The following is a 115343-nucleotide window of genomic DNA, read 5'->3' as shown; positions in this document are numbered from 1 at the left end:
CAAGAAGATGTTTTCGGCACTGTGGCGCGAAAACCCGCTCGTGCATGCGGGCGAGGGCCAGCGTCTGATGACGATGGCGGCTCTGCTGCACACGGACCGCCATGGGCAAGCGCTGCTGCCCGCGCTCATCGAGGCATCCGGGCTCGGTGCGCAGGCGTGGCTCGAACGGTATATGGAAGCATATCTCGCGCCGCTCGTGCATTGCTTCTACACGTACGATCTCGTCTTCATGCCGCACGGCGAAAACCTGATTCTGGTGCTCGAAAATCACGTTCCGGTGCGCGCGATCATGAAGGACATCGCCGAAGAATCGGCGATCCTGAACAAGGACGCGCCGCTTCCCGGCAACGTGAAGCGGCTCGCGGTGGACGTGCCCGAGAGCGTGAAACTGCTCGCGATCTTCATCGACGTGTTCGACGGATTTTTCCGCTACGTCAACCAGATTCTCGTCGAGCATGGCTGCTGCGGCGAAGACCTGTTCTGGAACACGGTGGCGCGCTGCATCACGCGCTATCAGGAAGCGCATCCGCAATTCGCGCGGAAGTATGCCGAGTACGATCTGTTCGCGCCGGAGTTCCTGCATTCGTGCCTGAACCGCCTGCAACTCGGCAACAACCTGCAAATGGTCAACCTCTCCGACCCGGCGGGTAATCTGAAGATGGCGGGAAATCTCCGGAACCCGCTTGCGGAACGGCGCGCGACAGGCAACGAAGCCGGCGCGCGCGCACTCACGGAACCCGTCGAGGCTTGAGCATGACGGCGAGCCCTGCACTCGACAATCTGCTGCGGCTCGCCGCCGGTGTGGTGCCTGGACTGAACGGAGTGGTCACGAGCCGCGCAGGCGTGACGCCGCCCTGCTCCTGTGAATCCGCGCGCGGCGTCGTGCACCTGCGCCCGGCTCCCCGTGACGGCAATCGTGCCGCGCTCGAAGCGCTGCTCGCTCACTGGAGCGACGCCTATCCCGAAGCCGGACGCGCCTACTGGTCGCTGCGCTGCTGGGGCATTCTGATCTGGCAGCCGATCTATTTAAGCGTGATCGGCGTGCATGAGACGGGGCGCGTCTTGTCGCTCGCACGCTTCGAGCAGCCTCTCGAAAGCGGGTGGACGCGCGAAGTGCGTCTGCACGATCACGAACCGGCACGCGCGAAACCCGCCGAACTGATCGAGCTCGCCGCGCGGGAAATCGCGGCCTGCTGCGAGCAGATCTTCGACGAGTTATCCCACGTCATTCGCGTCAATGCCCACGCCGCGGGCGGCATGCAGGCCGACTGCGTGCTCGCGGCGCTGCTGGCGCTGCATGCCGTGCGGCCGGACTGGGGTCACGCGCAAGTCGAAGCGCTCGGTGCGCGCTGGCTCGCGGCACTGGAACTCGACGGACGCGGCGGCTTCTTCGCTTATACGCGTAGCGACGGTTCGCGCGCACTCGCGCTCGATCGACAGACCTGCTGCTACCACTATCGGCGGCGCGACGGCGAACTCTGCAGCACCTGTCCGCGACTGCGCGAGTGCGAGCGCATCGCCCGCCTGAATGCGGAGCGCGACGCCAAGGTAAGCGCGTGAATGCGCGCGCGAATGCAACGGCGAGCAAGCGCGGCGCCTCAAAGAAAGGAAACAACCGATGAACGACATCAGTAACCTGCCGCATCTCGCACTAACCGGTGAGATCGGCGACGAGGACCTCCAACTGCCGGCGAGCGCCTATTTCGACGAAGCGCTGTTCGAACTCGAGATGGCGCGCATCTTCGCGAACTCGGCGCTTTACGTGGGCCACGAGCAGTCGGTGCCCAACCCGGGCGACTGGCGACACCTGCCGCAGGACGAAGGCGGCCGCGTGCTGGTACGCGATGCAAACGGCGTGCAACTGCTGTCGAACGTATGCCGCCACCGCCAGGCGCTGATGCTCGGCGGCAAGCCGGGCGACGTGAGCGGCCCGGATCCGGCGGGCGGCAATCTCGCGGCGACGGGAGGCAACATTGTTTGCCCGCTGCATCGCTGGACCTATGACGGCAAGGGCGAACTGATCGGCGCGCCCGAGTTCGAGCGCAAACCGTGCCGCAACCTCCAACGCTTCGCGCTGAAGAACTGCCACGGGCTTCTCTACGAAGGGCCGCGCGAACCCGCTGAAGACATGGCCAGCGTATTCGCGCGCCCCGAGTTCGATTTTTCGGATTACGTGCTCGACCACGTCGAAACGCACATGTGCCGCTACAACTGGAAGACTTTCATCGAGGTTTATCTGGAGGACTATCACGTGGCGCCTTTCCATCCGGGGCTCGGCAAGTTCGTGACCTGCGACCATCTCGATTGGGAATTCACGGACACCTACAGCATGCAGCGAGTCGGCGTGCACAACGCGCTCACGCAACCGGGCTCGGACGTGTATCGCACGTGGCACGACCGGCTGCTCGACTATCGCGGCGGCGACGCGCCCTCGTTCGGCGCGATCTGGCTCGCGTATTTTCCGACCCAGATGATCGAGCTCTACCCGCATACGCTCGTCGTGTCGACGCTCCATCCGAAAGGACCGCAAGAGACGCTCAATGTCGTCGAGTTCTACTACCCCGAGGAAATCGCCGCATTCGAGCGCGACTTCGTCGATGCGCAGCGCGCGGCGTATCTGGAAACCGTGATCGAAGACGACGAGATCGCCGAGCGCATGGACGCGGGCCGTCGGTGCCTCCATCGTCGCGGCACGAGTGACGCGGGACCGTACCAGTCGCCGCTCGAGGATGGTATGCGGCATTTCCATGCGTGGTATCGGCGTGCGCTTGCATCCTGCACAGCCGGTGTCGAGCATCGGTTGCGGGAGTTGCACGCGGTTCGAGCGTAGAGCGCCATCTTTGCCGCATGGTCACGACCGAATTGCCACGGGCGGCCGGGCGTTACTCCGGCTGCTATGTTCGCACCACTGTGTCGGGCGATTCTTCCGACCATACGCTGGCGAGTGATGCGCACCTTCACACCTGCGTCGCAGGCGCCCGTGGGTTCGATCATTGTGTCCCATTCGCGGCGGCACCGTACGGTAGTGAATCCGGGTGGCTTGCGCTGCGCGCGGTAAATGCCGCCGGGATGCATTTTCCCCACGAAAGGTATCTGCTCAGCGGCGCCATACCGCGAACGAGCGAGGCGAGCGTTTCAGCCGCGAACAGAATTGCGCCGCCAGCGAGGGACGGCAGACGCGCGTCAACGCCAACCGTCGGCGTGATGGCAGCAGGCCTAAAATAGGCGCCATTGAATCGACTCGCGGAAACGCAACAACAGGAGAGACACAACATGGCGAATACCTATCGGATTGCAGTCATCCCCGGCGACGGCATCGGCGTCGAAGTAATGCCGGAAGCGCTGCGCGTGCTGGACGTCGCGACGAAGCGCTTCGGCATCGAGCTCGACTATCAGCACATCGAGTGGGCGAGCTGCGATTACTACGCGAAGCACGGCAAGATGATGCCGGACGACTGGAAGGCGCAATTGCAATCGGCCGACGCAATTCTGTTCGGCGCGGTCGGCTGGCCCGACACCGTGCCCGATCACGTTTCGCTGTGGGGGTCGCTCCTGAAGTTCCGCCGCGAGTTCGATCAATACGTGAATCTGCGTCCCGCGCGGCTCTTTGCGGGCGTGCCCTCGCCGCTCGCGGGACGCAAGGCCGGCGACATCGATTTCTGGATCGTGCGCGAGAATACCGAGGGCGAGTATTCGTCGGTGGGCGGCGTGATGTTCGAAGGCACCGAGCGCGAGTTCGTGCTGCAGGAATCGGTGTTCACACGGCACGGCAGCGAACGCGTGCTGAAGTTCGCGTTCGATCTCGCGCAGCGGCGCGCGCGCAGGAAGATTACCGTCGCGACGAAAAGCAACGGCATCGCGATCAGCATGCCATGGTGGGACAAATGCGCAGCCAGCATCGCCGCGCAATATCCGGACGTCACGTGGGACAAGCAGCACATCGACATCCTGTGCGCGCGCTTCGTGCTGAACCCGGACCGCTTCGACGTGGTGGTCGCGACCAATCTGTTCGGCGACATCCTCTCCGATCTCGGCCCTGCATGCACGGGCACGATCGGCCTCGCGCCGTCGGGCAATCTGAATCCGGACCGCAAGTTTCCGTCGCTGTTCGAACCGGTGCACGGCTCGGCGCCCGACATCGCCGGCAAACATATTGCAAACCCGATCGCAATGATCTGGTCGGCCGCGATGATGCTCGACTTCCTCGGTCATTCCACCGGCAGGGAGCGCGAGGCACACGACGCGATTCTGAAGGCGATCGAGGCGACGCTCGTCGAAGGTCCGCATACCGGCGACCTCGGCGGACGCGCGAGCACGAGTGACGTAGGCATGGCGATTGCAGCGAAACTCGCGTGAGGTGGTTAGATGCCCGGCGCGCCGCGCGCATCGACGAGCGGGGGCAGATCAATGCTCGCGCGAATAGGCCTGTATTTGGTAATTATGTAAGCCCGCGGGTGAACGAGAAGCGCCATTCGTCTATCGAAATGCGACAGAAATGCGGTCACGCCTATGTGGCCGCCTATCATTGACTACTGCTTTCATGATGCGATTCCGCATCTTCACTATCGGCCAAACTGCGCGCGACGGTGGTCAAGCAAACGTCTGCGCTGGCCTCAAAGGGAGGGGGTGAAATGGTCTCTGTCGCTGGCGCAGTCTCCGCGCGCGTTTCCGAGTTTCAGGCTGCTTTGCACTGCAAAACTTTGTCGCTCTACCACAGATCGCTCGCGGAAGACCTGAGCTTCACCGAGGCGGTGAAGAAATATCCGGACCGCAACGCGCTGTACGCCTATATGCACCACTACTACAAATATATGGCGCCCAAGGAGCTTCGCGAGCACCGGCATTACTTCACCAGTGAACAGCGCGGCTTCGGCGAGGACGCGTTCCATGCAATGTGGTGGCTGCTTCTGCGCGAATACCGGCCACGGAATTGCCTCGAGATCGGCGTATATCGCGGGCAAGTTACATCCCTCATCGGGCTCATTGCGAAACTGTGCGGATTCGAATGCGAAATCCACGGCATTTCTCCATTTTCTCCGGTTGGAGATACGGTAAGCACGTATCTGACGAACATCGATTATCTCGAAGACACGCTCGCGTCCAACCGGCGTTTCGGCTTGCCCGATCCACAATTGCTGAAGGCTTATTCGACAGATCCGGTTGCCATTCAACACATTCAGTCCAGGGCGTGGGATCTGATCTATATCGATGGCAATCACGATTACGAAGTCGTCCTCGCCGACTACGCACTCTGCCGGGACTCCCTCGCTCCGGGCGGTCTGCTGGTCATGGACGATTCGAGCCTGTACACCGACTACAACCCGGTGAAATTTTCATTCGGCGGACATCCGGGACCGTCCCGCGTGGTCAAGGAACTGGCCTTTTCTGAACTGCGCTTTCTGGGTGGAGTCGGCCATAACAATGTGTTCTCGAAGAGTTGATTGAAGCCCTGCGAAAAAAGCGGCCGCCGATAGCGAAATGAACGGCGGCCGCGCTCTCCCGTCATCATCTCCGGCGCTGCGGCGCTCCCGCCTCCCTATCGGGTAATCCCTCGTTGCCCAAACCCGTCGAATTACTTACAGTGGCGCGCGTTCGCGTAGAGAATCCTCGTTCTTTATGCGAACAGATCGCCGGGCCCGGCGTGGCTCCTGTAATCGAACCGCACCGGGTATGATTCATTGCCTAAGATTCATTGCCTAAGCGCCGCGGTTTTGCCGCGGGCGCGGGCATCGTGCGCCGCTTCTCCGGCGCACGGTCTTAAGAAAAAAAGCTCGTCGTGACGGGCCTTTTCGCAGTCAGGAGACCATCATGAACCGCAGCACCGCTGTGAATGTTCAAACCTTCATCAACGAGCACCCGTTTTCGCCGTTCCAGTGGCTGATCTTTTTCATGTGCTTCATCATCGTCCTGCTGGACGGTTTTGATACGGCCGCGATCGGCTTCATCGCGCCTTCGCTGGTCACCGAATGGGGTATCGACAAACCCGCGCTCGCGCCGGTGCTGAGCGCGGCGCTGTTCGGCCTCGCGTGCGGCGCGCTCGGCTCGGGTCCGATGTCCGACCGCCTCGGGCGCCGCTCGATGCTGCTCGGCTCGGTGCTGGTGTTCGGCGTCGCCTGCCTCGCATCGGCGTTCTCGACCGGCATCGAGCAGTTGACCGTGCTGCGCTTCATCACCGGCGTCGGCCTCGGCGCCGCGATGCCGAACGCCGTCACGATGATGGGCGAGTATTGCCCGGACAAGCGCCGCGCCACTGTCATCAACCTGATGTTCTGCGGCTTTCCGCTCGGCGCCGCGTTCGGCGGCTTCCTCGCCGCGTGGATGATTCCGCACTTCGGCTGGCGCAGCGTGCTGCTGCTCGGCGGCGTCACGCCGCTGCTGCTGTTGGTCCTGCTGCTCGCGAAGATGCCCGAGTCGGTGCGCTACATGGTCGCGAACCAGAAGCCGGTCGAACGGATTCGCGCAGCGCTTGCGCGCATTTCCGGCGACGCGGTGCAGGCGGGCTCGTTCACGATGACCGAAACCGCGCCGCAAACCGGCGGCAAGGGTCTCGGCGTCGTGCTGTCGCGCTCCTACATCGTCGGCTCGGTGATGCTATGGCTCGCGTATTTCATGGGCCTCGTGATCTTCTACGCGTCGATCAACTGGATGCCGATCCTGCTGAAAGACGCCGGCCTCACGCCGCAACGCGCAACGCTGATCTCCGCGCTGTTCCCGCTCGGCGGTGTCGGCGCGGTGGTGTGCGGCGTGCTGATGGACCGCTTCAACGCGAATCGCATCATCGCGGCGTGCTATGCGCTGACCGCCGTCAGCGTGTACTTCATCGGCCAGGCGGCCGGCAATGTGGGCGCGCTCGTGCTCATCGTGTTCATCGCCGGCGTGCTGATGAACACCGCGCAATCGTCGATGCCGGCGCTCGCCGCCGCGTTCTACCCGACCGCGGGCCGCGGCACGGGCGTCGCGTGGATGCTCGGCGTCGGCCGCTTCGGCGGGATCGCGGGCTCGTTCCTCGTGGCCGAACTGACGCGCCGTCACTTCTCGTTCGGCGGCATCTTCGCGACGATCGCGGTGGCGGGTCTGCTGTCATGCATCGCACTGCTGATCAAGCAGGCGGCACGGCCGCAGGCCACGGAAGCGAATGCGCCGAAGGCGGAATCGTTTGGGCATTGAGCTTCCTGCACTGAGCTTCCTGCATTGAGCCGCCCACGATGACGCGGCCCGCTGACGGGCCGATGGCCGGGTGATTTTCGAAGCCGCGCTGCACATTGCAGGGCGGCTTTTTCTTTGGCGGCGCCGCGAATCGAGGCGTGCTCCAAGGCGTGGGCAACGGGTGCGTGACTGCGTTGCCGGTCGACGGGGAAAAAGCACCCCGCCCCGCTTCCCGATACACTACGCGCTTGTTCACCCCATGCGAGCACGGCAACAGCAATCACCGCCGTTGCCGCGCCGCCCGTCTCATCTCAGGATTCCGGTAATGAAACGCGTAGTCGTATCCGCGCTCGTCGCGCTGTGTGTCGCGCAACCGGCCGCCCAGGCCGTCGCGCAGACTGTCAGCGATCAATGTTTTGCGCTCGGCGATATCGCCGGTCAGGTGGCCTCGTGGCGCGCGCACAAAAAGACCAAAGCCCAGGCGCTCGATCAGGCGGCCTACTACTACAAAGACCCCGCCGATCGCGAGGCCGTCAACGCGATCATCGAAAAGATCTACAGTCCCGACGCGCCGCACATGACGCCCGATCAGGCAAGCATGGCGTTCACGTCGGAGTGCGCGAACCGGCGCAAGGGGCAGGCATCGCCCGCGCAGTGATGCCTGCCGCAGTGATGTCTGCGATTCCCTCGCCGCGTTCAGCAACAGGCGCTAACGTTTGCGAAACGCGTCCAGCGACGACAACGCATTGCCGTGGAAGTCGAACAACGTATTGTTGTCCCACTGATCGCCCGCGCCGATTTTCCAGCCGACATTCGGCGTCGGAATCCACTCGGGCTCCCACCAGAACACGCCCTTGCCGTGACCGTCGGGAATCGCCTTCACGATGTCCGTCACCGCGCCGAGGAACTGCGCCTGTCCCGCCGGCGTCTGCGGGAATGTGGAGGTGCCGACGTTGGTCATCGTGTTGGGTTCCGAATCGCCGTCGCTCGTCGTCCACGGATACGCGGTTTCGACCACGATCACGTCCTTGTCGTAGCGTGTCGCGAGATCGTTCGCGTTGTTCTGCAGATCGCTGAACGAACCCTGCCATTGCGGGTAGTAGGACAGGCCGATCACGTCGAACGTGACGCCGCGCTGTGTCGCGCTGTCGAACCACCAGCGGCTCGTCGCGTTGTTGCCGCCGCTATCGATATGCAACATGACCTTGATACGCGGATCGACCGATTTGACCGCATCATGCCCGGCCTTCAGCAGCAACGCGAGATTATCGAGCTGATCGTACTTGCCGAGCGGCCACAGCATGCCGCCGGTGATTTCATTGCCGATCTGCACCCACTCGGGATGCACGCCGTCGTGCTTGAGCATCTTCAACACGTTCGACGTGTACTCGGACAACAGCGCGCAAGTCTCCGTGATGTCCTTGCCCGCCCATGCGTGCGGCGGATACTGCTTGCCCGGATCGGCCCACCAGTCGCTGTAGTGGAAATCGATCAGCACGCGCAAACCCAATGCGGCCGCGCGGCGCGCGAGAATGCGCACGTGCTCGGCATTGTTCCAGCCGGCCGCGGGACTCTGATTGGCCGGGAAATAGTTGGGATTGCCAGGATCATTCCAGACCTTGATACGGATCGAGTCGACGCCATGACTTTTCAGAATCCACAGACAGTCACGCGCTTCGCCATGCTCGTAGAACTTCGCGCCGTTCGCCTCGAGTTCGAGCAAGGTCGACACATCCGCACCCATCGCAAAGCGGTTGGCGCGCGCGGCGGCGTCCTGCGCCGCGCCGTGCTCCGAATCGTGGCCGGTCTGCTGCGCCCCGAAAGCAGGCGCGCCGACCGTCGTGCCGACACCGGCCGCCGCAGCAGCACCGGCGAGCCATCCCAACATTTCTCTTCGGTTCATCCGTCATCCTCCGTCTATTGAATGGCGGCTTTTTTGCGGGCCGCCTGGTCTGGTTTAATGCGTCCGTGATGCGTCCGTGATACGAATTTGCTGCAACCTTCCTGCAAGCTTCTAACGTCGAACTGCGTCTGCTGCTCTCTCCTTCCAACATGCGTGTGAACATGAACACCCTGGCTCAGCGCCTCACGCGTCCTTCCACACGCAAACGTCGCCCGTGTTCAAGCTCGCCTCGCCGAGCACGAACGTCGCGTTGCGCGGCGCGGGCGCCTGCACCGGCTGCGAGCCGAAATTGAACGCGAAGGTCAGGCCGCCGCGCCGCCTGATCCGCAGCCCGTCGGCGAGCAGTTGCGTGTCGATGCCGGCATCGCGCGCGGCCTGCTGCAGGACCGTGCGATGCAGAGCATGCGAAAGCCAGCCCGCCACGTAGCGCACGTTGCCGTGCGTGAGCAGCGCAGGCCACGCATCGTCGAAACGCGCGGCGACGCGTGTTTCGTGATTGGCGCGCACGTGTTCGCGCCAGTGCAGCGCGCCGCCCGCCGTGCCGTCGATCGAAAGTGCAGGCGCCAGCGTGGGCCGCAGCGTTTCGACTTCGAGCACCTGGATCGGCAGCACACGCTGCAACGCGCCGGGAGGCAAATTGCCCGGAATCGCGAAGTCGCCGGTCTTCGAACCGCTGCGCGGGCCGAAGACCCACTGCGCGCGGCTGCGCTCGATCTGCTCGACAAGCGCGTCGTCGATCACCGCGAGGCTCGGCACGACGATCAGTTGGTAGGCCGAAAGATCGGCGCGGCTCGATACGATATCGACGTCGAGCCCGAGTTCACGCAGCGCCTCGTAGTAGTCGAACGCGAGCGTCTGATAATCGAAGCTCTTGCCGTGCCGCTGAATCTCGAACATCCACTGCGTTTCGTAATCGAACACGAGTGCGGTGTTGGCTCGCGCGGGCGCGGCGAGCGTCGACAGCGCCGCGCTGCCGGCGATCTCGCGCGCCGCCTGCTGTACTTCGAGACCACCCGGCGACAGCTCGTTGTTCGGCAGATTGAGCCCGGAGTGCATCTGCTCCTGCGCATACGGGCACTGGCGCCAGCGGAAATACGACACCAGTTCCGCGCCGTGCGCGAACGCCTCGTACGCCCACAGCCGCACCATGCCCCGCGCGGGCACGGGATTCCACGGCGCCCAGTTGACCGGCCCGGCCTGCTGCTCCATCACCCAGAAGCGCCCGCCGCCAATCGCGCGATAGCGATCGTGATCGAATGCGGACACATCGGGATGGCCGGTGCGCGCGAAACGCGCCTTCTGCTCTTCCGGCAGCGCGATCGATTCGGTGCGCGCAATCGGATAGCTGTCCCACGACGCGACATCGATCGCCTTGTCAGCGGCGAAACGGTAATGATCGAAGGTCGTGAAAAAGCCCATGAAGTTGTGCAGCAGATCCGCCTTCGGCGCGTACTCGCGCAGCACGTCGATCTGCTCGCGGTGAAAGCTCGCCACTTCGTCGGACATGAAGCGGCGGAAGTCGAGCAGATGAATCGGATTGGCGTCGGTCGGCGTGAGGTTCGGCAAGCCGATCGCTTCGAACGACGAATACTCCATGCTCCAGAACACATTGCCCCACGCGTCGTTGAGCGCGTCGACAGTTTCGTAGCGCTGTTGCAGCCACGCGTGAAAGCGCTGCAAAGCCGCGGCCGAATAGCTCGGCACCGTGTCGTGGCAACCGAGTTCGTTATCGGTCTGCCATCCGACGACGCACGGATGGCGCCCGTAACGCGTCGCCATCGCGGTGACGATGCGCACGCATTCGCGCCGGTACGTGTCGCTCGAAATGTCGTAATGACGGCGCGAGCCGAAATTCCAGCGCGTGCCGTCGGCGCGCACCGGCAACACGTCGGGATGCGCGTCGACGAGCCACTTCGGCGGCGACGCGCTCGGCGTGCCGAGCACGATTTTCAGGCCCGCATTCGCGAGCGTTTCAACCGCTTCGTCGAGCCATTGCCATGCGAATTCGCCGGCACGCGGCTCCATGCGGCTCCACGCGAATTCGGCGATTCGCACGTGGGTGATGCCGAGTTCGGCCATACGCCGCGCGTCGTCGGCCCACATTGCGCGCGGCCATTGTTCCGGGTAGTAGCAGACACCAAGTTGCATGTGAAAGTCTCGTTGTGAGTTGACGTCGAGCCGTGGTTGGGTCGTGGCTTCCGCCGTTATTCAGGTCGCCGTTTCAGGCGCGATTCCCGCCGCCCTTTATCCCTTGCTTGCTCCGAAAGTGAGCCCGGCCACGAAGTGCCGCTGCATCGCGAAGAACATCAGCACCGAAGGCAGCGCGGCCAGCACCGAGCCCGCCGCGACGAGATTCCACGCGGTCGTCCATTGCCCCTTGAGCGCGGCGACGCCCACGGTGATCGGCGCGGCATCGTCGCCCTGCGTGAGGCACAGCGCCCAGAAATAGTCGTTCCACACGAAGGTGAACACGAGGATGCCGAGCGCGGCGAGCGCCGGGCGAATCAGCGGCAGCACGATACGCAGATAGACGGTCCATTCGCTCGCCCCTTCGACGCGCGCCGCCTCGATCATCTCGAACGGCAACTGTTTGATGAAGTTGCGCAGGAACAGCGTGCAAAAACCGGTCTGGAACGACACGTGAAAAATCACGAGCGCCCACACGGTATTGAAAAGCCCGACCTTCAGCGCCATGTCGCGCACCGGAATCATCAGGATCTGGATCGGCACGAAATTGCCGGCGACGAACGCAAACAGCACGGCCGTATTGCCGGGAAAGCGGTAAGTCGCCAGCGCGAAACCGGCCATCGACGCCAGCACGATCGCGCCGATCACCGAAGGCACCGTAATCAGCACGCTGTTGGCGAAGTAATGCAGCATCGGCGTCTGCGTGAGCGCCGTGCCGTAGTTCTCCAGGAATGCGAAGTGCTTGGGCCAGGTCCAGTAATCGCCCCGCGAAAGCTCGTCCGACGAGCGGATCGACGTGACGAGCACCGCCAGCATCGGCAGTAGCCAGATCACGAGCGCGAGCGGCAGCGATGCTTTATAGAGCGCTCGATTGAGCGGTTTCCAGCGTTCAACGGGAAGCGGGTACATGAGGGATCACTCCTCGAAAGCGACGAACCAGGCAGAGAAACAAGCCACAAAAAAGAAACCGCGAAACAGGTTGCAAATCAGGCGGCGAAATCAGCGTTCCTCGCGCAGCATGCGGCGCAGGTGGAACACGATGTAGACGAGCATGATCGCGAACAGCACGACGGCAATCGCCGCGGAATAGCCTTCGCGGTAGTACTTGATGGCCTGGTCGTACATGTAGTAAGCGAGCACGGTGGAGCTATCGAACGGTCCGCCCGCGCTCATCACCGCGATCAGGTCGAAGCTGCGCAGCGCGCCGATCACGGTCAGCACGATCGCCATGAACGTGGCGGGCCGCAATTGCGGCAGGATCACGTGCCACAGCAGGCGCAGCCCTTGTGCGCCTTCCATGCGCGCGGCTTCGACGACCTCGGGGTTGATGCCGGTGAGCCCGGTCAGATAGAGCACCATGCAGAACGGCGTTTGCGGCCAGAGCGCGGCGAAGATGATGCCGAACGTGACCGTGTGCGGATCGCCGAGCACCGGAATGCCGCGACCGACGATCAGGCGCAGCAGGCCGAACGTCGGATCGTAGAACCAGCTGAACACGAGACCGACCACGACGCCGGACAGCACGAACGGCGCGAAGAACAGCGACTTCACGACGCGCATGCCGCGCACGTGCTGGTTCAGATACAGCGCGAACAGCAGACCGAGCGGCGGCGCCAGCAGAAACAGCACAAGCCAGATCAGGTTGTTCTTCAGCGCCGTGTAGAACGTGTCGGACTGGAACAGCTCGACGTAATTGGCGAGACCCACGAAGGCCTTGGGCGTCATGCCGTCCCAGTTATAGAAGCTCAGCGAAATGCTGCTGATGATCGGGTAGATCACGCACAGCGTGAACAACGCGCAACCCGGCAACAGAAAGAAAAACGCGGCGCGGTGCTGATGACGGCGCGTCGTCGAGACGCGACGGTGCGGGGCCGCGGGCAGGCGGCGCGCTGCGGTATCGGACATGGATCGGGCCTCGTGAAAAATCGAAGGCGAAAATAAGGCGGAAATCGAACGCGAACCCACGCGCGGAAATCATGCGCGAAGATCGCACGCGAAGGTCACACGCAGAAGCCGGCCGCGGCTGCGCGGCCGGCGCGGCGGGACTTACTTCTGGTAGATGCGCTTGCGCGTCGCTTCGAGATGAGCGAGCACGGTATCGAGCTGCGACGGATCGTTATAGAACTGCTGCATGGCCTTCATGCCTTCGTCGGCCATTTCCTTCTGCATGTCGCGATCGTAGAACTGCGCGATGCCGCCCTTCGTGTTCGCGAGCGTCTGGAAACCGACCTTCGAAATCGCGTCGTCAGGCTCGGCCGCCTGGCTGTTCGACGGCAACTGCCCCCAGCCCTTCGCGAGTTCGGCGTTGATCTTCGGCGTCTCCATGAACGCGAGCAGCTTGCGCGCGTCGGCCTTGTTCTTCGCCTTCGCCGGAATCAGCAGCACGTTGACCGGACCGTCCTCGGCCATCGGCACGTTCGCGTCGATCACCGGGAAGCGGAAAAAGCCGATCTGATCCTTGATCGACGGCGGGAAGCTCGCCGAGAAGAACGTGCCCATCAGCATCATCCCAGCCTTGCCGTTCACGAGAAACGGTGCGATCGAATCGAGATCGTAGGAGAGCGCGTTGTCGATATAGACGTGATTGTCGAGCAGCGTTTTCCATGTCGTGAAGACCTTCTTCACGCGCGGGTCGGTGTACGGAATCTCTCCCGCCATCAGCTTCTGGTGAAACTCGTTGCCGTTGATGCGCAGATCGAGGTAGTCGAACCACGCGGCAAGCGTCCAGCTATCGCGCGCGGCCACTGCGATCGGCGCAACGCCGATTGCCTTGAGCTTGTTCGTCGCTGCGATGAATTCATCCCACGTTTTCGGCTCGCTCTTGATGCCGGCCTTCTCGAACAGATCCTTGCGATAGAAGAAGCCGTACGCGTCATAACCGAGCGGCGCCGCGTACTGCTTGCCCTTGTACGTGGACGCTTCCTTGACCGACGCGTACTGCTGCGACCAGCCGTTCTTCGCCCAGTCCGAACTCAGGTCTTCCAGCAGACCGCGTTGCGCGTAATAGGCCATGCGTTCGCCGTCATGCCACGACACGACGTCGGGCGGATCGGTGGCGAGCCAGCCGCCCATCTGCACCTTGTACGCTTCCTCGGTGATGTACGTCACTTTCAGATCGATGTCGGGATTGGCTTTCTTGAACTGGTCGAACGCATCCTGCCAGGTCGAGCGCTGATTACCGCGCGCCGATACGTTGACGTTGAGCGTAGCGGCATCGACCGCGGCACTGCCGAGCGCGCTGGCCACCAATGCGGCGGCTATCGACACCTGTGCAAAACGGCGAAGGCGAAGAGCAATCATCCTGTGTCTCCTTGTCTACCTTGTTGACCGGCTGCGCATCGCGCACCGGGATGTAACCCGCTCTGTGGCGGAATTCGTCATGACGGGCCCGCGTCGCGGAGTCCGTCATGAATGATCGATCAGGCGGTTGCGCGTTCGGCCTCGAACGCGCAACGCCGCAATGCGAGTCCCTGGTCATCGAACAGATGGCACGCGGCGGACGGCACGTGAACGCGAATGCGCTCGCCCGCGCCGAGCGGCGTATCGCCGGGCGCTTTCGCGATCAGCGTGCCGCCTGCGTAGTCCGCGTGGATATAGCTGTGCTCGCCGAGCCGCTCCGACAAAACCGTCGCGCACTGAATGGATTGCTCATCGCCGTCGAGCCGCAGATGCTCGGGCCGCACGCCGAGCGTGACGCGCTGGCCGCGCTGCAAACGCTCGCCGTCGACATGCGCGACGAGCTTCTCGCCATGCGCGGCGCCGTCCGCCGCAAGTGCAACTGTCACGCGGCCGGGCTCGATCGACTCGACTGTGACGTCGATGAAATTCATGCGCGGCGAGCCGATAAAACCCGCGACGAAGCGCGACTTCGGATGGTGATACAACTCGAGCGGCGCGCCCGTCTGCGCGATGCTGCCGAAGCGATCGGCGTCCGCGCCCGCATGCAGCAGTACGATGCGATCGGCAAGCGTCATCGCCTCGACCTGGTCGTGCGTCACGTAGACGACGCTCGCGTTCGCAAAGCGCTGATGCAGACGCGCGATCTCGACGCGGGTCTGGCCGCGCAGCGCGGCGTCGAGATTCGACAGCGGTTCGTCGAACAGGAACACACCGGGCTCGCGCACGATCGCGCGGCCGATCGCGACGCGCTGGCGTTGCCCGCCCGACAGCGCTTTCGGATGACGTTCGAGCAGGCTCTCGAGTTGCAGAATCCGCGCGGCCTCGCGCACCTTGCGCTCGATCACGTCCTTGGGCTGCTTCGCGAGCTTCAGCCCGAACGCCATGTTGTCGAACACGGTCATGTGCGGAAACAGCGCATAGCTCTGAAACACCATCGCGACGCCGCGCTCGGCGGCCGGCACGTCGTTGACGAGCCGCCCGCCGATATGCAGCTCTCCAGCAGTGAGGTCTTCGAGACCGGCGATCATGCGCAGCAGCGTGGACTTGCCGCAACCCGAGGGGCCGAGAAACACGCAGAACTCATGCTGCGCGATCTCCAGATTCACGCTCCGGATCACCGGCGGATGATCGCCGTAGGCCTTGTGAACTTCAGTCAAACGAATCGTTGCCATACTGTCCCCACCCTGATTTAATCGCTTAAATTTTTCTCGAAAATAAATGACCAGCCCTTGTGTGCTGGCCATTTAATCGCTTAAATTCTAGTTCGACGAAAAAAGTCATGGTAGGTGTCTCCGCAATATTTTTGAGAAAGTTAGCAATGTCGCGGGATGTTTGCAACATTTGAATTGCACTCCCCAAATATGGGATAAACCGAACATGGTTACGCTGTCCGAAGTCGCGAAGCGCGCGCACGTTACTGCCGCCACCGTCTCCAACGTGCTGCGCAATCGCGAGAAAGTCCGCCCTGAGACAGCCGAGCGCGTGCTGCAGGCCATCGCCGATCTCGGCTACCGGCCCAATCTGAACGCACGGGCACTCGCCGAGGGCCGTTCGTCGACGCTCGCGCTGATGCTCTCGAACATTTCGAACCCGTTCTACCCGGAGTTCGTGCTGGCCGCCGAGCGCGCCGCGCGCAAGAGCGGCCACTTCCTGATGGTCTGCAATACCGACGACGACGCCGAAATCGGCCGCGCGTATCTGAACCAGATTGCCGGCACGCTCGCCGACGGCGTGCTCGTGATGAACACGGACATCACGATCAACGATCTGTGCGCGTCGGCAACGCATAGCGCGCCGATCCTGCTCGCGATGTGGGAGCACCCCGAGTCGCCGCCCGCGCTGCCGTGCATCGCGGTCGATTTCGCGCGCGCGGGCGAGCTTGCCGCGCAGCATCTGCTCGAACTCGGTCACCGCGAAATTGGCCTGCTGATCGGCGACGGCTGCGGCGGTCTGCAAGACGCGCGCTCGAACGGCTTTCGCGCGGCGATGCGCGCGGCCGGCATCGAAGCCGATGCGGCCGCGGTGCTGCAGATCCGCGATTCGATCGACGCGGGCTACGCCGCCTGCATGCAGTTGATGGCGAACCGGCCGCAACTCACCGCGATCTTCGCGACCAACGACCTGCTCGCGATCGGCGCGGTGCAGGCGTTGATTACGCTCGGCCGCTCGGTGCCCGGCGACGTGTCGGTGATCGGCATCACCGACATCCAGCTCGCGCATCAGGTGCACCCTGCCCTCACGACGGTCGCGATTCAGACGGCGGCGGTCGCGGAGTTGTCGATCGAAAGTCTGATCCGCTTGATCCAGCGCCCGGAGCGGCAGCCGTCGATGGTGCTCGGGCCGCCGCCGGAACTCGTCGTGCGTGCGTCGACGGGAGTGTGTAAAAAGCGCTGAAGCGTTTGCGCGAGACGTCTAGCTCACACGCTCCTGCGCCATGCGCGTGACGATGTCGAAGGCCTTCTGCGTGGCGCCGACATCGGCCTTGCCCTGCCCGTGAATATCGAAGGCGGTGCCGTGCGCCGGCGTCGCGATCGGCACGGGCAAGCCGCCATGCACGGTCACGCCGCGCCAGAAGCCCATCAGCTTCATCGCGATCTGGCCTTGGTCGTGGTACATCGTGACCACGCCGTCGAACGCTTTCTGGTCGCGCGCGCGCACGAAGATCGTGTCGGCGGGAAACGGCCCCTGCGCATCGTAGCCGAGCTTGCGCGCCGCTTCGACGGCCGGCGCGATCACGTCGATCTCTTCACGGCCGAACGCGCCGTTGTCGCCGTTGTGCGGATTGAACCCGCACACCGCGATACGCGGCTGCGCATGTCCCGCGCGCGCGAGGCCATCGTGAATCAGCCGCACCGCGCCGACGATCCGCTCCTCGGAGAGCTTCGCGCTCACGTCCTTGAGCGCCATATGCGAGGTCACGCGCGAAGTCCACAGTTCGTCGAGCACGTTGAACTCGCAGAAACTGCCCGTATAGCCGAGCTGCCGCGCGAACCACTCCATCTCGTCGCCGGTTTCCATGCCGGCCATATGCAGCGAGGTCTTGTTGACCGGCGCGAACAGCATGCCTTGCGTGACGTTGCTCTGCGTGAGCGCGAGCGCCTGCCTGAAGGCGGCCAGGCTGTAGCGGCCGCCGGGTTCGGTCGCGACGGCGCGCTCGAAAGGCTGATCGCCGGGCAGACGGAAGTCGATCAGCGAGGGCACGCCCGCGTGCCCGAATGCGGTCTGCGCATTCTCGACCACGTCGTATTCGAAACGCTGACCCGCGATCTTCATGCCGGTTTCCAGCTCGCGCCGGTCGCCGATGATCAGCAGATCCGCGCGCGCCCGGTTCGCCTCCTGCGCGAGCAGACGCGCGATCAGCTCGGGGCCGATGCCGGCGGGGTCGCCAAGAAGTACTGCAATGCGTGGCTTCATATGCCTGTCCTGTTGAGAGTGCCGATTGGCAACGGGCGCCCGTTTATTCGACGATGTTGAAATCGGCGAGATGCTTGTCGCTCAAGGTGATGCCGAGACCGGGCAGCTCGTCCGACAGTTGCAGATAGCCGTTCTCCGGTTGCGGCTCGCCTTCGAAGATGTAGTAGAACAGTTCGTTGCCCACTTCCACGTCGAACACCGGGAAAAATTCGGACATCGGGCTCGCGGTGCTTGCCATCGTCAGATGATAGTTGTGCATCTGGCCCGCGTGCGGAATCACCGGCACCGACCACGCTTCGGCCATCGCGTTGATCTTGCGCGCCGCCGTGATGCCGCCCACGCGGTTCGTGTCGTACTGGATCACGTCGAGCGCGCGGCGCTCCAGCAGATCCTTGAAGCCGTAGCTCGTGAACTCGTGCTCGCCGCCGGACACCGGCATCAGGTTCATCTTCTTCAGTTCCTGATAGCCTTCGACGTCGTCGCCGATCACCGGCTCCTCGATCCAGCGCGGGTTGAATTCGGCAAGACGCGGCAGCATACGGCGCGCGTATTCGAGCGTCCAGCCCATATAGCATTCGAGCATGATATCGACCTCGTCGCCCACCAGCTCGCGCAATAGCCGTACCTGCTCGAGGTTTTTCGCCATGCCTTGCGGGCCGTCTTTCGGACCATAGCCGAAGCGCATTTTCATCGCGGTGAAGCCCGCATCGAGATAACCCTGCGCTTCGCCGAGGAAGGCGTCGCGATCGTCGTTGTTATAGAGCTTCGACGCGTAGCACCAGATCTTTTCTTTCGTGCGCCCGCCGAGCAGCTTGAATACCGGCTTCTTCACGGCCTTGCCCATGATGTCCCACAGCGCGATATCGACTGCGGAGATCGCCGCCATGCCGATGCCTTTGCGGCCCCATGCGAGCGTGCGGCGATACATCTTCTGCCAGATGTACTCGTTGTCGAACGGATCTTCGCCGATCGCAATCGGCGCGAGGTATTCGTCGATGATCTGCTTGGCGATGCGCGGCGCGAGCGCGCAATTGCCGATACCCACCGTGCCGTCGTCGCATTCCACTTCGACGACGAGCCAGCCGTGAAAGCGGAACGAACCCATCGCATCGCCGCGCTCGTAAAGAATGTCGACTGCGTTGGTGCAGAAGTGCGATTGCGGCGGCACGACCTTGCCTTTCCATTCGAAAACACGCGTGCGGATATGCTTGATTTTCATGTTCAACGATTCCTCGAGAGAATTCCGTGAGAGAGTCAGTGGCCCGTGCGTTCGCCGAGCCCACCAGTGCCATGGGAGGTAGAAGTGGAAGCAGAAGCGGATACGGATACGCGCGGCTCGAAGCGGAACATGAGCAGCAGCAATGCGCCGATCAGGCCGACCACCGCGAGCGAAAACATGCCGGCTTGCGGCCAGCCGGTGAAATGCTCCGCCAGCCCCTTGAGATTGGGCGCGACGAAACCGCCGAGATTGCCGATCGAATTGATGAGCGCAATGCCGCCCGCTGCCGCGGCGCCGCCAAGATAGCCGGTGGGCAGCGTCCAGAACAGCGGCTGCACGCAGACGAAACCGATCGCGGCAATACAGAACGCGGCAATCGCCAGCACGACCGACGAGGTCAGCGCGGACGCGCCAATGCCGAGCGCGGCGAGCGTAAGCATCGCCGCGGCCCATGTGCGGTGATGGCCGTGGTGGTCAGCGATGCGCGTGATGCAGAACGTGCCCGCAATCGCCGCGATCCACGGAATCGCGGTCAGCAGTCCCACCTCGACGCCCACGTGGCCGCCGCTCGCGAGCCCCGCGATGCGTGTGGGCAGATAGAACACGACGCCGTACACGCTCATCTGCACCGCGAAGTAGATCACCGCGCAGAACAGCACGCGTGCATCACCCAGCGCCGCGAGCACCGAAGCCGGGCCGTGCGCGAGCTTCTGCCGGTCTTCATGGCGCAATGCGTCGTCGAGCGCTTCGCGCTGGGCGGCGTCGAGCCAGTTCGCCTGCGCGGGCCAGTCGGTCAGATAGAAGTACGCGACGACACCCACCACGGACGCGGCGATCCCCTCGACGATAAAGAGCCACTGCCACGGATGCATCCCGAACGGATTGCCCGCATCGAGCAGCAGCCCCGAGACCGGACTGCCGAGCAGCAGCGCGAGCGGAAAGCCGAAATAGAACATGCCCATGGTTTGCGAGCGCGTCTTCGCCGGAAACCAGTTGGACAGGAACAGGATGATGCCGGGGAAGAAACCCGCCTCGGCAATGCCGAGCAGTGTGCGCAGCACGTAAAAGCTCGTCGCGTCGTGAACGAGTGCCGTGCAGGCGGACACGATTCCCCACGTGACCATGATGCGGCTCATCCAGACACGCGCACCGAAACGGTACATCAGCAGATTGCTCGGCACCTCGAACACCGCGTAGCCGACGAAGAAAATGCCCGCGCCGAACGCGAAGGCCGCGTCGCTCAAACCGGTATCGGCTTGCAGCACGTTCTTTGCAAAGCCGACGTTCGCGCGATCGATAAACGCGAGCACGTACATCAGGATCAGAAAGGGCAGCAGTCTCGCGCGGGCTTTGGCAATCGCGCTGTCGAGCACGGGGCTCGCGGTCATCGTCATGCATCGTCTCCAGTTTTTTGTGCACGACGGGCATTGCGATTGCCGTCGTGCGATAACCGCTAGTGTGCGAAACTATCCGATAACTGACCACTGAATAATTCGAATCAGCCGATTCGTTAAAGTTATCGCTCACCATGATCCCGTCCGCCGCTACGATCCGCAAACGCTTGCGCCTGCGTCATTTGCAACTGATGGTCGCGCTGTCAGAAATGGAGTCGCTGCGGCGCGCCGCCGACGAACTCGCGATGACCCAGCCCGCCGCGACCAAGGCCTTGCAGGAACTCGAGGACACGCTCGGCGTGTCGCTGTTCGTGCGCCACGCGCGCGGCATGGAGCCGACGATCTTCGGCGAGGCCGTGATGCGTTACGCGCGTGTGGTGTTCGAAGATCTCGACGAGCTGCGCGAGGAGCTGGCCGGCATCGAGGCCGGCGACATCGGCAAGGTGCGGATCGGCGCGGTGATGGCGCCGTCGCCCGAATTGCTCACGCAGACCATCGTCAAGCTGAAGGACGCGCACCCGCGCCTGCAGATGACGGTGACGATCGACACGAGCGACGTGCTCGTGCAATCGCTGCAGCAGGACCAGCTCGATATCGTGATCGGGCGCATTCCCGATGGTTTTCCGGCGCTCGATCTGAGCTTCGAGACGCTGGCGGAAGAGGCGCTTTCTATCGTCGTGCGCCCCGATCATCCCGCTGCGCGATCGGCAACGCGTCCGAAGCTCGCGGACCTTGCGCGTTATCCGTGGATCATCCAGCCGCATCCGAGCCCGATGCGCCAGGTGATCGACCAGACCTTCCGCGAGTCGCGCGTCGCGCCGCCCGTGAGCACGGTCGAGACCTCGTCGATTCTGACCACGCTGTCCCTGCTGCGCGATTCGGACATGCTTGCGGTGCTGCCGAGTTCGGTCGCGCAGTACTACGTCGCGCTCGATGCGATTGCCGCCATTGCGACACCGCTGCGCGGACGGCTCGCACCGTATGGGCTGATTCTGCGCCGGAACCGGCGTATTACGCCGGCCATGCAGCTGGTTATCGATTCGATTCGCGCGGGGTGAGGTTTTCAGCGAACCTGAGTTCGTCGCTCGAGGAAATATCCGCTTGAGCATTCGCCGTGTCGAGCGGAATATCCGGGCGCATGAAGAACGTCGCGACGATACCCACGGCGAGCAAAGCAAGCGAGCCCGCGAACGGCAGCGTCCAGCTACCGGTGCGATCCACCACGAGGCCGAATACGATCGGCGTAAAAATCCCCGCTATCGCCGAGCCCGCGTTGACGAGTCCGCTCGCGACGCCGACGTGTTGCGGCGTGATGTCCATCGGCACGGCCCAGATCGGCCCGATCGTCATTTCGAGGAAGAAGAACGACAGGCTCATGCACGCGGCCATCACCGGCAACGACTTCACGATCATCACCGGCGCGAGGAACACGAGCGCGCCGAGAAACGCGCCGATTATCACGTTGCGCCGCGCCGCGACGACATTGCGCGTGCGCTTGAGCACGCGGTCGCTGAGCACGCCGCCCGCGGTATTGCCGACCACGCCGGACAGAAACACGCCCGCCGAGAACATCGCCGAGCTTTTCAGATCGAGCCCGCGCCCATGCATGAAGAACGTCGGCAGCCATGTGAAGAAAAGCCAGCCCGTCCAGCCATAGCAGAAATACACGAGCATCGTCGGGCCGATGCGTTTGAGAAGACGCCGCCACGGTGTCGGCTCGCGCGTCGCTTCAACGTCGGTTTTGCGCGCCGGCGGCAATTGCGCTTCTTCCTGTGCCGTCATATGCCGATGCTTGCGCGGGTCGTCGATGAAATACCATGCGTAGACCAGAACCCACACGAACGTCAGCGCGCCGACCGCGAAAAACGATACGCGCCACGACGAATACGCGACCAGCAATGCGATCAGCGGCGGCGTGATCGCGTTGCCGAGCCGCGAGAATGAATGCGTGAGCCCTTGCACGAAGCCGCGCTTGTGGGCGGGAAACCAGTTGGTCAGTGCTCGCGCCTGAGCGGGCAGCGCGGCGCCTTCTCCAATGCCGAGCAACAGGCGCGCACCAAATAGCGAAACGAGGCCGCCCGCGAGACCGGTTGCAACCGTCGCGACGATCCAGATACTTGCGCAGGTCACGAGCGTGAGCTTCGCGCCGAACCGGTCGCTGACCCAACCGCCGATCACCTGGCACAGCGTATAGGTGTACGCGAATGCGGCGAACACGAGGCCGACGTTGGTATTGCTCAGATGCAGATCGTCGCGAATCAGCCCGGCCGCCGCCGACAGGTTGACGCGGTCGAGATACATGATGAACGACATCGCGCACATGAGCGCGAGAACCGCCCGGCTGACCTTGGGTCGATTGAGCATCGTCTCCTCCGGATTTTCGCGTGGGCGCCTGCGGTTAGGTCCGCCGAGACTCACGCTTTGGGTGTTTTTGTGCGGACATTATCGGGAGCCGGGTGATAGATGACTAATGAATTGTTTCGATACAGCGATCACTGGTGGTTATCGGTGGTTAGCGCTTCGGCCGTCGAAACGCACCCCGCACCGGTTATCCTTTCCCCTGGAGACAGGAAACCGACATGAACCTCAGAGCCCTGCAATGCTTCGTGATTCTCGCGGAGGAACTCAATTTCAGCCGCGCCGCCGAGCGGCTGCATATCGCACAGCCCGCGCTGAGCCAGCAGATCCGTTCGCTCGAGGACCGGCTCGGCACGCAACTCGTCGACCGCGCGCGGCGGCCGCTGATGCTGACCGAAGCGGGTCACTATCTGTGCACCGAGGCGCGTCAGCTACTCGGCTCGCTGGATCAGATGACGCTCGCCGCAAAGGACATCGGTATTGGCCGGCGCGGCTGGCTCAGCATCGGCTTCACGCGTTCGTCGATGTATAGCGTGCTGCCGCCCGCGCTGAAGAAATTTCACAAGGCGTATCCGCAAGTCGAACTCAAGCTTTTCGAAATGCTGACCGAAGAGCAAACCGACGCGTTGCGCGACATGCGCATTCATATCGGCATCGGCCGTCAACCGTTGACCGTGGAAGGTTGCACGTCCTGTTTGCTGCTGCGCGAGCGGGTCATGGTCGCGCTCGAGGCGGGTCATCCGCTCGCCGCGCGCAAGACCGTACGCATCGCCGATCTCGCCGACACGCCGCTGATTCTTTACCCCAAGCATCAGAACGCGCAATTCAAGCGCTCGGTGCAGTCGCTCTATCGCGATGCCGGCGTGACGCCGCTCATCGCTCACGAAGCCTACGAAATCCAGACAGCCATCGCACTCGTCGCGGCGGGCCTCGGCGTAACGTTCATCGGCGAATCGGTGGCGCGGCACGGACGCACCGACGTCGTGTTCCGGCATCTGTCGGGACCGGGTTCCTCGTACCGCTCGACGCTGGCGGCCACCTTCCGCACCGACGACACCTCGCCGCATCTGCGGGCTTTCCTCGGCTGCCTGCCCCACCGCTCGCCGGCCTGACACTATAAGCAAAAGCCTATACAAGCATAAGCAAGTGGTCTTGGACTCCTGGCCGATGCGTTCTTATCATTGGCACAAGCCATTGCATTGAACACACATAGACAGAATGCAACGACGGCCACGGTCGCCGCTGCATGGCAGGAGACAGCATGACCGCATTCGATGAAACCGCCACCATGCGCAAAGTGTACGGGCGACTGATGCCCCTGCTCTTCGCGATGATGTTCATCAACTATCTGGACCGGATCAACATCGGTTTCGCCGCGCTCGACATGAACAAGCAGCTGGGCTTCAGTCCAGCCGTGTTCGGCTTCGCGGGCAGCATTTTCTTTGTCGGCTACATGCTGCTCGAAGTGCCGAGCAATCTCCTCCTGCATCGCGTCGGCGCGCGCATCTGGATTGCGCGCATTCTGCTGACGTGGGGCGCGGTGGCCGCAGCCACCGCGTTCGTCTTCAACGATGTCAGCTTCTACGTGCTGCGCTTTCTGCTCGGCGTCATGGAAGCGGGCTTTCTGCCCGGCATTGCCGTTTACCTGACCAAATGGTTTCCGGTACGTTATCGCGCTCGCGCGGTCGGCGGCTATATTGTCGCGGGTTCGTTTTCGGCGGTGCTGGGCGGACCTATTTCGACGGCGCTGATGACCTACGCGAACGGTATTCTCGGCCTGGCGGGCTGGCAATGGATGTTCATTCTCGAAGGCGTGCCGGCGATGTTATTGGGTCTGGTCACGCTGCGCATCATGACCGAGCGTCCGGCCGACGCGAACTGGCTCTCCAGCGAAGAAAAGAACTGGCTCGAATCGACGCTCGCGGCGGAACGCGAAACGCTCGGCGGCAACCGGCATTTTCCGCTGCTGCGCGTAGCGGGCGACATCCGCGTATGGAGTCTCGCCTGTCTGTTCGGCTGCGCGCTGGTCGGCATTTATGGGCTGTTCCTGTGGCTGCCGCAGATCGTCAAGAGCTTCGGCGAGTTGAGCAACATCGAAGTCGGCTTTCTCTCGGCCGCGCCGCCGCTGCTCGGCGTATTGGGCACGTTCCTGATCAGCCGCAGTTCCGATCGCTCGGGCGACCGCAAGAAGCACCTCGCGTTCGTGTACGGCATGAGCGCGCTCGCCATCGCGGGCAGCGCGTACGCGCCGAACCCCGTGATCGCCTATGTGCTGCTCTGCGTGACTGGTTTGTTCATCTACTCCGGCAATCCGCTGTTCTGGAGCCTCGCGTCGTCGTTCAGAACCGGCGCGGCGGGCGCCGCAACCATCGCGCTCATCAACACGATCGCGCAATTCGGCGGACTGGTCGGTCCATGGAGCATCGGGCTCGTGCGCAACGCCACCGGCAACTTCAAGCTCGCGTTGCTGACGATCGCGGCGTTTCTCGTGGTCGCGACGATCATCGCACTCGTGATGCGCGTCACGCCGGCCGAGGACGAAGACACGCCGCTCGCCACCGGCGGAGCCGCGCCGCGCGGCTAAAGTCGCGCACCTGAGTTCCAGAGTTAAGCCGCGCGGCTGAGTCGAACTCGGGCGCAAATTCGCTCTAACGCAAAAGCAAACGCAGAGGGTATTGCACATCATGATTATCGATTGCCACGGCCATTACACGACCTCCCCGCCGCAACACGAAGCCTGGCGCGCACAGCAGATCGCCGCGCTCAAGGATGGCGCCGCGCCGCCACCGCGGCCTTTTATCAGCGACGACGAGATTCGCGAGAGCATCGAAAACGGCCAATTGCGCGTGCAACGGGAACGCGGCACGGACCTGACGATTTTCTCCCCGCGCGCGGCGGGCATGGGCCATCATCTCGCCACCGCCGACGCGAATGCGCAGTGGTCGAGCGAATGCAACGATCTCGTGCATCGCGTATGCGAGCTTTTCCCGCGCAACTTCGTCGGCGTGTGCCAGTTGCCGCAGGCGCCGGGCGTGGCGGCGGCCAACTGCATCGGCGAATTGCGGCGCTGTGTCGAAGAACTCGGCTTCATCGGCTGCAATCTGAATCCTGATCCATCAGGCGGACACTGGAGCGGCCTGCCGCTCACGGACCGTTCGTGGTATCCGCTCTACGAAGCGATGGTGGATCTCGACGTGCCTGCGATGATTCACGTGTCGTCGTCGTGCAATCCGAATTTCCATGCGACGGGCGCGCATTACCTCAATGGCGATACGTCGGCATTCATGCAACTGCTGCAAGGAGATCTGTTCGCGGACTTCCCCACGCTGCGCTTCATCATTCCGCACGGCGGCGGTGCGGTGCCGTATCACTGGGGCCGTTATCGCGGACTCGCGCAGGACATGAAGCGGCCGCTGCTCGAAGAACATCTGCTGAAAAACGTGTTCTTCGACACCTGCGTGTATCACCAGCCCGGCGCCGAACTGCTCGCGAAAGTCATTCCAGTGGAAAACATCCTGTTCGCGTCGGAAACGATCGGCGCGGTGCAAGGCATCGATCCGCGCACCGGTCACTACTACGACGACACGCGCCGCTATATCGACGCGATCGAATGGCTGAGCGACGCGGACCGGCAACGTATCTATGAGGACAACGCGCGCAGCGTGTATGCGCGGCTGCCGCGCCAGCTCGATCGACAATTCGCAGTACGAGGAGAAACGGTATGAACCCGGTGGGATGGCGTGAATACGAGTGTGCGCCGCAAGCCAGTCCGGCGACGCTCGATGCATTGCGCGAACTCGCGGTGTCCTTGCTCAGCGACAACATGGCGCGCGCGAGCGGCGCGGTCGGCTTGCGGCCGTTTCATCGGCCGAAGCCGCTGGCCGGCACCGCGCTGACGATCCATACGCGCCCCGGCGACAATCTCGCGATTCACCGCGCGTTCGAATTCTGCCGGCCCGGCGACGTGCTCGTGATCGACGGCGCCGGCGATCTCACGCAGGCGCTGATGGGCGAGATCATGGCGACGTTTGCGGAAAGCCTCGGGGTGCAGGGCCTCGTGATCGATGGCGCGATTCGCGACGTCGGCGCGCTCAGTCAACATGATTTTCCGGTGTACGCGCGCGGCGTCACGCATCGGGGTCCCTACAAGCACGGCCCGGGTGAAATCAACGTGCCGGTTACGGTGGGTGGCATGGTCGTGCATCCAGGCGATATCATTGTCGGCGATGAAGACGGTCTGCTTGCCATTTCGCCCGCCGATGTCGATGCGGTCATCGAAGGCGCGCGGCGGCAACAGGCCAAAGAAGCGGCCGCGCTCGCCTCGATTGCGAACGGCACGTTCGACCGCGCCTGGGTCGCCGCGCAACGCGACCGGATGATGAACGGATCATGAAACACTTGCTACGGGCGATATGGCACAACACCTGAACGCTGCTACCCTGCTCGAATTCGCGCACGCGGCGCAACAGCACCCGCGCGCCACCGAGCCTTGCGAATGTACCCGCACGCCGCTCGAAGGCTGGCAATCGCAACCGCTTTCCCTTGACGAAACGCTGTTCAACGAAATCGGCACACTGATGCGGGAAGACGACCCCGAGCCGTCCTTCAGCGAGTACCTGCCGGATAAAACGACGTACTGGTCTACGGATGCGCCTATCGCTCCGCTCTACTTTCCGTACAACCGTTGTGGTGTGTGGCAATGCTCGCTGTGCGGGCGTCTTTATCTGCGTTATGTAGAAGGCGGCGGATACTTCGTCGATCGCAGGATTCGCGCGGTAAGCGCCGAATTGATCGCGGACGTACCTCTTCCCGAATAACCGCAGCAAGTCGAGCTAGCGGGCGACGAACCTCACGCTTCATCATGTTCGTCACGGCCCACGGTCACGAGTTCTTTCACCCGTCGCGCGATATTCGATAGCACGCCACCCCGCTCGCTCGCCGGCTCCCATCTGTGCGCCATGCGTTGCAGGTCGTGCCAGTCGCCGTCGAGCGCCCTCGCGTGGCCTGCCGCCGCAAACGGCCATTCGACCGCCACCGCGCGCGGGAGCGCGGCGCGCCGCTTCTGTTCCTGTTCCCGTTCCTGCTCCGCGCGCTCGATATACGCGTTGATCGCCCGTGCTTCCTGCTGCGCCGCCTCCCGCGAGTCGACGGCAATGAAGTCGTTCAAGCCTTCGATATGGACGCACCACAACTGTTCGCTCACGTCGCCTCTCCCGTTACTGCCTGAGCCTCGTACCCGTTGCGACAACTCAGGGCACGGCTTGCAGCCGCTCCCAATTCAGATCCAGAAAGCAGGGCCCTTGCGTAGCCTCGCTGAACTTCACGTCATTGTGTTCGCCGTTCCACTCCATCACCTGCACATGGCCGTCCACGTCGACGGTAACGTCCCAGCCGACACAGCGCACAAACGGAATCTTCCTGTGCAGGTTCAGAACGGTAGCCACGCATTGTGCAAATGCGGGCAGCTTGACGCCCGCAAAGCGCACGCCCGAATCCGGGTGCGCCTCGGTCGCGCCCCAGTCCCGCATATAACCCTCGGCACACAGCTCGCCGGTTGCCAGTCTGACCGGCACACAGATTTCACGATCGACCAGAACGTGCGTATCGTCCGCTCTTCCAAGCCGCAGGAAACACGCGCGCACGGAAATACGGCCAGCGTCATCGACAACCGTTGTAAAGCGCAGCGTCGCCACGGGCTTCGATGCAAAGGCATCGAACAGGCGATGCTGAATGATGAACCTCTGGATCACGCCATTGCCGAGCGACCTGATGACCTCGGGGTTGAAATTCGTCCTGTCGAAGATATGAATGCCATTGCCCTGCATCGAACCGTCGAGCTTGAATACCACGCGCCCGGTATGCTCGAAAACGATGTCCTCCAATTCGCGCTCCGGCACCACGACACTTTTGTCGGTGAAAAACAGGCCATTGGCGAAATAAGCGATGTCGGGCAATACATCGCCGTCGAAGATCAGCCGCGACATCGGTTTCAGGTTCGAAATCTTGCCGTACCCGCCTTTCATATGCGGCACCACCACGCAGGCATAGTAGTTATCGGGAATCCAGCCCTCCTTGAATGCCCCGCTGAACGCCGTGTAGACCCGCAGCCACGGGGCATAGATCGCGTCGCCAAACACGTCGCGGGCGTAGGTGTCCGCGAGCTTCAGGTGCGCGGGATCGGTCCGGCCGTATTTTTCCTCGAGTAGCCGCAGTACTCCTTTCGCCTGCGCGGCGTGGTCGAGGTGAAACCTGTATTGCGCGGCCCGCTTCGCGGACCGTCTCATTACGCGTTCAACGTCAGATAGCATCACGTTATGTCCACCTCAACCGGTGTCCGGCCGATTTCTCCGCTGCTGCTGTGTGCCGGTTCCTGCCGGCTCGACGAGCCTGCCCCGCGCTCAGTACGCGTTCGGATGATGAAGCCCCTTGAAGATCGTAGCCAGAATGATCTTGACGTCGAGCCAGAATGACCAGTTCTTCAGATAGTACAGATCGTGCGCGACACGGCCTTCCATTTTCTCGATGCGATCCGTCTCTCCGCGAAATCCGTTGATCTGCGCCCAGCCGGTAATGCCCGGTTTGATGCGATAGCGATGGATATAGCCGGACACGATGTTCTGGTAGAGATCGTCGTGTTCGAGTGCATGAGGACGCGGGCCCACTACCGACATGTCGCCGCGCAACACATTGAAGAACTGCGGCAGCTCATCGAGACTGGTGCGGCGCAAAAATGCGCCGACCTTCGTAATACGCGGATCACCTCGCGTGGCCTGCTCGAGAACGCCCACCTTCTGCTCGTGCAAACGCATCGTCCGGAACTTGTAGATCGTGAAGACGCGGCCATCGGCTCCCTTGCGGCGTTGCTTGAAAAACACCGGTCCGCGAGAACTCAGTTTGACTGCGATCGCACAGCCGAGCAGGATCGGCGAGATCGCAATCAACGCGACGAGCGCAAAGAGACGATCGAACAGCTCTTTCTGCACGAGTGCATTCGGCGGCAGAGGCGACGCGGCGAGGTTGATCGTCGGCAGGCCCAGCAAATCGGTCATGCTGCCTTCGAAAAGCGCGAGCGTGCGCACGTCGGGCATGAAGCGGATATTGATCAGGTCGTTGCGAAACTCCGCGACCAGCCTGAGAATTGCGCGCTCTTCCGTGAGCGGCAATGCAAGCCAGACTTCGCCGATGTTGTGCTCGCGCACGTGACGGACGAACGCCTTATGTTCTTCGAACACCTGTACCGAAGAGCGGGTTGCGATTCTGCTGCCGGCACGCAGGTTATAGAGCGTATTCGCGCGAAAGCCGGCAGCTGGCGACATCTCTATTCTGCGGATGATTTCATCGCAATGATCTCCGCATGCAGCCACCGCCACCTGCTGCAAGTTCATGCCCGCATTGCGCACGTGACCGAGAAACGCATGCGTGACCATCCTGCCGGCCATCATCGCGGCCCCGGACATGCCGGTCCAGTACATGAACCAGAGCCGCGACACGAAGTCGATCTGGTGCAGCGAGAACATCAACGCCATCGCGCAGGCTTGCACGACCATCCAGCCGAGCGCGACATGACCGGCCAGTGCGCGCTTCGAGCGGCCGCGCCATGATTCATAGACGCCGAGCGCCGGAAAGACCGCAAGAGAAAACGCCGCCGCAAAAGCGACGAACGCCAGATAGAAACTGCGTTGCGAGCCGCCGTCGAAGCGGATCTGCGAGGCCGCGAACGCGCCCGCCACGATCATCGCGACGTCGAACAATCTTGCCAGTAGACCCGTTAACAATCGCATTGCGGCCCCCTCATAGGACGCGTCCGTTCGGCTCCAGCGCATCAGCTGCATCGCCCATATTTGTCGTCGAAACGGACGATGTCGTCCTCGCCGAGATAAGTGCCGGACTGAACCTCGATAATCTGCAGCGGCACACGGCCTGGATTTTCGAGCCGATGATGAACACCGAGCGGGATATAGGTCGACTCGTTTTCGCCGAGAAGAAACTGCTCTTCTCCACGCGTGACGAGCGCTGTTCCGCTCACGACCACCCAGTGTTCCGCGCGATGATGATGCATTTGCAACGACAGACGCGCCCCCGGCATCACGACGATGCGCTTCACCTGAAAGCGGTCGCCGTGATCGACGGAATCGTAAAAGCCCCACGGACGGCGGACTTTTCTGTGCGCATCGGCTTCGGGCGATTTCTCGCGCCGGATGCGCGAGACGAGCCCCTTGATGTCTTCAACGTGCGAGCGATCCGCCACGAGCACGGCGTCGTCGGTTTCGATCACGATCAGATTGTTCGTGCCGACACAGGCAAGCAAACGGCCGCCCTGCGAGCGGGCGTAGGTCGCGGTTGCGCCTTCGAACAACACGCGGCCGTTCGAAGCGTTGCCGCACTCGTCCTTTTCCATCGCATGCCAGACCGCGTCCCACGAGCCGAGATCCGACCAGCCCGCTTCGAGTGGCACCACGACTCCGGCAAATGCGGCATCGGGTTTGCCGAGTTGCTCCATTACCGCGTAATCGATCGAATCGGAAGGCGAACGCAAAAATCCTGCGGCCTCCGGAATCACGCATTCATCGGTCTTTTTGGCATCGCGATAGGCTTCGACGCACGCCGCATGCATTTCCGGCTGGAACTGCTCGATGGCCGAAAGCCAGCGTGACGCGCGCACGACGAAGATGCCGCTATTCCACCAGTAATTGCCGGACTCGACATACTGAGCCGCAAGTTCCGCGGCGGGCTTCTCGACGAATCGCTCGATGCGGCGCGCGCCATCCTGCAACACGCCGCCAAGACGGATATAGCCGAAGCCCGTATCGGCGCGTTCGGGGGGAACGCCCAGCGTGACAATGGCCCCCTTTTGCGCATGGGCCGCCGCGCTGTCGATCGCGTGGTGGAGCGCTTCGAGGTTCGCTATCGCATGGTCCGCGGGCATCGCGACCAGGATCGCGTCCTCGCCGCCGGCACATGCGTTCAACGCGGCAAGCGTAAGCGCGGGGGCGGTGTCGCGGCGCGCGGGCTCAACGATGATGCGCGCATTCACGCCGATTTCGCGCGCCTGCTCGTAAGTGGCGAAATAATGCTCCGCACCGCAGACGACGACGGGATCTGCCGCGATATCCCACGGGCCTTCAAAACCGGCCATGCGTCCCATCGTGGACTGCAGCAAGGTCTGATTGCCGATGACGTCGATCAACTGCTTCGGAAACTGTTCGCGCGACACCGGCCACAGGCGCGTACCGGCACCGCCCGCCAGAATGACCTGCACGAGTGGCGGAAAATCGAGTGCGTTCTGCTGCGTCGCTTCGACATCCATCGCGGCTGCCGCCGCCGTAACCTTACCCATCTCTAGCTCCTTGCCATTGAAGCCGGCCAGCGAATGATTCTCTATCGCCGTCAACGCCTAACGCGTTGCGACATGAATCGCGCCAATGCCTTCTCGTGTGATTGATGACCGGACATCCGCGTCAGACGGACCCAACCAGCCGTTCGGTTCGCAGTGAAAGATGTATATGCCGGCAGTGAATCCGGCTCGCTTGGGAAATACGGGAACTGCGAAGGAAACTGCATGGCCGGATCGCAGCAGTCTGATCGACGACGACCGGATAGCGAAAAAAACGAAAGAACGAATGGAGCAACGACATCCGTGGCGTTGATCTATGTCGTGCCCCGATGTGTTCAATCATAGTAAGACCCCATCGCAATGCAGCACTTCTGGCGCGAACCGAGGAGGTTTTGGCCCGTGTCGCGGGCTTCATTTAGCAGGTCTGCGAACGAGCTTGCATTCCTATTGCAGAGGGCAAGCAGAGGATTGCCAATCAACGGCCACACGTGCTACCGTTCAAATGAACGTCACGACACATTCATGCCGGAACCGGGCACTGATATTGCCCCTCGCCGATGCAACGGCAGCATCCCGCTTCCCATTCATACCGTCATCCAGCACACAGGTCGATCCTCGAACGGTGCGCCATCTGTTTTCTGGAGCTGCAATGGCTTACGTCTCGCTACTCGCACTCTTTCTGACCGTCACCAATTTCGTACCCGTGAGTGCGATCGGGTTCGTTCCTCTCGTGTTCTGCTCCTGGCGTTTTTTTGGGCGCAGCTACCCTGCGTTCATGACGCCGTTCGCCGCTTTTACGTTTCTCGTCATCGCTTCGACGCTGCTTTACGATCCGCAGTCTTTTCTTGAGTTCGATTTTTACCGACGTGACGGCAATTTTTTCATTTCGTATGCGCCCATTTTTGCCGGTTGTCTGTATGCGCACCGCTGGGATCTGAACAAAGTACTTCGCACGTTCTTCACGTTTGCGGTTCTCGTCAATCTGCCGCTCTACGCTTACTACGTTGCCGAAAACGGCCTGACCAGCATTTTTACGCACCCCGGCGATTCGTTCGGCAGTTACTTCATCGCCCGTAATGCGGCCGGCGGCTTCTTCGCGATGCTGTTCTGCCTCGGCGTGGCCTGCTACCTGCAAAAGCGCAGCAAGCTGCTTGTCGTGCTGCTCGCCTTCAACGCGCTCATGCTGTTCTCCACCTACAGCCGCGGCTCGCTGGTCGGCGCCGTGGCAATCCTTCCGTACCTGTACTTCGGCCGCAAGCGCTGGCTGCTCGCTTCACTGATCGCGGTGCTCCTGCTCGTTTCGATTTCCATGGCGATCTACCATACCGACCCGACGGTCGATTACATGGGCTATACGTTCTCCATCCATAACCAGGATGAAAAGGTCGCCAATCTGGACATCCGCTACGAATGGTTATGGCCGCGAGCACTCGCGTATTTCGAGCAGAGCCCACTCGTCGGTCTTGGCTTCGGCTCGTTCGACGATCATATCGGCAGTATCGCCTCGTACTTTCATCTGCTCGGCGTGCCGTCGGACGTCGTGATCGAACATAGCGACTCTCACGCTCACAACTCCTACCTGAACATCCTTGCGGAGCTGGGTCTGGTGGGTCTCACGCTGATCCTGGCGTTCTTCTGGAAGCTGATCGAGTGGAGCAAGCAGGGTGCGGCATTTGCCGCCCTGGTGGACGGCGGGCGTAATTTCGCGGCTTTCCGGTTTGTCGAAATCTCGTCGGTTTGCCTGCTTGTCATGTCGGCAACCGAACATCGGATGGTTTCGCCGTCGAATGTTCTGATTCTCTCTCTCGTCATCTCTCTTCTGCTTGCCGCGCGCCCGCTTGCTGTTTCCGTATTCGCGTTCGATCCACGGGCACGCAGGACGGGCGTCGCACAACGACGCCCGTCGCACTCTCAAGGCGTGACGTCGGCGAGATGACGCTCTTCGACGGACAGCGGTCCGCTAGCGGGATACGGAAGAAACTGCTCGACGCACGCATACGGAAGCCGCGAGTCGACGAAGCCCATTAGCGCCTTCTTGAAGTTCTCCGACGAAAAACGCTCGGCGTTTTTTCGGCACTGGCGTGGGTCGAACACGTCCAGATTGCTTTCGAACCGGTCCACCGCTTCGAGCAGCGATTCCGCGGTCTGCGCGCCGAAGAAAACCCCAGTGGCCCGTTCGAGCGGCAGACCCACCACGGATTCGAGCGCACCGCCTCTACCGAACGCGATAACCGGCGTCCCGCATGCCTGCGCCTCGACTACGGAAATACCAAAGTCTTCTTCCGCCGCGAACACGAATGCGCGGGCGCGCTGCAAGTAATCGGTCAGAACGTGGGACGGCTGATGACCGAGAATCTCCACGTTTTCACCGGCCACCGCCTTGATCTTTTTCATCTCGGGACCGTCGCCGATCACGACGAGTCTGCGCTCGGGCGTTTGCGAAAAGGCCTGCACGATCAGATCGATGCGCTTGTAAGGCACCATGCGCGAAGCCGTTACGTAAAAATCGTCCTTCTGCGTGCGGATCGTCATGTTCGCCAGATCGACCGGCGGATAAATGACCGTGGAGTCGCGCTGATACGCCTTCCTGATCCGCCGCGCAATGAACTGCGAATTGGCGACGAGATGATCGACACCGTTGGCCGAGCGCGAATCCCACCCGCGAATGTAATGAAGCAGCACGCGCGCCAACGCCGAGCGAATTCCCGTATTCAGATGCGACTCTCGCAGATACTGATGCTGCAAATCCCACGCGTAGCGGATCGGCGAATGAATATAGCTGATATGCACCTGATTCGGCCCGGTCAACACGCCCTTTGCCACGGCGTGCGAGCTCGAGATAACGAGGTCGTAGCCGGACAGATCGACCTGTTCGATCGCGATCGGCATCAGCGGAAGATACGCGCGGTAACGTCTGCGCGCAAACGGCATTCTCTGGATAAACGACGTGTTGACTGGTTTGCCTTTCACGCATTCGCGGTCTTCGAGAAAATCGACAATCGAGAAGATGTCCGCATCCGGAAAACACTCGATGATGTTCTTCAATACCTTCTCGGCGCCTCCCGACACCACCAGCCAATCGTGAACAATAGCGACTTTCACTTCGACCTCCCGTGACATTCCAACCAACCCCCCAAACACCCGTTCACTGCTTCAATCGTCCTTTCCGGCACGCGCCTGCGCGCGAAAGCCGCATGCGATCCGAACCCGTTCCAGAGCGCGCTCGGCGCCCGGAAGCAGGCCAATCAGTTCAAGGCGGATCATCACGCCCATCAGGATCACGGCCAACGTCGCCTCGCCGATTACCCGAGCACTTGCCATGCCCATCGCGCCGTATCGCGGCGCAAGCACGAGCGCGGCGGCAAGGTTGGCGAGCCCCGACATCACGCCGACAACGGCGAGCAACCTGTCTTTCCTGCGCGGCACGAATACGTAGAACGCAACGAATTCATTGAAGGCCGCGAACGGAAACATCCACGCAAACACCTGAAGCACGTGAGCACTCGGTTCGAATGCGGGCCCCAGAATGAGCGGCAATATGAAAGGCGAAAGCGTCAATGCACCGCAAAACACCAGCAAGCCGTAGCCGAGCAGCAACATGGCGCCGCGACGCGTCGTAACGTGTGCGCCCTCCTTGTCGCCATGTGCGAGTTGCCGCGATATCGTCGGAATGAACACCTGCGAAGCGGGCCCCATCAGGCTGAGTCCGATAGTCACAAAGCGCTCTGCTGCACCGAAATAGCCCACCTGTGCGGGCGTGGACAACAATGTCAGCAGATAGGTCGACGACGCCGTGAACACCACGGAGCCGGACGAATAGCAGAACAGCATCGTCGAGCTTCGCAGGAGAGGCATGACGCCCGCGAGCCTCAAACGCGGCCAGCCCAGTTGCCACGTCGTCAATCCATATGAAATGATCGACGACGCGATGCCGGAAATCAGCAGACTCGCCAATACCCAAACCGCGTCGTTGGGTCCTCTGACGAGACTCAGCACCAGCACGAGGCTCAATGCAAAGCCGAACACCTCGATCATGATCGGGGTGCGAAAGTACTGACGGCCCTGAAACAGCCAGCCGAGATTCAGCGCCGACACGACACCGAGCAACGTTGCAAGCAAGCCGATTAGCGGCCGCTCCGACAATACCGGCGAACTCATCGTCGCCACGACGCCGATGACCCCGCCAAGCAGAGCCAGCAGGAGTCGCGCGCTGACGTGCAACGAATAGATCGCATTGCATTCCTCCGCCGACTGCGCTTTCGAGACTTCGCGCATGCCAACGAAAGTGAATCCATAGCTCACGAGCATCCAGATCACGTTCATCAGCGACATCGACGCGAGCACCCGCCCGTATTCGGCCACGCCCAGAACCCTGCCGTAAAACGGCACGACGATGATGAGGTACACGTACCTCATCAGATACCCGCCGTAAACAAACGCGACTACATTGGCGCTCGCCCGTCTATTCATGCCGCTCTCCTTGCCCATCTTCAACGCCCCGCCACGCGTCGGCGCGCTAGCGGGTTGGCGATATAGCGCACGGCGAAGTCGGACAGCGGCGAGTAAGGCACGAGGCACAGGCTCGAAAGCACGAGCGTTCCGAGCTTTTTCTTCAGACTCCAGAATGGATTCGCGACAATCGTATGCAGATAACTGCGCGAATCGCGGATCATCCAGCGCCAGCGTGTAAAAAATTTCGCGTGGTAGAGGTTCGAACAGAACGTCGCCTTCTCGTGAGAGAAGTCCTGAAAGGTCGGCGGAAGCTCTATTTCCAGCCGGTCTTTTGCGATATTCCTCAATATCGCCCATCGCATGTTGAACGCCCGTGGCGCCTTGGTGAGTTGCTCGGAGTTCGCGAACGACACCGTTTCGCTGCCCGCGTTATGCACGCGATAGCCCCCCAGGGACTTCGGCACGGTGGCAATCGGCCCGGTCAGCGCAACGCCATAGATCGCATAAAAGTCCGCGCCATAGCGATTGACACCTTCTTCGGGAACCGGAAAGATCTGCCTGAGCGCATTCACACGGTAAGCATTACCCGAGGCGGGCGGGGACGGATAGAGCCAGCCGCCCTCCAATAGCCTCGCGCAGTCGTGAGGCGGCTCGCTGTGCGGCACGTACGCGCCGGTCGAGACGCCCTCGCCGTCCATCACGTCGAGGCGGAATTGCACCTTCGACCATTCGCCATCATCGAACACGCGCATCACTTCGGAGACTGCGTCGGGATACAACACGTCGTCCGAATCGAGAAAGATCACGTACTCCGTTTCCAGCAAGGCGATTGCGTGGTTGTAGGCCGAAACCTGACCGCCATTCGCCTTGAAAACGGCTGAAATACGATTGCCATAGCGTTCCATGATCGCGCGGGAGCCGTCGGTCGAACCATCGTCGACGACCATGACGTTCGTTGCCGGATAGACCTGCGCAAGCGCCGAGTCGATTGCCGCAGCCAGATAGCGCTCGTAGTTGTAATTGCATATCGCAATGGTGACGTGTTTCATGATGTCTCAATGCTATCTGTCAGGTTCGGCCCGCCGGCGCCCGGCGGCCGTCATACGCACGACATACGGCTGCGCCACAAGCCACTCCTACGCGGCATGGCGCACGACCAGATAAGCCAGGTGCTTCGGCGGATTGTTGCCGGCACCGTTGACCTGGTCAGGTACTTTGAAGCGCACTTTCATCTGGCCGTTTTCCCAGCTCGATGCAAGATCGTCCGGCGCACTCGCGTTGCCAGTGAGTGCATCGATAAATTCGACCCGTGTCACACGCGAACGCGCGGCGCCAAGACCGCCAATTGCGACGGTTTGCCAGCCCGCACTCGCGCTGACCTGCATCACCAGATCGTCGCCGGAAAGCAATGCACTTGCCGCAACGCCCGTGCCCAACTGCAGCGGCTTTGAAAATCCGCCGAGTCGGCCGCTCGCGGTCTCACGAAGCACGATCAGACTGCGGCCCGATACGTTGTAAGTTCGCGCGGGCGGCCCGCGATGCGTCAGACGGAAAGGTTCATAGCCATCCCAGTGATAGATCATCGACAGATACTTGTTCGGATCGTCCCAATTCCTCGCGAGTGCCCACACTGCGAACTCGAAGAAATAGCGCGGCAAATAATGCGGATCCTTCATGTATTCGTCGCCGATCTCCGTTTGCCAGATGCCGCGCGCAGGACCGTCCTTCACGTACTGCTGATACAGCGAATCGAGATCGGCAACGGCGAGATAGTGCGTATCGATGTAGTCGACCCAATCGAGCATTCGCTCGTTCAATACCGGACTGCGGTACTCCAGCCAGCGCTGGAAGTTCTCGAGGCCGCCCTGATCGGGCCAGCCGCCATAAACCACATACGCGTGGTAACGGCGAATGATGCGCGCCGCCGGAATATGAATTCTCTCGACGTAATCCTGCATGGCGCGCTCGTACGGCTTCGAACGCTTTTCGTCCTGACTGAAGTCCGGGCCATGCCAGAACGTGGCTTGCGGCAACCCACCCGACAACTTTCCAGCCGCCTCGTTCCAGATCTGGAAATAGCGCAGGTTATAAGGCGGCGCGGAATACTTCCGAACCACCGCGTCGACATATTGCTTCCATGCGTCGACATCCACGGGCGCTGAATTGGTGTCACCCGGCACACTCGCGTTCCACCTCGGCGTATAGCCGAGCAGCAACAGCGAACCGATTCCATTGCGCTCGTTTCGAACCAGCACCGACTGCAGATCGCTGTCGAAGGCGACGCCGGTCCGGTCGACGCGCATGGTCTCGCTGGGGCCATCAGGCTGGCCAGGCCCCACCGAGCCCCGCCCCCAACTGATGCCCATTGCGCGCCACATCTCGATGTCGGCCGCCGATCCCGCCCAACCGTTCGTGCCGATCAGGTCCGTCATCATGCGATCACGTGCATGCCGAGGCTGCACATCCGGTATCAGCGCAAACGCGGGCTCCACACGCGACAGCGGCAACGCTGCACCCGCCGCCAATGCGCCGAGCGTGCGCAATGCACGCCTTCTGCCTGCACGGGTTTTGACGCGATCCATTCCGGTGCCCGTCCACGTGCATCAGCTCGCCGACGCGCTCGGCGCCAGCTCGGGTAGCCGCTCGCCGGCACGGCCGTAGAGGAGCTCAAGCACTTTCTGTGCCGAATGTTCCCAGCGGAATTCGCGGGCATGCAATCGCCCCGCTGCCCGGTATTCGCGCCGGAGGTTCGCGTCGCTCATCATCTGCGTGATCTTCGCCGCGATGTCGTCTGCTGAAGTCGCTTCGCAATACATCGCGGCATCGCCGCACGCTTCCGGTATCGACGTACGCGCCGATGCAATGACCGGGCAGCCGCAGTACATCGCTTCGAGAGGCGGCAGGCCGAATCCTTCGTATAGCGACGGGAAAACAAGGCAGCCCGCGTTCTCGTACAGCGCTTTCAATTCGGCGTCCGACACAAAACCCGCCCATGTGATCCGGCTCGAATGCACTGGATGCCCGGTTCCATCGCTGTTGAAGACACGCGGATTCTTGCCTCCCACAACGACGAATCTGACCGCTCGCAGATGTTCGAGCTTCTCGATCGCATCGAGAACGCGATGCAGGTTCTTGCGCGGATCGAGGCTGCCGACGATCACGCAGTATGTGTCCTTAGTCAATTCGAAACGCTCCAGCACCTTGGGATCCGACACGATCCGATCGAGATGGTCCGCGCCCGGCGTCACGACTTTCACTCGCGATGGATCGATCTTCAGGTGGTGACAGATACGCATCTTCGAGAACGTCGACACCGTCAGGATCAGCGGATGCGTGTGCGGCAACAGCGCGAAACAGAGGCGATACCAGAGGCGGAATTTTCTGGAGAAGCCGTGCGGGACGTCATAAACCGCCATGTCGTGAACCATGACGATCTGCCCGCGCTTGAAAAGCGGATTCGTATTGCACAAATTCAGCAGCGTCGTTCCGCGTGCCGCAATCGGCAGCGTGATCTGCTCCCACAGCGTGCCACGCAGCCACGGAAAGCGCCGTTGCTTCTTGAGCAGCGCGCCGGGCGCGACAACGTTCGGCGGCACGAACACCTCGAGTTCGCCGCCTGGCGTCGCATACATCTGCATGGCTCTCGTCAGCTCATACGCGACGCGTTGAACCCCCGTAATGGGCTGCGAAGTAAACTTTCCGTTGATTGCAAAAGCCATCAGCCTCTCCGTTTAACACCGTCGCGAGTGTGTTCCGCCCAGCCCGGTCCAGCCCCCGGGTCAGTGCGCCGCCCGATGCCCCATCTCGGCCTCGCCGAAATCGCTGGCATAGTTCGTCTCGTAGTCGTATTTCTTCGTGCTTCGGCGCAGTGGAATGCCGTTGAAAACGGCGCCCGAAATACGCCCTTCCGCACGCTCCATCTTCCTGATCGTGTCCTCGATTTCCTCTTCGCTCTGCATGCCCGAGCGCAACACGAGCAACGAAATGCCGGCCTCGTTCGCAACGATCGACGCGTCGGTGACGGCGAGAAATGGCGGCGTGTCGATAATCACCAGATCGAACTGGCCCGAAAGCCGCTCCAGTACTTCCTTTAAACGCGGCTTCATCAGCAGCGCGGCGGGGTTCTCGGGCCGCGCGCCGCATGACAGGAAAGTCAATCCGTCGATGCCGGTCGGGCGCAATGCACTGCGCAGCGGCATCCGCTCAGAAAGTACTTCGGAGAGACCGCCGCGATTGCTCTCGTTGAATAGCGATGCGAGATGACCGCGCCGCATATCAGCATCGATCAGCACGACGCGCGCGCCGACCTCCGCGTGCAGAATCGCGAGATTCGCGGCAACGAAACTCTTCCCGGCTGAAGGCGTCGGCCCGATGATCATGGCGATGTTGTTGCGCGCGTGCGCCAGATCGCGTGCCAGCGCGGTACGCACGCCGCGCAGCGCTTCGACCGACGTATCGTGCGGAAAGCGCGCGGCGAGAATTCTGTTGTCCATGCCGGCGTTGAACTGCATGTCCAGCATGCTTGGCTGCAATGGCGGATTGGCTCGGGCGGTCGCGGCAGGCAGCGATTTGCGCCCCGTGCTCGTGGCGTTGCGATCGATCAATAGCTGCTGCTGACTGAACAGGATCTCGCCGAACACCGGCACACTCATGCGACGCTCGACGTATCTCGGATCGGTCACGCCGATCATCACGTGGCGGCGCATGAAGACCAGCACGACGCCGGACACGATGCCCAGTACCAGCCCGCCACCCAACACGAGTACCGGCTGGGGCATGACTGGGCGATGCGGCCTGATCGCCTGATCGAGAATGTGCGCGCCGCCCGTCGTGCTGGCGCGCCGAACCTGCAATTGCTCGGCCTTCTGAACCATGCCGAGATAAATCGTTTCCGCAACCTTCTGCGCACGGATCAGATCGACGCTCTCGCGTTCCGACGCCGGCATGCCATTGAAATGGTTGTCGAATTTCGCCTTCGCTTCTTTCAATTGTGTAATCTGCTCATCGACGTTCTGTACCCAGCGGCTTCCTTCGGTATAACGCTCGAGCAATTGCGTGCGCTGCAATTGCAGCGTCGCGATCTGCTTGTCGAGATCGAGGCCGCCCTGCAAATAAGCTTGTGCCTCGTTCGTCGGCTCCATCGACTGCGAACTCGCACGGAAATTCTTCAGCGACTCTTCGGTCTTTCGCAGATCCGCGAGCAGACGCGGCAGTTCGCCGTTAATGAATGCGAGCGTTTTCGTATCGTTGAGCTGCCGGCTCGCAATCGCGGACGCCAGATATTGCTGCCCCAGCGCGTTGGCGACGGCAGCGGCTTTATCCGGACTCTTGTCGCGATACTGGATCTGCAGCAGGCCCGAGTCCTTGACCTTGTCGCCCACCTTGATGAGATTCAGGAAGCGCCGGGTTGCGTCGAGATCGTTCCAGCGGATCACTTCGAATTTCGTGCCCGGCCGCGCGGCCAGCTCCTTCACGAGCATCGACACGCCATCCCCTTTGGCCGCTACGCCCACCGTGCCCCGAAGCAGAACCTCGCCGGATGGACCTTGCAACTCGTACGCACCGTTCTCGAGAGCGACGAGCGTCAGCTTTTCCTCCTCGAGTGCGCGCGGCACATCCAGCGAGTCGATCTGCACGCGCTCCCCGCCCCACGCGAACGACGTCAAACCCAGCCACGGTCTCGCGGGCTCGCCCGGCGTCGCGAATTTCTCCGCGATGTCGCCGAGTATCGGAATCTTGTGCGGCGTCACCGAGACGTCGAAGTGGAATTGGTCGATGACTGGTTGCAGAACCGAGCGGCTCTCCATCACGGCCGCCTCCGTCACGGGCGACGGCGCCGGTGCCGGCAGCATTTCCTGGTTCTGCAAAGCGAGGCCGAGCGCGTTCGGCTCCGGCGGATCCACTCGCACGATCACGTCGGCGGAATAGATCGGCGATGCAATGAGAAGATACGCCACGGCCAGGGTCAGGACGACGACCGTCGTCACGACGATCTCCCAGACGTGATCGCGCATCAGCGTGAGCATCCCGCGTGCACTGAGCTGTCTGCGCTCCGAATCGACAGCGGGATAAAGCGAATTTTGCGGGTAGTAATCCACCGGTCTGATCCTTGCAGGTTGATGGGCAGAGCGGTCGATAACCACTCTGCGTCGCCACGTCGCGACGACGCCGCCGCCGGCCAGGCAGGCTCTGAATTGGCCGGCAGCACGGCGAAGCGACGTGCTGGGTCGGGTTAGGTCGGGGAACCGTGTTCGGGACCTCTCGAACAACGGAAGGCTACATAGCTATTGCTTGTCCACTGCGGTCCACTACTGTATTGCTGATCGTTCTTCTCGCGGATTCAAAATGCGGAGTCCCAATTCCCCGATACGCGATCGACCATTTCTCTCTGAGATGTTGCAGTGAAGCATAGCCCGCAAAAGAAGTGCGCAATCGGCTCGGGCATAAATTCGGGTGTTATTGGCCGAATGTGTAGAGCGTTTTACAGGCGCCAGCGAGATCGGAAAGCGTTGTTGCCGTCTGCAATTGGTGTAACAGATTTATACAGACCCCCATAAACATCGCGACAGAACGCGCAATGCACGGTTTACGTGCGGAGAATGGTGCGCTTATTGGAGTTATCGCCGTATCCATTGCTGCATGCAGCGTTTGGCGCTTCGAGCACAACGTCGATCGCGAAAATCCGAGGAATTGAATGGGAAAAAACTTCACTGAATAAACTGGTAATAGAACGCATTTGAAGGAATCACGAGGTAAGAATTTCTTCGACCATGTCGATTACGCCAAAACACCCGCGCATGCCAGCCAAGCTCGTCGCGTCCATTTCGATGCGCTACTCTCAATGCGTAGATTTTCCTGTCAGGAGAACCACGCGTGATGAAGCACATTGGTCTTTTCGTCTTTCAGGATTGTTCAATGGCAAGCACCGGCGCGATCGGCGATGCTTTCCACCTTGCCAACGAGTTCAGAAGGTCGGCCGGCGAGGAACCGTCCTATCGATTCTCCGTGTTGTCGGACGGCGGCGGCCTCGTAACCAGTTCATCGGGTATTTCGATCTGGACGCAAAGCCTCGGGCAGTATTGTCTCGCCGATTTCCACGCATTCTTCGTCGCGTGCCGCGACGTCACGGAGATGACTGAATCCAATGACCGCTTTCTGTCTTGGATCGCGCTGCAGGGGTCCATTGCGTCGTCCAGAATACAGCAGGGCGCGAATCTGGCGGTGGTCTGCAACGACCCGCTGCAATCGACCGTGCCGGTATTTCTCTTCGACGACGGCGGCGACGCCGAGCGAACCCCCAGCACTGTCACGCCGACCGACCTCGCGATAGCGCAGATAGAACGCGACATCAACTCCGACATGGCCCGAAGGATCGCCAGCGTTCTGCAAACGGGCTACGTCGAAAAGAGCCGCTCCGAACTGGACGATGCCAACATCACGACCACGGCCGAAAAGATTCGCGAATCGGCGCGCTGGATCAAGGAGAACTATAGCAACGCCATCTCGGTCGCCCAGGCCGCCGAATCCGTTGCAATGAGCAAGCGCAATTTTCAGCGCCGCTTCAAAGGCGAATTCGGCATGACGCCGCTCGAATATCTGCTGCGTACCCGCTTTGAGATCGTGCGCTCCATGTTGAAGAGCACCGATTTGCCGGTCGACAAGATCGCGCGCCGGTGTGGAATGGGCGACGGCAATCGTCTCGGGCGACTCTTCAAGGAACGGTACGGCATGTCGCCGACGCAGTTTCGCGCGCAACAGCATGTGAAGTCCGAACAGCAGTGGCTGACACCGGAGGAAAGCTGGGGTATTGCAACCGGAATGCTGCGGCAGACTTCCGAGGTTCTTTGATGCGCCAAGGACGACTTCGCGACTCGATCGCCCAGGGGTGAGAACATGCCGAGCACGAAATCCGCCGGGTTCGATGAAGAAGATGCAGTGTCCGCGGCGCAATGCGGGGCGCGCGAATGGGCCGCTGGCGCGGGGGCTGACACCGGGGCTAGCGTTGAATCCGACGCTGTACCCGGCGAGCACGCGTGGCCGCCTGCGCACGATCACTTGCACCCGCCGTCGCAGCCGCAGTCCAGAGCGAGAAGGATCAAGGAGGCGGCGAAACAGCTACTGCCCGACTCGATCTTCCTGAGTCTGCTGCATCACAAATGCATTGGCCGCTATCCGAATCTCATTCATCCCGTCACCTTCAATGAAAAGATCCTGCAACGCAATCTCAGGCCCGATCCCCGCTATATCTGCCTGACCGACAAGATTCTGGTGCGCGAGTACATCGCGGCAAAGATCGGCGAGAAGCATTTGATACCGCTGATCGCGGTGCCCGATGCGTTTACGCCCGAAGTCTTCGATGCGCTGCCCGATGCTTTCGTCATGAAAGCCAATCACGGCAGCAGCTTCGTTGAAATCGTGAGGGACAAATCGGAAACGTCTTTCGAGACATTGCGGGCGCGCGCCGAGCAATGGCTCGCTACCGACTTCTACTACATTGCGCGTGAGCGGCATTACCGAATGATCGAGCCGCGCATCTTCTTCGAGCAACTGCTGCTGGACCAGCGCGGCCAGATACCCGCCGATTTCAAGCTGCACTGCTTCGGCGGCCGGCCCGGGCGGCCGATCATCTATATCCTCGTGATATCGGACAGATTCGGCGACGCGACACATGGCGACGTGTACGACGCCGAATGGAATCATCTCGGCATCGCCATCGGCCCCTACAAACGCAGTGCGGCGCCCGCCCCTCGCCCGCGAAATCTGCAGGCCGTTCTGGACGTCGCGGCCCGGTTGTGCGAAGACTTCGACTACGTGCGCGTCGATCTGTATGCGCCGGACGACAAGGTCTATTTCGGCGAGTTGACGTTTACGCCCGGCGCGGGCGTGCTGCCCTTTACGCCGGACATCATCGACTACGAGTGGGGCAAGCTGCTCGCGTGAGATCGAAGATGACGGATAGCGCGTTGACGCGTTGGCGTTGTCTTCCACGCAAGTCTCGCGGCCACGGCGCATGGACTGGCGGTCGGGCCGACAAGCAAGCTGAAAAACGGCCTGACAGGCTCTCACCTGTCAGGCCGGCGTCATACCATTTGCCACCTTTGAGCTATCGGCATCGCGCGAAATCAGAAACGACAGCAATGCCTGCGCGGCTTCACGCTGACGCGCCGCCGTGCAGATCGCCGCGGTAAAAGTCGTCGTGGACTGAACGCTGTCCGGCATCGCACCGAGCACGTCGATACCCGGCAGATGAATCAGCTCACTCAACTGCTGAAAGCCAAACGCCACCTCTCCGCGTGCGACCAGCGCGCCCACCGGCACGCCAGGCGGCGCTTTCACGGTACGTGAGGCAATACTCTGCGCAATGCCCCAGCGTTCGAACAATTTGCTCAGATGGGCGCCGCTCGGCCCCGTCGAATAGCCAATGCTGCGCGCGCCAAGAATCGCCGCACGCAACGCGGCTTCGGTGCTGATGTCAGGATGCGGCTCCCCGGCCGCCACCGCGGCTGCGATACCCGAGCGCGCAAGCTCAACCCGGCTCGCCGGATCGACGTAGCCCGCGGTCGCGAGCAGCCCGATCGCATCCGCGGCGAGCACGACGATGTCGAATGCTTCGCCATCCTGAACACGTCGTGCTGCATCGACACCCCCAACCGATTCGATCGTCACCGGCTGCCCCGTGCGGCGCTCGTATAACGCCCCGAGTTCGGCCAGCACCTGTCGCGTAGCCATCGACGAAATGCCGGTGACCGGCTCGCGCGCGCTGTGCCCGCTCCTTACGCCAACCACGCGCTTCAGTCCTTGTAGCGCAGTCCGGCCTGCTCGAGCGGAGCACGCATGTTGTACATGTCGAGACCCAGCACGCCGGAGGCGAGTTTCGCGCGCTTTTCGCTTTCGTTGGCTTCGCGCGCAGCTGCCTTTTCGAGCACCGCCTGCGCCGATGCCGCGGGCACGACGGCCACACCGTCGTCATCCGCGACGACGACGTCGCCCGGCATGACGAGCGCGCCCGCGCACACGACGGGAATATTCACCGAACCGAGCGTCGCCTTGACCGTGCCTTTCGCGGAGATCGCCTTGCTCCAGACCGGGAAATTCATTTCAGTCAGCACGCTCACATCGCGCACGCCGGCGTCGATAATCAGCGCGCGCGCGCCGCGCGCCTTGAAGCTCGTCGCGAGCAGGTCGCCGAAGTAACCGTCGGTGCAATCCGCTGTGACGCCCGCAACGACGACATCGCCCGGTCTGATCTGTTCGGCCGCGACGTGCAGCATCCAGTTGTCGCCCGGTTGCAGCAGCACCGTGACCGCCGTGCCGCTTGCGCGCGCGCCGGCATAGATCGGACGCATGTAGGGCTTCAGAAGGCCCGTGCGCCCCATGGCCTCATGCACGGTTGCCGAGCCGAACGCACCGAGTTTTCCTGCCACGTCAGCATCCGCGCGCTCGATGTTGCGATAGACGACTCCAAGTTCATACATGATTACAACCCCTTCGATTTGAGCAATGCGTCGAGGCGCGGATAAACGCGCCGCGCATTTCCTTCATAGATCTTGTGACGCTCCTGCGCGTCGACGTGCGCCGCTTCGATATAGCGCTTCGTATCGTCGAAATAGTGGCCCGTCTCCGGATCGATGCCACGCACCGCGCCGATCATTTCGCTCGCGAACAGGATGTTGTCCACGGGAATCACACGTGTCAGCAGATCGATACCCGGCTGATGGTAGACGCAGGTGTCGAAGAAAACGTTGTTGAGCAGATGGTCCTTCAGCAGAGGCTTTTTCAGCTCCTGCGCGAGTCCACGGAAACGTCCCCAGTGGTACGGCACCGCGCCGCCACCGTGTGGAATCACGAAACGCAGCGTCGGAAAATCACGGAATAGATCCGACGTCAGGCATTGCATGAACGCGGTCGTATCCGCATTCAGATAGTGCGCACCGGTGGTGTGGAAGCACGCATTGCAGCTCGTGCTCACGTGAATCATCGCCGGAATGTCGTACTCGACCATCTTCTCGTAGATCGGATACCAGTAGCGGTCGGACAGCGGCGGACTCGCCCAGTGGCCGCCCGACGGATCGGGATTCAGATTGATCGCGACATTGCCGTACTGCTCGACGCATTTGACCAGTTCGGGAATGCAGGTGGCCGTCTCCACGCCCGGGCTTTGCGGCAGCATCGCGGCCGGCACGAAATGCCCGGGAAACAGCTGGTTCACGCGATAACACAATTCGTTGCAGATGGCGGCCCACGTCGCCGAAATCCGCGCGTCGCCGATGTGATGCGCCATGAAGCTCGCGCGCGGACTAAAGATCGTCAGATCGAGGCCTCGCTCGCGCATGAGCTTCAACTGGTTGCTCTCGATCGACTCGCGCAGTTCGTCATCGCTGATCTGCAATTCCGATACTTTGGGCATCGCGGATGGATTCCCGATCCCTGCGATCTGGCGGTTACGCCACGTCTCCAACGCTTTCGGCGCGGTGGTGTAGTGGCCGTGAATGTCGATGATCACCGTGATTCCTCAGAAAATGGATTTGACCCGCGGCGCGCGTGAAACTCGCGCGCCGCGTTCCCGCGTTTCGTTCCCGCGTTTCGTTAGTGCGCGATATTCGGTTGAACCGCCGCCTCGCCGCCGCCCACGCGCTGACTCACCAGGATGGCGATGGCGGCCAGTGCAGCGGGGATGGCGAGCATGACGAGAATCGCGCCGAATTGCCAGCCGAGGCCGAGCAGCGCACCGCCGATCGCCGAGCCGAAGATGCTGCCGAAGCGGCCCATGCCGAGCATCCAGCTCACGCCGGTGGCGCGCGCAACGGTCGGATAACGACCGGGCGCAAATGCGTTCAGGCCGGTTTGCGCGCCGCTCATGCAGAAGCCCGCGGCAAACACGAGCAACGCCAGCGACGAAGACAGCGCGCCGATATAGCCGAGCGCGAGCACGCACAGAGCGCCGCCGACATACGCCGCGCTGATCACCGGCGCCGGACGTGTGCGGTCCATGATCCAGCCGACGAGAATCGCGCCGATCGTGCCGCCGATCTGGAACATCGCCGTGATGTTCGCCGCGCTCGTGACGGAGAGCCCCGCATCCTTCATCAGCGTCGGCAGCCAGCCCGTCAGCAGATAGATCACGAGCAGCCCCATGAAATACGTGACCCACAGCGCAATCGTCATCGAGCCATAGCCTTGCGAGAACAGCACACCGATCGGCTTGCGTGTGGGCAGCGGCGGCTCGTTGGAAACGAACACTTCGTCACCGGCGAAACGCACACCGCACACGCGGCCGAGCACCGCGCCGATACGCTGCGACGGCGCACCGCGCACCGCGAGCAGACGGGCCGATTCAGGCAGCAGCCAGATCTGGAACGGAATCAGCACGAGCGGCAACGCACCGCCGAAAATCAGCACCGAACGCCAGCCATGAACCGGAATCAGCCAGCCGGCCGCAAAGCCGATCAATGCCGAGCCGAGATTGAAGCCGGTGAACATCACCGTGATAAGCAACGCGCGCTTGCGCTGCGGTGCGTACTCGGAGAGCAGCGTCGTCGAGTTCGGCATCGCGGCGCCAAGACCGATGCCGGTCAACAGGCGCAACGTCGCCATCTCCATCGGCGATTGCGTGAATGCGGTAGCAATCGTGAACACGCCGAACAGGAACACCGACGTAATCAGCACCCACTTGCGGCCAATGCGGTCCGACGCGGGACCTGCCGCCAATGCGCCGATCACGAGACCGATCGGCGCCGCGCTCATCACGAGCCCGAATGCGGGACGCGAAATCGCCCAGTCGTGAATGATGGATGGCGCGACGAACCCCATGATCGCGACGTCCATGCCGTCGGCGGTCACGATCAGAAAGCACAGCGCTACCAGCAGCCACTGGTAGAGCGAAATCGGCCGCTCGTCGATAAACGCCTTGATATCAATTCTTTTACCGCCTGTATTTCCATTCGTCATCTGAACTCTCCTGTCTCCTTCATTGGTCTTATCGCGCGGTCAAAGCGCATGGCTTTGCACGCTTCGTTGATCCCGTAACGGTCATATCGATGAGCCCTCGCGCACCCTGCTCGAGCAACTGGCGTGAAGGTAGCTTTTTGCTATTCGAGTCCCAAAGCGCGGGTTAACCATAGGACCGAAGCCAGTATCCGCATTTTCGTCGTTCCGCATAGCCCCGGCGTCACCATGCGCATTCGCGCGAAGCCTTTCTGGATAAGCACCGGAGGTAATCAGAAGGCCCCTGAAAGCAGGGCTTTTCAACGCCCACCGGCGCGCACCCTCATAAACAGAACAGATGACGTGGGAACGAAGTCGCATAGAACAGCGGCGTGAGGCGCCGAGTTTTCCGATCTTCGGCATTGCGCCGCAAATCTGGAGTCCGAACGAAAAAGCGGAATGACCGTGACAACAGTCATTCCGCCCGGGAAACGAGCCAGCCTGGCAGGGCCGGCCACGTGGGTCGATTGCCGCCGATCCGCTTACGGCGCGGCAACCCCCTGCGTCGCCGCCGTATAAGGCGCGTAGAAGCTCGAGCCAGCCCATGCAGCCGTCGACGCGGTGTAGAGCGGCGCGCCCTGCGTGTAGTTCGCGCCGTCGTGCCAGTCGCCGGAACCGGTGTACTTCGCGACTGCCGGGTACGGATAGACCGGACGCGACGCCGTCACGTTGTTCGACGAATCGGTCTGATACGTCATGACGGCATCCGGCGCCTGGACCTGTTCGACCCAGTCCGTGATCTTCGACACCAGATCGATGTTCGGGAAGCCTTCGCCGCCGCCGCAGTGAGCCACGCCGGGCACGAGATACAGCCGCGCAAACTGGCTCACGTTCGCCGCGCCCATCGTGTTCTGCATCGCTTCGTAGTACTGGATCGTGAAGAGCGGCGAGATGTGCTGGTCAGCCCAGCCGTGCCACAGAATCAGCTTGCCGCCGGCGGCCTGGAAAGCGGACAGGTCGGGACTCGTCGCATCGTTGAGCGGATGATTCGCCTTCAGATACGCCGGATAGAAGCTCGCGTCCTGATAGCCGAAAGTGTCGATCGTCGGCATCGTCGGCGAACCGGTGAAGATCAGGTTGTAGGCGCCGGTCACGATCGAATAGCTGAACAGCTTCGTCACCGAAACCGGTGCGTCCGTCGAATTCGAGTTCGGCACTTCGACGCCGATCCAGTTCGCTTCCGAACCGTATTGCGGCGAGCCGGCCAGCATGCGTTCGCCGGTCGTCGCATCGGTAGGACCGTTGAAGATGTTCTTCGCGGTCGTGACTTCCGCCGCGCTCAGACAGTCGCTGGTGCTCGTCGCATTGTTCGCGCACTGGATCGTCGCCGGATCGAAATGGCAAGTACGCGGATCGGCGATCAGGCCGTCGGCCGCGCCGCTGCCGCCACCGCAAGCCGCGATGACGGCCTTGTGCAGCACTTCGGCCTTGTCGGCATAGAGCACCGCATTGCCCGCGCTCGTGCCGGTCGTGCTCTGCGACTTCACGCTCCAGCCGTGATACAGCGAGTTCTGGATCTGGAAATGCGCGGCCGGTGCACCCGCAACGATACCGTTGTAGTCGGCCGGGTAACGCTGAGCAGCCATCAGCGCCTCGCGGCCACCGTCGGAGCAGCCGATGAAGTACGAGTACTTCTGCGTCTGACCGTAATAGGCCTTGATGAGCTTCTTCGCGGCGAGCGTCGTGATGTGCTGGCCGCGATACGCGAAGTCGGCGGCCTTTTGCGGGTCCGTGGTCCAGCTCGAATCCTGGCCCGAGTGCCCCATGTCGGTCGCCGCCGTCACGAAGCCGCCGTGCTGCACGAGCGGGCAGGTATAGCTGAAGCTGAACGAGCTTTGCTGGGTCGGGTCGCTCAGGTTGCCGCACAGACCGCCGCAGCCCAGTTCCGCGAAACGCTGCGTCCACGTGCTGACAGGCAGTGCGACTTCGAACGTGTTCGACGGTGCGAGTGTGCCTTTCACCGTGCAGAAGGCCACCGTCGCGCCATTGACCGTGGCGTTGGTTACGGTAGCCGACGTGATCGCACTGCCCGCGCCGCCAATATCCGTGATATCGATCGAAGCAAGTTTCGAGCAATCGACGACCGGCGCCACAACCGAGAGCGGCGTGTAAGCAGGACTGCCGCCGCTACTGCTGCCGCCGCTGCTGCCGCTACCGCTTCCCCCGCCACATGCGGCGACAATCGCGGCCGTCGCGCAAATGCTCAATAGCGTCAGCAGCGAAGCCGCACGTGCCTTGATACGTGCGAGAGGATTGAGAGAATGCAGTGTTCTCATACTTGTTCTCCTGCGTTGTTTTCTCTATCGAGTATTTCGAGCCGTGGAACCGGACGTGTGTGCGCAAAACGCATTGCATCCCAGCACTGAGTGACGCATTTCCTGTTCATCTTCATGGATTCACCTCTCCTCCTTTAATACTTCGGTTCTTAAAAGCGTCTCGTCTGCTCCGACAATGCTGTTGCACGTGCCTGCCGGGTTTTGACGCGACGTTAGCCAGACCGTGAATGAGGGGAAATCGCGGGTTAACCACAGGGATCAGCGATATGAACGGACCAATGCCGCGTCGACTGGCACACCCCGATCGCGCTCGACCGAGCGCACAAGCCCACCGCACAAGGGCGGATGCATTCACGCATATGCCGGATCCCATTGCGGTCAGTGATCGGCGCAACGGCACGCAATAATTTTTTTAGATGCGAAAAGAAAGAAATTGAAATGCTTCGCACGGAGGTCGCGAAAGGATCGCTTCTATTCCTATTCTGGTGACCGTCGTGCTCTCACTCGCGCCGGGAAGAAGGTTATTGATGACAAGCATCGCCGCGCTGTGGCGTGGACCCAACGCTATTCAAAGCCGCGTTGCGAAATGGCCCAAAGAGCTTTCTCTTTTATTTATCGGCCCATCCCGAAGATCTTCCACATCCCGACAAAATTTCAGCGCCGTCTTTGCGCGAGGCAGACGCCGCCCGCAAGGCACGCAGAGATAAAACTTTTATTTTTCAATGATCTGCAACGAATACGGGGAAATAGCGCGACACCCGTGCAATTTCGGCAGTCCGCGTAAACCCCGTCATTTCTGACAGCGCAACATCCAATCCAATCCGCTCCCCGGCCTTTTCACACTACTTCCTCAGGAACTTCGCGCCGACTATATTGAGCCCCGTTCAGCAGTCGCCCTTTGTTTCTTATCAACGGGCCTGCGAGTCGCGCACTACCCGGACATCGATCCAGCAATGCCGACGTTCGCCGCATCACGAGGACGACCAGAGATCTCCGTGACCGGCCAACACCTCACTCATTACAAAACCACGTCAGTTCGCATGACTAAACAAAAAAGGAGATCATCTCGATGAAAAAAACGCAAATCGCGCTCGCTATTTTTGCGGGCGCCTTGATGTCGACGGCAGTGTATGCCCAGAGCAGCATCACCCTCTTCGGCCTCATCGACACGGGCGTGACGTATGTGAGCAACCAGTCGGGCAATCACACCGTCAAGATGGACGACGGCGTCAACGGTCCGAACCTGTGGGGTATGAGGGGCGTGGAAGATCTGGGTGGCGGCACCAAGGCCATCTTCGAACTCGTGAACCAGTTTCAGGTGGACAACGGACAATTCATGCCCAATGCGAGCCTGTTCAGCCGCACGTCGCTGGTGGGGCTCGTCAACGATCGCGCCGGTAAGCTCACGCTGGGTAATCAGTACGACTTCATGACGGACGCGCTCTATTTCGGCGGCAACGATCCCGCCGAGATTTCCGGTCACTTCTACGCATTCCGCGCTGGCCCGTTCCAGAAGCTGGATCTGCCGCAGAACCCGACCGGCGCATTCGACTGGGACCGCATGGCTGGCGAGCGTATCGCCAACTCGGTCAAATACGTGACGCCGGTATTCAACGGCTTCAGCGCGGGCGCCATGTACGGCTTCGGCAACGTAACGGGCTCCGTCGGCGCGGGCAATTCGACAAGCTTCGCGCTCAATTACGCAGCGAACTCGTTCGGCGCGAACGCCGCTTACACGAACATCAAGTACTACACCGCCGGTTCGCCGCAAGTGAGCGTGCGCAACTGGGGTATCGGCGCCCACTACAGGTTCGGCGCATGGTTCACGAATGCGCTCTTCACGACCGTGCACAACTCCGCGAACGGCGCTTCGGTTTATGAAGGCTCGGTCGGCGCGCAGTATCGCATCACACCAGCGCTCGCCACAGGGGCATCGTATATGTACATGAAGGGCAATTCGGTCGTCGACAACAATCATGCCCATCAGGTCGCAGCCATTGTCGACTACTCGCTGTCGAAGCGCACGAGCGTCTATGTGCTCGGCCTTTATCAGCGCGCCAGTTCGGGCGGCTTCGCGCAAGTCAACGGCATGAATAGCGCCGATGGCGCGTCGAGCGGCCAAACCCAGGCTGTCGCGCGCGTGGGTTTGCATACGCGCTTCTGAATACGCGCTGACGGCACGATAACAAAGACTGACAAAATTTGACGTTCGCCACCTCCGCGGATCGCGTAGCATAGTGAAGGCATGTCCTGCGAGCGCCACGCGCTCGCATTTGTCCTTCATCTGCGGAGAATCTGGAAATGAGTATTTTTGGTGACATCGTGCACAAACTGTTCGGCAAGGCAAAGCCGGACCAAACTCCCCCCGCGGCGGACCCGACTCCTGACCCGGCCGCCGCGCAGGCCGCAACGCCTGACGCAGCGCCCGCGCCGCTCGCCGACGTCGACGTGGCCGCCGTCATGGATCAGCTCGTCAGCGAAAGCGGGCAGACGCTGAACTGGCGCACCTCGATTGTCGACACGATGAAAGCGCTCGGCATCGACAGCAGCCTCGACCATCGCAAGCAGCTCGCGCAGGAATTGAAATACAGCGGGGATATGAACGACTCCGCGAGCATGAACATCTGGCTGCACAAGCAGGTCATGCAGGCGCTCGCGGCAAACGGCGGCAAGCTGCCGCCCGATCTGGCGAATTAAACGTTCGTCATTCAGGCTCGATTGCCCGATGGAAACAGCAGGCCGGGCAATATGAAACGCGGCCGCTCATGAAACGTCGCTCACGGAACGTTATTAATGAACGTTGCCCGTGCATCAGCCGGCAAGCGGCCGCGTAATCACCCACACCCTGCGCACTGGCGCAGGGCGTTCGAAACTGCTGTGAGTGAAAACTGACCTGGAGACCAACGCGGCTATTGCGCCGCGGTGAGCTTGAGTCCCGGTCTCAATGGCTGTGTGGATTCCTGCGGAGCTTTGCGCTCGTCCGACACCTGTTCAATGCCTTTTCTCGTGACTTCTTCGAGAAACGTTAGGCGAGCCCGATAATAATCGGCGCGCAGTTGCGCATCGAGCACAAGCTGCTCGGCTTGAAACAGTTCCATGCGTAAGTTGTTTAACGCCCGCTCGGCCTGTTTCTCGGGAGTAGGAGCATGTTGTGAAGCCCAGTTAGCAAGCCACCTCATCATGGTGAAGCCCTCCTTGAGTTCAATGCTCTGCCACAACACAGGCTATCAAATTCTGAGCGGGAGGTGTGTTAAATCATGCCAGGTGTTGCGTATTGTGCAAGCTATGGTGCGCGACCGCACAATAGCCGTGTCATCGCGTCATGCTAGTTATTCGATAATCGACGCTGCGCGTACGGCAATACGGATAAAAAGAAAAAAGCCCGCACAGGGGAAGGCGGGCAAGAACAACTCTCCATTAAAGAGTGTCATTATCATGACACGAGAGCAGTTTATCGCTGGGGCCATGCGGCCGTCAGTGCGGTTACCGGCAATTCATCGAACATCTGACAATCGTTGACCTTGCTCCGGCGCCTAGCGAAGCGCTTCCATATTCTTCGCAATCGCGCGCGCATACTGTGTGATCTGCCGGCCCTGCTCGATCAGATCCATTGCCAGCCGGAAAGCCACCACGTCGGTCTTATCCGCGAGCTGAAGCTTGGCAAGCACGACCTGACGCGCGATCGTAGCCAGCCTCTCAATTTCGCTCTTCGCCTCGATGACCTTCGTGATTTCTTTGGAATCGGGCTCACCGATCGTGCGAATCGCCCGTTCGAGATTGTGGATCACGGCCTCTCCGAATTGCGCGGTCGCCACATCGCGCAGGCGAACGATATCGATCTGCTGCGTCAGTCTTTGCTGGCCCACTGTGATGAGCGTAGTGCTAATGATGCCGCTGATGCTCTCGAGGTTGCTCGCGACCTGCGTGAAACCGACCATCTGCTGACCTTCGTTCTCCGAGTGCTGGACCTGCGAGAGCCGGCCGATGTAGTGAAGAATCTCCAATGCAAGCCGGTCGGTTTCCTTGTCCTGATCCAGCATAAGATTGATCTCTTCCATCGTGCCGGTTGAAACCATCTGCGAGCCGCGCCGCACGATATCGAGCACCTGTTCGCCGAGCCGCGTGAGTTCGATACGCACGCGCTGCAGTCCAAGCGAAGGCACCGTGAGCGACGACTCGTCGAGATAAAGCGGATCGCCTGCCCGTTTGACCGACTGCGCGCGCGTCGGCACGATGAGTTGCGCAATTCGCGCAATGGGCCCGGTAAACCAGATCAGCACCAGCGTGCTCACCACGCTGAATATCGTGTGGGCGTTCGCCACCTGACGCGGCGCTTCCGCCGCGAGCCGCGCCGCGCCTTGCAGCTCCGGATACGACGGCGAGATGATGCGAACGAGATCCGCCATCTGCGGGATGACGAAAATCCCGACCGCCACGCCAAGCAGATTGAAAACCAGATGTACGACGCCCACCTGCACCGCTTCGGGCGTCTTGCCGATCGACGCCAGCAACGCCGTGCCGCAGGTGCCGACCTTCGCGCCGAGAATCAGCGTGATCGCAGCCTCGAGCGGCATCAATCCTTGCCCGCTCAACGCGATCACGATGGCGAGCGTCGCCGCCGAGCTTTGCACGATCGCGGTGAACACCGCGCCCACCACGATGCCGACGAGCGGATTGCGCATGTCCTGCATCGCGTCGATGAACGGCTGGAACGTGCGCAGCGGGTGCGTTGCGTCGCCCATCAGCTGGATGCCCATGAAGAGCAGGCCGAGCCCGAGAACCACGCGGCCGATCTGGCGCAGCAGTTCGCGCGTGCCGAACGCGTGCAGCATGAAGCCGGCTGCGAGCATGAATGGCGTGAGCCGCGATACGTCGAACGCAATGATCTGCGCGGTGATGGTCGAGCCGATGTTCGCGCCCATGATCATCGGCACGGCCTGGGTCAGCGTCATCAATCCGGCTGACACGAAGCCGACCATCAGCACCGTCGTGATCGTCGACGAATTGAGCAAGGCGGTCACGACAGCGCCGGCCGCCACGCCGCGAAACCGGCTCGCGGTCAGCACACCGAGCATCGCCTGCAGTCTCGATCCGGCAATCGCCTTCAAGCCGCCGGTCATGAACTCGAGACCAAGCAGAAAAAGAGCGAGACCGCCGATCAACAACCCGAATATTCCAACCAGGTTCAGCCTGAGCGGCTCGATGTCTGCCAGGTAATCAGTCATCCTGCTGTGCCTTTGTGATGAAGCGAATGCGCGATGTCTGACGAGTGACGTGCAGCAACTCCATCGGTCTTTTCACGCGTCAGCAGCAAAGCCGAAACATTCACTACGCAATCTGCGTAAAGTCATGGCAAGGCCGGGCGGCGATCCTGCCGCGTCCGCTTCGCAAACCGCTTCACAACCCGCCTCGCAACCCGCGTTACAACCCATTTCGCATACCGGATTGGCAGCCCGCGTCGCAACCCGGATCGACCGTTCGGTTGAAGGTCCGATTGGCAGTTAACCCCTAGGTAAAAATGCCCATCGTGCCGCCTGCAAGCGGGTGCCAATAATACCCCATCCTCCGTATCGACTCGCTGCAAACCACCCCAGAAAGAAGGAGGACTTATGGCAAATCGTATTGCCTACGTAACCGGCGGAATGGGCGGTATCGGTACCGCAATCTGCCAGCGCCTGCACAAGGAAAATTACACGGTCATCGCGGGCTGCGGCCCGAACTCGGCACGCAAGACCCGATGGCTCGAAGAACAAAAAGCGCTAGGTTATAACTTCATCGCCTCGGAAGGTAACGTCGCGGATTGGGAATCCACTGTAAAGGCGTTCGAAAAGGTCAAGAAAGAGGTCGGCGAAGTCGACGTGCTGGTCAATAACGCGGGTATTACGCGCGACGGCGTATTCCGCAAAATGACGCACGAGGACTGGAACGCGGTGATCGATACCAATCTCACGAGTCTGTTCAACGTGACCAAGCAGGTCATCGAAGGAATGGTCGAGCGAGGCTTCGGGCGTATTGTCAACATCTCGTCGGTCAACGGCCAGAAAGGCCAGTTCGGGCAAACCAACTACTCCACCGCCAAAGCCGGTATTCACGGCTTCACGATGTCGCTCGCCCAGGAAGTCGCGACCAAGGGCGTGACGGTCAACACCGTGTCGCCCGGCTATATCGGCACCGACATGGTGCGCGCGGTGAAGCCTGAGGTGCTCGCGAAGATCGTCGAGAGTATTCCGGTCAAGCGCCTCGGCACGCCGGAGGAAATCGCATCGATCGTTGCGTGGATCGCATCGGATAACGCCGGTTTTGCGACGGGTGCGGATTTCTCGTTGAACGGCGGTCTCCATATGAGTTAGCGGGAACGGCGCCGCGCTCTGCGCGGCGCTACCGCATTCCACTGCCATGGACATTTTCTCGGGTTGGCCCGGCGTGAGCCGGCCGCGTCAGTGAGCTTATGGCCAGAAAAGCGAGCCTCCCTCGCGAAGCACATGCGAAATCGGCACGGTCGCGTTCGAAGGCGATGCAGCAGCCGATCGTGCCAGCAAAAGCGGGCGAAATCTCGCTCGACTATCACATGACGCTCGAGGCGCTGCGCAGCGGCGTCGGCAATCAATATCACGTCGGCAGCATGGCGCAGGCCGTTTATATGGCGATGCTGCTCAATCAGCGCGGCTATGGCGCCGCGATGCCCGATCTGTTTCGCGACGCGGAGGGCGTGATCCTGCGCTGCCGCGCGGCGGGACTCGATACCGGCATCTGTGCCGTCGACAACGACGCGTATGCACTCCTCGGCCAGGTTCTCACGCTCTTCGATCAGCAACTCGCGGCTGCGCCGGTTCAGGAACTGATCGCGGTCAACGCGAAGCTGAAGCAGCTTTTCAGCGCGGCCAATGCCGGGCATGACGGCAAGGAGACCGTGCCCTGACGGGCTGGCTCGCGCCGCCATCGGCCGCCACGAACCGCTATATCCGGCTCGAAGATGCGCGTATCGTCGAGGGGCTTCGTCCGGTTCGCGTGGCCGCTTACCCGCTTATCCGGTTAGTCGCTGACTCGCTTCCTCACCGGTCGGCGCCGGTCGCGGCCAGTCAGGATCGCGCTTGCGCCATGCCTGTGATCGCCGCCCGGCGCCCACGTCCTTCCAGAAAGAAAAGCCCATGCGCCTGAAAGCCGCCTTCCGCCGCCGTCTTACCGGCCTGCTGATCGCCCTGCCCGCCGCCGTCTGCGCTCTGCAAGGCTGCGCGACACCCGACGCCGACAGCGTCGCGCACACGGGCCCCTATCAGGCCGAGATCCGCCGTACAGCGCTCGGCATTCCGCACGTGAAAGCGGACGACTGGGGCAGCCTCGGCTACGGATACGGCTACGTGCAGGCACAGGACAATCTGTGCACGATGGCCGAGGGCTTCGTCACCTATCGCGGCGAACGTTCGCGCTACTTCGGCGCGGATGCGCGCCCCGCGTCCGAAACGATGCTCGGGCAGCCCGACAATCTCGACGCCGATTTCTTTTTCCGCTTCATCGTCGACGATGCAGCGGTCGCACGCTACAGAAAAAGTCAGACCGCCGACATGCGCGCGTTGATCGACGGCTTCGTCGCGGGCTATAACCGCTACGTCTCGGATCTCGCGCACGGTGATTTTCCGCGCGCGCACGCAGCGTGCCGCGCGCAACCGTGGGTCGGCAAGATCAGCAACGCGGACGTTTACCGGCGCCTGTACGCGGCGAATCTGTCCGGCGGCGAGGCGCGCTTCGTCAATGCGATTGCAAGTGCGCGACCGCCGGTGGCCGCAGCAACGCCGTCGCAGCAACAAGGCGCATTGCCAGGCGAAGACAAGGCTGCGCGCACTGCACGACAGCCTGCGTCCGATGCCCCGCTCGCCCACATCGGCGGCTACTCCGGCATCGGCAGCAACGCGCTCGCCTTCGGCGCGGACGCGACCCGCAACGGCAGCGCGCTGCTGCTCGGTAATCCTCACTGGTTCTGGACCGGCCCCGCCCGCCTTTACCAGGCTCAACTGACGATACCCGGCAAGCTCAACGTGAGCGGCGCGTCGTTTCTCGGCATCCCGCTGATCGTCATAGGCTTCAATGAAAATGTCGCGTGGACTCACACGGTGTCCACCGCGAGGCGCTTCGGGTTCTTCAGACTCACACTCGTACCGGGCGCGCCGACGCATTATCAGGTGGACGGCAAAAGCGAGGCGATGACGCCCACGCAGGTCGGCGTCGAGGTTCGCGCCGCCGACGGTTCGCTGCATACCGTCTCGCGCACGCTCTACCGCTCGCGCTTCGGCCCGCTCGTCAACCTCGCCACGATGTCGCCCGCGCTCGCATGGAATGCGCAGCAGGCTTTTGCGCTGCGCGATATCAACGCCGAGAACTTCCGTGTGTTCGAAAACTTCCTCGAATGGAATCAGGCGAATTCGCTCGACGATTTCATCCGCATCCAGAAGCAGAACGCGGCGATGCCGTGGGTCAATACGCTTGCGATCGGCAGCGACGATCCGCGCGTGTGGTACGCGGATATCGGCGCGATACCGAACGTGCCCGACGAACTCGCGCAGCGTTGCACGCCGCCCGTCGGCAAGGCGCTCGCGCAGGCGATGCCGGGGGTACCGTTCCTCGACGGTTCGCGCAGCGACTGCGACTGGCGCGATCAACCCGGCGCGGTGCAGCGCCACGCGTTGCCGGTTACGCAGATGCCGGGGCTGCTGCGGCGCGATTACGTCGGCAATTTCAACGACAGTTACTGGTTGAGCAACCCGGCCGCGCCGCTGACCGGCTACGCGCGGATCATCGGTGCGACGGACACGCCGCAATCGCTGCGCACCCGGCTCGGCCACACGATTGCCGCGCAATTGCAGAGCGATCCCGCAGGCGTGTCCGCCGACGCGCTCGGCCGCGCGGCGCTCGACAGCCGCTCGATGTCCGCGCTGCTGTTCAGGCAGCCGGTGCTCGACCGTCTTTGCAGCAGCGACGCGCTCGCGGCCATGTCTGCCGATCCGAACGCCGGCGAACGGCGCGAAGCGTGCAAGGTGCTCACCGCATGGAACGGCACGGCCGCCGCAAACGCCGCCGGCGCGACGCTGTGGGACGAATTATGGAAACGTCTGCGGACGATCCCGCCCGCGCAACTCTACGCAGTACCGTTCGATCCCGCGCAACCGTTGACCACGCCCTCGGGCATCGCCGCCGATCCCGCCAGGCTCGGCGCCGCGCTGCACGATGCCATCGCGGCGCTGCGGCGCGCCAACATCGCACTCGACGCACCGCGCAGCGCCGCCCTCTACGTGCAGCGCAACGACGAGCGCATTCCCCTGTTCGGCGGCTGCGACGCGGGCGGCTACTTCACCGCTGCGTGCGCCGCGCATCCGTTCGATACGAGCGGCTATTCGATGAACGTCAATCCGGCGGGCGACACGTATGTGCAGATCGTGTGGTTCGACCAGGGCCAGGTGATGGCGCGCACGCTGCTCGCCTCGTCCGAATCGGACGATCCGGCCTCACCTCATTACGCCGACGCCACGCGCGACTATGCCGCGCAACGCTGGATGAAGATTCCGTTTTCAGAGGAGTCGATCGCGCGCGATCCGGCGTTGAGCGTGCGCTTGCTGAGGTCGTCGGATGCGAGCACGCCATAAGCACCAACGCGCGGCGGCGGGACGCGCGCCCGGCGAGCGTCATCTCGAACAGCAACGTGATGAAGCCGCGAAAAGACCGCCGACCGCCGCATGCCGATAGTAGTGCTTGCTATCTTCCAGCCTTTTCCCGCGCCCGCTTTGCACGCAAAGACGGCGAACGCTCCGTGAGCGACGGCGCCGTTTCGTCTTCCGCGTGGCGCGTTCCGGTGAATTGCTGGCGGTACGCGGCAGGCGTCACAGCCTTCGCCGCCTTGAACTGCCGATTGAAATTCGCCACGTTCGCAAAACCCGAGCGCGCGGCGATCACTGATACCGGCAAGCCCGTATCGGTGAGCAGCCGGCATGCATGACCAACCCGCACGCGCGTGATATAGCGCCCCACGCTCTCGCCGAGATGCTGCGTGAAGTGCCGCGTCAGCGATCGCTCCGATAGTCCCGATGCCTTGGCGAGTGCCGCAAGCCGCAGCGGATGCGCGAATTGCGTGTCGATCAGCGCGAGTACGCGATTGAGCTGGTCGGGCTGATAGCCGGACGGTGCGCCCGGATGCGCGCCACGATGTGCCCCCGTCCGGGCATCGAACGCGCTCGGCGACGCGAGCGGCGTGCCCGGTGCCTGTGCGAGCCAATCCAGCACATCGAGCACGGCCTTCAGACGTTCGCGCGGATCGGCCGAAAGCAGCCGCTCGAGTTCGCCGCGCAAACGCGCTCCCGCGCCATGTTCGAACGCGAGCCCGCAGGCCGCGCGCCGCAGCAGATTGCACAAGCCGTTGTACTCGGGACAGACGTCGGCCAGGCGGCGCACCCATGCACCGTCGAACCAGACCACGATCGCGACCTGCGGCGCCGATGAGTCGATCGAGCGATTCGACGCCCACGTATGCGGCAGATTGGGCGGCACGAGCACGAGGTCGTCGTCGCCATACACGGTCACCGAATCGCCGATGAACCGCTTGCCCTGACTGTTCATCGTCAGTGTCAGTTCGTACTCCGGGTGATGGTGCCATTCGAACGGGATTCTCGGCAGGCGCCGATGGTAAACCCGTACCGAACAGCTCGCGCCAAAATCGACGCGTTCGTAGGCAGCCTTCATGACCGGATTCGCAAAGAGATTGGCCCGATCATATCACCCGCCTCACTCCCGCCGCAGTACGCTTCCCTCATCGACATCACGATCAGCAGACGGAGACAACGCCATGGCACTACGAATCGATGACCTGCCGGCCGCCATCAGACAAGCCAAACGGGAACTGCGCGAGATGCTGCCCAATTATCGCGAGGTGTTCGCCGAAGTCGAAGCGGCCATGACTCACGAAGCGCGGCAAATCGCGGAGCGGCGGGAGCGCGGCGAACCGGTGATCCCTGAAATCCAGTTCGAAGACATCGCGGCGAATCGCGTGAGCGCCGAGCAGATCGCGTTCGTGAAAGCGCGCGGTGCGTGCGTGATCCGCCAAGTTTTCGATCGCGCGCTCGTCGAGCAGTGGGACCGCGATATCGCCGGCTATGTCGAGCGCAACGAGCTCGATGCGAAGCTGCTCAATCGCGCGGAAGACAAGTACTTCGGTCAACTGGCTTCGAGCAGGCCGCAAATCTATGGCGTGTACTGGTCCAGGCCCCAGGTGCTCGCGCGACAGTCGCCCGCGCTCACGCAGGCGCGCGTATTCCTGAACCGCCTATGGCGCACCGAGAGCGAAGGCCGCGTGCATTTCGATCCCGAACGCGTGCCCGTTTATGCGGACCGTCTGCGGCGCAGACCGCCCGGCTCGGAATCGCTGGGCCTGTCTGCGCATTGCGATGGCGGCTCGGTCGAGCGCTGGATCGAAGCAAATTTCCGCAAGGTTTATCGGCACGTGTTCTCCGGCAACTGGCGCGCCTACGATCCATTCGACGCTGCCTGGCGAACCGAAGTCGAGGAAATCCCGTCGCCCGCGGTTTGCTCGATGTTCCGCACGTTTCAGGGCTGGACCGCGCTCACGCCGCAAGGTCCCGGCGACGGCACGCTTCAGCTCGTGCCGATTGCGAACTCGATGGTCTACATCCTGCTGCGCGCGCTGCAAGACGACGTGGCCGACGACGATCTGTGCGGCGCGATGCCGGGACGCGCACTGTCGATCAAAGCCGAATACCATGCGCCGCTCTTTCAGGCACTCTCGTCGATTCCGCTGATGCAGGCAGGCGATACGGTCTTCTGGCATAGCGACGTGATTCACGCGGTCGAAGACGCGCATCGCGGCAACGGCTATAGCAATGTGATGTATATCGCGGCGGCGCCGTCGTGCGCGAAGAATGACGCGTATCTGAAGCGACAGTTGGCGAGCTTTCGCGAAGGCAAGAGCCCGCCCGATTTTCCCGCCGACCATTTCGAAGTGGATTTCATCGGGCGTGCAACGGCCGACGATCTGACGTCACTCGGGCGGGAGCAAATGGGATTCGATCTGTCATCCGATCGGCTGGGATGATTGAATCGGGCGCGCGGCGGCTGGGCGACGTACAAGCTCATCCGCCGATGCTGGACACGCCGTGAATACCCGCCGCGCCCGCATTCAACACCAGCGACAACGCGCCAACCAGAATCAGACTCGACGCCCACACCGCGTCGAGATTGAACCAGCTACGCGAGACGAAGCGGAGCCCAAGGTAGCGATAGACGAGCCAGGCGAGCAGTCCGCCGGCCATCATCATCGCGGCCGCGTGAACCGCCGAGACCGACAGCGCCATGCGCAGACTGGCTTCGATCAGCGTCTGCGCGGCCCGGTGCGCGAGGTCCATATCGTTGGCGCGGCACAGGCCCAGGTAGATCGGCACGAGCATCAGCCCCGCGCCGTGCGCGATCGCAACCGCGAAAGACCAGAGCGCGAGACGCGACGGCGCGATCCTCGCCAGCACGCGCGGATGACGCCGGCGTATCAGCAGAACGAGGCCGAAGCCGATCACGAGCACGCTCGCGCCGATCTGTATCTCGTGCTGCCACGCGAGCATGCTGGCCAGCATCGCGAACGGCAACATCATCAGCAGTATCGCGAGTACGTGCCCCGCGGCGAGATAGATGAGCGCGCTCCACAGCGCTTGCGCGCGTCGCTGCATCAACGCGTTCGACACGGCGAGCGGCCAGCCCATCGCGGGATTGAGCCCGTGATAGAAACCGCTCGCGAGGACGGCCAGCCACAGGCCGGTTTGCGGCGAGACGCCGATGCTCAAACGCCCACCGACGGATAGCAGAACGAATCAGTCGAGCAGTCGCCGCCTTCGAGCCGGATCTGATGCGCGCGGTAGCCGTCGGGAAACGCGACCCAGTAATCGTCGGCGAGCGTGAGGCCGCCGTTGGGGTCGGCATGCGCCATCACCTGAGCGCCGGGCACGCCGTCAGGGTAGAACTGGTTGTCCCATGTCGAATAGAGCGAATTGGTCCAATAGACGCGCTTGCCGTCGCGGCTGATCTCGACCATCTGCGGACCGCCCGCGAAAATCCTGCCGTTCGGGTGCGGCGTGCGCCGCACGATTCCACCGATATGCACCGACCCCGTGAGCTTCGGCTTGCGCGGTTCGGTCACGTCGTACTGGCGCATCTCGCCGGTTCCCCAGCAAGCGACGTAGAGGAATTTGTCGTCGATGGAAAGATCGATGTCGGTCACGAGCGGCGGCACTGCGCCGAAGCCTTGCAGCAGCGGCGGAAGCTCGTCGGCGGGCGCGGGTTCGGGCGCAATTGTCGCGGTCTTTTCGATGCGGAATTGCCCGTCTTCGCGCCACCACGTCCAGATCGAGCCTTCGAGATTGGTCGTGTCGACCACCACGCCGATGAAGCCGTACTCGCGCCTCGGGTCGTGCGCGGGCCGCACTTCGAGCGCCATCTGGTGATTCGCGCCGAGATCGAGCGTCTGCACGTTGCGCCTTGCGCTCAAGTCCCAAAAGTGCACGCGGTGCCCATACCGGTTCGCGAGCAGGTCTTCCGGCACGATGCCGTTTTCGAATTGCGGCGGCAGCGCCCATTCGCTCGACACCATGTAGTCGCGTGGCAGATTCCACCAGAAGTCGTAATGCTTTTCCTGCGAACCGCGTTCGATCTCCCAGCGGCCGAGCACCTCGAACGTCTGGCAGTCGATGATGAAAATCCCGGCCGGCCCTTCGGTGCCGTCGGCTCCCGCGCCGCCGAGCGTGCTCACGTAGATGCCTTCCGGTCCGCAATGCACGGTGTGCGGGCGCGAATAGCCGGTCTTGCGGAAGATTTCCTCGGGCTCGATGATCTTGTGAATCTTCGCCTGGGTCGGATGCGGCTTCGTGTCGACGATATAGATGCGTGAAGAACGCATGCCCGGAACGATCAGATAGCGCCGTTCGAGAAACGCATGGCCGGTCAACGGCGAAAGCGCGGACGAGCACGCATTCCAGCCGAAATGATGGAATTCGTCGCCCTTGTTCGGCACCGGCACCGTATGGACCACCTGGCTATAGGTCGGCGAACCGGGCTTCACGTCGATCACGGCGAGCGCGTCGGGCTGCGAGGAATCCGGACTCAGCAGCGCCGTGTACGCGTATTGCTCCGCCGGCGCATCCATCGCGAGTTTCGGCGATGCATGAAAGGTGGGATCGGGGCGCATTCCCATGGCGACACTCTCCTTGTTCTCTGAGAGGAGGCTTAACTTTAAATTTGTAGTTCACAGGGCCGCCGGAGGCAACCGGAAATTTTTGCGTGGCGTCGGGCGGGGCGAACGGCGGGATGGAACGCCTGTTGCGAGGGTTCGGTGGCCCGCTTGACGGCGACGGCGACCACGACCTGATCAGAAAGGTCATGGCCGCGTCAGGTTCGCGCCATCTGCGTTGCGTATGCTTCTAACGAGGAATAGTCAGGAGGACAAATGGAGTCTTCTCCACTTTTCATCGTCGGCTCACCCAGATCAGGAACGACCTTTCTCTGTTCTGTTCTCAACGTGCACCCGCTCATTCAACTGACCAACGAATGCCGGATCTTTGCGCTGCTGAAGAATACGCTGGACGCCTGCAACAATCGCCCCGACCTGCTCAGCGTGTCCTGCCGCGACCATTTTTCCCGCTTCAGCCGGCGCACGCTTGGCCCGTGGGTCGAACGGTTCTATCGCGAAGAGCTGGGCATGACAGCACCGATCTGGGGCGACAAGCATCCGTCCTATGCCGACCCCACCGTGCTTTCCGGACGCACGGGTTCGATCGAGCGGCAGCCGCGTTCAGGATCGTGTCTGCGTCTGATACGCGAACTGCTGCCGCAGGCGCGCTTCATCCATATCCATCGCGATCCTCGTCACGTCGCCAATTCACTGGTGCGCAAGCACTGGATCGGGTCGATCGAAGACGGCATACGCGTCTGGGAACAATACGTGAACGAGATCATCGGGTTCTTCGACGAGATTCCGGCGGACCGCGCGCTCACGGTCTCGTATCGCACGGTCATCGAAGACCCGGCTGCGACGGCGGCAAGTATCGGGCACTTCCTCGACGTGGCGGATGCAGCGCCGATCAGCGACTTTCTCGTCTCGCAGCGTCGTTGCCCGACGCCATTCAGCGATCCCGTGACCGATATCGCCGATCTTTATCTGGTACCCGACGAGCCGGCGGCCGACGACAAACTGCTCGCTCTGGCGGGAACGGCGGCAACGCATCTGGGATATGCGCGGCATGCGGGAGCGGCGGCATGAGGGGCCGGTGCCGAGCGGGCCGTCGAACGCGCGAATCTCGAAGCGCGGCGCGAAATGAGCGCGGTCGGTCGAACGACCTTTACCCGCTCATGCGCGCTATGCCAACGAAGCAAATCCGATACAGTTATCTGCTGAAGTGATAAACCCGACGCTCCAACGCGCCGCGAGTCGTAGTCCCCTCACGCGTCACTCCGTTTTCGCCGCATCAGAACTTCGGCAATCCCGGCGGATTGCTTTCCGAACGAGCCAACGCTTCCGACTGGATATTCCAGCGCGCGAGCGAGCGCAGGTAGGCGCCGTTCGCGATCAGTCCATTGGTCGCGACCGTCAGCGCGTTCATGAGACCACTGTCCTTGCGCGTTGCGATCGCCACATCCGCGCGAGCCGGCCAGCCCGCGTTGAGCGAGCCCACCTCGCGGATCGCGCCGGTGGTCGCCGCGTCATAGGCGAGCGGCGCGTTCGGATTGAATTCGACATCGGCGCGCCCCGACAGCAACGCGACGCGGCTCGCGGCGTCATCGTCGAAATACTGGAACTGGACGGGCTTGAGACCCTTCGCGACGTTCTGCCGGTCCCATTCGAGAATGATCCGCTCCTGGTTCGTGCCCGAGGTCGTGATGAGCCTGAGACCGGCGATATCCTGCGGCTGCGCGATCTTTCTGATCGGGCTCGCGGTCCTCACATAGAAACCGTGCAGTCCTTGCCGGTACGTCGTGAAATCGAACTTCTCCTTGCGCTGTTCGGTCACGCCGACGTTCGAGATCACGGCGTCGTACTTGCCCGAGCTCAGGCCGAGCGGCCAGTCGGCCCACACGATCGGCACGATATTCAGCTTCAGCCCGAGCGAATCGGCAACGAGTTGTGCGTAATCGGCATCGGAGCCGACCACGGTTCGCGCATCGGTCGCGTAGGTCGCGGTCGGCGGCAGGTGCGGCGAAATCGCCACCGTGAAGTAGCCGTCCCTGGCGAACCGGTAGTGGTTGCCGATCGCGGCAAGCGCGGCAGGATTCTTTTGCACACGAATCCTGCCGGACTGCTCGGGACTCAGATCGACCGTGCCGTGCGGCGCCTGCGCCGCGTGGGCGATGTCGAGCGCGTTGCGAAACAGGAGCGCGCCGAGCGCCGTGCCGGTGAGGATGAATTGACGTCTATTGGTCATCTGCAATCGTCGGGATGAAATCACAGGACACGCGAGAGAAATTCGCGCGTGCGGGCGTGCCGTGGTTCGTTCAATACCTGCGAAGGCGGCCCCGACTCGATCACACGTCCGCTATCCATGAACACGATCGTATCCGCCACCTCGCGCGCAAAACCGATTTCGTGCGTGACGACGACCATCGTCGTGCCCGAGCGCGCCAGCGCCTTGATGACGTCGAGCACTTCGTTGACGAGTTCGGGGTCGAGCGCCGAGGTCGGTTCGTCGAACAGCAGCACCTTCGGCTTCAACGCGAGTGCGCGCGCAATCGCAACGCGCTGCTGCTGGCCGCCCGACAACTGACGCGGCCACGCATGCGCTTTCGCTTCGAGGCCGACGCGCGCGAGCAGGCTGTGCGCGAGACTCTCCGCTTCCGCGCGCGACAGACGCCCCAATGCGATCGGCGCCTCGACGATGTTTTCGAGCACCGTCAGATGCGGAAACAGGTTGAAGTTCTGAAACACCATGCCGACCTCGACGCGGCGGCGCAGAATCTCTTTCTCCTTGAGTTCGTAAAGCGTGTCGCCCTCGCGGCGATAACCGATCAATTCGCCGTCGATATCGACGAAGCCGCCGTCGACGCGTTCGAGATGATTGATCGTGCGCAGCAGGGTCGATTTGCCCGAGCCCGACTGCCCGAGAATCACCGTGACGCTGCCGGGGCGCATCGTGAGCGAAACGTTGTCGAGCACCTTGAGCGTGCCGAAGCTCTTCGATACCTGCTGGATCATGATCCGCGCGCCATCGCGCTGATCGGCCCAGCGGCCTGGTACGTTCGCGGTGACGGGCGGCGAGTTTTTGGCATTGGCCGTGCGGCTTGCTGCGTGCGGCGTTTGCGTATCAGTTTGCGTGTCCGCTTGTGTGTCCGCTTGTGTGTCCGCTTGCGTGTCCGTTTTCGTGTTCGCTTGCGCGCCGGTTTGCGCTTCCTTGCCGCTGCGCTGAATGCCCACGCTTCTCAGCAACGCGCCGAAAGCATCGCCGGAAATCGCAGCGAAACCGGACGGCGCCGCGGCACGTTTGAGGCCACGCGAAAAATGCCGCTCCACATACACCTGGATCGCCGACAGCACGGTCAGGATGATCAGATACCAGACCGTCGCCACCATCAGCAGCGGAATCACCTCGAGGTTGCGCCGGTAGATGATCTGCACCGTGTAGAACAGTTCAGGCATCGCGAGCACATAGACCATCGACGAGCCCTTCGCGAGCGCGATGAGGTCGTTGAACGCGGTGGGCACGATCGCGCGCATTGCCTGCGGCAGCACGATGCGCCATGCCTGCCGCTCGCGCGGCAAGCCGAGCGCGGCGGCGGCTTCCAGCTGACCGTGGTCGACCGACTGAATGCCGCCGCGAATGACTTCGGCCGAAAACGCCGCGTGATTGAGTGTCAAGCCGAGCACCGCCGCAAAGAACGGGCTGATGAGTTCGGTCGTCGGCACCTCGAAGAAGGCGATGTTCGTGAACGGCACGCCTAAGCGCACGGTCTCGTACAGATAGCCGAGGTTGTTCAGGATCAGCAGCAGAACGATCAGCGGAATCGAGCGAAACAGCCAGACGAACGCCCACGCACTGCCCGCGAGCAGCGGTGAGCGCGAGACCCTGGCGAGCGCAATCGGGATGCCGAGCGCGAAGCCGATTACCGCGCCCAGCGCGGTCAGCAGCAGCGTGCGGCCCAGCCCCGATAGAACGGGCTCGGACAGAAACCACTCGGCAAAGACGTTCCAGCCCCAGCGCGGATTACCCAGGACCGACTCGAGCACGAGGGCGACCAGGAGCGCGGCAGCGACGGAGCCCGCGAGGCGCGCGCGATTCTTCGCCGGCACGATGCGATATTGGGCGCGCTCGCGCGGCAGGTCGGCGTGCGCGGGAGCGAGCGGCGGATTGGCGAGTTCGGCGGTGTCGTTCATCGTCGTCTACTCCACGCGCTCAGGCCGCTTCGGCCACACGGGCAGCCTCTGCCGCCGCATAACGGCTTTGCTTGCGCGGCAGGCCGAGATGATCGCGCAGCGTCGCGCCCGTGAGCGTGCGCTGGTAGCGTCCTCGCCGTTCGAGTTCGGGAATCACGTGCTGGGTGAAATCGTCGAGACCTTGCGCCTGCACCGCGAAGCCGAGGATGAAACCGTCGGCGGCGCCCGCGTCGAGCCAGCGAATCAGTTCGTCCGCAATCTGCGCGGGCGTGCCGAGGAAATGCGTGCGCGGCGTCGCCACTTCCAGCGCGACCTCGCGCAGCGTCGAGCCTTTTTTGCGCGCGTCGGCCTTGATGCGGTCGGTGGTAGAGCGAAAGCTGTTACGGCCGATCTCGCCCAGCTCGGGAAACGCTTCGTCGAGCGGATACTGCGTAAAGTCGTGATGATCGAAATAGCGGCCCAGATAGGCAAGCGCCTCGTCGATCGTCAGCAGTTCGCGAATCGCGCGGTATTTCGCTTCCGCCTCTTCCGGCGTCGCGCCCACGATCGGGCTGATGCCGGGAAAGATCTTCACGTCGTCGCGGTTTCTGCCGTGCTCGACCGCGCTGTCTTTCACGCGCTGCGCGAACGTCCGCGTTTCTTCGAGCGAAACCGAATGCGTGAACACCGCGTCGGCATATTTGCCCGCGAGCGCAATGCCCGCATCCGACGACCCCGCCTGGAAAATCACCGGCTGCCCCTGCGCGGAGCGCTGAATATTGAGCGGCCCCGCCACCTGGAAGAAGCGGCCTTCGTGATCGAGCGTATGCAGCTTCTTCCGGTCGAAGAACACGCCGCGTTCGCGGTCGCGCACGAACGCATCGTCGTCCCAGCTATCCCAGAGTCCCTGCGCGACGCTCAGATATTCGTCGGCGATTTCATAGCGCAATGCATGCTCGGGATGCGAGCCGCCGTAGTTTTTCGCGGTCCCTTCGAGCGGCGTCGTGACGACGTTCCAGCCGGCTCGCCCGCCGCTGATCAGATCGAGAGACGCGAACTGACGTGCGACCGTAAACGGATCGCTATACGAGGTCGAAACCGTTCCTGCCAGGCCGATCTTCGAGGTCACCGCGGCGAGCGCCGACAGAATCGAGATCGGTTCGAAGCGATTGAGAAAGTGCGGAATCGATTTCTCGTTGATATACAGGCCGTCCGCGACGAACGCGAACGCAATGCCGTGCGCCTCCGCCTTGCGCACCGTCTCGACGAAAAAGCCGAGGTTCACGCTGGCATCGGCGGGACCGCTCGAATGCTTCCACGAATTCATATGGCTGCCGGCGCCTTGCAGCATGATGCCGAAACTGAGGTTGCGAGTACTCATGGGGTCGTCCGCGAATGGGTGGGGTTCATAAAGGGGCGCTCACGCATAGGCGGGCTCGATCGTGCTGCCCAGCAGCTCGACCGAGCGCAGGCGCGCCGGATAGTTTTGCAGCGGCGAATCGATGACGAATTCCTCGATGCCATAGCGCCGGCTCAACTCGTCGAGCTGCTCGCGCACGTCCTCGGCGGTGCCCTTGACGACATGCGGATGCCGTTCCTCGATGCGATAGCCGCTCGCGCCCGCTTGCCGTGCATAGTCCTCGGCGGCCTCGGCTGTCGCGAGATTCACGCTCTGGCCTGTGGCCAGCTCCAGTCTGAAGATACGCAACGGCCCGGTCAGCCGCTCGGCTTCATCGCGCGTCGCCGCGGCCACCGCGTAGAGCGCGAGCAATGGCGCGCGTCCGCTGGCATCGCGGTAGGTCTGCACCGTGCGCTCGATATTCGCCTCGTCGCCATTGAAGTGCCCGGCGTAACAGAATTGCCAGCCATGCCGCGCCGCGAGCGCCGCGCTGTCCGGACTGCCGCCGAGCAGAATGCGCTGGGCCGGCACGGGCGGATTCGGCATCGCAATTGCGCCCGCGAGAGGATGGTCCGGCTCGACGCCTTCATCGAGAAACGCGTCGAGCTGCGCGAGTTGCGTCTCGAAGCCGGGCCGGTTGCCCTTGTCATGCAGCCATTGCAGCGCTCTCGTCGTCTGCGGCAGACCGCCGGGCGCTTTGCCGATACCGAGATCGACACGTCCGGGCGCGAGCGCCGCGAGCACCTTGAACGACTCGGCCACCTTGAACGGGCTGTAGTGCTGCAGCATCACGCCGCCCGAGCCAACGCGAATGCGCGAGGTATGCGCGAGCACATGAGAAACGACGATCTCGGGCGCGGAACTCGCGAGGCCCGGCGAGCCGTGATGCTCCGCGATCCAGAAGCGTTTGAAGCCGAGCGCTTCGGCGCGCTTCGCGAGCGACACCGTGAAGCGCAGCGCCTCGGCCGCGCTCGCGCCGGGCGCGATCGGGCTTTTGTCCAGCAACGAAAGCGAAAAAGTCATGGGTTTTGAGGTGGGCGATGGAAAGACGGGAAGCGCTGCCTGACTCAGGATTTCGGCAATCCCGGCGGATTGGTCGCGGCCTTCTCGATCGCTTCGGAGCCGAGATTCCAGCGCTCGAGCACCGCGCGATACTGGCCTTTGGCGATCAGATCGTTCAGCGCGATGGTCAGCGGATTGGCGAGTCCGCTGCCCTTGCGTGTCGTTACCGCGAGCTCGGCGGTGCGCGGCCAGCCGCCGCTCACGGTGCCCACCTGGCGCGTCTTGCCCCGGGTAGCCGCGTCGTAGAGCAGCGCGGCATTGACGCTGAAGATCGCGTCGGCGCGTCCCGATTGCAGCGCGACGAATTTGACCGCATCGTCGTCGTAGTACTGCACCTCGATCGGCTTCAGTCCATGCGCGACGTTCTGCCTGTCCCATTCGAGCAGGATCTTTTCCTGATTCGTGCCCGCGTCGGTAATCACGCGCAGCCCCGCAACATCCTTCGGTTCCCTGATCGATTTGATCGGGCTGTCGGTCCTCACGAAAAAGCCGAGCTGATCGCGCCGATAGGTCGAGAAATCGAATTTTTCCTTGCGCTCCTCCGTCACGGTCACGTTGGAAATCACCGCGTCGACCTTGCCGGAAGCCAGTGCGAGCGGCCAGTCCGGCCACGCGAGTATCACGACGTTGAGCTTGCGGCCAAGACTGTCCGCGACGAGTTGCGCGAGATCGGGATCGAAGCCGACCACGGTCTTCGCATCGGTCGCGTAGGTGCTGATGGGCGGATGCGCGGGCACGATGCCGATGGTTAGCGCATCCTTCGCCACGAACGGAAAGTTCGCGGGCACCGCCTTCGTTGCAGCCGCATCCTGCTCGGCGCGAGCACGCCCGTGCTGCTCGGGACTCAGATCGAAACCCGTCGCGCCGAGCGCGTTGCCGCTGACATACAGCAGCACGCCCGTCATGGCAGCCAATACGAGCGACGACAATTGCAAACCTGGTTTCATGACTTGTCCGTTGTAATGTGAGGAGATGAGTAGCGATCAGCGGATCGCGAGATCGGCGTCTTTCGCCCGCAGGTCTTCGAGCGTGCCGGTCCTGTGCGGATCGAGCAGATCTTTGCCGAAGCGCAGGTGTACATGCACCTCGGGTGGCAACGCGGTATCGAACAGCGTCGCGTAGCCGGTGCGCTCGTAGAGCGCCCATGCTTCCGGCTGCTTGAAGCCGGTGGTCAGATAGATGCGCGTATAGCCCTGGCCGAGCGCGCGCAATTCCAGTTCCTGCACGATCTGTTTCGCGAGTCCCTGGCGGCGCAGATCGTCGCGTGTCCAGATGCGTTTGAGTTCGGCCGTGCGTGCGTCGTATCGCTTGAAGGCGCCGCCGCCGACGGTCTCGCCGTCGCGGATCAGCAGAATGAACGCGCCTTGCGGCGGGGCAAACAGCTCGGCGGGATAACGCGCCATCTCCTGCGCCGCGGCCGCGCCGCCGTCCTTGCGATAGTCTTCGTAGCGTGTTGCGTATTCATGCAGCAGCGCGTCGAGCAAGGGCTGTGCGCGCGGATCGAGTGGCGTGGTGTCAACGACGAGAGTGCTCATGAACGATCGACCACAAGGTCGGCGGATAGTCAGGAGCTCATACGATAGCGCCCAGCCGCGTTGCCGCTAACCAAGCAATTTCGCTATCGTTATCTCGCCTGGAGATGGTCTGCGATCGTCGCAAGACGCGCTGCAATCGCGCACGCAGCCGCCAATATCACGGCGTGATGCATGCCCGGGCGGATACGCGGAAAGTGCCGCCGGTCAACCTCAGGTTCGCACTTCTTCGGCGAGGTGAAAGAGACAATCGCCCCGCTTCACGAGCGCGGGCACCCGCTTGCAGACCACTTCGCCGTCGCTCTGGAAATGACAGGTCACGGGCTCCTTGAGCGGCGTGTCGGGAAAATGGATGCGCGCCGCGGGTTGTCCCGCGACGACCCGTTCGCCGAGTTCGACAAGCGGTTCGTAGAGCCCGTTGTCATAGGCATAAACATAGTGACGCGCACCCGCGACGCGCAGAAAGCGCGTCGTGGCTGGCGGCGCGGCGGGCACGAGCGGACCGCTCAATACGCCGATAGCGCCGAGGAAATGCAACAGGCCCTGGCGGGCTTCGCGCAGCAGCGCCGCATCGACGGTTCCGCCGCCGCCCAGCTCCGTCGTGATCGACAACGCGCGTTGCCGGCGCGCCGCCGTCGCCGCATGCACGGGGTTTTCCGCATGCAGGTACGCGTTCGGCAATCCGAACGCGCGCAAGGCCGCCGTGAGCCGTTGCTTCTCTTCGTCGTCGCGCGGATCGATCGCGAGCATGTTGTTGCCGCGATAAAGCAGCGAGCTCCCACCGGAATGAAGATCCACGAGATAGTCCGCGCGCGCGAGCAGCACATGCTCGATGTAATGCGCGATGACCTGGGTGGGAGAACCTTGCGGATCGCCTGGAAAGGCGCGGTTGAGATTGCCGCCGTCGATCGGCGAGGTGCGCAAGCCCGCCTCCGCCGCTGGAGCGTTCGCGGTGGGCAATAGAATCAGCTGGCCGGTAATATGCGCTGCCTCGATTTCGCGGATCAATGCCGAGACGAGAATCTGCCCTTCATATTCGTCGCCGTGATTGCCGGCCATGATGAGCACGACCGGACCCGTGCCGTTGCGTATCGAAGCGATCGGGATAGGCAGCCAACCGTAGGCCGAGCGATGCACCGAATGCGGCAAGCGCAGATAGCCGGCATGCTTGCCCGAGGCATCCAGATCTATTTCGCTGCGGATAGGACTGCCCGGCGGGTTGCTCGGCGTGACGATCGGGTTCATTGCGTCGTTCGGAGAAATGACAAGCTGGTTTGCGCGGGCGCCTCAACTTGAGACCGCCGTTTCAGCAGCCGCGTCGCACCGTACTGCAGTATCGAACAAAGCAGCAGATAGACGACCCCGACGAAAAGGAAAATCTGCACCGGATACACCATCAGGCGATTATTGACCTGATTCGCGAGAAACGTAAACTCGGGCACACCGACGATATAGGCAAGCGAGGTGTCCTTTACCAGCGTCACCCATTGATTGATGAACGACGGCATCATGATCCGTATCGCCTGCGGCAGTTGCACATGGCGCAAGGCTTGCCAGCGCGTCATCCCGAGCGACAGCGCCGCCTGAGCCTGCCCCGCGCCGACGGCCGCAATGCCCGCCTGCACCGAATGGGACAGATACGCGCCGCCAATTAGCGCAAGCGCGCAGATCACGGTCGCGAGGCCTGGCACGTCGATATGCAACAGCATCGGCATCAGGAAGAAGGTCCAGAAAATCAGCATCAGTACGGGAATCGCTCGGAAGAAGCCGACTATCGCGGTGAGCAGGAGATGCGCCGCGCCGCGCGTCATCGACAACGCGATCCCGCCCGCGAGGCCGATCGCGGCCGACAGCAGCGCCGATGCGATGGACATCACCACCGTCAACGCCACACCGCCGAGCGGTCCCTGCGGAAACGTGCCGAGCAGCAGATAACGCAATGTGGGCAGCCATTCGAGCGCGCTCGTGAATGTGTTCATGAGTGTGCTCATGAGTGCCCTCCTTGCCACGCTCGCGCGCCATGACGTTTCCAGACCAGCAACGCCGCTTCGAGCGACGCGATGATCGCGATATAGAGCACCGTCGCCGCGCCGAACGCCTGGAAGGTCTTGAAGGTCTCGGTGTCGATCTGACGCGACACGTACGACAGTTCCGCGAGACCGATCGTCATGGTCAGTGAGGAGTTCTTGACGAGGTTCATGTACTGCCCCGCAAGCGGCGGCGTAGCGATGCGAATCGCCTGCGGCAGGATCACGTAGCGGAATGCGGCGAGCGGCGCCAGCCCGAGCGCGGCGGCGGCCTGATGCTGCGTGTCCTTCACGCCGCGCATGCCCGCGCGAAATTCCTCGCCGATGAACGCGGTCGTATAGCACGTGAGCCCCACCCAGCCCGCGACGAATTCGAACGGCGGCCATGCGAGTGTCCAGCCCCGCAGCGAAAACGTGTGAGAGGCATTGAGCCATTCCATCACGTGCTGCGGCAACAGCGTCGCCGCGCCGAAATACCAGAACAGCAGTTGCACGAGCAATGGCGAATTGCGAAACGCCAATACATAGAGTGCCGCAACACGCGCGATTACCGCGTTGCGCGCATCGCGCGCCAGCGCCAGCACGAAGCCGAGCAGCGTCGCCGCAAGGCCCGCGCAGGCCGATAAAACCAGCGTCAACAGAAAGCCGTGCGCGATCCATGCGAGGTACTTCGGTTCCAGCCAGCCGTCCATTCTGTCCTTCTCATCCAACGCCTTCGTTGCTCGAAGAAAACTTCGAAGAAAACCGGCCCGCCGTGTTTTCACAGGGCAGGCCGGCGGCAAAGCAATCGATCAGCTCTTCTGCGGATCACCGATTCTGAACAGACGCGGCAGCGGCGCGCGGCTGTCCGGCCCGAACCAGTGGTCGTAGATCTTCGCCGCGCTGCCGTCCGCTTCGAGTCCCTTGAGCGTATCGTCGACGACACTCAAAAGACGCGTTTCGCCTTTCGGCACACCGACGCCTTCATAGTCGTTCGAGATCGTGAACGGCGAGATCTCGTAGTTCGCCTTGTCGGGCACGTTCGCGAGCAGCGCGACGAGCTTCGGGCCGTCCTGCGTGATCGCCTGCACGTTGCCGGCGCGCAGCGCGGCGAACGCGAACGGCGTGTCGTCATACGCGACGATGGTGGCGCCCGGGAATTGCGCGCGCACCTGCTGCTCGTTCGTGGTGCCCTTGTCGGCGCCCACACGCAGACTGTTCAGTTGCTGCGGCGTCTTCAGCACGCCCTTCTTCGCGATGAACTGTGTGCCCGAAGCGAAATACGGCGTGCTGAAATCGACTTCCTTCCTGCGCTCGTCGGTGATCGTGAAGTTCGCGAACACGAGATCGACTTTGCCGGACTTCAGAAACGCAATGCGGTTCGCTGGGTTCGTCGGCTGGATTTCGAGCTTCACGCCGAGCTTGTCGGCAACGGCGCGCGCATAGTCGACATCGAGCCCGACGATCTGGTTGCTCTTCGGATCGACGAAGCCGAATGGCGCGTTGCTGTCGAAGGTCGCGACGCGCAGGACGCCCGCCTTTCTGATGTCGTCGAGACGATCGGCGTGAGCCACGCCGGAAAGCGCGAGCAGCAACCCCATGACTGCTGCGCCAAGGTATTTGATCTTCATGGTTGGGCCTTTCTATTGGATGTTTGCGTGACGGGGCCGTGCAGACGCCGTGCACGACCGCGAGGCGCGACTGTAGCAACGCGCGTCACGATGGCGAACCAAGAAATCGTCAGGAGCTAAGCGGTGAACGTGATATGCGGTGCGCGAGCCGCCAGAGCGCGGCGCGGACGCGTTTGCGGGTAACGCGCAGCCTCTCCCGGAAGACATCGGGCACGAACCGCGCGACGAGCAGCAGCAACGCGAAGAGCGCGGGCACCCAGCGCAAATCGGTCGGCACCGGTTCGCGATGGGCGAAGCGTGGCTCGCGCATCGCCTCGCCCAATGAAGTCACGCTCCAGAGGCGGCGATAGTCGAGACCTGTCTGCCCGGCGACGAACGCCAGATACTGGCCGCGCAACTCGGACAGCTCCTCGTGCGTTTCCGCCTGCACGGCGGAGCCTGGTGTAGCAGGCACCTGGATCACGTCGTCGGCCTGCCAGTAGCCGATCCGGTTGCCATCGGCGTCGCTCTTCGGAATGGCCGCTGGCTGATCGCCGCCCACGCCGATCAGCCAGCCCCGGATTCGCGCGGCATTGATGTCCGGCATCAACGCGCGCGACGGCGACACGGGCGGCGCCTCCTGCCCATCGGTGACAAATACGATGGCCGAGTTCTCGCCGACGTCCCGCGCCACGCGCACGGCCGAATAAACGCCGCCTTCGGCAATACGGCTCCAGTTGGTCCAGCGCATGCGCCCGTCGATGCCGTCGAGCGACACGAGCAGTGCGTCGTAGTTCGCGCACACCTCGACGGGCGGCAGCAGCAGCAAGGTCCGCTGCCCTGTGAACACGCTCCAGCCCACCTTCGAGCCGCAAGGCAGGCGGCCGAGCGCGTCGCGCATCGCGGCCTGCGCGAACTTCAGACGGCTTACCGGTTCGCCGTTCAGGCTGACGTCCTCGACATCCATGCTTTGCGTGATGTCGAACGTCACGATGTAGCTGAACGTATTGCGTGGCAGCGTCACGTCCGGCATCGCGACCGCCGCGATCAACGCGACGAGTGCGAGCGGCGTCAACGCATGGCGCAGTCTCGCGAAGCCGCGCTCGCCGGTCGCGCCGCTCATGGTAAGTCCTGGCTCTGCGGGTCTCGCAGTTTGATGTTGTGCTGCTCTTTCACATCGGGCGTATCGAGCGCGGACGGTGTTTCAGGCGCAAGCCAGAGCGCGCGCTCGAGGTTGTAGCGCGCATCCCAATCGTCGGGGGCCGCGCGCAGCAGTATCCGGTAGCGCGCCTTCGCCTCGCCGATCATCGCGAGCGAGCGGGCCGCGTGCGCGCCACCCTCTCCACTGCCTTCGCGCAAGTACATGTTGCCGAGGTCGAACAGCGCCGTGCGGCCAAACTCGTCGAGTTGGCCCTCGTGGATCAGGCCGTTGTAGAGCCGCGCTGCCTCGTCGTAGGCGCCCGCTTTCGAGAGCGCCGTTGCGCGTGCCAGTTGAACCTGCGGCGGGTCGTCGCCGGTACGGTCCTCGTGCGTGCCGGTGGTCTTTGCGTTGGCTGCGTTGCTCGCGTTGGTTCCATTCGCCGCTGCCGCGATCGCCTGATTGACCTGCCCGGCGTGCTGAAGCCGCACCCAGCCCGACACGGCCCAGGCGGCGCAGCAGATCGCGACCGTGCCGAACGCGGCGTGAATCAGTGCGCGCCTCATGCCCAACTCCGGACCTGAAACATGCGCAGCGCCATCAGCACTGCCGCGCAGAACAACGCAACGGCGAAGCAGTACGGACTCAGGTCCTGCCTCGGCAAATGCTCGATGAACGTCGTCGACGCGTTCTGCTGCCGGTTGATCTCGGCGATGGCCGCCATCATCGCCTTCGCGTCTTCCGCCTGAAACAGCCGGTAAGGCGTCCTGAGCGTCAGAAAATAGCGATGCAGCTCCGCTTCGGCCGACACTTCGCCTGCGGGCAGCGTGGCGTTCAGATCGGGGCTATAAACGCTGCTGCGCAGGTAGATGAAGTAAAGCGCGATCCGGTTGCGCTGCAGACCCGCCTGAATGCGCCGCCGCACCGTCTCGTCGAGCCGCGCTCCGCCATCGGAGACGAGCACGATCGCGCGGCGTCCCGACGAAGGCCGGCCCTCGAACTGGCCGATCGCGGCCAGCATGCCGCGGTCGAGCTGCGTGTCCGGCATGCCGCGGCCGATCGCCGTGGCGGCGACCGCCGCCTCGATCACGCGATGGTCGTACGTGAACGGCATCGCCAGCACAGGGCTGGAGCCGAACATCATGAACGCGAGCCGGTCGTTGGGCCGTTGCGCGACGAAGCTCGTCAACGAGGCGCGCGCCACCTTGTTCTTCGACTCGCCGCGCGGCGACTCGACGCCCTTGCTGCCCATCGGCTCGTCCATGCTCTGGCTGCGGTCCATCAGGATCAGGATCTGCGCGCCGCTGCCGGTGCGCACCACCTGCAGTTGCGAGCGCCCCGGCCCGGCGAGCCCGACGACGATCGCCGCGATCGCCAGCACGCCGCTGCCGCGCGCGAGCCAGCCGGCCCAGCGTCCGACGCGATCGACCGGCAGCCAGGCGACGCTCGGAAACACCAGCGTGTCGCTGCGCCGCGGCAGCAAGGGCAGCACGGCGAGCGGCAGCAAGACCAGCAGCCAGGGAAAGGCGAGATCGAGAGCCATGGTCATCGCTGATGGCGCCGTTCGGCCCGATACAGCGCGCGGCATAACGCCTGTAGCGGAAACTCGGCGGCGTGCGGCGCGGGCTTGAAAAAGCGCTCGGACGACACCTGATAGAAGTGTTCGAGTTGCGCGTGCAGCGGTTGCAGATACGGCGCGCGCGCGAACAGTCCGGACAGCGAACCCGCGTGCACGACCTGACCAGCCGTTTCGTCGAGCGCCTGATGCAGACAGAACCACGCGTCGCTCGACGCGGCTTGCGCATCCTGAAGCCGTTGCATCCGCCGCCATGCGCGCGCGAACGGCAGCCGCGCCGACTCGCGCCGATTGCGCCATCCCCACCAGAGCGCCCACGCGAGCAGCGTGGCGAGCAATAGACCGAGTGCCCACGCGATCTGGCGGCGCAACCCGGCCGTCGCCAGCAACGGCGCCTCGCGATCGGGCCGCAACGGCAGCAGATCGCCTGCTGCGAACGGGGTCGGCGGGGTCAGCGGGCCGATGCTCGCGGGCCATTCGGCCACCTGCAATTGCGTGCCGGTGGCCGACGTCAGCGTCAACGCAGGCAACGCAATCTGCGTGAGCGTCTGCGGCGCGTTGACGACCTGATACGCGATCACCATCCACGTGCGGCCGTCCGCGTCGGTTTCGAGCGACACGGGCCGGCGTTCGAGCCAGACGCCGGTGCGGCCGACCGAAGGCGCCGCAACCGCGCCGACGTCCTGACCGTTGGCCTGGAGCAGTACGCGCTGCGTCAGCACGTCGCCGAGCACGTAACCGAATGCGCGCGGCTCCTGAACGATCGCGGTCACGGTGGCGGCGGCGTGGCTGCTGGCTGGGTAGACGGCGCAAATGGCACAAGCGGCGCACACGGCACACAGTGCGCTCAGCGGCGACGCGATCAGCGCATGCCTCGCCACGGCATGCGTGAGGCCGCGCCGGAGCCCGCACGCTCTCATGCCGTCATCTCCAGAAAATATCGCGACATCGCCTCCGGATCGAACGCGCCTTCGACATAAAACGGCCGGATGCCGCGCGCGCCGAACACGTCAGCCAGCTCCTCACGACGGCGCGCGACACCCTCGCGCCAGCGCTCGCGCATGCCGCCGCGCAGCCACACGCGGCGCTCCTCGCCCGACTCGGCATCGTTGACGGCCAAGAGCGGCGCGTGGCGCGGCGGCGAAATCTCCGCCTCGTCCCACACGACCATCGGCACCACGCACGCATGAACGAGCATGTCGAGCACGGGCGGCATCTGCGTGAGCGGCCAATGGAAGTCGGACACAACGAACACGAGCGCCTGACGGCCGGCGAGGCGCGCCGCGCAGCGCCGCAGTCCTTCGATCGCGCCGCGTCCGGCTTCGTGGCTCGCACACCCGCGCAACATCGCCGCGAGCAGATTGCCCGTGCCGCGGCCATTGCGCGCTGGCATGAAGAGATCGTCGCGCTCGCTTGCGTCGAAGGCCAGCATGCCGAGCCGATCGCCGACCCGAAACGCGCTGTAGCCGAGCGCTTCGACAAAATCGGCGGCGACCTGCAGCTTGGTCTGGCGCGTGCCGAACTGCATCGACGCCGACACGTCGACGATCACCACCACCTGCACCGCCACACGCTGCAGATGAACCCGCACGAGCCACTCCGAGCGCGCCGCGCGCAGGCTCGCGCGCAGATCGAGGCGGCGCGGATCGGGATAGTCGAACAGGCGCCCGTGCATCGCGAATTGCTGGCCGGAGCCGAAGCTCGCCCCCGGATGCGAACCGGGCCGCGCGCCGCCCGCGCGCACCGGCAAACGGTAGTGGAATTCTGCTGTGCCGTTCATTTCATGGTTCGACAGGGTTCAGGGCGCGCAAGTGTTCAGCGAGCGTTCATCGGGGCACGGCAAGCTTCGCCATGATCTGCGCGATCAGCGCCTCGGCCAGTTCCTGGCGGCGCAATTCATAGATCGGCGTGAAGAACACGCGATGACCGAGCGCGGGCATCAGCACTTCGTGGATGTCTTCAGGAATCAGATGTTCGCGCCCTGCGAGCCAGGCGACCACGCGCGCCGCCCGCAACAGCGCGCTCATGCCGCGCGGGCTCGCGCCCGCGAGAATCAGTTGCTGCATGTCGACGCCGTCGAGCGTGATGCCGAAACGCAGCGGCGTTTCCGTGGCCTGCCAGATGTCGAGCACATAGCGCTCGATCGTTGCGCTCGCCTGCACGCCCTGCTGGATCGCCGCGCCGATGGCGTTCAACTGTTGCCACGGCACGATGGCCGGCGTCAGTTGCGCGAGCAGCCGGTCGACGTCATGGAACGCCGTGTCGAAGACGAGCGCGCGCCGCGCGTCCGGGTCGGCGGGCGTGGGCATGTTCAGCTCGAACAGGAAGCGGTCGCGCGCCGCCGAGGCCAGCTCGAAGGTCTCTTCTTTCTCGACCTTGTTGCGGTCGGCGAACACGGTCATGTGCGGGAAACGGTACTCGCGGCCGAAGGCCATGACCGAGCGCTCGGCCATCGCGCGCAGCAACAGCGACTGCACCTGCGGACGCGCGCGATTGATCTCGTTGAAGAAGAATGTGGTCAATTGCTCGCCGTGGCGCAGCAGCGGGCCGGGTTCGATACGCGGCTTGCCGTCGGCATCGACATAGGTGTGATAGATGAGGTCGCCCGGCATCAGATCGATGGTGCCTTCGACACGCTCGAACTCTCCGCCGACCACGCGCGCAAACGCCCGCAACACGGTGGTCTTGCCGACACCGACGCCGCCTTCGAGCAACACGTGGCCCCGGGCGAACAGCGCGACGTTGATGAGCCTCAGGGTCTGCTGCTGGCCGATAACGACCCTGGCGACTTCGTTTTCGATCTGCTGTGCGTGAGCACGCCAGTCCTGAAGCTGTTCGCCAGAACTCATCGCTGCGATCTCCGCCTTGTGGTTGGTGTACTTGTCGGCATCCGCTCAAGCAGGGTTCGTGCCGGTCGCGCGAACGCGCGGTGCTCGGTTGGCCGCCTGCTGATAGTTGTCAGCCTGTCACGATATCCGGGGACACACTGTGCCATCGGCCGCGACCCGGGGCAGTGCCTCGCGCGGCTCACGTCCGTCATCGCTGCGCGCCGGCCGGCGGCTTCGCGAACGGTCTCGCGAATTCCGCGTACTCATGTTCGAGGTGAGCCGCCGCATGCTCGAGCAGAAACTGGCGAAACATCATGCTGGTCGGCGAAAGCTGCTTCGAACGAAGATGCACGACCTGCCACGTGCGCTCGATCGGCGTGCCGTTCACGTCGAGCAGCGCGATCTCGCCGGTGCGCAGCTCCAGCAGCAGCGTATGCAGCGAGATCAGACTCACGCCCATGCCCGCCATCACCGCCTGCTTGATCGTTTCGTTGCTGCCGAGCGTGATGATCTTCGCGGGCGTGAACAGATGCTGCCGGAACATCGTCTCGGCGGCCATGCGCGTACCCGAGCCCGGTTCGCGCAACAGGAACGTATCGCCGCGCAGCTCCTGCAGATCGAAGCGGCGTGCGCCGCACAGCGGATGATCGAGCGGCGCGATCACCACCTGGGGATGGCTCGCGAGCGGCTCGGCCGTCGTGTCGAGTTCCGGCGGCGGGCGGCCCATGATCGCGAGGTCGATCGCGTTGTCCTGCAAAAGCCGCAACAGCGCATCGCGATTGCCGACCGAGAAGTGCACGTCGACCTTCGGGTACAGACGCGAATAGAGCGCCAGCAGTTTCGGCGCGAAGTAGGTCGCCGAACTGACGATGCCCACGTTGATCGAGCCGCTGTCGGCCTGCTTGAGCGACATCATGGCATCTTCGGCATCCTTGATTTCGCCGAGGATGCGGCTCGCGTGATGCGTGAGCATCTCGCCCGCTTCGGTGAGCGTGAGCTTGCGCGCGATGCGCTCGAACAGACGCAGGCCGACCGCGTCTTCGAGCTGATGAATCTGCATCGACACGGCGGGCTGGGTCAGATGCAGTTCCTCGGCCGCGCGCGCGAAACTCGTGTAGCGGCTCGCCACGACGAAGATCTGCAACTGCCGCAGGGTCAGCGTGCGAATGAAATTCAGCTTGACCCGGTTCGTCGCGAAGCGCGCGCTCTCCATATGAACTAGCCGCTTTGCTGGCCGAAGGCATCGAGCGCACGCGCGGAATAGACGAGCGCTGCGCCCGCGTTCAACGCGATCGCCACCGACAGCGCCTCCGCCACCTCTTCGCGGCTCGCCCCCGCCTTCGCGGCGGCGGCGCTATGCACCGCGATGCAGCCGTCGCAACGGGTCGTGACGGCGACCGCGAGCGAGATCAGCTCGCGCGTTTTCGCATCGAGCTTGCCGCCTTTGGCAGCGGCGCTATCGAGCGCGTGGAAGCCAGCGAGCGTGGCCTGCGCGGCCGTGCCGAGTTGGCCGATGGCGCCCATCAGTTTCGGTGTGTAGTCCTTGGTATCGATCAGCATGTCGGTGCTCCGTGCGAAAGTTAAACGGTGGTGGTGGAACGGTGCCGTACATCCGGTGCCCTACGCCCTCAACGGCTCGCCCTCGGCGCGTTGGACGGCTTCGCGGGTGCGTTCGCGGGCGGCGGCAACTTGTGCAGCACGGACTGGAAGCTCAGCGTCTCCGTGTGCACCGGATGAGCGAAATCGTTGTTCGGACCCGGCACGTCGGTGCGAATCTGCACGAGCTGCCCGGGCACGTCGTCGGCGAGCAGGAAGGTGTAGCGCTTGCCGGTGTATTGCGCAAAGCGCTCCGCATTCGGATCGTTCAGATAAGGTTGCACGACGATGCGCCGCGCGCTGACGGACTTGCCGCCGATCTCGCTCGGCACGGTCTCGATGCGCGGACCCGCGGCGAGCGCGAGGCGCAGGCGCTGCTGGAAATAGCGGCGCTGGCCGCCTGTGAGGCCCTGCATCTGCGCGATGTCGTGCTCGAGAAAATAGATGATCGCCGGATTGCACTGCAGCCCGCCGATCGGCAACGCCACGTTGCCGCTATGGTCCGATACCTGGGCGTCGCCCTTCGCGTTGTCCGCGCTCACCACCAGCACCTTGACGGTGTCGGCGCTATGCGACGGCTGCTCGGATTCGATCAGCGCGTAATCGAGCTCGGTCTGCGCGGCGACACCGTGCAGATGATCGGTCAGAAAGATCAGCCGTTCCGCCGGCGTGATGTCGTCGCTGCCCGGCGCGCCCGCCGCGCGCGCGGCAGCCGGCATCACGCAGACAGCGCACAGCGCGCACGTCAGCCACATCTTCGCGGCCGCAAGCGCGCGCGGCCACCCGCGCCGTGTCCGCGCCGTCACTGCGACGCGTCGGCCGCCTTGGGCCCCGGCGCATCGACCGGCTTGAGCATCGGCACCTGGTAGGTGGCGAGGATACTGTCGATCTTGTCGTGATTCGCGCCGATCCATTGATCCACCTTGTCTTTCCATGCCTTCTCACCGTAACGCACGCCCATCGAGATCGTATAGTCGAAGCGGATGCCGGGCCCGGCGGGGAACGGCACGAGCCTGACCGAATCGCCACCGCGCTTCGCGAAGTAACCTGCGATCGGCCCCCACAGGAACACGACGTCGACGTTGCCCGCGTGCAGATCCTGCTCGATCATCTGCCCAGGATACTCCGCAGGATCGCCGCTTTGCACGCGATACGAGACGGCCTGATCGATCAGGTTATGGGCGAGCAGCCAGTCCACCGCGGGTGTCTGCGTGAAGATGCCGAAGCGCAGTTTGTGCAGCACGTCGGGCGGCAGCTTGAGCAGATCGTCGGGCGTCTTGATGCTCGCGAACTCGGGACGGTTCGGCACCACCATCGCGTAGGTCGAACGCAGATACGGCTGTGTCGTCGAGGTCATGTCATAGCCCTTCGGCACACCGATGATCAGGTCGCACTTGTAGCGCTCGCTGCCCTCTTCCTTCTCGCGCAACGTGTGGCGCACGAAGCCCATGCGCTGCGGGAAATAGGTGTATTCGAGCTTGTAGCCGAAATCGCTCGCCATCTGGCTCGCGATGCGGTTCTCGTAGCCCTCGCCCTTGTTGTTCGACAAGGGCATGTTGTTCGGGTCCGCGCACACTCTGAGCACGCCGTCCGCGCCGTCGTTGTTGGGCAGCGCCGGACCGTCCGCCCTGACCGCGGCACTCGCGAGCGCCGCGCAACACAGCGCGCCTGCGATGATGGTGACCTGCGCGGACACGCTTCTCTTATGACGCATCGTGAGCCTCCGGAAGAATGACGGCGCCGGGTTTATTTAGCGTCGATGGCCTGCAGATCGCCCGGCTTGATCTGTCCATCGGAGCGCCCTTTCAGATAGGCATACAGGTTTTCCCAGTTCTTCTGCATCATCTGGCTCGAACTGAAATCGGGCATGCCCTTGGCGATCCGTCCGCCGAACACCGTGCGATGAAACTCGTCCTTGTCCAGCGTCTTGAACGCATCGATCAGCGACGGCCCGACCATGCCCTGCTGCTGCGCGCCATGGCAGCGTTCGCAAGCGAGCGCGCGCCAGGTCTTCCAGCCCATCAGCGTATTGCTGTCGACCTTGTTGCCGTCTACCACCTTGTACGCGACCTGCGCAATCGAGGGGTTGTTCTGCGCGTATCCGACGGGTATCAGGACGAGTGCTGCGGGCACTGCCGCGAGCAACAGGATTGAACGGCCTTTCATGCACATGTCTCCTTTATCGATGGAAGCGAGGGCTTTCGCTGCCGCTCCGGCTCCCATCCCATGCAAGATGCTTGCTCGAGATGAGCGCGCCCCGGTGCGTTTCCTGAACGCATCCGCAAACAAACGGGCGCGCGGGGTGATACGTTGGTCCTGCGAAGCTGACGAGTCGGCCGGCGCCCAGATACGGGAGAGGCGCCGGCCGCTGCGCTCAATCAGCTCTTTTCGCTCGGAATCGCGAACACGAACAGCGTGCCGCCCAGCGCGGTGTACTTCGCCAGTTCACGATAGCCGCCGACCGCACCGAGACCTTCGTTCGACTTTTCCAGACCGGCCGCCATGCCGATGCCGGCCCAGCCGCCGATGCCCGAGTACACGCCGACGTACTGCTTGCCCTGATACTCATAAGTAAAGACGTTGCCGATGATTCCCGACGGCGTCTTGAAGCGCCACAGTTCCTTGCCGTCCTTGATGCGCACGGCCTTCAGGTAGCCCTCGAGCGTGCCGTAGAACGCGATGCCGCCCGCGGTGGCAAGCACGCCCGACCACACCGAGAACTTCTCCGGCTTCGAGTAGACGATCTTGCCCTTGCTCGCATCCCACGCGATGAAGTTACCCATCGCGTTGTTCTCGTTCGGGCCCGGGTACATCGACAGCGTGGCGCCGACATAAGGCTGGCCCGACACGTAGTCGACCTCGAACGGCTCGTAGTCCATGCAGACGTGGTTGGTCGGCACGAGGAAGAGGTTCGAGTTCGGATCGAACGCGGCCGGCTGCTGGTCTTTCGAGCCGAGCGCGGCCGGGCAGATGCCCTTCACGTTGTGATCGGAACCAGCTGCCTGGGTCGAGTACGCCGCGTTGCGGATCGGCAGGCCGGTGTGCAGATCGACACGATCGGCCCAGTTCACCGCCGGGTCGTACTTCTGCGCGACCAGCAGTTGTCCGGTTACGCGATTCAAGGTGTAACCGAAGCCGTTGCGGTCGAAGTGAACGATCGCGGGCACCTTCTTGCCGTCGATGGTCAGATCCGACAGGATCATTTCGTTGACGCCGTCATAATCCCATTCGTCGTGCGGCGTCATCTGGTAGACCCATTTCGCCATGCCGGTATTCAGGTCGCGCGCGAAAATCGACATCGACCATTTGTTGTCGCCCGGACGTTGCGTCGGGTTCCACGTGCCCGGATTGCCGGTACCGTAGTAGACAAGGTTGAGTTTCGGATCCCACGCATACCAGCCCCACGTGGTCCCGCCGCCGAGCTTCCACTGATCGCCCTTCCACGACTTCAGCGACGAGTCCGCGCCCACCGGCACCATCTTGCCGTCGGTGTACGTCATCGTCTTTTGCGGGTCGAGCAGCATCTCGTTGTCGGGGCCCGTGCTATAGGCGGTCCAGGCCGGCTTGCCGGTCTTGATGTCGTAAGCGATGAGCCGCCCGCGCACGCCGAACTCGCCGCCCGAGATGCCGGTCAGCACCTTGTCGCCGAATACGTGCGGCGCGTTGGTGTTGGTTTCACCCGCTTTCGGATTGCCGTTCTGCGCGGTCCAGACCACGTCGCCCGTCTTGGCGTTCAGCGCGACGAGCTTGGTGTCGGCCTGTTGCAGGAAGATCTTGCCGTCACCGTAAGCGAGGCCGCGGTTCACGGTGTCGCAACACATCACGGAGACGACCTGGTCGTCCTGCTTCGGTTGGTACTGCCAGAGGAAGGTCTGATCCTTCAGGTTGATCGCAATGACCTTGTTGGGAAACGGCGAGTGGATATACATCGTGTCGCCGATCACGAGCGGCGAGCCTTCATGGCCGCGCAGCACGCCAGTCGACATGGTCCATGCGACCTGCAGCTTGCCGACGTTGTTCTCGTTGATCTGTTTGAGCGGGCTATAGCGATGATTCGCGTAATCGCCCGCCTGGGCCGCCCAGTTGGCGGGATTTTTCATCAGTCCGTCGAGCTGCGAATCAGCCTGTGCAGCCAGAGAGCTAAAGGCTGCCGATGCGAGGATCGCGAGCCCAAGAACCACAGTGCGTAAGTTCATGTCTCCTCCAGAATTGTCCTGCTGTTCAACTCACGAATGACCCACGCTACCTCGTCGCATCGTTCGCGCCTTCTCGAGTACAGGTAACGATCAAACGCCCTATCCCGATTCGATGTCGGGCTTCGCAGCGCATGAAGGGCCAACGCATATTCCATGCCGGAAACGCGGCGGCGGCCTCCGGCATGCCGCCCGCGAGCCCGGCCGCGCAGCGCGCGCGTCGCATCGCGGCCGTTGCGCGCCGCGCGTTCGCCGTCGCGCCGAGGCAACCCTGAGGTGGTTGCGTCACGGAAAGCGGCACATACTGTGTCACATCCGTGATACGCAACGTGTCCTTTGCGAAGCGTGCGGCCGAGGAGCAACAGTCATGGCAAAGACAGAACGGGTCTATTCCGACGACGAGGTCCAGCAGCGCCTCGTCGGTCCGCTCGAGCACTGGTATCTCGAGGACGGCTGGCTGCGGCGCAAGTACCGGACCGAAGGCTGGAAAGGAACGCTGATGGTGGTCAATACGGTGGGCCATCTCGCGGAAGCCGCCTGGCACCATCCGGATCTGACGGTCTCCTATGCATTCGTGACCGTGAAGCTCAAGACACATAGCGCGAAGGGCATCACCGACAAGGACTTCGCGCTCGCCACGAAAGTCGAATCGGTGATCCACTGGCAGCCCGGTCTCGAAGGCGGGCCGCTCGAAGGCACGCCGTCCGACGATCAGCGCTTCCGCTACATCAAGTACGACGCGCCGAAATCGGCGTAAGGCGGTTGACGCGCGCCTCGCCCCCCCCCCCCCCCCCCCCCCCCCCCCCCCCCCCCCGCCCCCCCCCCCCCCCCCCCCCCCCCCCCCCCCCCCCCCCCGCCCCCGGGTGCAACAGCGCGTGACACAGTGCACCTTCGGCGTCACATAGCGTCCATGCGCACGCGGGACAGCGCTGCGCGCAGCGCGTCTCATGCCGGGTTCCGGCAGTCCGGTCCAGCGCCCCGATCCGGCAACGCGGCCTTTCCGCGCGCCTGGTACGGCTTCTGCTTGAAGTCGCCCGGCGCACCGCCGCGATAATCCGCGCCGTATTCACGGACGCCCTTTCGCCGGAACCGGAACCCTGTCCCGCGCACGCCAGGGATACCTAAGGACACTCGAGATGCCGCTTCAGCTTCGCCGCCTCCAGCCGGGCACGGCCGTCACGATCGATGCCCCCGCGCGTCTGCATCTGGGTTTTCTCGACCCGAACGCGTCGCTCGGACGCGCGTTCGGCAGCCTCGGCCTCGTCATCGACACGCAGGGCACGCGGCTCGAAGCACGTCTCGCCGAGCGTGAACGGATCGACGGCACGGTGAGCGACGCCGAGCACGAGCGGATCGCGCTGTGTCTCGCGCGGCTGCAAGCCGCTTACGGACCGGCGACGCTTGCCATCGACGTCGTGCATGCGCCGCGTCCTCACACCGGCCTCGGCTCCGGCACGCAACTGGCGCTGGCCGTGGGCACGGCGTTCGCACGCCTCGTCGGCCAGCCGGCGACGAGCGCCGAACTTGCCAGCCTGCTCGGGCGCGGAGCCCGCTCCGGCATCGGCATTCTCGGCTTCGATTCGGGCGGCCTGCTGCTCGACGGCGGCCCGGCCGGCGGTTTGCACCAGAGTGTGCCGCCCTTGCTCGCGCGCCAGCCGTTTCCCGAGCAATGGCGCGTGCTGCTCGTGAGCGACAACGCCCGCGAGGGTCTGCACGGCGCGCAGGAGCGCCGCGCCCTCGGCTCGCTAACGCCGTTTCCGCAGCGGCTCGCCGCGCACCTGTGCCATCTCGTGCTGATGCAGATTCTGCCGGGCGTCGCCGAGCACAACTTCGCGCCGTTCGCGCACGGCCTCACCGAGATGCAGCAGACCATCGGCGAATATTTCGCGAGCGCGCAAGGCGGCGTGTTCGCGAGCCCCGACGTCGAGCACGTGTTGCGCGCGGTCGCGGCCGAACGAACCGCCGGCATCGGCCAGACCTCGTGGGGGCCGACCGGCTTCGCGATCGTCGCGAGCGCGCGCGAGGCCGACAGTGTGCTCGTCACCGCGCGCGAAGCGGCGCGCGGCATGCCGCATATCGAATGCAGCGTCGTCGCGGGACGCAACAGCGGCGCGGCGATTCGCAGCGCCGAGACGCGCGCGCCGCGCATCGACGCCGCCTGATGCTGATCGATGCCTATCCATGCCGCTCGATACTGATCGACGCCGCTCGGTGCCACCCGATATCGCACCATGCCGCAAGCCGTCCCGGTCTGTGCGCCCGGCCGCTGCCGGCGCCGCCGGTCCGGCCCACGGCATGCGCGACGCAAGACCTGGCGAGGCCCACGCGCTCCCGCCGGGTCTTGCGTCGCGCCGTCCACGAGATTGCCACTGAAACGAGCCCCTGCCATGTCAGAAACCATTGAAAGGCCCTATATCCTGCACATGTTCACGGCCACGCCGCAGATGAGTCCGTTCGACGTCAACATGGCCGCCGACGCGGGCTACCAGGTCATCGTCCCGTATTGCAACGTCGAAGCCGGCATGGTCACGAACCTGACTCAGGACGCGATCTTTTCCCGCGGCCCCAAAGGCGTGTCGCGCACCGGCATCTTCATCGGCGGACGCGACGTGATGCAGGCCGCCGATATGCTCGACACCGCGCGCCGCGCCATGGTCCCGCCGTTCGAAGTCTCGGTGTTCGCCGATCCGAGCGGCTCGTACACGACAGCCGCCGCGCTCGTCGCGCTGGTCGAGCGGCATCTCGGCAAGCAGCACGGCATGGAACTCGGCGGCAAGCGCGTGCTGATTCTCGGCGGGACCGGCGCGGTCGGGCGCATCGCGGCGGCCATCGCCGCCTCGCGCGGCGCCGACGTGACAATCGCGAGCCACCACGATCGCGCCCGCGCGCTCGGCGCCGCGGCCGAACTCAACCAGCGCTTCGGCATCGTCACCAACGGCATCAGCACCGCCACGCCGGGCGAATTGCGCGGCGCCCTCGCCGAGGCGGAGATCGTGCTCGCCACCGCTGTCGCGGGCGTTCAGGTGATCGGCAGCGACGATCTCGCGCATGCGAAGCGGCTGCTCGTCGCCGCGGACGTCAACGCGGTGCCCCCGGAAGGCATTGCCGGCGTCAACGTGATGAACGACGGCAAGCCGATCGACGGTGTGCCGAATGCGGGCGCGGTCGGCATCGGCGCGCTGGCGATCGGCAACGTCAAGTATCAGGTCGAGCATCGCCTCTTCATGCGCATGCGCACCGGCGGCAAGCCGGTCTACCTCGGCTTTGCGCAAGCGTACGACGAGGCCCGCGCGGTCGCGGCCGGTCTCGGCTGAGCGCGGCCGTCATGAAGCCGCGCTGGCCGCTCGCGCACGCGCCGTTCGTCGCGGTCGCGGGACTGTCCGCGCGCCTGCTCGCGCAGTCCGCGACACGCGCGGGGCTGCGCGTCGCCGCGCTCGATATCTTCGGCGACCGCGACACGCGCGAGGCCGCCGGGTTCTGGTTCGATATCGGTGGCGGCAGCGGCGCGCTTGCGGTCGATCGCGCGCGGCTCGTCGACGCGCTCGCGCGGGTCGCGCGTCTGCCGCATCTCGTCGGCTGGGTCGGCGGCAGCGGGCTCGAACCCTTGATGGCGCAACTGTGCGGCGAACCCGGTTTGCCGCGCTTTCTCGGCAACGACGCCGCAGCGATCGCGGCGGTGCGCGAGCCGCGGCGCTTCTTCGCGCTGCTCGACGAGTTGCGCATCCCGCATCCCGATGTGTCGTTCGAGCGGCCCGCCTCGGCCGAGAGCTGGCTGCTCAAGCTCGCGGACGGCTGCGGCGGCACGCACATCCAACCGGCCGCGGCGCTCGACGCAGTGTTCGATGCGGCGCCCGATGCGGTGCCCAGCGTGGTGCCCGACGCAGAACCCCATGCAGTTCCCGACACAGTGCCTAACACCGCGCTCGCATCCGCGCCGGGCTATTTCCAGCGCATCGGCCACGGCCGGCCGCTGTCGGCGCTCTTCATCGGCGCGGAAGGCCGCGCGCACCTGATCGGTTTCGCCGAGCAGCTTACCTGCGCGATCGGCGATCGAGACTTCGTGCATGCCGGGTCGATCGGCCCGATCGAGATGCCGCCGCCCGCCGCCGCGCGCATCGAGGCAGCCCTCGACGCCCTGTGTGCGCGCACGGGTCTCGTCGGCATCAATAGCTGCGACTTTCTGTTCGACGGCGCCGCGTTCGACGTGCTCGAAATCAACGCGCGCCCTTCGTCGACGATGACGCTCTACGAAACCGCCTCGCCCGATGCCTGGCCGCGCGGACTGCTCGCGTGCCACCTCGACGCGTGCCGCTTCGGCCGCCCGCCGCCGAGCGCGAGCCTCGCGCTCGCGCGTCGGCCGCGCGCGTGCGCCGGCCAGCAGGTGCTGTTCGCGCCCGCGCCGTTCACCGTCTCAGAGGCCTTTTCCGACGCCTGTCTGCGCGACCCTCAGTGCCGCGACGTGCCGATGCCCGGCACGCGCATCGAGGCGGGGCAACCCGTCTGCACGCTGCTCGTGCGCGTGACGCCAGCGGGCGCGGTGCAGCACGTGCGCGCCGCGCTCGATGCGCAGCGTGCGCGCGTCGTCCAACGAATCGAAACCTGCAATGAACCCGACTATGCCTTCATCCACTCCCACTCCTGAGACGTCCGGGCACGCAACCGCGCCCGCAGTTGCACCCGCAGTTGCGCCCGCAGTTGCGCCGAGCGTCAACGCGCTGAGCGAGCGCCTCGTCGCCCGGCTCGTCGACAATGCGGCGCGCCTCGGTGTCGCCATCACGCACACGGACGCCGGCACGGTCATCGCGGACGCCGGTGTCGACGCGCGCGGCAGCATCGAAGCCGGCGTGCTGATCGCGCGCATCTGCATGGGCGGACTCGGGCGCGTCGCGCTGCGCGCGAGCTTCGAGCCCGCGCCGCTCTGGCCCACGATGATCGAGGTCAGCACGTCGTCGCCCGTGCTGGCCTGCCTCGGCAGCCAGTACGCGGGGTGGAGTCTTGCGGCGACCAAGGAACAGACTGGCGGCAAGAAGTTCTTCTCGCTCGGCTCCGGTCCCGCGCGCGCGCTGGCCGTCAAGGAACCGCTCTTCGATGAACTCGGCTATCGCGACCAGCACGAACGCGGCGTGCTGGTGCTCGAAGTCGACCGCCTGCCGCCGCAGATCGTGATCGACAAGGTGCTGCACGATTGCGGCCTCGCGCCGGAGCAACTGACGCTCATCGTCACGCCGACACACTCTGTCGCGGGAACGGTACAGGTCGTGGCGCGCGTCGTCGAAGTTGCATTGCACAAGGTGCACGTGCTCGGCGTGCCGCTCGATGAGATCGTGGAAGGCACGGGCTCGGCCCCGTTGCCGCCGCCCGCGCCGGACGGCATTCAGGCGATGGGCCGCACCAACGACGCGATCCTTTACGGCGGCCGCGTGCATCTGACCGTGCGCCACGACGAAGTCGCGCGGAGCCTCGTCGAGCGCTTGCCCGCCGCCACCTCGCGCGATTACGGACGGCCGTTCGCGGAGATCTTCACGTCGTTCAACTTCGACTTTTACCAGATCGATCCCGCGCTGTTCGCGCCCGCCGAAGTCTGGGTGAGCAGTCTCGAAAGCGGCGCGACCTATCATGGCGGCCGGCTCGACGGCGGCTTGCTGCACAGCCAGTGGGGCGGCGAGTCCGTGGCGCCATGATGCTCACGCGAAACGGCGCGAAGACCGGGGTGGAACCGGAGGCGCATTCGACCGCCCAGCCACGCCCCGCGCACGCGGGCCTGCGCATCGCGATCATGACCGACGAAACCGGCTGGCACACCGCCCGGCTGAAAAAAGCGTTCCGCGCCCGCGGCGCCGAAGCGCGTTGCGTCGACCTCGCCGATTGCCGGATCGACACCACGTGGCAACCGCACGGGCTCGCGCTGCCCGGCTTCGGCCGCACGCTGCCGGACGCGGTGTTCGTGCGCGGCATCGCGGGAGGCACCTTCGAGCAGGTGACGTTGCGGCTCGGCATCCTGCACGCGCTGCGCGAATCGGGCGTGCCGGTCTACAACGATGCGCGCGCGATCGAGCGCAGCGTCGACAAGTCGATGACGAGCTTCCTGCTGCATCGCGCAGGCGTGCCGACGCCGGCCACCTGGGCCACTGAATCGGCGGCGTTCGCGCAGCGCGTATTGATGCGCGAAGCAGCCGCCGGCCGCCAGGTCGTGCTCAAGCCGCTGTTCGGCTCGCAGGGCCACGGGCTCAAGCGGCTCGGCGCGCGCCGTGGCGTGCTCGCGCCGTTGCCGTCGCTCGCGCGCTATCAGCAGGTCGCTTATCTGCAGCGCTACGTCACCGGTGAGCGGCCCGGTTTCGACTGGCGCGTGCTCGTGATCGGCGGCCGGGCAGTCGCGGCGATGCGGCGCGTCGGCGGCAAGGGCTGGATTCACAACTTCGCGCAAGGCGCGGTATGCGAGCCAGCCGAACTCGATGCGCCGCTCGCGCAAACGGCCGTGCTGGCTGCCGCCGCGCTCGGGCTCGACTATGCCGGCGTGGATCTGATCCCCGATCCCGACGATGCCGCGCGTCCGCTCGTGCTGGAAGTCAACGGCGTGGCAGCGTGGCGCGGCTTGCAGTCGGTCACGCCGCTCGACATCGCGACGGCGCTCGCCGACGATCTGCTCGATCGCAAGCTTGCTGCTACGCCGCGGCAGGCGGGTGAGCAAGCAGCGGGGAGCGCAGTGGCCGGGCTGCCGGGCGACGTGAGAGAGAGGCTTGCATGAGCGTGCTGCCTGAGGGGCGCGCGGGAGAACCCCGCATGAGCCCGTTGCCTGAACGACGCGCATGGGGACCGTCTATAAACAACGCGCTCGAACGCCATGCCTGAACCCAGCACCATCCCCTTCGAGCACGCGCGTGCGGCCTTCCTCGAAGCCTGCGCACTCGACGTGACGACGCCCAAACCCGGCAACGTCAGCATGCAAAGCCCCGGACACGGAATGAACGCCGCGCAGTTTCTCGCGAGCGCGAACGCCGCACTCGACGCGCTCTTCGCCCCCGGCGCGCGCGTCGGCCAGCGCATTCTCGATGCGGTCACCCGCACGCGCGCGGCGGCCGGCTGCAACACCAACCTCGGCATCGTGCTGCTCATCGCGCCGCTCGCGGCGGCGCTCGAGGAAACCGGACCCGCGCCGTCCGCGCCAGCCTGGCGCGCCGCCGCCTCGCGCGTGCTGACGAGGCTCGACGTCGAAGATGCGCGCCTCGCTTACCGCGCGATCGCGCTCGCCAATCCGGGCGGGCTCGGCGACGCGCCCGAGCAATCGGTCCACGCGCCGCCGACGCTCGGCCTGCGCGACGCGATGCGGCTCGCAAGCGAGCGCGACAGCATCGCGCGGCAATACGCGAACGGTTTCACGGATCTCTTCGAAACCGGCCTCGTGGCATATCGCGAAGCCCCGCCCAACGCGCCCGAAGTGGCGATGCTCAACGTGTTCCTCGCCTTCCTCGGCGGCTGGCCCGACTCTCACATTATGCGCAAGCACGGGTTGGCGCTGGCGCAGAGTGTCACGCTTGCGGCACGCGAGCAGCACGCGCGCTGGCGGCAAACGCCGCTCGCTTCGCGGCGCGCCCCGGCCGATCCGCGGCTCGATGCCTGGGATGCCCAACTGAAGGCGCGCGCAATCAATCCCGGCACCAGCGCGGACCTCGCGGTCGCCACGCTATTCGTCGCGCGCTGCCTCGAAGCGGGCGGCGCGCTCCACCTCACGCACCGGGGTTGAGCCACCAACGCCTTTAAGCGCGGTTGAGCGCGAACTGGCACGGAACCTGTTAGTTAGTACCGCCGTGCATCCATGCTCCGCCGTGCGACGCCGTATCCGGATATCCGGGCGATCGCGGGTGGCGCGTCGTCAGCAGGTCCATACCTACTCATTGGAGGAACAGAATGGCCAAGATCAACCGCGTCATGATCGGAGAGTCGCTCGTCGGCGACGGCAACGAGGTCGCGCACATCGACTTGCTGATCGGACCGCGAGGTTCGGCTGCGGAAACCGCGTTCTGCAACGCGCTCACCAACAACAAGGATGGCTTCACGTCGCTGCTCGCCGTCGTCGCGCCCAATCTCATCGCCAAGCCGAACACGATCCTCTTCAACAAGGTGACGATCAAGGGCGCCAAGCAGGCTGTGCAGATGTTCGGCCCGGCCCAGCACGCGGTGGCCCTCGCGGTCGCCGATAGTGTCGAGGACGGCACGATTCCGCAAGACGAGGCCGACGACCTGTTCCTCTGCGTCGGCGTCTTCATCCACTGGCAGGCGGACGACGACAAGAAGATCCAGGAGTTCAACTACAAGGCGACGCGCGAGGCCATCAAGCGTGCCGTCAACGGCGAGCCGAGCGCCGCGGAAGTCGTGGCGAAGAAAGGCAGCGTCGCGCATCCGTTCGCGCCGAACTGACGGTGCACGCAACAACGGGAGGAAACGCGGCGCCGTGAGCGGTGTCATTGGTGGTGTCGTCGGCAATGTCATCGGCGGCCCCGTCTCCTCGCGCATGCGGTCGCACCGCCCTCGCGCCGTCACCGCTCGCGCACCGGTTCGTGAAGCAGGCTCAATGCTTTCGTAGAGGCATGACATGACCATAAGCTGTCGCGCGCTTCTCGCCGTTACCTGCATGGCGCTGGCAGGATCCGCCTGGGCGGCCGGCGATGCGCAAAGGCCCGCCGCCCAGGCGGGAGGCTACGACTATCCGACCCAGGGCCGCGTGGAATACGTGCTGGGTTGCATGGACGACAACGGCCACGATTTCGCGAACGTCTACAAGTGCTCGTGCGTCATCGACAAGATGGCCGCGGCATTACCGTATGACGAATTCGTCGACCAGTCGACGTTCTCCAAGTACGCGACGCTCGGCGGCGAAGGCGGCGCGGAGTTTCGCGTCGATCATGCGAAGTCGCAAACGAAGCGGTTCCGCGAACTGCAAACGAGCGCGTACCAGGCGTGCGGGCTGGGGCCGCAGAAAACGCCCACGGCGGCGAAATGACGTGAAGAGAGGTGAAGGGAGGTGAAGATGAAACGCGCGCGCGGCTCATCGCGCCGCGCGGTTCAGACGCTGGGCTGGCGCTAGATTGGCGGTAGAGGCGCACCGCTCAGTCCGGCACGAACCCCTCGCCGAGCGACGCGTAATCGGCAACCCCGGCGGCAACACCGGCGGCAACACCGGCCGCCGCTGCCGGCACATCGCCCCGGCGCCGTTCGATCTGCACGCCGATGGCCGCCACGTCGTCGAATTTCGCCGGCTTCGCCAGCGAGACGCGCACCCATTGCGCGCCGAAGTCGGCAATCAGCAATTGCGCGATCGTCTCGGCGAGCGCTTCGAGCAGGCGCACGCGATGCGACGCGAAGAGCGCAAGCAGCGCATTGCGCACAGCAGCATAGTTGACCGTATCCTCGATCCGATCCGTCGTGCAGGCGCGAATCGCGGGCACGCCGATAGCGAGATTCACGCGCACGGGCTGCGCAACGTGCTGCTCGCTGCTGTCGATACCGATGACCGTCTGCCCTATGAAGTTTTCGATGAACACGATATCCATGCGCTCGGGCAGTGCACGGGCAGCGCCGCCCGCATGGGAAAGGTCGCGCGAGAAAGCGCTGGAAAAAGCGGTCAGGCGAACGGTATCGAGACGGTCCATGATGTGCTTGCACTCCGCCGCGGCGCGGCCCAGGGTTGAACATCGTGTCAGGAACAGCGAGGCGACGAGCGGCACACTGTGTGCCGAAGTTGCGACAGGCACGCAAGATGCCGGGCTCTACAAGGTCATGCGCGAGGCATTGCATGAGGCAACGCGTGATTAAAAGCAAATTTCGGGCACGGTGCGCAAACACCGTGCGAGTTCCTGTTGAACCAAACCGGCATCGGGCGTAAAGTTTTAAATAGCCGCCTGAAAGTAGAAAGAAGGCCGGTCGCGCAGGCGCATGCGAACGCAAGATTTGCGGCGCCAGGGGATTACAGGCTTGATAAGGCGGCATTCGCGGTGTGTGAAGCGCAGAGAGCGCCCGAAATGACGCAACGGAGACAAACCCCATGTCGTTGCTCGCTGACAGCAATACGCACGTCCGAGAAGTGCTGAACGTGGTCAACCATCAATTGACCACGCGCCCGACAAGCGAATCCGTGGCCCAATCGTGGGCGCGCTGCATCAATGAATTCCAGCTCGACCCCGGGCGTTTCGTTCCCCCGCCCATCCTTACGGAGTACGAACTCAGCGCGCGCCGCGAAGCGCTCGGCGATCTGATCGCCTGTTCGAAGCTCGAAATGACGACGCTCTACCAGCAGCTCGCCGATCCCGAACTGGCGGTCGTGCTCGTCGATTCGGGCGGCGTGATCGTTCATCAGGTGTCCTCCGTGCCGTTCGCCGAAGCGGTCGCCGGTGACGGCTTCCGGGTCGGTGCGCTCTGGAGCGAGCGCGAAGCCGGCACCAACGGCATGGGTACCTGTCTCGCGGAACGCGATTGCATCGCGGTCTGCCAGCATGAGCATTTCTATCCGCGCTATACCTCGCTCACCTGCTCGGCCGCGCCGATCTTCGACGACAGCGGCGAGATTGCCGGCGTGCTCGACGTCACGAGCCGCTCGAAGCTGCTGCAGCAGCATTCGCTGGTGCTCGTCGGCATGTCGCGGCAGATGATCGAAAACCGTCTGCTCGATGCGCGTTACCGTCACGCGAACATGATTCATTTCCACAGCCGCCCGGAATTCGTCGGCACGCTGCACGGCGGCAAGCTCGCGGTCGCCGACGACAGCACGGTGCTCGCCGCGAACCGCAGCGCCCTCTTCCAGCTCGGCTTCCGCTCGCTTAGCGAACTGCGCGGGCGGCGCATCGAGGAAGCCTTCAATGCTTCGCTCGAAGACATGATCGCGCGCAGCATCCGCGGCTCGTTCCATCCGGTCACCGTCTACAGCGCGAACGCGACGAACCGCTTTTTCCTCGTCGCGCAAACGCCGCAAAACAGCGCCGGACGCGTCGCGCGCGTGCTCGCTCCCGATATCGCGCCACGCGGCGCCGGCAGCACCGCCAGCGGCGGCGGCACGGCCGACAGGCAACGCGCGCCGTCACCGAAACTCGACGAGATCGCGCATCTCGAGTTCGGCGATCCGCGCATGGCTTCGCAAATCCAGCTGGCCGCGCGCGTGATCCAGCGCAAGATTCCGATCGTGCTGCGCGGCCAGACCGGCACCGGCAAGGAAGTGTTCGCGCAGGCGCTGCATAGCATCAGCCCGCACGCCGACGGCCCGTTCGTGCCGGTCAACTGTGCGTCGCTGCCGGAGAACCTGATCGAGAGCGAACTGTTCGGCTATCGCGCCGGCGCGTTTACCGGCGCGCAGCGCGAAGGGCGGCGCGGCAAGATCGTGCAGGCCAACGGCGGCACGCTGTTTCTCGACGAAATCGGCGACATGCCGCTCGTGTTGCAGGCGCGCCTGCTGCGCGTGATCGAAGAACACGAGGTCACGCCGCTCGGCGCTGAAACCACGGTCAAGGTCAATTTCCAGCTCATCAGCGCGAGCCATCGCAACCTGCTCGAACTCGTGCAGAGCGGGCAATTCCGCGAGGATCTGTATTACCGGCTCAAGGGTGTCGAGCTGAACCTGCCGGCGCTTCGCGAACGCGTCGACAAACTGCCGCTGATCCACCATCTGCTCGCCAACGAAACCGACGATCCGCCCGAGCTGACCCAGGAAGCCGAACAGGCGCTGCTGACTTACGCGTGGCCCGGCAACATCCGTCAATTGCGTCACGTGCTGCAAATGGCGATTGCGCTCTCCGACGGCCAGCCGATCCGTTGCGAGCACCTGCCGCCCGAAGTCACGCAACGCACGTCGGCGGCCGATATGCCCACCGCCTTGCGCCTCGCCACCGCGGACATGGACGCGCATCTCGCCGACGACCCGGACATCTCCTCACTCAACGCGATCCAGTTGAACGAGCGCGAAACCGTGCTGTCGCTGCTCGACGAGCACCGCTGGAACGTCAGCAACGTCGCGAAGGCGCTCGGCATCAGCCGCAACACGCTGTACCGCAAGATGCGCCGGCTGCGCATCCGGCTCTCGCATGAAGGCTCGCCACCCGACGGCATGCCGCTCGACTTCGACGCATGACCCGAAAGCCCGAAAGCAAGCCAGAACGCGAACCCGAACGCAAGCCTGCACACGAACCCGCAGGCGAACCCGCGCGCGATCTCGCCGACTTCAAGCCGGACGCGCGCTTTGCGTGGTGCGTGACCGGCTCCGGCCATCTGCTCGAAGAGTCGATCGCGCTCGCGCTGCGCCTGCCGGGCGTGGACCTCTTTCTGTCCGCGGCCGCCGAGGAAGTGCTGCCGCTGTATGGCTGGTCGCTCGAGAAGCTGCGCGAGAAGTTTCGCGTGCTGCGCGACAACAGCGCGAGCGGCGTGCCGGTCGGCATGCTTTATCACGGCCTCTATCACACGGTTGTGATCGCGCCCGCCACCAGCAACACCGTCGCCAAATGCGCGTACGGCATCTCCGATACGCTGCCGACCAACATGTACGCGCAGGCCGGCAAGCAATGCATTCCGGGCATCGTCTTTGCATGCGATACGGAACCGAGCGTGATTACGCATAGCCCGAACGAATGGGTCGAGCTGCGTCCACGAGCGATCGAACTCGACAACGTCGAGCGCCTAGCGCGCTTCGAATACACGACGCTCGTGCGCTCGCTCGGCGAACTCGAAGCCGCGCTCGATCAACGCCTCGCCACTCTCGATCTCGCATGGACCACCTCCTCTTCCTGACCGGCCGGCTCGCCGAACCGAGCCTGCTGCGTGTGCTCGACAGCATGGCGCCGACGCCGTTCAGTTGGGAAGTCCGCGAAATCGGCCTGCAAGTCGCCGCGCTGATGACCGCCGAGATGATCCAGCGCAGAGTGCCGGCGCCGCTCGACGCGCAGCGCGTAATCGTGCCGGGGCGCTGCCGCGGTGATCTCGATGCGCTGAGCGCGCACTATGGCGTGCCGTTCGAACGCGGCCCCGAAGAAGTGAAAGACCTGCCGCAATTTTTCGGCCGCAAGGCGAAGCCGTTCGACCTGAGCCGCTACGACACCGAGATTTTCGCGGAGATCGTCGACGCGCCGCGCCTCGACCTCGACGGCATCGCCGCGCGGGCGCGCGAGTATGCTGCCCAGGGCGCCGACGTGATCGACGTCGGCTGCCTGCCGGACACGCCGTTTCCGCATCTCGAAGACGCAGTGCGGCGGCTGAAGGACGAAGGCTACCGCGTGAGCGTCGATTCGATGCGCAACGAAGAACTGCTGCGCGGCGGCCACGCGGGCGCCGACTACCTGATGAGCCTGAACCTCGACACGCTGTGGATCGCCGACGAGGTGCCGGCGACGCCGATCCTCGTCGCGCGCGAACCCGCCGACCCGGCCTCGCTCGACGCCGCGATCGACATGCTGTCCGCACGGGGCCGCGCATTTCTCGCCGATCCGATTCTCGATCCGATTCCGTTCGGGCTGGCTGCGTCGGTGGCGCGCTACGTGCGCTTGCGCGAACGCTATCCGGACATCGCGATCATGATGGGCATCGGCAACGTGACCGAGTTGACCGAAGCCGACACGAGCGGCATCAACGCGGTGCTGCTCGGAATGGCCGCCGAATTGCGGATCGGCGCGGTGCTCACGACGTCGGTGAGTCTGCATGCGCGGCGCGCGCTGCGCGAGGCCGACGTCGCGCGCCGCGTGATGCATGCCGCGCGCGACGCGCAGGTGCTGCCCAAAGGGATCAACAGCGATCTCGCGACCGTCCACGCGAAACGGCCGTTTCCGTATAGCGCCGCTGAAATCGACGAGCTTGCCCGTGGCGTGCGCGATCCGAATTTCCGCGTGCAGATCAGCGCCGACGGCATTCACGTGTACAACCGCGACGGCCACCAGCTCGGCGGCGATCCGTTCGTGCTCTATCCGCAGCTGAATCTCGAGAACGATGGCGCTCACGCGTTCTATATGGGCGTGCAGCTCGCGCGCGCGGAGATCGCCTGGCGGCTCGGCAAGCGTTTCGATCAGGACCAGCCGCTCGACTGGGGCTGCGCGGTCGATCGACCGGAAGAAGACCTGAGCGCGTGGTGCGCGCCGGGCGAGACGATGAAAAAGCGTTGAAGCATCCCTCAAACCGGCGTGCCGTCATTTCATCGCCGCAAGGTCCGCGTGTTCCCCGACAGTCGCGAGCTCACCCCGCATGCAGCGAATCGCCTGCGCGCGATCGCTCGTGCCGAACACCGCCGAACCCGCGACGAATACATCGGCGCCCGCCTCGGCGATCCGCGCAATGTTCGACGCCTTCACGCCGCCGTCCACTTCGATCAGGAGCGGGCGCCCGGTGCGCTGCATCGTCGCGTCGACCCGCTTGCGCAACAGCCGCAGCTTGTCCAGCGTTTGCGCAATGAACGCCTGGCCGCCGAAGCCCGGATTGACCGACATCACGAGCACGACGTCGAGCAGGTCCAGCACGTGGTCGAGCACCGCGAGCGGCGTGGCCGGGTTCAGCGCGAGCCCGGCGCGCGCGCCGTGCGAGCGGATCAGTTCGATGGTCCGGTGCACATGCAGCGACGCCTCCGGATGAAAGCTGATGACGTTCGCGCCCGCCTCGGCAAACGCGCCGACGAGCGAATCGACCGGCATGGTCATCAGATGCACGTCGAACGGCAGCGTCGTGTACGGCCGGATCGCCGAGCACACGAGCGGCCCGGCGGTGAGGTTCGGCACGTAGTGGTTGTCCATCACGTCGAAATGGATCCAGTCCGCGCCGGCCGCCGTCACGTCGCGAATCTCGTCGGCGAGCCGGGCAAAATCCGCCGACAGCAGCGACGGAGCAATCAGGAATTCGCGCATCGCGTTCTCCCCGCAAGTGACTAGTGGTAACGGCTCGCCATCGCATCGAGCGGCAGCGGCTTGATGCGCGCCGCCTGGCCCGCGCAACCGAACGCCTCGAAGCGCTCGACGCAGATCGCGCTCGCGGCCGCCGTGGCGGCCTTCAACGCCGCGCGCGGATCGAACTCGGAACGCGCGCTCGCGAGCGACTTGCGCATCGCGCCGCTCATCGCGAGCCGGATGTCGGTGTCGATATTGACCTTGCGCACGCCATGCGCGATGCCGCGGCGGATTTCCTCGACCGGCACGCCGTAGGTGGTCGGAATCTCGCCCCCATATTCGCGGATCACCGCGAGCCACTCCTGCGGCACCGACGACGAACCATGCATCACCAGATGCGTGTTCGGCACATGCGCGTGAATGTCGGCGATCCGGTCGATCGCGAGAATGTCGCCGGTCGGCTCGCGGCTGAACTTGTACGCGCCATGCGAGGTGCCGATCGCGATCGCGAGCGCGTCGACACCGGTCGCTTCGACGAAACGGCGCGCTTCGTCCGGATCGGTGAGCAGGTCTTCGCGCGCGAGCTTGCCTGCCGCGCCGACGCCGTCCTCTTCGCCCGCCGAACCGGTTTCGAGCGAGCCGAGGCAGCCCAGCTCGCCTTCCACCGACACGCCCACCGCGTGCGCCGCATCCACCACGCGCCGGCTCACGTCGACGTTGTAGTCGTAGGCGGCGGGCGTTTTCTGGTCCGGCAGCAGCGAGCCGTCCATCATCACCGACGTGAAGCCCGAGCGGATCGCCTGCTGACACACCGCGGGGCTCGCGCCGTGATCCTGATGCAGCACGAGCGGAATGTCCGGGTGCGCCTCGATGGCCGCGAGCACGAGATGACGCAGGTAAGGCTCGCCCGCGTACTTGCGCGCGCCCGCCGACGCCTGCAGGATCACCGGACTGCGGGTGGCTTCGGCGGCGCGCATGATCGCGTGAATCTGCTCCATGTTGTTGACGTTGAACGCGGGCACGCCGTAGTCGTGTTCGGCCGCGTGATCCAGCAGTTGCCGCAGGGTGATGAAGGCCATTGCATGCTCCTCGATGGGAAGGGAATCGGCTTGAGCGGCGCCGGGCCGGACGGCGTCGAGCGGTGTGCGGTGCTCAGCGCTCAGCGCACACCGTGCGCGACGCGATGGGCTTCGTCCACCACCGCCTGCGCGCTCAGGTTGAAATGCGCGAACAACGCCGCCGCCGGGGCCGATTCGCCGAACGTATCGATACCCACGACGCCGCCGTCGAGCCCGACGTATTGCCGCCAGAACGCGCGCACGCCCGCTTCGACCGCGACGCGCGGCACGCCCGGCGGCAGCACCGCCTCGCGCCACGCGAGCGCTTGCCGGTCGAACACGGTGGTGGACGGCATCGACACGACGCGCGCGGCGATACCAGCGGCTTCGAGCTGTGCGATTGCATCGAGCGCGAGCGCGACTTCGGAGCCGGTCGCGATCAGCACGACCCGCGCATGCTGTGTAGGCGCGAGGTCGCTCGGCCAGTCGCGCAACACATAGCCGCCGTGTGCAATCGCGGCGATCTGCTCGCCGGAGCGCGCGACGAACGGCAGGTTCTGCCGGCTCAGCAGCAGACACGAAGGTCCTTTGCGCTCGACCGCGCTGACCCATGCCTGCGCGGTCTCGACCGTGTCGCACGGACGCCAGACGTCGAGCCCCGGAATCAGCCTGAGGCTCGCCGCATGTTCGACCGCCTGGTGCGTCGGGCCATCCTCGCCGAGGCCGATCGAATCGTGCGTGAAGACGAAGATCGAGCGCGTTTTCATCAGCGCGGCCATGCGCAACGCGTTGCGCGAATAGTCGGAGAACGTGAGGAACGTGCCGCCGAACGGCAGGTAGCCGCGATGCAGTGCGATGCCGTTCATCACCGCGCTCATGCCGAATTCGCGCACGCCGTAGTGCACGTAGTTGCCGCCGCGCAGGGCGTTGCTGTTGTTGCTGTTGTTGCTGTTGTTGCTGCTGTTGCCGCCGTTGTCGTTGTTTCCGTTGCCGCTTCTGTTTCCACTGCCGTTTCCGCTCTCGTTTCCGTTGTCGCTGCCGTTGTCATCTCTGTCGATGCCGACGTCGATCGCGCCCGGCCAGTCCGTCAGATTCGAGCCGGTCAGGTCGGCCGAGCCGCCGAGCATTTCCGGCAGGCTGCGCGCGAGCGCGGCGATCGCTTGCTGCGAGGCCTTGCGCGTCGCGACTGTCGCGGCCGCGCAATCGGCATCGCGCAGCAGCGCGCGAACCGCGTCGCGCCAATGCGCGGGCAGCCTGTCCTGAATGCGCCGTTCGAACTCGGCGGCCTCGTTCGGATAGTGCTTGCGATACGCCTCGAAATGCTCGCTCCATTCGGCTTCGTCGGCGAGACCACGCGCACTCGCATCGAACAGCGCGCGGATTTCGTCCGGAATCTCGAACGGCGGATGCGGCCAGCCGAGCGCGCGGCGCGTGCGTTCGACTTCGTCGGCGCCGAGCGGCGCGCCGTGCACGTCGTGGGTGCCCGCCTTCGACGGCGAGCCCTGGCCGATCACCGTGCGGCAGCAGATCAGCGTCGGCCGGCCAGTGCCATGCGCCTGCTGCAACGCGCGATCCACCGCGTCCACGTCATGGCCGTCCACCTCGCGCACGACGTGCCAGCCGTAGGCCTCGAAGCGCGCGGGCGTATCGTCGGCGAACCACTGCGCGACATGACCGTCGATCGAAATGCCGTTGTCGTCGTAGAGCACCGTGAGCTTGTCGAGCTGTAGCGTGCCCGCCAGCGACGCCGCTTCGTGCGAGATGCCTTCCATCAGGCAGCCGTCGCCCGCGAACACATAGGTGCGATGATCGACGATGCGATGCCCGGGCCGGTTGAACTCGCGCGCGAGCAGCGCCTCGGCGAGCGCCATGCCGACGCCGTTCGCGAGTCCCTGGCCGAGCGGCCCCGTGGTCGTTTCGACGCCCGGCGTGACGCCCGCTTCGGGATGCCCCGGCGTTTTGCTATGCAACTGGCGAAAGCGCTTCAACTCGTCGATCGGCAGGTCGTAGCCGCTCAGATGCAGCAGCGCGTAGAGCAGCATCGAGCCATGTCCGTTGGACAGGATGAAACGGTCGCGGTCGGGCCATGCCGGGTTGCGCGGATTGTGCTTCAGATGGCGGCTCCACAACGCGACGGCGATCTCGGCCATACCGAGCGGCATGCCGGGGTGTCCTGATTTCGCCGCTTCGACCGCGTCGATCGCGAGCATGCGCAGCGCGTCGGCCATCGAGCGGGTGGCAGGGACGGTAAGCGGTTGCGCGACAGCACTCATCGAATCTCTCCTTGCGAAATGAATCGGGCACGCTTCAGGCGCGCGAGCGCCGGTCGATCAGTTGCAGAATCATCGGCGTGAAGATCAGTTGCATCGCGAGTCCCATCTTGCCGCCCGGCACGACGATCACGTTCGGGCGCGACATGAACGAGTCGTGCAGCATCGTCAGCAGATACTGGAAGTCGATGCCCTTCGGCCGCGCGAAGCGGATCACGACGAAGCTCTCGTCGGGCTGCGGAATCTCGCGGGCGGTGAACGGATTCGAGGTGTCCACGGTCGGCACGCGCTGGAAGTTCACATGCGTGCGCGAGAACTGCGGGCAGATGTAATTCACGTAGTCCGGCATGCGCCGCAGGATCGTGTCGACCACCGCTTCGTGCGAATAGCCGCGCATGGTCTGATCGCGGTGCAGCTTCTGGATCCATTCGAGGTTGATGATCGGCACGACGCCGATCAGCAGATCCGCATGCCGCGCAATGTCGACCTTGTCGGTCACGGCCGCGCCGTGCAGCCCTTCGTAGAACATCAGATCGGTGCCGGACGCGACCTCCTCCCACGGCGTGAAGGTGCCGCCATCCTGCTTGTAGAGCTGCGCTTCGGCCGCGTCGTGCACGTAGTGGCGAAACTCGCCGGTGCCGTTTTCGCCGTAGCGCGTGAAGAGCGTCTCGAGTTCTTCGAGCAGATTCGCCTCGGGGCCGAAATGGCTGAAATTGGGCGCGCCGTCGCGTTCATGCTCCTTCATGGCCGCGCGCATGCCGTTGCGGTCGTAGCGATGGAACGCGTCGCCCTCGACGATCTGTGCGTTGATGTGCTCGCGCCTGAAAATATGCATGAAGCTCTTCATGACGGTGGTGGTGCCCGCGCCGCTCGAGCCGGTCACTGCGATGATCGGATGTTTGACTGACATGCTTTCGTCTCCGGATGACAATGTTCTGGCTGCTCTCGCGACCACTCTCGCGGCTTTGCTTGCCGCCGTTCCTCCCGCCGCGCATCAGGCCGCGCATCAAGCCGTAAAGTCAGGCAGGAACAGCGAGCGAGTGCCGAACAGCGGCGACGTGAAGGGCTTGTCCTCGCCGCGGTCGTATTCGCCGTGGTAGCGCGCGATACGCTCGACCTCGTTCTTCGAGCCGAGGATCACCGGCACGCGGCCATGCAGCGCATGCGGGCGGACGTCGAGAATGCGCTCGCGCCCGGTAATCGCAAGACCGCCCGCCTGCTCGATGAGAAAGCTCATCGGGTTCGCTTCGTAGAGCAGGCGCAGGCGTCCTTCCATCGCCGGGGTTTTCGAATCGCGCGGATACATGAAGACGCCGCCGCGCATCAGGATGCGATGCACTTCCGCGACCATCGAAGCGATCCAGCGCATGTTGAAGTCGCGTGCGCGGCAGCCGCTGCGCCCGTCCTTGCATTCCTGCACATAGCGGCGCACGGGCGGTTCCCAGAAGCGTTCGTTCGATGCGTTGATCGCGAATTCGGCGGTATCGTCAGGAATCCGGATGTTCGAATGCGTGAGCACGAAGTTGCCGATGTCGCGTTCGAGCGTGAAGCCATGCGTGCCGTTGCCGACCGACAGCACGAGCATCGTCGAGGGTCCGTACACGGCGTAGCCAGCCGCGACCTGCTCGCAGCCAGGCCGCAAAAACGCGGCTTCATTCGCTGATTCATCCGCTGATTCGGTCGCCGCACTATCTGCCGGGTCGCGCGTGCGCAGCACCGAAAAAATCGAGCCCACTACACCGTTGATGTCGATATTCGACGAACCGTCGAGCGGGTCGAACGCAAGCAGATATTCGCCGCGCGGGTAGCCCGACGGAATCGCGTACACGTCCTCCATTTCCTCGGAGACCATCGCCGCGAGCAGGCCGTCCCACTCGCATTGCTGCACGAAGATCTCGTTGGTTGCGACATCGAGCTTCTTCTGTTCCTCGCCGTGCGTGTTGACGGTTTGCGCGGAGCCGTAGTGGCCGCCGAGCGCGCCCTTCGTGAGCATCGCCGAGATCGATTTGATCGCCGCCGCCACGTCGATCAGGAGCGCCGAGAGCCCTGCCATTCCCTGCGTGCTCGCGCACGGCTGCCGGTCGAGTGTGTCGATCAGGAACTTCGAAAGTGTCGTACGTCCGTCCTGCATGGCGTTCTCCCTGGAAGATGTCGTGACTCGGTGGCGTGACTCGGTGGCGTGAATCAGTGCCGAGACTCAGCCCGGCGGCCCCGTGACGGCGTGCTCTGCCGATAACGACTGCGGCGGCGCACACGCCGCCTGCTCGTCGAACACGCGGCTCGCGCGCACGTCGGCGGCGTCGATCAGCGTGAGTGCGTCGGCATCGAGCGGCTGGCCGCCTTGCAGCGCCGACGCGAACAGGCGATTCGCCTGGCGCAGCCGCGCGCGGTCGAGCGCGTTACGCACCGAGCGCGCATTGGCGAAATTCGGCTGACGGATGCGCCGCGCCAGATAGTCCGCAAACGCGCGCCGCGAAGCAGCGTCGAAGCGGTAATGCAGGGTCCCGAGCATGCGCTCGGCGATCTCGAGCAGTTCCGTTTCGGCGTAATCGGGAAACGTGATGTGATGCGCGATGCGCGAACGAAAACCGGGATTGCTCTCGAAGAACACCTCCATCCGCGACGCGTAGCCGGCCAGGATCACGACCAGATCGCTGCGCTGGTTCTCCATCGTCTGCAGCAGAATCTCGATCGCTTCCTGACCGTAGTCGCGCTCGTTTTCCGGGCGATACAGGTAATACGCTTCGTCGATGAACAGCACGCCGCCCATTGCGCGCTTCAACACGTCGCGCGTTTTCGGCGCGGTATGGCCGATGTACTGACCGACCAGGTCGTCGCGCGTCACCGAGACCAGATGGTTGCGGCGAATGTAGCCGAGCCGGTGCAGCACCTCGGCCATGCGCAGCGCGACGGTCGTCTTGCCGGTGCCGGGATTGCCGGAGAAGCACATGTGCAGCGTCGGCGCGCCGCCCGCGAGACCGAGCGAGGCGCGCGCACGTTCGACCAGCAAATGCGCGGCCACCTCGCGGATGCGGGTCTTCACCGGTGCGAGTCCGACCAGATCGCGCTCGAGTTCGCCGAGCACCTCGCCGATGCCAGAGTCGCGATAGAGCGCCGCGAGATCGACTTGCGCCGCGTCGCGGCACGAAGCGCGCGCGTCGCCGTCGGTGGCGATGTCGGCGGTAGCGGCGGCGGCCTGCGCGGTGGACGGCGGGCTTGCGTCGGCTATGGCGGCGTCTGTCATGGTTTCTCCTTGCAGCGGGTCAGCGCGCGGATCGTTGGGCGGTTGGTCGAACGGGTCAGCGTGCCTCGCCGTAACGCTCGCCCGCCGGCCGCTCGCTCGCATAGCCCGCGATGCTGTAGCGCTGCGTCCGCCCTTGCACGTCCTGGCGTTGCAGACGGAAGCCCGGCTCCACGTCCGGCCGGTTGACGATGAACGACAGGCGCATCGTCTCGAAGGTGCGCACCGAATCGAATGCGTTGACCTTGATGTAATGCTGCGGCCGCGCCGCGCGGCATGCCCTGACTTCCTGCAACACGCCCGCCGCATCGTGCAGATCGAACATCGGCAAGCCCCACATTTCCCAGTACGTGTTGCGCGGATGCGGGTCGTCGGTGAATTCGACCGAACAGGCCCAGCCCTGGCGCAGCGCGTAGTCGATCTGCAGGCCGATTTCCTCGTCGGTCAGCTCGGGCAGGAAGGAGAACGTTCCTTGTGTAATGCGCATGACGAACCTCGTTGATTGATGTCGCGTTCAGAACGGCGGCAACGGTTTCCTCGCGCGGAGCCGCTGCGCCGCGTTGCGAAGTGGTTGATAGTTGTGGACGGTTGCTGCTGGTTGCTGCCAGTCGCTGCTTCATGAACCGGCCGTTGGTGCCGCTGCCGGATACCTCTCACATGCTCGGGCCACCCGGCTCGACTAGGCCGCTGTCGGCGTGGCAGCGAAATCGGGTGTATCGGTGGACGCATAGTTGAACGTCACGTCACGCCACGTATCGAGCGCCTGCTTGAGCGGCGTGCACCAGCGGGCAGCGGCTTCGAGCACGTCGGGTCCCTCGTGCAGAATGTCGCGGCCCTCGTTGCGCGCCTTCACCATCGCTTCGAGCGCGACGCGGTTCGCGATCGCGCCGGCCTGGATGCCGGCTGGATGGCCGATCGTGCCGCCGCCGAACTGCAGGATCGCGTCGTCGCCGAACAGGTCGAGCAACTGGTGCATCTGCCCCGCGTGAATCCCGCCCGAGGCCACCGGCATCACCTTGCGCAAGCCGGCCCACGGCTGATCGAAGAAAAGGCCGCGCGACAGATCGACCGCGTTGTGCGCATCGCGGCACACGTTGTAATAGCCCTGCACCGAGAGCGGATCGCCTTCGAGCTTGCCGACCGCGGTGCCCGCGTGCGCATGATCGACACCCGCCATGCGCAGCCATTTGGCGATCACGCGAAACGAGATGCCGTGATTGCGTTGCCGCGTGTACGTGCTGTGTCCCGCGCGATGCAGGTGCAGGATCATGTCGTTCTTGCGGGCCCAGCGCGACATCGATTGAATCGCGGTCCAGCCGATCACGAGGTCGATCATCACGATGCACGAGCCGAGTTCCTTCGCGAATTCGGCGCGTTCGTACATGTCTTCCATCGTGCCGGCCGTGACGTTCAGATAGTGGCCCTTGACCTCGCCCGTTTCCGCCTGCGCGCGGTTCACCGCCTCCATCGAAAACAGAAAGCGGTCGCGCCAATGCATGAACGCCTGCGAATTGATGTTCTCGTCGTCTTTCAGAAAATCCAGTCCGCCGCGCAAGCCTTCGTAGACGACACGCCCATAGTTCTTGCCCGACAAACCGAGCTTCGGTTTGACCGTCGCGCCGAGCAGCGGCCGTCCATACTTGTCGAGCCGCTCGCGCTCGACGACGATGCCGGTGGGCGGCCCCTGGAAAGTCTTCAGATAGGCGACGGGTATGCGCATGTCTTCGAGCCGCAACGCCTTGAGCGGCTTGAAGCCGAACACGTTGCCGATGATCGACGCCGTGAGGTTCGCGACCGAGCCCTCTTCGAACAGATCGAGCTCGTAGGCGATATACGCGAAGTACTGCGGCTCGTCGGCGCGTGCAGCGGGCACCGGCTCGACGCGATACGCCTTCGCGCGATACATGTCGCAGGCGGTGAGCCGGTCGGTCCACACCACCGTCCACGTCGCCGTCGACGATTCGCCGGCCACCGCGGCCGCCGCTTCCTCTGGATCGACGCCGGGCTGCGGCGTGATGCGAAAGAGCGCGATGACATCGGTTTCTTTCGGCTCGTAGTCCGGTTGCCAGTAACCCATCTCGCGGTATTTCATGACGCCTGCCGCGTACCGCTCGCGCGGACTGCGCGGCTGGCCTGAATGACGTTCGGGCTCGATCACCGGTTGACTGAAATCGTTCATGACGTGTCCTCGAAGGTGGCAAGCGCGCTGCCGGAAGAACGAAGCGCTTGAGTTGCACTGTAGGCACGGACACGCCCAAGGGGAATTCACGATTTTATTTGGCAGACTTAACCGATCCGTTATCGGTTGCACATCGTGATGCGCTTTTTCGGGACCCGCGAAAAGATTGGGTGCAGTATGTCTTGCAGGCGAGGCGAGGACAGCGTGACAACGCAACCGGATGCAGCGAACGCGCGATGGAACACTTTGCTTCGTTTTCGCCACACCGCGCGGCGGCTTTCGTGATGCGGGCAGCAGGTTTCCGCGTTGCCGCCGCAGGGCTGTCGTATAGCCGCCATGCAAGCTGCCGTGGCGGCGCAATTCGGCAGGCGCTGTATTGGCTGCCGTACGCGCGCCGGCACCTGCGGCGGGAAGCACGCATAGGCATGGAGCTTGCGTGATACCCGCTGCCGTTGCAGTCCGGCATCACGCCGGGCCGGCGGCGCAACGCTGTTTCAACCCATGGAGGAAGCACGTATGCAATGGACGACCCCGAGCTACACCGACGTACGCCTCGGTTTTGAAATCGTGATGTATGTCGCTACGCGTTAAGCCCGCAAGAGGGCCGCACGCCGCGGCCCCTTTGCGAATCCTGTTGGTGTTTGTCATCAGCTAACCGGCCGGCCTTTCGGCGCTGTCAGGACACGCGTTCCCATCCATGATCCACGAAACGATCGTCACCACGGCAGCGTGCGATGGCCGCCCTCATATCGCGCCGATGGGCGCCCGGTATGAGGGCGAGCGTGTCGTGCTTTCTCCTTTCCGTCCGTCCACGACGCTCGACAACATCGTCGCGTCGCGCGCGGCGGTTCTGAATTTCACCACCGACGTGCGCATCTTCGCGGGCTGCGTCACGCACTGCGCGACCGACTGGCCGACCGTGCGCGCAAGCCGCGTCGCGAGCGTGCGCCTTGCCGAATCGCTCGCGCACGCCGAGCTCGAACTCGACGAAATGCGCGACGACGCGCAGCGTCCCGTGCTGTTCATGAAATGCGTGCACCGCGAAAACCACGCGCCGTTCGCGGGCTTCAACCGCGCGCAGTCGGCCGTGGTGGAAGGCGCGATTCTCGTGAGCCGGCTCTTCATGCTGCCGGCCGACAAGGTCGACCGGGAAATGGCGTATCTGCAGATCGCAATCGACAAAACCGCCGGCGACAACGAGCGCACGGCATGGGGATGGCTCGTCGCCGCGATCGCGCGGCATCGGGCGAATCTCGAAGCAGCGGGCGGCGCGCCCGCCACCGTCGCACATCACTAGTTCCTCGGAGAACACCGATGACCGCATTGCTCGCGAGCGTCCGCTCGGACGACGAAGCATTCGACGCCGCTCGCGCCGGTGCCGAACTGATCGACCTGAAAGAGCCGAACGAGGGCGCGCTCGGCGGCCTGTCGATCGGCGAGATTACGCACATCGCGCGTCAACTGCGCGCGCGCTACCCGGTCAAGCCGATCAGCGCGGCGATCGGCGACGTGCCGGCCGATGCGTTCGACGAAATCGCCGCGCGCGTGATCGAGGTCAGCGACGCGGGCATCGACTATGTGAAGGTCGGCGTCGCGCGCGGCCCGGCCGCGCGGCGCTGCATCGAGCAGCTCGCGGATCTGCCCGCGACCGTGGTGCCCGTGTTGCTGTGCGACGGCGGCATGGACGACGAACTGGTCGGCCACATCGCCGCGCTCGGCTTTGTCGGCATGATGTTCGATACCGCCAGCAAGGACGGCAGCACGCTGTTCGATCACGTCGATGCCGACACGCTCGCGCGCTGGCTGCGGCTCGCGCGCGAGCGCGGCGCGATGGTCGGCATCGCCGGTGCGCTCGGCTGGGCGCAACTGGAGCAGATCCGCGCGCTCGCACCCGACGTGGCGGGTTTTCGCACCGCGTTGTGCAGCGACGGACGCCGCTCGCGGCTCGATCCCGAACGCGTCGCGCAGTGGGCGAGCGCGTTGCATCGGCCGGCTTCCGGCGAATGGGGTGCGGGCGATGCGTCCCGCTCCCCCATCGACATGCCCATCACGCGACGGGAATATTGAGCAGCCGGTCGCGCATCAACGCGACGTTGTTCTTGTCGAGCAGTTCGACCACGTAGTTCGCGTCAGTCACGTAATCGACGAAATTGCGGTCGACCACACCCGCCGCCGCCAGCGTCTCGAGCGCATCGTCCGTGGCAATCGGACAGGATTTCACGACGATCAGCCGCTCCGCGTTGAGCATCGTCGAGAGCCAGGCCGCGAGGCTGTCCGAGGTCGTGTCCCAGTTGCTCATCGCGTCGGGCGTGTCGCGCATCAGCGCGGTCGGCACCCAGACGGCGACATGGCCGTCGCGCAACGTGCGGCGAA

At 63.7% G+C, this 115343-nt stretch carries 101 protein-coding genes (2 of these 101 cut by a window edge); 39 read left to right on the top strand and 62 right to left on the bottom strand.

What is annotated here, in order from left to right; translation table 11 throughout:
* From B9Z01_RS29460 to B9Z01_RS29430, 7 genes are all read left to right on the top strand, one after another.
* A protein-coding gene (locus B9Z01_RS29460) for an IucA/IucC family protein (RefSeq protein ID WP_085489083.1) crosses the window boundary here: on the top strand, positions 1-751 show its 3' end. It extends 1148 nt beyond the left edge of the window; the window shows 751 of its 1899 coding nt (coding positions 1149-1899); its start codon lies beyond the left edge, outside the window; its stop codon occupies positions 749-751.
* Between the two features lie 2 nt (positions 752-753).
* On the top strand, positions 754-1560 hold the full coding sequence (locus tag B9Z01_RS29455) for a siderophore ferric iron reductase (protein WP_085489082.1): 807 nt from the start codon (positions 754-756) through the stop codon (positions 1558-1560).
* Between the two features lie 58 nt (positions 1561-1618).
* Complete coding sequence (locus B9Z01_RS29450; RefSeq protein ID WP_085489081.1) at positions 1619-2830, top strand: aromatic ring-hydroxylating oxygenase subunit alpha; 1212 nt, start codon at positions 1619-1621, stop codon at positions 2828-2830.
* 443 nt (positions 2831-3273) lie between these two features.
* The gene (locus B9Z01_RS29445) at positions 3274-4356 is read left to right on the top strand and encodes a tartrate dehydrogenase (protein ID WP_085489080.1); all 1083 of its coding nucleotides are present in this window, start codon (positions 3274-3276) and stop codon (positions 4354-4356) included.
* A gap of 275 nt (positions 4357-4631) precedes the next feature.
* Positions 4632-5441, top strand: coding sequence for a class I SAM-dependent methyltransferase (locus tag B9Z01_RS29440; protein ID WP_085489079.1), 810 nt, complete (start codon positions 4632-4634; stop codon positions 5439-5441).
* Positions 5442-5808: 367 nt separating this feature from the next.
* Positions 5809-7167 (top strand): MFS transporter, encoded by a 1359-nt coding sequence (locus B9Z01_RS29435; RefSeq protein WP_085489078.1) that lies wholly within the window; start codon positions 5809-5811, stop codon positions 7165-7167.
* 304 nt (positions 7168-7471) lie between these two features.
* Positions 7472-7804, top strand: a complete 333-nt coding sequence (locus tag B9Z01_RS29430; RefSeq protein ID WP_085489077.1) for a hypothetical protein — start codon at positions 7472-7474, stop codon at positions 7802-7804.
* A gap of 51 nt (positions 7805-7855) precedes the next feature.
* Here the strand turns inward: B9Z01_RS29430 and B9Z01_RS29425 are convergent, their stop codons facing one another.
* The 6 genes from B9Z01_RS29425 to B9Z01_RS29400 form a co-directional block, all read right to left on the bottom strand.
* On the bottom strand, positions 7856-9049 hold the full coding sequence (locus tag B9Z01_RS29425; RefSeq protein WP_085489076.1) for a glycoside hydrolase family 53 protein: 1194 nt from the start codon (positions 9047-9049) through the stop codon (positions 7856-7858).
* Between the two features lie 183 nt (positions 9050-9232).
* Positions 9233-11197, bottom strand: a complete 1965-nt coding sequence (locus B9Z01_RS29420; protein WP_085489075.1) for a beta-galactosidase — start codon at positions 11195-11197, stop codon at positions 9233-9235.
* A gap of 96 nt (positions 11198-11293) precedes the next feature.
* Positions 11294-12145 carry a carbohydrate ABC transporter permease gene (locus tag B9Z01_RS29415; protein WP_085489074.1) on the bottom strand — a complete coding sequence of 284 codons (852 nt, stop codon included), beginning with the start codon at positions 12143-12145 and terminating at the stop codon, positions 11294-11296.
* 90 nt (positions 12146-12235) lie between these two features.
* A complete protein-coding gene (locus B9Z01_RS29410; protein WP_085489073.1) occupies positions 12236-13141 on the bottom strand; it encodes a carbohydrate ABC transporter permease in 906 nt (301 codons plus the stop codon).
* Between the two features lie 141 nt (positions 13142-13282).
* Positions 13283-14536 carry an ABC transporter substrate-binding protein gene (locus B9Z01_RS29405; RefSeq protein ID WP_085489072.1) on the bottom strand — a complete coding sequence of 418 codons (1254 nt, stop codon included), beginning with the start codon at positions 14534-14536 and terminating at the stop codon, positions 13283-13285.
* Positions 14537-14655: 119 nt separating this feature from the next.
* Positions 14656-15807: an ABC transporter ATP-binding protein gene (locus B9Z01_RS29400; protein ID WP_085489071.1), complete on the bottom strand. Its 1152-nt coding sequence runs from the start codon at positions 15805-15807 to the stop codon at positions 14656-14658.
* 205 nt (positions 15808-16012) lie between these two features.
* On the opposite strand from B9Z01_RS29400, the gene B9Z01_RS29395 reads away from it, so the two are divergent.
* Positions 16013-17029: a LacI family DNA-binding transcriptional regulator gene (locus B9Z01_RS29395; RefSeq protein WP_085489070.1), complete on the top strand. Its 1017-nt coding sequence runs from the start codon at positions 16013-16015 to the stop codon at positions 17027-17029.
* An 18-nt stretch (positions 17030-17047) separates the two neighbouring features.
* Here the strand turns inward: B9Z01_RS29395 and B9Z01_RS29390 are convergent, their stop codons facing one another.
* From B9Z01_RS29390 to B9Z01_RS29380, 3 genes are read right to left on the bottom strand one after another with little or no spacing between them, the layout of a single operon-like run.
* On the bottom strand, positions 17048-18049 hold the full coding sequence (locus B9Z01_RS29390; RefSeq protein WP_085489069.1) for a 4-hydroxythreonine-4-phosphate dehydrogenase PdxA: 1002 nt from the start codon (positions 18047-18049) through the stop codon (positions 17048-17050).
* A gap of 43 nt (positions 18050-18092) precedes the next feature.
* Positions 18093-19268: an L-rhamnonate dehydratase gene (locus B9Z01_RS29385; protein ID WP_085489068.1), complete on the bottom strand. Its 1176-nt coding sequence runs from the start codon at positions 19266-19268 to the stop codon at positions 18093-18095.
* Positions 19269-19303: 35 nt separating this feature from the next.
* Positions 19304-20662: an MFS transporter gene (locus B9Z01_RS29380; protein ID WP_085489067.1), complete on the bottom strand. Its 1359-nt coding sequence runs from the start codon at positions 20660-20662 to the stop codon at positions 19304-19306.
* Between the two features lie 134 nt (positions 20663-20796).
* On the opposite strand from B9Z01_RS29380, the gene B9Z01_RS29375 reads away from it, so the two are divergent.
* Entirely contained in the window at positions 20797-21720 is a 924-nt protein-coding gene (locus B9Z01_RS29375) for a LysR family transcriptional regulator (protein ID WP_085489066.1), read from the top strand.
* On the opposite strand, the gene B9Z01_RS29370 is transcribed toward B9Z01_RS29375, so the two are convergent.
* The gene (locus B9Z01_RS29370) at positions 21695-23026 is read right to left on the bottom strand and encodes an MFS transporter (RefSeq protein ID WP_085489065.1); all 1332 of its coding nucleotides are present in this window, start codon (positions 23024-23026) and stop codon (positions 21695-21697) included. The genes B9Z01_RS29375 and B9Z01_RS29370 overlap by 26 nt on opposite strands.
* Positions 23027-23241: 215 nt before the next feature.
* On the opposite strand from B9Z01_RS29370, the gene B9Z01_RS29365 reads away from it, so the two are divergent.
* From B9Z01_RS29365 to B9Z01_RS29345, 5 genes are all read left to right on the top strand, one after another.
* Positions 23242-24132: a LysR family transcriptional regulator gene (locus tag B9Z01_RS29365; RefSeq protein WP_085489064.1), complete on the top strand. Its 891-nt coding sequence runs from the start codon at positions 23242-23244 to the stop codon at positions 24130-24132.
* 149 nt (positions 24133-24281) lie between these two features.
* Positions 24282-25604: an MFS transporter gene (locus B9Z01_RS29360; protein WP_085489063.1), complete on the top strand. Its 1323-nt coding sequence runs from the start codon at positions 24282-24284 to the stop codon at positions 25602-25604.
* 100 nt (positions 25605-25704) lie between these two features.
* The gene (locus tag B9Z01_RS29355; RefSeq protein ID WP_085489105.1) at positions 25705-26745 is read left to right on the top strand and encodes an amidohydrolase family protein; all 1041 of its coding nucleotides are present in this window, start codon (positions 25705-25707) and stop codon (positions 26743-26745) included.
* Entirely contained in the window at positions 26742-27413 is a 672-nt protein-coding gene (locus B9Z01_RS29350; protein WP_085489062.1) for an RraA family protein, read from the top strand. Before B9Z01_RS29355 ends, B9Z01_RS29350 begins: the two co-directional genes overlap by 4 nt.
* A 19-nt stretch (positions 27414-27432) precedes the next feature.
* Positions 27433-27837 carry a hypothetical protein gene (locus B9Z01_RS29345; RefSeq protein ID WP_085489061.1) on the top strand — a complete coding sequence of 135 codons (405 nt, stop codon included), beginning with the start codon at positions 27433-27435 and terminating at the stop codon, positions 27835-27837.
* Positions 27838-27869: 32 nt separating this feature from the next.
* On the opposite strand, the gene B9Z01_RS29340 is transcribed toward B9Z01_RS29345, so the two are convergent.
* The 4 genes from B9Z01_RS29340 to B9Z01_RS29325 form a co-directional block, all read right to left on the bottom strand.
* Positions 27870-28223: a hypothetical protein gene (locus B9Z01_RS29340; protein ID WP_085489060.1), complete on the bottom strand. Its 354-nt coding sequence runs from the start codon at positions 28221-28223 to the stop codon at positions 27870-27872.
* 46 nt (positions 28224-28269) lie between these two features.
* Positions 28270-29304, bottom strand: a complete 1035-nt coding sequence (locus B9Z01_RS29335) for a sugar-transfer associated ATP-grasp domain-containing protein (protein ID WP_244196189.1) — start codon at positions 29302-29304, stop codon at positions 28270-28272.
* Between the two features lie 114 nt (positions 29305-29418).
* Positions 29419-30801, bottom strand: coding sequence for an undecaprenyl-phosphate glucose phosphotransferase (locus tag B9Z01_RS29330; RefSeq protein WP_085489058.1), 1383 nt, complete (start codon positions 30799-30801; stop codon positions 29419-29421).
* A gap of 41 nt (positions 30802-30842) precedes the next feature.
* Positions 30843-32357, bottom strand: coding sequence for a mannose-1-phosphate guanylyltransferase/mannose-6-phosphate isomerase (locus tag B9Z01_RS29325; protein WP_085489057.1), 1515 nt, complete (start codon positions 32355-32357; stop codon positions 30843-30845).
* Between the two features lie 646 nt (positions 32358-33003).
* On the opposite strand from B9Z01_RS29325, the gene B9Z01_RS29320 reads away from it, so the two are divergent.
* The gene (locus tag B9Z01_RS29320; RefSeq protein ID WP_085489056.1) at positions 33004-34290 is read left to right on the top strand and encodes an O-antigen ligase family protein; all 1287 of its coding nucleotides are present in this window, start codon (positions 33004-33006) and stop codon (positions 34288-34290) included.
* On the opposite strand, the gene B9Z01_RS29315 is transcribed toward B9Z01_RS29320, so the two are convergent.
* The 6 genes from B9Z01_RS29315 to B9Z01_RS29290 form a co-directional block, all read right to left on the bottom strand.
* Entirely contained in the window at positions 34266-35456 is a 1191-nt protein-coding gene (locus tag B9Z01_RS29315) for a glycosyltransferase family 4 protein (protein ID WP_085489104.1), read from the bottom strand. The genes B9Z01_RS29320 and B9Z01_RS29315 overlap by 25 nt on opposite strands.
* A gap of 51 nt (positions 35457-35507) precedes the next feature.
* Positions 35508-36824, bottom strand: coding sequence for a lipopolysaccharide biosynthesis protein (locus B9Z01_RS29310; protein ID WP_085489103.1), 1317 nt, complete (start codon positions 36822-36824; stop codon positions 35508-35510).
* A gap of 20 nt (positions 36825-36844) precedes the next feature.
* Positions 36845-37855, bottom strand: a complete 1011-nt coding sequence (locus B9Z01_RS29305) for a glycosyltransferase family 2 protein (RefSeq protein WP_085489055.1) — start codon at positions 37853-37855, stop codon at positions 36845-36847.
* Between the two features lie 87 nt (positions 37856-37942).
* A complete protein-coding gene (locus B9Z01_RS29300) occupies positions 37943-39388 on the bottom strand; it encodes a hypothetical protein (RefSeq protein ID WP_085489054.1) in 1446 nt (481 codons plus the stop codon).
* Between the two features lie 21 nt (positions 39389-39409).
* On the bottom strand, positions 39410-40525 hold the full coding sequence (locus B9Z01_RS29295) for a glycosyltransferase family 4 protein (protein ID WP_085489053.1): 1116 nt from the start codon (positions 40523-40525) through the stop codon (positions 39410-39412).
* A 60-nt stretch (positions 40526-40585) separates the two neighbouring features.
* The gene (locus tag B9Z01_RS29290; RefSeq protein ID WP_208626303.1) at positions 40586-42904 is read right to left on the bottom strand and encodes a polysaccharide biosynthesis tyrosine autokinase; all 2319 of its coding nucleotides are present in this window, start codon (positions 42902-42904) and stop codon (positions 40586-40588) included.
* 817 nt (positions 42905-43721) lie between these two features.
* On the opposite strand from B9Z01_RS29290, the gene B9Z01_RS29285 reads away from it, so the two are divergent.
* Both B9Z01_RS29285 and B9Z01_RS29280 read left to right on the top strand, forming a co-directional pair.
* On the top strand, positions 43722-44654 hold the full coding sequence (locus tag B9Z01_RS29285) for a helix-turn-helix domain-containing protein (RefSeq protein ID WP_208626300.1): 933 nt from the start codon (positions 43722-43724) through the stop codon (positions 44652-44654).
* Positions 44655-44699: 45 nt separating this feature from the next.
* Positions 44700-45746, top strand: coding sequence for an ATP-grasp fold amidoligase family protein (locus B9Z01_RS29280; RefSeq protein WP_208626298.1), 1047 nt, complete (start codon positions 44700-44702; stop codon positions 45744-45746).
* A gap of 129 nt (positions 45747-45875) precedes the next feature.
* On the opposite strand, the gene B9Z01_RS29275 is transcribed toward B9Z01_RS29280, so the two are convergent.
* From B9Z01_RS29275 to B9Z01_RS29255, 5 genes are all read right to left on the bottom strand, one after another.
* Complete coding sequence (locus B9Z01_RS29275; protein ID WP_208626312.1) at positions 45876-46535, bottom strand: substrate-binding domain-containing protein; 660 nt, start codon at positions 46533-46535, stop codon at positions 45876-45878.
* A gap of 62 nt (positions 46536-46597) precedes the next feature.
* Positions 46598-47281, bottom strand: coding sequence for a 4-carboxy-4-hydroxy-2-oxoadipate aldolase/oxaloacetate decarboxylase (ligK, locus tag B9Z01_RS29270; protein WP_085489050.1), 684 nt, complete (start codon positions 47279-47281; stop codon positions 46598-46600).
* Positions 47282-47283: 2 nt separating this feature from the next.
* Positions 47284-48309, bottom strand: a complete 1026-nt coding sequence (locus tag B9Z01_RS29265; RefSeq protein ID WP_085489049.1) for an amidohydrolase family protein — start codon at positions 48307-48309, stop codon at positions 47284-47286.
* Positions 48310-48392: 83 nt separating this feature from the next.
* Positions 48393-49754 (bottom strand): MFS transporter, encoded by a 1362-nt coding sequence (locus B9Z01_RS29260; protein WP_085489048.1) that lies wholly within the window; start codon positions 49752-49754, stop codon positions 48393-48395.
* A gap of 518 nt (positions 49755-50272) precedes the next feature.
* On the bottom strand, positions 50273-52066 hold the full coding sequence (locus B9Z01_RS29255) for a tannase/feruloyl esterase family alpha/beta hydrolase (protein WP_085489047.1): 1794 nt from the start codon (positions 52064-52066) through the stop codon (positions 50273-50275).
* Between the two features lie 1069 nt (positions 52067-53135).
* Here B9Z01_RS29255 and B9Z01_RS29250 point away from each other — a divergent pair.
* Both B9Z01_RS29250 and B9Z01_RS29245 read left to right on the top strand, forming a co-directional pair.
* Entirely contained in the window at positions 53136-54230 is a 1095-nt protein-coding gene (locus tag B9Z01_RS29250) for a porin (RefSeq protein ID WP_085489046.1), read from the top strand.
* Positions 54231-54367: 137 nt separating this feature from the next.
* A complete protein-coding gene (locus B9Z01_RS29245) occupies positions 54368-54763 on the top strand; it encodes a DUF3597 domain-containing protein (RefSeq protein WP_085489045.1) in 396 nt (131 codons plus the stop codon).
* A 212-nt stretch (positions 54764-54975) separates the two neighbouring features.
* Here B9Z01_RS29245 and B9Z01_RS29240 read toward each other — a convergent pair whose 3' ends face one another.
* Positions 54976-55248 carry a hypothetical protein gene (locus B9Z01_RS29240; RefSeq protein ID WP_085489100.1) on the bottom strand — a complete coding sequence of 91 codons (273 nt, stop codon included), beginning with the start codon at positions 55246-55248 and terminating at the stop codon, positions 54976-54978.
* A gap of 351 nt (positions 55249-55599) precedes the next feature.
* On the bottom strand, positions 55600-57291 hold the full coding sequence (locus B9Z01_RS29235; protein WP_085489044.1) for a Na/Pi cotransporter family protein: 1692 nt from the start codon (positions 57289-57291) through the stop codon (positions 55600-55602).
* Positions 57292-57675: 384 nt separating this feature from the next.
* Between B9Z01_RS29235 and B9Z01_RS29230 the strand changes: the two genes are divergently transcribed.
* The 3 genes from B9Z01_RS29230 to B9Z01_RS29220 all read left to right on the top strand — a co-directional run bounded on the left by B9Z01_RS29230 (position 57676) and on the right by B9Z01_RS29220 (position 61701).
* On the top strand, positions 57676-58416 hold the full coding sequence (locus tag B9Z01_RS29230) for a 3-ketoacyl-ACP reductase (protein ID WP_085489043.1): 741 nt from the start codon (positions 57676-57678) through the stop codon (positions 58414-58416).
* Positions 58417-58595: 179 nt separating this feature from the next.
* Complete coding sequence (locus B9Z01_RS29225) at positions 58596-58985, top strand: Fis family transcriptional regulator (RefSeq protein WP_244196188.1); 390 nt, start codon at positions 58596-58598, stop codon at positions 58983-58985.
* Positions 58986-59214: 229 nt separating this feature from the next.
* Positions 59215-61701 (top strand): penicillin acylase family protein, encoded by a 2487-nt coding sequence (locus B9Z01_RS29220; RefSeq protein WP_085489041.1) that lies wholly within the window; start codon positions 59215-59217, stop codon positions 61699-61701.
* Between the two features lie 109 nt (positions 61702-61810).
* Here the strand turns inward: B9Z01_RS29220 and B9Z01_RS29215 are convergent, their stop codons facing one another.
* On the bottom strand, positions 61811-62791 hold the full coding sequence (locus B9Z01_RS29215; protein ID WP_085489040.1) for a helix-turn-helix domain-containing protein: 981 nt from the start codon (positions 62789-62791) through the stop codon (positions 61811-61813).
* Positions 62792-62894: 103 nt separating this feature from the next.
* On the opposite strand from B9Z01_RS29215, the gene B9Z01_RS29210 reads away from it, so the two are divergent.
* Positions 62895-64157: a DUF1479 domain-containing protein gene (locus B9Z01_RS29210; protein ID WP_085489039.1), complete on the top strand. Its 1263-nt coding sequence runs from the start codon at positions 62895-62897 to the stop codon at positions 64155-64157.
* A gap of 37 nt (positions 64158-64194) precedes the next feature.
* Here B9Z01_RS29210 and B9Z01_RS29205 read toward each other — a convergent pair whose 3' ends face one another.
* Both B9Z01_RS29205 and B9Z01_RS29200 read right to left on the bottom strand, forming a co-directional pair.
* Positions 64195-64896 (bottom strand): hypothetical protein, encoded by a 702-nt coding sequence (locus B9Z01_RS29205; protein WP_085489038.1) that lies wholly within the window; start codon positions 64894-64896, stop codon positions 64195-64197.
* Positions 64893-66299 (bottom strand): selenium-binding protein SBP56-related protein, encoded by a 1407-nt coding sequence (locus B9Z01_RS29200; protein WP_085489037.1) that lies wholly within the window; start codon positions 66297-66299, stop codon positions 64893-64895. Before B9Z01_RS29200 ends, B9Z01_RS29205 begins: the two co-directional genes overlap by 4 nt.
* 252 nt (positions 66300-66551) lie before the next feature.
* Between B9Z01_RS29200 and B9Z01_RS29195 the strand changes: the two genes are divergently transcribed.
* The gene (locus tag B9Z01_RS29195; protein WP_085489036.1) at positions 66552-67364 is read left to right on the top strand and encodes a sulfotransferase family protein; all 813 of its coding nucleotides are present in this window, start codon (positions 66552-66554) and stop codon (positions 67362-67364) included.
* Positions 67365-67569: 205 nt separating this feature from the next.
* Here the strand turns inward: B9Z01_RS29195 and B9Z01_RS29190 are convergent, their stop codons facing one another.
* The 22 genes from B9Z01_RS29190 to B9Z01_RS29085 all read right to left on the bottom strand — a co-directional run bounded on the left by B9Z01_RS29190 (position 67570) and on the right by B9Z01_RS29085 (position 89388).
* A complete protein-coding gene (locus B9Z01_RS29190; protein ID WP_085489035.1) occupies positions 67570-68523 on the bottom strand; it encodes an ABC transporter substrate-binding protein in 954 nt (317 codons plus the stop codon).
* Between the two features lie 20 nt (positions 68524-68543).
* Positions 68544-70466 carry an amino acid ABC transporter permease/ATP-binding protein gene (locus B9Z01_RS36715; RefSeq protein ID WP_085489034.1) on the bottom strand — a complete coding sequence of 641 codons (1923 nt, stop codon included), beginning with the start codon at positions 70464-70466 and terminating at the stop codon, positions 68544-68546.
* Positions 70467-70485: 19 nt separating this feature from the next.
* A complete protein-coding gene (locus tag B9Z01_RS29180; RefSeq protein WP_085489033.1) occupies positions 70486-71826 on the bottom strand; it encodes an LLM class flavin-dependent oxidoreductase in 1341 nt (446 codons plus the stop codon).
* Positions 71827-71865: 39 nt separating this feature from the next.
* Complete coding sequence (locus B9Z01_RS29175; RefSeq protein ID WP_085489032.1) at positions 71866-72867, bottom strand: LLM class flavin-dependent oxidoreductase; 1002 nt, start codon at positions 72865-72867, stop codon at positions 71866-71868.
* Positions 72868-72911: 44 nt separating this feature from the next.
* The gene (locus B9Z01_RS29170) at positions 72912-73811 is read right to left on the bottom strand and encodes an ABC transporter substrate-binding protein (RefSeq protein ID WP_244196192.1); all 900 of its coding nucleotides are present in this window, start codon (positions 73809-73811) and stop codon (positions 72912-72914) included.
* 78 nt (positions 73812-73889) lie between these two features.
* Positions 73890-74441: a GNAT family N-acetyltransferase gene (locus B9Z01_RS29165; RefSeq protein WP_085489030.1), complete on the bottom strand. Its 552-nt coding sequence runs from the start codon at positions 74439-74441 to the stop codon at positions 73890-73892.
* 210 nt (positions 74442-74651) lie between these two features.
* Entirely contained in the window at positions 74652-75683 is a 1032-nt protein-coding gene (locus B9Z01_RS29160) for a succinylglutamate desuccinylase/aspartoacylase family protein (RefSeq protein WP_085489029.1), read from the bottom strand.
* The gene (locus B9Z01_RS29155) at positions 75680-76429 is read right to left on the bottom strand and encodes an amino acid ABC transporter permease (RefSeq protein WP_244196187.1); all 750 of its coding nucleotides are present in this window, start codon (positions 76427-76429) and stop codon (positions 75680-75682) included. Before B9Z01_RS29155 ends, B9Z01_RS29160 begins: the two co-directional genes overlap by 4 nt.
* Positions 76426-77157: an amino acid ABC transporter permease gene (locus B9Z01_RS29150; protein ID WP_085489028.1), complete on the bottom strand. Its 732-nt coding sequence runs from the start codon at positions 77155-77157 to the stop codon at positions 76426-76428. Before B9Z01_RS29150 ends, B9Z01_RS29155 begins: the two co-directional genes overlap by 4 nt.
* 99 nt (positions 77158-77256) lie before the next feature.
* Positions 77257-78075, bottom strand: coding sequence for an ABC transporter substrate-binding protein (locus B9Z01_RS29145; RefSeq protein ID WP_085489027.1), 819 nt, complete (start codon positions 78073-78075; stop codon positions 77257-77259).
* Positions 78076-78184: 109 nt separating this feature from the next.
* The gene (locus B9Z01_RS29140; protein ID WP_085489026.1) at positions 78185-79177 is read right to left on the bottom strand and encodes a vWA domain-containing protein; all 993 of its coding nucleotides are present in this window, start codon (positions 79175-79177) and stop codon (positions 78185-78187) included.
* Positions 79174-79758 carry a tetratricopeptide repeat protein gene (locus B9Z01_RS29135; RefSeq protein WP_085489025.1) on the bottom strand — a complete coding sequence of 195 codons (585 nt, stop codon included), beginning with the start codon at positions 79756-79758 and terminating at the stop codon, positions 79174-79176. The genes B9Z01_RS29140 and B9Z01_RS29135 overlap by 4 nt, the downstream gene beginning before the upstream one ends.
* The gene (locus B9Z01_RS29130) at positions 79755-80741 is read right to left on the bottom strand and encodes a vWA domain-containing protein (protein ID WP_085489024.1); all 987 of its coding nucleotides are present in this window, start codon (positions 80739-80741) and stop codon (positions 79755-79757) included. The genes B9Z01_RS29135 and B9Z01_RS29130 overlap by 4 nt, the downstream gene beginning before the upstream one ends.
* Entirely contained in the window at positions 80738-81688 is a 951-nt protein-coding gene (locus tag B9Z01_RS29125) for a calcium incorporation protein MxaA (RefSeq protein WP_085489023.1), read from the bottom strand. Before B9Z01_RS29125 ends, B9Z01_RS29130 begins: the two co-directional genes overlap by 4 nt.
* A complete protein-coding gene (locus B9Z01_RS29120) occupies positions 81685-82548 on the bottom strand; it encodes a DUF58 domain-containing protein (RefSeq protein WP_085489022.1) in 864 nt (287 codons plus the stop codon). The genes B9Z01_RS29125 and B9Z01_RS29120 overlap by 4 nt, the downstream gene beginning before the upstream one ends.
* A gap of 46 nt (positions 82549-82594) precedes the next feature.
* Positions 82595-83617, bottom strand: coding sequence for an AAA family ATPase (locus B9Z01_RS29115; protein WP_085489021.1), 1023 nt, complete (start codon positions 83615-83617; stop codon positions 82595-82597).
* Between the two features lie 187 nt (positions 83618-83804).
* The gene (locus B9Z01_RS29110) at positions 83805-84809 is read right to left on the bottom strand and encodes a LysR family transcriptional regulator (protein ID WP_085489020.1); all 1005 of its coding nucleotides are present in this window, start codon (positions 84807-84809) and stop codon (positions 83805-83807) included.
* A 5-nt stretch (positions 84810-84814) separates the two neighbouring features.
* Complete coding sequence (locus B9Z01_RS29105) at positions 84815-85120, bottom strand: carboxymuconolactone decarboxylase family protein (protein ID WP_244196191.1); 306 nt, start codon at positions 85118-85120, stop codon at positions 84815-84817.
* A gap of 104 nt (positions 85121-85224) precedes the next feature.
* Positions 85225-85947: a hypothetical protein gene (locus B9Z01_RS29100; RefSeq protein ID WP_085489097.1), complete on the bottom strand. Its 723-nt coding sequence runs from the start codon at positions 85945-85947 to the stop codon at positions 85225-85227.
* Between the two features lie 47 nt (positions 85948-85994).
* A complete protein-coding gene (locus B9Z01_RS29095; protein WP_085489019.1) occupies positions 85995-86906 on the bottom strand; it encodes a substrate-binding domain-containing protein in 912 nt (303 codons plus the stop codon).
* Between the two features lie 32 nt (positions 86907-86938).
* Positions 86939-87358: a c-type cytochrome gene (locus B9Z01_RS29090; protein ID WP_085489018.1), complete on the bottom strand. Its 420-nt coding sequence runs from the start codon at positions 87356-87358 to the stop codon at positions 86939-86941.
* Between the two features lie 212 nt (positions 87359-87570).
* Positions 87571-89388, bottom strand: a complete 1818-nt coding sequence (locus B9Z01_RS29085; RefSeq protein WP_085489017.1) for a methanol/ethanol family PQQ-dependent dehydrogenase — start codon at positions 89386-89388, stop codon at positions 87571-87573.
* Between the two features lie 364 nt (positions 89389-89752).
* On the opposite strand from B9Z01_RS29085, the gene B9Z01_RS29080 reads away from it, so the two are divergent.
* The 9 genes from B9Z01_RS29080 (at position 89753) to B9Z01_RS29040 (ending at position 98383) form a co-directional block, all read left to right on the top strand.
* A complete protein-coding gene (locus tag B9Z01_RS29080) occupies positions 89753-90142 on the top strand; it encodes a 4a-hydroxytetrahydrobiopterin dehydratase (protein ID WP_085489016.1) in 390 nt (129 codons plus the stop codon).
* Between the two features lie 379 nt (positions 90143-90521).
* Positions 90522-91547 carry a beta-ribofuranosylaminobenzene 5'-phosphate synthase family protein gene (locus B9Z01_RS29075; RefSeq protein WP_085489015.1) on the top strand — a complete coding sequence of 342 codons (1026 nt, stop codon included), beginning with the start codon at positions 90522-90524 and terminating at the stop codon, positions 91545-91547.
* A 225-nt stretch (positions 91548-91772) separates the two neighbouring features.
* Positions 91773-92699 (top strand): NAD(P)-dependent methylenetetrahydromethanopterin dehydrogenase, encoded by a 927-nt coding sequence (locus B9Z01_RS29070; protein ID WP_085489014.1) that lies wholly within the window; start codon positions 91773-91775, stop codon positions 92697-92699.
* 11 nt (positions 92700-92710) lie between these two features.
* On the top strand, positions 92711-94027 hold the full coding sequence (locus B9Z01_RS29065) for an ATP-grasp domain-containing protein (RefSeq protein WP_085489013.1): 1317 nt from the start codon (positions 92711-92713) through the stop codon (positions 94025-94027).
* Positions 94002-95066, top strand: a complete 1065-nt coding sequence (gene mch / locus B9Z01_RS29060) for a methenyltetrahydromethanopterin cyclohydrolase (protein ID WP_085489012.1) — start codon at positions 94002-94004, stop codon at positions 95064-95066. The genes B9Z01_RS29065 and mch overlap by 26 nt, the downstream gene beginning before the upstream one ends.
* A complete protein-coding gene (locus B9Z01_RS29055) occupies positions 95063-96130 on the top strand; it encodes an ATP-grasp domain-containing protein (protein ID WP_275937531.1) in 1068 nt (355 codons plus the stop codon). The genes mch and B9Z01_RS29055 overlap by 4 nt, the downstream gene beginning before the upstream one ends.
* A gap of 96 nt (positions 96131-96226) precedes the next feature.
* Positions 96227-97126 (top strand): triphosphoribosyl-dephospho-CoA synthase, encoded by a 900-nt coding sequence (locus B9Z01_RS29050; protein WP_085489011.1) that lies wholly within the window; start codon positions 96227-96229, stop codon positions 97124-97126.
* 164 nt (positions 97127-97290) lie between these two features.
* Positions 97291-97800, top strand: a complete 510-nt coding sequence (gene fae, locus B9Z01_RS29045; RefSeq protein ID WP_085489010.1) for a formaldehyde-activating enzyme — start codon at positions 97291-97293, stop codon at positions 97798-97800.
* Between the two features lie 175 nt (positions 97801-97975).
* Complete coding sequence (locus B9Z01_RS29040; RefSeq protein ID WP_085489009.1) at positions 97976-98383, top strand: hypothetical protein; 408 nt, start codon at positions 97976-97978, stop codon at positions 98381-98383.
* A gap of 106 nt (positions 98384-98489) precedes the next feature.
* Here B9Z01_RS29040 and B9Z01_RS29035 read toward each other — a convergent pair whose 3' ends face one another.
* On the bottom strand, positions 98490-99032 hold the full coding sequence (locus tag B9Z01_RS29035; RefSeq protein ID WP_085489008.1) for a dihydroneopterin aldolase: 543 nt from the start codon (positions 99030-99032) through the stop codon (positions 98490-98492).
* Positions 99033-99424: 392 nt separating this feature from the next.
* On the opposite strand from B9Z01_RS29035, the gene B9Z01_RS29030 reads away from it, so the two are divergent.
* From B9Z01_RS29030 to B9Z01_RS29020, 3 genes are read left to right on the top strand one after another with little or no spacing between them, the layout of a single operon-like run.
* Complete coding sequence (locus B9Z01_RS29030) at positions 99425-101497, top strand: sigma-54-dependent Fis family transcriptional regulator (protein ID WP_085489007.1); 2073 nt, start codon at positions 99425-99427, stop codon at positions 101495-101497.
* Positions 101494-102150: a flavoprotein gene (locus tag B9Z01_RS29025; RefSeq protein WP_085489006.1), complete on the top strand. Its 657-nt coding sequence runs from the start codon at positions 101494-101496 to the stop codon at positions 102148-102150. Before B9Z01_RS29030 ends, B9Z01_RS29025 begins: the two co-directional genes overlap by 4 nt.
* A complete protein-coding gene (locus tag B9Z01_RS29020) occupies positions 102129-103511 on the top strand; it encodes a DUF6513 domain-containing protein (RefSeq protein ID WP_085489005.1) in 1383 nt (460 codons plus the stop codon). The genes B9Z01_RS29025 and B9Z01_RS29020 overlap by 22 nt, the downstream gene beginning before the upstream one ends.
* A gap of 24 nt (positions 103512-103535) precedes the next feature.
* Here B9Z01_RS29020 and rpe read toward each other — a convergent pair whose 3' ends face one another.
* From rpe to B9Z01_RS28980, 8 genes are all read right to left on the bottom strand, one after another.
* On the bottom strand, positions 103536-104243 hold the full coding sequence (rpe, locus tag B9Z01_RS29015) for a ribulose-phosphate 3-epimerase (protein ID WP_085489004.1): 708 nt from the start codon (positions 104241-104243) through the stop codon (positions 103536-103538).
* Positions 104244-104263: 20 nt separating this feature from the next.
* Positions 104264-105301, bottom strand: coding sequence for a class II fructose-bisphosphate aldolase (fba, locus tag B9Z01_RS29010; protein ID WP_085489003.1), 1038 nt, complete (start codon positions 105299-105301; stop codon positions 104264-104266).
* 80 nt (positions 105302-105381) lie between these two features.
* Positions 105382-107553 carry a transketolase family protein gene (locus B9Z01_RS29005; protein WP_085489002.1) on the bottom strand — a complete coding sequence of 724 codons (2172 nt, stop codon included), beginning with the start codon at positions 107551-107553 and terminating at the stop codon, positions 105382-105384.
* A 34-nt stretch (positions 107554-107587) separates the two neighbouring features.
* Complete coding sequence (locus B9Z01_RS29000) at positions 107588-108460, bottom strand: phosphoribulokinase (RefSeq protein ID WP_085489001.1); 873 nt, start codon at positions 108458-108460, stop codon at positions 107588-107590.
* Positions 108461-108556: 96 nt separating this feature from the next.
* Positions 108557-109681 (bottom strand): class 1 fructose-bisphosphatase, encoded by a 1125-nt coding sequence (locus tag B9Z01_RS28995; protein ID WP_085489000.1) that lies wholly within the window; start codon positions 109679-109681, stop codon positions 108557-108559.
* A 66-nt stretch (positions 109682-109747) separates the two neighbouring features.
* Positions 109748-110794, bottom strand: coding sequence for a CbbX protein (gene cbbX / locus B9Z01_RS28990; RefSeq protein ID WP_085488999.1), 1047 nt, complete (start codon positions 110792-110794; stop codon positions 109748-109750).
* A gap of 55 nt (positions 110795-110849) precedes the next feature.
* On the bottom strand, positions 110850-111278 hold the full coding sequence (locus tag B9Z01_RS28985; protein ID WP_085488998.1) for a ribulose bisphosphate carboxylase small subunit: 429 nt from the start codon (positions 111276-111278) through the stop codon (positions 110850-110852).
* Between the two features lie 192 nt (positions 111279-111470).
* Positions 111471-112970 carry a ribulose-bisphosphate carboxylase large subunit gene (locus B9Z01_RS28980; protein ID WP_085488997.1) on the bottom strand — a complete coding sequence of 500 codons (1500 nt, stop codon included), beginning with the start codon at positions 112968-112970 and terminating at the stop codon, positions 111471-111473.
* Positions 112971-113471: 501 nt separating this feature from the next.
* Between B9Z01_RS28980 and pqqA the strand changes: the two genes are divergently transcribed.
* From pqqA to B9Z01_RS28965, 3 genes are all read left to right on the top strand, one after another.
* On the top strand, positions 113472-113561 hold the full coding sequence (gene pqqA, locus B9Z01_RS36955; protein WP_035496610.1) for a pyrroloquinoline quinone precursor peptide PqqA: 90 nt from the start codon (positions 113472-113474) through the stop codon (positions 113559-113561).
* A gap of 106 nt (positions 113562-113667) precedes the next feature.
* Entirely contained in the window at positions 113668-114267 is a 600-nt protein-coding gene (locus B9Z01_RS28970; RefSeq protein ID WP_085488996.1) for a DUF447 domain-containing protein, read from the top strand.
* A gap of 17 nt (positions 114268-114284) precedes the next feature.
* The gene (locus B9Z01_RS28965) at positions 114285-115037 is read left to right on the top strand and encodes a (5-formylfuran-3-yl)methyl phosphate synthase (protein ID WP_085488995.1); all 753 of its coding nucleotides are present in this window, start codon (positions 114285-114287) and stop codon (positions 115035-115037) included.
* Here the strand turns inward: B9Z01_RS28965 and B9Z01_RS28960 are convergent.
* A protein-coding gene (locus B9Z01_RS28960) for an amino acid kinase family protein (RefSeq protein WP_085488994.1) crosses the window boundary here: on the bottom strand, positions 115018-115343 show its 3' portion. The gene runs 265 nt beyond the window's last position; 326 of the gene's 591 nt are visible here — the last part of the coding sequence; the start codon falls outside the window, past its right edge — the gene reads right to left on this strand; its stop codon occupies positions 115018-115020. The genes B9Z01_RS28965 and B9Z01_RS28960 overlap by 20 nt on opposite strands.

Origin of the sequence: Paraburkholderia susongensis (assembly GCF_900177725.1) — a bacterium.
GTDB lineage: Bacteria > Pseudomonadota > Gammaproteobacteria > Burkholderiales > Burkholderiaceae > Paraburkholderia > Paraburkholderia susongensis.
The sequence above is the reverse complement of the archived record's forward strand: the minus strand, read 5'-3'. Positions and strand labels throughout refer to the sequence as shown.

Coding starts and splice junctions, on each gene's coding strand:
- B9Z01_RS29195 (WP_085489036.1), top strand. CDS start 66,552: ATGGAGTCTTCTCCACTTTTCATCGTCGGCTCACCCAGATCAGGAACG.
- B9Z01_RS29020 (WP_085489005.1), top strand. CDS start 102,129: ATGGACCACCTCCTCTTCCTGACCGGCCGGCTCGCCGAACCGAGCCTG.
- cbbX (WP_085488999.1), bottom strand. CDS start 110,794: ATGACAGACGCCGCCATAGCCGACGCAAGCCCGCCGTCCACCGCGCAG.
- B9Z01_RS29275 (WP_208626312.1), bottom strand. CDS start 46,535: ATGGCTACGCGACAGGTGCTGGCCGAACTCGGGGCGTTATACGAGCGC.
- B9Z01_RS29305 (WP_085489055.1), bottom strand. CDS start 37,855: ATGAAACACGTCACCATTGCGATATGCAATTACAACTACGAGCGCTAT.
- B9Z01_RS29240 (WP_085489100.1), bottom strand. CDS start 55,248: ATGATGAGGTGGCTTGCTAACTGGGCTTCACAACATGCTCCTACTCCC.
- B9Z01_RS29165 (WP_085489030.1), bottom strand. CDS start 74,441: ATGAGCACTCTCGTCGTTGACACCACGCCACTCGATCCGCGCGCACAG.
- B9Z01_RS29190 (WP_085489035.1), bottom strand. CDS start 68,523: ATGACCAATAGACGTCAATTCATCCTCACCGGCACGGCGCTCGGCGCG.
- B9Z01_RS29000 (WP_085489001.1), bottom strand. CDS start 108,460: ATGTCAGTCAAACATCCGATCATCGCAGTGACCGGCTCGAGCGGCGCG.
- B9Z01_RS29140 (WP_085489026.1), bottom strand. CDS start 79,177: ATGAGCGGCGCGACCGGCGAGCGCGGCTTCGCGAGACTGCGCCATGCG.
- B9Z01_RS29250 (WP_085489046.1), top strand. CDS start 53,136: ATGAAAAAAACGCAAATCGCGCTCGCTATTTTTGCGGGCGCCTTGATG.
- B9Z01_RS29325 (WP_085489057.1), bottom strand. CDS start 32,357: ATGGGTAAGGTTACGGCGGCGGCAGCCGCGATGGATGTCGAAGCGACG.
- B9Z01_RS29155 (WP_244196187.1), bottom strand. CDS start 76,429: ATGAGCACACTCATGAACACATTCACGAGCGCGCTCGAATGGCTGCCC.
- B9Z01_RS29120 (WP_085489022.1), bottom strand. CDS start 82,548: ATGAACGGCACAGCAGAATTCCACTACCGTTTGCCGGTGCGCGCGGGC.
- B9Z01_RS29440 (WP_085489079.1), top strand. CDS start 4,632: ATGGTCTCTGTCGCTGGCGCAGTCTCCGCGCGCGTTTCCGAGTTTCAG.
- B9Z01_RS29450 (WP_085489081.1), top strand. CDS start 1,619: ATGAACGACATCAGTAACCTGCCGCATCTCGCACTAACCGGTGAGATC.
- B9Z01_RS29320 (WP_085489056.1), top strand. CDS start 33,004: ATGGCTTACGTCTCGCTACTCGCACTCTTTCTGACCGTCACCAATTTC.
- B9Z01_RS29455 (WP_085489082.1), top strand. CDS start 754: ATGACGGCGAGCCCTGCACTCGACAATCTGCTGCGGCTCGCCGCCGGT.
- B9Z01_RS28970 (WP_085488996.1), top strand. CDS start 113,668: ATGATCCACGAAACGATCGTCACCACGGCAGCGTGCGATGGCCGCCCT.
- B9Z01_RS29415 (WP_085489074.1), bottom strand. CDS start 12,145: ATGTACCCGCTTCCCGTTGAACGCTGGAAACCGCTCAATCGAGCGCTC.
- B9Z01_RS29410 (WP_085489073.1), bottom strand. CDS start 13,141: ATGTCCGATACCGCAGCGCGCCGCCTGCCCGCGGCCCCGCACCGTCGC.
- B9Z01_RS29055 (WP_275937531.1), top strand. CDS start 95,063: ATGATGCTCACGCGAAACGGCGCGAAGACCGGGGTGGAACCGGAGGCG.
- B9Z01_RS29030 (WP_085489007.1), top strand. CDS start 99,425: ATGTCGTTGCTCGCTGACAGCAATACGCACGTCCGAGAAGTGCTGAAC.
- B9Z01_RS29085 (WP_085489017.1), bottom strand. CDS start 89,388: ATGAACTTACGCACTGTGGTTCTTGGGCTCGCGATCCTCGCATCGGCA.
- B9Z01_RS29130 (WP_085489024.1), bottom strand. CDS start 80,741: ATGACCATGGCTCTCGATCTCGCCTTTCCCTGGCTGCTGGTCTTGCTG.
- B9Z01_RS29175 (WP_085489032.1), bottom strand. CDS start 72,867: ATGACTTTTTCGCTTTCGTTGCTGGACAAAAGCCCGATCGCGCCCGGC.
- B9Z01_RS29160 (WP_085489029.1), bottom strand. CDS start 75,683: ATGAACCCGATCGTCACGCCGAGCAACCCGCCGGGCAGTCCTATCCGC.
- B9Z01_RS29040 (WP_085489009.1), top strand. CDS start 97,976: ATGACCATAAGCTGTCGCGCGCTTCTCGCCGTTACCTGCATGGCGCTG.
- B9Z01_RS29005 (WP_085489002.1), bottom strand. CDS start 107,553: ATGAGTGCTGTCGCGCAACCGCTTACCGTCCCTGCCACCCGCTCGATG.
- B9Z01_RS29385 (WP_085489068.1), bottom strand. CDS start 19,268: ATGAAAATCAAGCATATCCGCACGCGTGTTTTCGAATGGAAAGGCAAG.
- B9Z01_RS29125 (WP_085489023.1), bottom strand. CDS start 81,688: ATGAGAGCGTGCGGGCTCCGGCGCGGCCTCACGCATGCCGTGGCGAGG.
- mch (WP_085489012.1), top strand. CDS start 94,002: ATGCCTTCATCCACTCCCACTCCTGAGACGTCCGGGCACGCAACCGCG.
- B9Z01_RS29080 (WP_085489016.1), top strand. CDS start 89,753: ATGGCAAAGACAGAACGGGTCTATTCCGACGACGAGGTCCAGCAGCGC.
- B9Z01_RS29105 (WP_244196191.1), bottom strand. CDS start 85,120: ATGGGCGCCATCGGCCAACTCGGCACGGCCGCGCAGGCCACGCTCGCT.
- B9Z01_RS29215 (WP_085489040.1), bottom strand. CDS start 62,791: ATGAAGGCTGCCTACGAACGCGTCGATTTTGGCGCGAGCTGTTCGGTA.
- B9Z01_RS29150 (WP_085489028.1), bottom strand. CDS start 77,157: ATGGACGGCTGGCTGGAACCGAAGTACCTCGCATGGATCGCGCACGGC.
- ligK (WP_085489050.1), bottom strand. CDS start 47,281: ATGTATGAACTTGGAGTCGTCTATCGCAACATCGAGCGCGCGGATGCT.
- B9Z01_RS29075 (WP_085489015.1), top strand. CDS start 90,522: ATGCCGCTTCAGCTTCGCCGCCTCCAGCCGGGCACGGCCGTCACGATC.
- B9Z01_RS29220 (WP_085489041.1), top strand. CDS start 59,215: ATGCGCCTGAAAGCCGCCTTCCGCCGCCGTCTTACCGGCCTGCTGATC.
- B9Z01_RS29100 (WP_085489097.1), bottom strand. CDS start 85,947: ATGTGGCTGACGTGCGCGCTGTGCGCTGTCTGCGTGATGCCGGCTGCC.
- B9Z01_RS28995 (WP_085489000.1), bottom strand. CDS start 109,681: ATGCAGGACGGACGTACGACACTTTCGAAGTTCCTGATCGACACACTC.
- B9Z01_RS29025 (WP_085489006.1), top strand. CDS start 101,494: ATGACCCGAAAGCCCGAAAGCAAGCCAGAACGCGAACCCGAACGCAAG.
- B9Z01_RS29090 (WP_085489018.1), bottom strand. CDS start 87,358: ATGAAAGGCCGTTCAATCCTGTTGCTCGCGGCAGTGCCCGCAGCACTC.
- B9Z01_RS29350 (WP_085489062.1), top strand. CDS start 26,742: ATGAACCCGGTGGGATGGCGTGAATACGAGTGTGCGCCGCAAGCCAGT.
- B9Z01_RS29355 (WP_085489105.1), top strand. CDS start 25,705: ATGATTATCGATTGCCACGGCCATTACACGACCTCCCCGCCGCAACAC.
- B9Z01_RS29425 (WP_085489076.1), bottom strand. CDS start 9,049: ATGAACCGAAGAGAAATGTTGGGATGGCTCGCCGGTGCTGCTGCGGCG.
- B9Z01_RS29070 (WP_085489014.1), top strand. CDS start 91,773: ATGTCAGAAACCATTGAAAGGCCCTATATCCTGCACATGTTCACGGCC.
- B9Z01_RS29405 (WP_085489072.1), bottom strand. CDS start 14,536: ATGATTGCTCTTCGCCTTCGCCGTTTTGCACAGGTGTCGATAGCCGCC.
- B9Z01_RS29235 (WP_085489044.1), bottom strand. CDS start 57,291: ATGACTGATTACCTGGCAGACATCGAGCCGCTCAGGCTGAACCTGGTT.
- B9Z01_RS29420 (WP_085489075.1), bottom strand. CDS start 11,197: ATGCAACTTGGTGTCTGCTACTACCCGGAACAATGGCCGCGCGCAATG.
- B9Z01_RS29400 (WP_085489071.1), bottom strand. CDS start 15,807: ATGGCAACGATTCGTTTGACTGAAGTTCACAAGGCCTACGGCGATCAT.
- pqqA (WP_035496610.1), top strand. CDS start 113,472: ATGGAGGAAGCACGTATGCAATGGACGACCCCGAGCTACACCGACGTA.
- B9Z01_RS29310 (WP_085489103.1), bottom strand. CDS start 36,824: ATGAATAGACGGGCGAGCGCCAATGTAGTCGCGTTTGTTTACGGCGGG.
- B9Z01_RS29360 (WP_085489063.1), top strand. CDS start 24,282: ATGACCGCATTCGATGAAACCGCCACCATGCGCAAAGTGTACGGGCGA.
- B9Z01_RS28980 (WP_085488997.1), bottom strand. CDS start 112,970: ATGAACGATTTCAGTCAACCGGTGATCGAGCCCGAACGTCATTCAGGC.
- B9Z01_RS29065 (WP_085489013.1), top strand. CDS start 92,711: ATGAAGCCGCGCTGGCCGCTCGCGCACGCGCCGTTCGTCGCGGTCGCG.
- B9Z01_RS29050 (WP_085489011.1), top strand. CDS start 96,227: ATGCCTGAACCCAGCACCATCCCCTTCGAGCACGCGCGTGCGGCCTTC.
- fae (WP_085489010.1), top strand. CDS start 97,291: ATGGCCAAGATCAACCGCGTCATGATCGGAGAGTCGCTCGTCGGCGAC.
- B9Z01_RS36715 (WP_085489034.1), bottom strand. CDS start 70,466: ATGAACGACACCGCCGAACTCGCCAATCCGCCGCTCGCTCCCGCGCAC.
- B9Z01_RS29330 (WP_085489058.1), bottom strand. CDS start 30,801: ATGCGATTGTTAACGGGTCTACTGGCAAGATTGTTCGACGTCGCGATG.
- B9Z01_RS29295 (WP_085489053.1), bottom strand. CDS start 40,525: ATGGCTTTTGCAATCAACGGAAAGTTTACTTCGCAGCCCATTACGGGG.
- B9Z01_RS29380 (WP_085489067.1), bottom strand. CDS start 20,662: ATGACGATGACCGCGAGCCCCGTGCTCGACAGCGCGATTGCCAAAGCC.
- B9Z01_RS29370 (WP_085489065.1), bottom strand. CDS start 23,026: ATGCTCAATCGACCCAAGGTCAGCCGGGCGGTTCTCGCGCTCATGTGC.
- B9Z01_RS29260 (WP_085489048.1), bottom strand. CDS start 49,754: ATGACGAATGGAAATACAGGCGGTAAAAGAATTGATATCAAGGCGTTT.
- B9Z01_RS29110 (WP_085489020.1), bottom strand. CDS start 84,809: ATGGAGAGCGCGCGCTTCGCGACGAACCGGGTCAAGCTGAATTTCATT.
- B9Z01_RS29390 (WP_085489069.1), bottom strand. CDS start 18,049: ATGAAGCCACGCATTGCAGTACTTCTTGGCGACCCCGCCGGCATCGGC.
- B9Z01_RS29145 (WP_085489027.1), bottom strand. CDS start 78,075: ATGAAGATCAAATACCTTGGCGCAGCAGTCATGGGGTTGCTGCTCGCG.
- B9Z01_RS29445 (WP_085489080.1), top strand. CDS start 3,274: ATGGCGAATACCTATCGGATTGCAGTCATCCCCGGCGACGGCATCGGC.
- rpe (WP_085489004.1), bottom strand. CDS start 104,243: ATGCGCGAATTCCTGATTGCTCCGTCGCTGCTGTCGGCGGATTTTGCC.
- B9Z01_RS29435 (WP_085489078.1), top strand. CDS start 5,809: ATGAACCGCAGCACCGCTGTGAATGTTCAAACCTTCATCAACGAGCAC.
- B9Z01_RS29255 (WP_085489047.1), bottom strand. CDS start 52,066: ATGAGAACACTGCATTCTCTCAATCCTCTCGCACGTATCAAGGCACGT.
- B9Z01_RS29095 (WP_085489019.1), bottom strand. CDS start 86,906: ATGCGTCATAAGAGAAGCGTGTCCGCGCAGGTCACCATCATCGCAGGC.
- B9Z01_RS29170 (WP_244196192.1), bottom strand. CDS start 73,811: ATGACGGGCGTGCTGCTGTATGTCAGCGGCAACGCGCTCGGCGCGACG.
- B9Z01_RS29430 (WP_085489077.1), top strand. CDS start 7,472: ATGAAACGCGTAGTCGTATCCGCGCTCGTCGCGCTGTGTGTCGCGCAA.
- B9Z01_RS29210 (WP_085489039.1), top strand. CDS start 62,895: ATGGCACTACGAATCGATGACCTGCCGGCCGCCATCAGACAAGCCAAA.
- B9Z01_RS29365 (WP_085489064.1), top strand. CDS start 23,242: ATGAACCTCAGAGCCCTGCAATGCTTCGTGATTCTCGCGGAGGAACTC.
- B9Z01_RS29200 (WP_085489037.1), bottom strand. CDS start 66,299: ATGGGAATGCGCCCCGATCCCACCTTTCATGCATCGCCGAAACTCGCG.
- B9Z01_RS28965 (WP_085488995.1), top strand. CDS start 114,285: ATGACCGCATTGCTCGCGAGCGTCCGCTCGGACGACGAAGCATTCGAC.
- fba (WP_085489003.1), bottom strand. CDS start 105,301: ATGGCCTTCATCACCCTGCGGCAACTGCTGGATCACGCGGCCGAACAC.
- B9Z01_RS29280 (WP_208626298.1), top strand. CDS start 44,700: ATGCCGAGCACGAAATCCGCCGGGTTCGATGAAGAAGATGCAGTGTCC.
- B9Z01_RS28985 (WP_085488998.1), bottom strand. CDS start 111,278: ATGCGCATTACACAAGGAACGTTCTCCTTCCTGCCCGAGCTGACCGAC.
- B9Z01_RS29375 (WP_085489066.1), top strand. CDS start 20,797: ATGATCCCGTCCGCCGCTACGATCCGCAAACGCTTGCGCCTGCGTCAT.
- B9Z01_RS29035 (WP_085489008.1), bottom strand. CDS start 99,032: ATGGACCGTCTCGATACCGTTCGCCTGACCGCTTTTTCCAGCGCTTTC.
- B9Z01_RS29180 (WP_085489033.1), bottom strand. CDS start 71,826: ATGAGTACTCGCAACCTCAGTTTCGGCATCATGCTGCAAGGCGCCGGC.
- B9Z01_RS29395 (WP_085489070.1), top strand. CDS start 16,013: ATGGTTACGCTGTCCGAAGTCGCGAAGCGCGCGCACGTTACTGCCGCC.
- B9Z01_RS29285 (WP_208626300.1), top strand. CDS start 43,722: ATGGCAAGCACCGGCGCGATCGGCGATGCTTTCCACCTTGCCAACGAG.
- B9Z01_RS29135 (WP_085489025.1), bottom strand. CDS start 79,758: ATGAGGCGCGCACTGATTCACGCCGCGTTCGGCACGGTCGCGATCTGC.
- B9Z01_RS29300 (WP_085489054.1), bottom strand. CDS start 39,388: ATGGATCGCGTCAAAACCCGTGCAGGCAGAAGGCGTGCATTGCGCACG.
- B9Z01_RS29345 (WP_085489061.1), top strand. CDS start 27,433: ATGGCACAACACCTGAACGCTGCTACCCTGCTCGAATTCGCGCACGCG.
- B9Z01_RS29245 (WP_085489045.1), top strand. CDS start 54,368: ATGAGTATTTTTGGTGACATCGTGCACAAACTGTTCGGCAAGGCAAAG.
- B9Z01_RS29335 (WP_244196189.1), bottom strand. CDS start 29,304: ATGAGACGGTCCGCGAAGCGGGCCGCGCAATACAGGTTTCACCTCGAC.
- B9Z01_RS29230 (WP_085489043.1), top strand. CDS start 57,676: ATGGCAAATCGTATTGCCTACGTAACCGGCGGAATGGGCGGTATCGGT.
- B9Z01_RS29115 (WP_085489021.1), bottom strand. CDS start 83,617: ATGAGTTCTGGCGAACAGCTTCAGGACTGGCGTGCTCACGCACAGCAG.